The following is a 110,858-nucleotide window of genomic DNA, read 5'->3' as shown; positions in this document are numbered from 1 at the left end:
TGGCTGGCATGGTCGAAGCAGCGGTGATCAGCTTCGTCGTGATGTACGCATTCGCATGGCTGTACAACACCTTCGCACGCTGAATCGAGGTATCAAGCCATGTACGTCACCGACAAAGCCGAAATCGTCATCGACGCATCGCCCGAGGAAATCTGGGAGTACGTAACAGACCCCGTCCACTGGACGGCATCGAACCCCGAGGAACACTACGGACTCGAGTACGACACACCCGATAATCGCCCACAAGAAGGTGCGACGTTCCACCAGGCCGAAGAGGTCGCTGGGATGTACGCCGACTTGCACGGCCGATTTCAGTACATCGATCATCCACACGTGGCGGTCTGGACTGGGACAGCGTACTATCCGGTTCTTCGTGGACTTGTCACCGTTCGAATCCCCGAAGGTGGTACGATTCGGCTCGAAGAGACCGAGGATGGAACCCGGATGTCACACGCCGTCTGGATGGACTTCCCGAATAACCGCCGGGGCCGGTTGCTAAAGCGGCTCTTTACCACCGTTCTTGACGGGAAGGCCAAGCTCTACGACCACACCAACAAGGAGCTCGTCTTCTTCAAGGAACGCATCGAGTCGACAGCCCATAAGCCCCCAAAACCGACGGACGAGAGTCCGTAGCAACATCAACGCACTCATCCAACCATGTATACCGACATCCTCATCCCGACTGATGGCAGCGATAACGTCGAGCCCGCAATCCAATACGGACTTGAGCTCGCTCGCCGATACGACGCAACTGTCCACGCGCTCCACGTCGTCGACAGTTCGCCCATCGAGCGAAAGCTGGAACTGACTGCGCTGGAAACCGACCTGGAGACACTCCCAGACACGTGGTATGAGGCTGGCGATGCCGCCACCAAGCAGATCGAAACTCGAGCTGCAGAACATGGTCTCGACGCAGTAACTGAGGTTCGCCGTGGCATTCCAGCGCGTGAAATTCGTTCCTACATCACCGATACCGGGATCGACCTCGTCTGTATGGGAACCCGAGGACACACCGGTCTCGACCGAGTCCTGCTCGGCAGTGTAACGACCCGACTCGTCCGTACTGTCGATATCCCCGTGCTCAGTGTCAAAGCAAAACAGGCGCTATCAGAACCCGGAATGCGGGGAGGCTTTGAGACTATTCTCGTCCCGACTGACGGGAGTAAGCCCGCACGAGAGGCAGTCACGCACGCTCTTGATTTGGCTCGGACGTACGATGCGACACTTCATGCCCTCTACGTTGTGGATAGAGGTGCCTACGCGTCTCGTCCGGGATGGACGTGGGACGAACTGCAGCAAGTACTGGAGCAAAACGGAGAGACTGTCCTCGAAGATGTCCAGTCCCGGGCAACTGCCGACGGTGTTTCAGTCGCTGCTGAGATCACCCACGGTGTTCCTCATCAGGCAATCGGAGATTACTGCGATCAACACGGAATCGACCTCGTCGTGATGGGAACACACGGACGGTCCAGCCTTTCACGACGGATCATCGGAAGTGTGACCGAACGGGTTCTTCGGAACTCGGACGAGCCAGTATTGACCATTCGAGGAGTATAGCCGTGGCTCGAGCTACCGGCGAAGCGAGATGAGAAGAACCACGAATCCGAGACCGATGGCGACCGATTCGATGATGTGGACAAGGGCGAGATCAAGCCCCCCGAACTCGAACAGTACTCCTTCGATGAACACACCGAGGGTAATAATTCCAAAGCCAACTGCAGCGTTTCTCATATAGTACGTCCCTGTTCGTCGATACGCCTCGAAACTGTAGTATGTGATCAGAATACCGAGGGCAAGGACAGCCAGGCGGACGGCCACGAGAACGGCTGTTGTCGTATCCACCATTAGTCAGTCCTCCAGTTTCTGCGGGTCACGTCCGTATAGAGCGTAGAGGATCGTGAGCATACCAATCGCGACGATGGTTGTTGCCACCGTTCCCGCATTATGTAAGGTCAGGCCAACCACGTCGAACAAGATTCCTTCGACGATCGCGCCGAAGCTGATAATGGCGAACCCGACCGCGAGGTACAGCATCGATTGACTGTTGCTACGTCGGTACCCTCGATAGGCCTGATAGGCGATCACGAATCCCAGAACCATTGTGACGAGCTTTGCGACGATGAGTCCGGGGTGCATGGTTATTCGGTCCTCATTGTGTTCCACAACCGAGCAAATCTGTCGGGCGCGTCTTCTCGAAGTTCGATACGGACGTCGAATCCTGATTCGAGGAGCTGGACCTCGACGCGGTCGAGTTGGGCTTCGTATTCGCTGTAATGATGACCGTCGGGATCAACGTGCGTTCGCTCGATAAGCAGATCGTACTCCAGTAACGTGTTGACCCGTCTGGAAACTGTCGAGACTGACATGTCACACTCTTCGCTGAGTTCCTTGGCGGACAGCTGTTTTCGGCGAGTCGCCTCGAGGATCGCGCGTGCATAGTCGTCGTCAAGGATTTCGAGAATCCCCGAGATGTCTCGCTCCTCACTCACAGTCCGTGTTGTTGTGGGTGAGTATATAAAGGAACGCCGATTTGCTGACCCAGCAAATCTGCTTTCCGGACTATATGCCCAGACCGTGTAGGTTCACCTGTAAGGTGACCGATGCCATGACCGATTCACTCACGCGTCGACGGATGCTCCAGCTGACTGGCGGTGCGGCAGTCGTTGGGCTTGCCGGGTGCACTGGAACGCAGAACAACGACGGCGGAGCGACGAACGGAACGCCGACCGAGAGTGGCCACGACGACGGCGGCACGGAGTCCGGTCACAGCGACGACGAGGATGGCCACGACGAAGCAGTCGGGGCACCGTCCGATACGGCCGAGGTGCGGATGATCACCGAGGACGGGGGCTACCACTTCGAGCCCCACGTCGTGCGGGTGAACGTCGGGGGAACGGTCACCTGGAACAACGAGAGTGGGAGTCACTCGACGACCGCCTACCACCCCGACAACGACCAGCCCCAGCTCGTCCCCGACGGCGCAGCCACGTGGGACAGCGGCATCGTCTCCGAGCAGGGTGCGACGTTCGAACACACCTTCGAGACCGAGGGTGTCTACCACTACTACTGTACGCCCCACGAGAGCCTCGGGATGATCGGTAGCGTCATCGTCGGTGAGCCGGACCCCCACGAGCAGGTCGCACTCGAAGAGCCGCCGGCCGACAAGCCCGAGCGCGTCCGCGAGAAACTCGACGAGCTGAACGGGATGATTCGGACGGCACTCGGCGACGACCACGAAGAGGACAGCCAGTAGACCCACATAGCTTTCCCACCGTAGCAAGCACTTCTCATCAGGACGGAGGAGCGTCGACGGATGGGTATTTCAACACAGCACCAAGATCGACCACTCGCGCTCTGGGCACTCATCGCGACGATTGGTGTGCTCGGCGTGTCGGGACTCGCCGGCGGCGGCCAGTTCATCCTCGCTCCCTCGGGGCGGCTTATTGGAATCTCGCCGACGCTTCTGGCTGGCTCCCCGTTCGAGAGCTATCTGGTCCCCGGGGTTGTCCTCTTCAGTATCCTCGGTGTGTTCCCACTGGTCGTCGTGTACGGTCTCTACCGTCGAAAACGATGGGCGTGGCCGGCGGCCATCGCCGTCGGGGTCGCGCTCGTCGTCTGGGTTCTCGTCGAAGGGATCGTCATCGGATTCGGGAAACGGTTGCAGTATCCCCACCTCGTCCAGGGTGTGGTGATCGTCGGTCTTGCAGTACTCCCCTCTGTTCGAGCGGCTCTCAGATGAGCAGATTGTACCCGACGTGGGCGAACGCGAGGGCGAGATACCCGAGCACGAGTGCCGCCAGGGTTCGCCGAGAGAGTGATGGGAGCCCGATGTCGTCGGAGCCGTGAATCCGCTCGCCGAGCGCGTACGCGAACCGCCCGGCGAGTAACGCGAACGGCAGGTGAACGAACACCAGCGGGAGCACGAGCGAGTCGAACTGGACTGTCGCCTCCAGCCGCGACAGGTACTCGAGTTTGAGCACGAGTTCGAGGAGCGCAACGGTCAGCCCGGAAGCCACGGTCGCGAGCAACCCCTCGGTCTTCGAGAGGAGCTGGCCTCGCCAGTAACTCCAGCCGTAGAAGACAAGTATCAATGGGACGAACCGGACAAATGCCTCCTCGACGAGTCCGACCAGAAGTGTCCAGGTCGCGACGGTCGTCACTCCGAGCAAGAGAAGTTCGAACTGGTAGGCGATCCACACGCCAACCCCGGTCACGACGCTGCTCACGCCCACGAGCCCGACCAGTGACCGATACTGGAGCGTCATGAGTGGTGACGAGACAGTGTCTATACGTCAGCGTGCACCGAAATAGGCGTACCCGTTCGAAACGCGTACACGAAGAGCCTTTATTACTGCACCCCTGTTACATGGTACCACGGGAACCCAGCGTAGCCACGCACCATACTGCTATGCCCACCGATGACTCCGCGTCCGTCTCTCGCCCGTCCGATACGGAAAGAGACGTTGTAGGACGGGTGGAAGAGACAATTCTGTCACGGCGGGGGTTCCTCGCAGGACTCGGCCTGGGGAGCGTCGGCGGCGCTGGGGTGGTTCTCGGTCTAACGCGAGCGGGGGAGGGTTTTCAGTCGCTGGCGACGCTTGCGGGTGGGGCCACGCTTCCCGCGACAACACGCTACTATCTTCCAGCGGTCGACAGCTTCGGTGACGGTCTCATCGTCCCGTTCGAGGTGGAGTTCACCGACGGGGAGGGTGAGCTGTTCGTGAACCTGAACGGGATCGAAATCCGTCACGACCTCCAGCTCGCGCTCCGAGAGGCGAGGGAGACGGCCACACGTCTCACAGGGGGGTCGCTCACCAACACGGCGACGCACGTCACGTTCGAGCCCCCCGCCTCTGGTGTACTCGCACTCCGCGGGAAGAGCTGGGAGGCCGGTCTCACCGTCGCACTCGTCGCCAGCTTCCGTCAGGAGTCACTCTCACAGGAGACGCTCATCACGGGGATCGTCGACGACGAGGGCACGTTGCTCCCCGTCGGCGGGATCGAGACGAAAGCCCGCGCGGCGCGAGCAGTCGGCGCACGGGAGCTGATCGTCCCGGCGGGCGAACCGACGGACGTGGCTGTTCAAGGGTTCCGAATCGTCGAATCTCCCTCGATTACAGATGCACTCGACCGGATTCTGTGACCGGAGCGCCCCACGGCCGACGAAATCCATGGGAGCGATGATCCAGTCGTCAGATCGCCCACGGGAAACGATTCAAGAGCCGGGTCGCCGTAGCTCAGGGTATGGCCGAAACCGATCCTTTCGACGCGATACGCGAGTTCGAGTTCGACGGAGATGCCTATCGGATGGCGGACCTCACCGCCCTCGAAGAGGCGGGACTCTGTGAACTGGACCGTCTCCCGGTCAGCATCCGTGTCCTCCTCGAATCCGTCCTCCGGAACGTCGACGGCGACACGATCTCCGCCGAGGACGTTCGGAACGTCGCGTCGTGGCAACCTGACGTGCCGGACGTCGAACTCCCGTTCACTCCCTCACGAGTCGTTCTTCAGGATCTCACCGGTGTCCCTGCCGTCGTCGACCTCGCTGCGCTCCGATCAGCGGTTGACCGGAAAGGCAAGGATCCCGCGATCGTCGAGCCAGAGATTCCAATTGACCTCGTGATCGACCACAGCGTCCAGGTCGACTATTTCGGCTCCGAGGATGCCTACGAGAAGAACGTCGAGCTGGAGTACGAGCGCAACGGCGAACGCTATCGCGCCCTCAAGTGGGCACAGCAGGCCTTCGACGACTTCCGCGTCGTCCCACCGGGGACGGGCATCGTCCACCAGGTAAACCTCGAATATCTCGGCCAGGTAGTTCACGCTCGTGAGCGCGACGGCGAGAACTGGCTCCTCCCCGACACGCTCGTCGGGACTGACAGCCACACGCCGATGATCGGCGGCATCGGCGTCGTCGGCTGGGGCGTGGGCGGCATCGAGGCAGAGGCTGCGATGCTCGGCCAGCCCATCACGATGAAGCTTCCCGAAGTCGTCGGCGTTCGCCTCACCGGCGAACTCCCCGAGGGTGCAACTGCGACTGACCTCGTGCTTCACGTCACCGAACAGCTTCGCGAGGTTGGCGTCGTCGATCGCTTCGTCGAGTTCTTCGGTCCTGGCGTGGCGAATCTCACGGTCCCCGACCGGGCGACTATCGCGAACATGGCCCCCGAGCAGGGCTCGACCATCTCGATGTTCGGCGTCGACGAGGCGACGCTGGACTACCTCGAACTCACGGGTCGTGACGAGGAACACATCGAACTCGTTCGCGAATATCTCGACGCCCAGGGACTGTTCGGCGAACAGAATCCGGAGTACACGGAGACGGTCGAGCTCGATCTCTCGACGATCACGCCGAGTCTCGCGGGACCAAAGCGTCCCCAGGACCGTGTCCCGATGGACGATATGAAGACCCACTTCCGGGGGCTGGTCCACGGCGAGTTCGAAGACGAACTCGACGACATCGACGAGGACGCACTCACCCGCTGGCTGGGCGAGAGCAGCGTCGCCGCTGACCGCCCCGACGCCGACCTCCCGGAACCGGACGTGGGCGAACTAAACGACACGGTCGACGTCGACCTCGACGGCGAGACAACCGAAATCAGGCATGGGAGCGTCGTCGTCAGCGCCATCACCAGCTGTACGAACACGTCGAACCCCTCGGTAATGCTCGCCGCAGGCCTGCTCGCCCGCAACGCCGTCGAGTACGGCCTGGATGTCCCCGAGTACGTCAAGACTAGCCTCGCGCCCGGGAGCCGCGTCGTCACCGAATACCTCGAAGCCTCGGGATTACTGCCGTATCTCGAAGACCTCGGCTACAACGTCGTCGGCTACGGCTGTACGACCTGCATCGGAAACGCCGGGCCACTCCCCGAACCCATCGAGCGCGCCATCGACGCCGAGGACCTCTGGACGGCGAGCGTCCTCTCGGGCAATCGGAACTTCGAGGCGCGCATCCACCCGAAGGTCAGAGCGAACTACCTCGCCAGTCCGCCGCTCGTGGTCGCTTACGGGCTGGCCGGTCGGATGGACATCGACCTCGAAACGGACCCACTCGGGACGGACGATAACGGGGACCCGGTCTACCTCGCCGACATCTGGCCGGACGCCGACGAAATCCACACGGCGATCCATGAGAGCGTGGACGCTTCGATGTTCGAGGAGAAGTACGCCGAAGTGTTCGAGGGTGACGAACGGTGGGAGGCACTCGACGCGCCGACCGGTGACGTCTACGAGTGGGACGATTCTTCGACGTACATCCGCGAACCGCCATTCTTCAAGGACTTCCCGCTGGAGCAACCGGGCGTCGCGGATATCGAGGATGCTCGGACGCTCATGTTGCTTGGTGACACGGTCACGACCGACCACATCAGCCCAGCGGGACCGTTCTCTCGCGAGCTACCGGCCGGGGAGTGGCTCGTCGATCAGGGTGTCGAACCTCACGAGTTCAACACCTACGGTGCCCGCCGGGGCAACCACGAGGTGATGATGCGCGGCACCTTCGCCAACGTTCGCATCGAGAACGAGATGCTCGACGACGTCGAGGGCGGCTACACGATTCACCAGCCGACGGGCGAGCAGACGACCGTCTTCGAGGCGAGCCGCCGCTATCGGGAAGATACTACGCCGCTGGTGGTGTTCGCCGGCGAAGAACTCGGCACCGGGTCGAGCCGCGATTGGGCCGCAAAAGGGACTGACCTCTTGGGCGTTCGCGCAACCATCGCGGAGAGCTACGAGCGCATCTTCCGTGACAACCTCGTCGGCATGGGTGTCCTCCCGCTGCAGTTCGCTGACGATGACTCGTGGGAATCCCTCGGTCTCGACGGGTCGGAGCGGATTGAGATTCGTGGATTGGACGACGGCCTAGACGTGAACGACGAGTTGACCGTCGTCGCAGAGCGGGACGACGGCTCGAGAGTCGAGTTCCCGGTCACGGCACAAGTTGGGACGCCCGCAGCCGTTCGATACGTTGAGAACGGCGGAATCCTGCATCTAGTACTCCGCCGACTGCTCACCGAGGACGAATAAGGGGCAACTATCCTGAGTGACAAATGGTATTAGAGACAACCACTTCACGATCTGAAAGTTTCCACTCTCGCTCACAGCAGTCGTCTGAACCGTTACCGCGAATCCAACGCGTGGCAGTACTCGGTGGAGCAGTCGGCGGTCTCGCCGCTGCTGAAGGCTTTTCCAAGCGAGGTTTCGAAGTAGACCTTTTCGAACGTCAGTCGTACGACGACAAACGAGTCAACTGTGGGGAAGCGATGACGGCCGTCTCGAAGATTCCACTCCGTTCGATGTCGGCGAATGGGTTCGTCAATGCTCTTCCGGAGTTACGTGTGGATATCTACGACGGAACGACATCCAGCAGACAGCACACCGGGAGTGGGAGATTCCCGGCCTCCGATACGTACATCACCGACCGAAACATCGTTGAACGACGATGGTCCGAACGCCTCGCTGAAAAGGGCGTTTCGATTCACGAGAACCACCAGATCACGAAGGCGGAGTTCCGGACGTTGGCCGATAAATACGACCTCTTGGTCGACGCGACTGGCCAACCGTCGATTACCAGCAAAGTTCGAGGGAGAACGGACGAGTACGCGGGTCGGATGATCGCCCTCAATGCTGACGTGGAGGGCGACTTTTCAGATCTCTACCCGAATAGCCAGATCGTTCTTGAGGGCTATACCGGGTACGCGTGGGCGTTCTCGAAATCGCCCGAGCGGGCAAACATCGGCATCGGGTGGACTGAGAGCGAACGCCCAGCCGATTACATAGCCGAATTTGAGGCGGCGTGCGAACGAAACGGCTGGCCGATACCATCTCGGAGTCAGACGAATATCGCTATCATCCCCGAAGGACCGAATCTCGATCCTGCGCTGACCTATCTACCTGAGTGGCCCGTCGTTCGTGTCGGGGATGCGGCTGGACTCGCGAATCGGCTGACCGGGAAGGGGATCTCGCAAGCAATTCAGTCGTCGTATCTCGCAGCCAAGTTGACGGCGGAGGGAAGCCTTCAGGAGTATCCAGACCGACTCTATCGGACGATGAAAGGGGAGTACCTGCTCGCCCGGATTATGCGGCACCTCGTCGAGACGCGTCAGATGACCGTTCTCGGTGATGCCGTCCAAGTGGTGTCTGGAATCGACATCGAAGACATCGATCGATCCCCACGGGCGGTTCTTCGTCGCTTCTTGGGGCATCCACGGGTGGCTGCTCGGATCTTCTCCAACCCGGCTGTAATCAAGCAGACGTATGCCGCCGTCACAGACGCCTGGGAATACGATACTATTCAGCCAGTATGACGATATCGGAGAGATCACCCCGAAAAGGGCTCTCTATTCCGGTATGGCGAGATCCCACCGCGATTTTATAACACCTTCCCGGGAATTAGCACGATATGGCATCTCAAGAAGTCCAATTAGAAAGTACGATCGGGGGGTTCACCGCAAGCGGTCGACTACACACGTTGAGTGTCTGGTTTATCTTCGCGCTTCGGTTGATGATGGGACTGGCGTTCTTCCAGAGTGGTCTCGACAAGGTCCTCTCGGGGAGTTTTACTGCCGGTGGATATCTCACCGGGGCCGTTCCGAATAGCGGGAGTCCACTCGCTGATCTGTTCGTCGCGATGGGGAACACGCCGTGGTTTGTTGACTTCGTGAACGTTGCAGTACCGTGGGGAGAGCTGCTTATCGGCCTCGGGTTGTTGTTCGGTGCCCTCACTCGGCTCGCTGCGTTCTGGGGGGCATTTATGATGCTCATGTTCTATTTCGGCAACTGGGATGTCACACATGGCTACATCAACGGTGATTTCGCGTACATGCTCGTGTTCCTCTCAGTCGCCGCGTTCGGTGCGGGACGGATACTCGGCCTTGACGCGTACATTGAACAGTACGAGGTTGGTGGAGTGCCGCTTGTCGAACGGCATCCCTGGACTCAGTATCTACTCGGGTAAGTAAGCGTGTCATCAATAGATACCACTATTACGAATCCCGGTGCTTGGGGCCTCGCGATTATCTTCATTGTCGTCGTTTCTTGGTTCTTCTATCGGTACTTCGCTCCTGACAGCTGGCGGGAGTGGGTCGGCGCAGGAGTGGTACAGGCGTTCATCATCGCATTATATGCGGAGATGTACGGGTTTCCACTGACGATCTATCTGCTGGTCCGGTTTTTCGGTCTGGACCGCGAGTACGTCAGTACCAATCTCTGGTCTACACTGATCGGGTTTGGCGAAACGGGTATGTTCGTATCAATGCTCCTCGGCTACGCTGTGGCGTTTGTCGGCATCGGCCTGTTTGCTCAGGGATGGCGACAAGTCTATCGTGCCCGACAGGACGACCGACTGGTCACAGACGGGCTTTACAGGTACGTCCGCCATCCACAATACACCGGTCTGTTCATCGCTCTGTTTGGCGAGGGCATCATTCACTGGCCGACAATCTTCTCTGTCGCTCTATTTCCGCTCGTCGTTGTGATTTTTACGTGGCTTGCACGGAGAGAAGAGCGTGATATGATCGATACATTCGGTGAGGACTACCGCACTTATCAGCGCAAAGTGCCGATGTTTATCCCCCGCTGGGAGCAGTGGCGCGATCTCGTGGCTGAGTCTCGTAGCAGCAGTGACGATCTCAAAGACCCATGACTTCGACGAGACCGCTCTGGAATGAATGGTATTCGTATCGAAACTGTGGTTGGGCAGTGAAAGGGAGTCAGGGATTAATTGCCCGACACCGTAGATGTTCCTTGTCTGTGTCGTCGAATTATTGATAGACGAAATTCATATTGTGAACTACGTGAGAAGGTAGATACCCGTCAGTCCGTCATTGCCGCATGTCTCTCGTCACCGCGTTCCCCACCAGCCACCGAATCCTGGTTGTGGAGCCAGTAGAGGAACGCGAAGAACGCCGTCGCGAGGACGTTCAACACGAGCTTGTAGTTGAGCTCGATGGACACTTCGGCGATCTGCGCGGAGGCCCGCGACGGGATGAGGCCCAGGCCCAGGAACAGGAAGTGAACCACGAACCCGGCGATAACGGCGGTGACGAAGATCATCAGACTGAGTACCGCCGCGAAGGTCGTCCCGTAGTACTCGTCGTAGGCTTTCATGATCGGCGGAACGATGAGGTCCGCGAAGATGTACGAGAGCACCGAGCCGAAGGGGAGCCCGCGCGTCCAGAGGACGGTCCCGAACGGGACGTTCCCGACCGAGCAGACGAAGGTGACGACGCCGATGATCGCACCCAGCGCGGCCGTCCAGAGGACGTACACCGGCAAACCGAATACGGCTCCGGAGAAGACGCTCGTCCAGACCGACTCGGGGATGAACCCGGCGATGAGGCCGGCGAAGATGAACCCGATGGCGATCTCGTCCCACAGCATCGCCCACTCCTTCCACTGTTTGTCCGCGAGCGATTTCCACCCCGACCACGAGGTCGCCTTTTCCGGAATCGACGTGTTCGCTTCCTCCGGGTCGAAGGAGTCCTTGCAGGACTGCGAGCAGAAGTAATACGTCTGGCCCTCGTGCTCGATGGAGTAGTCGGTTTCCTCAGGGTCGACCTCCATTCCACAGACCGGGTCTTGGACAGTGATGCCCTCGTCGTCGGTGACGTTCTCGCGTGCTTCGTCGAGGATCTTGTCGGGGACGACGTAGACGAAGCCAACCGACATCAGGCCGATGAGGAGCAGGCCACCGACCACGTCGGCCAGCAGAAACTCCCAGCCCAGCAGCAGCCAGATGACGATGCCGATTTCGATGACGAGATTCGTCGAGGCGAACTGGAACGCCGCCAGCGCCGCCGCCGCGGACGCCCCCTTCTTGTAGAGGTTCTTCGCCGTGGCGATCGCCGAGTACGAACACGACGAGGAGACGAACCCGAAGAACGTCGCGAGGCCGATGGAGCGGGGTCCGTGGCCTTCGAGCAGCTCCGAGATTTGCTGGGTCGAGACCCATGCCTCGACGCCGCCGGCGATAGCGAACCCGATGACGAGCGCCCACCAGGTGATCCACGCCATCGCGGCGGTCGTCGTCGCGGCCTGCCTCGTGCTCTCCACGACGAACGTCCCGAGCGGTTTCGTCGTCGTGACGATGCCGATGGCGACGGTGATTACGGCGATGACCGAGAGGATCGCGTAATCTGATCTGTCCATTGTCTTGGTGGCCTACATCTAGGGGCTCCTCTCCTAATGCGGTTGTGGCTACATCTGTGGGATATTTCGTTTGTGATCCTTTGGATACCGGCGTCACAACCCTAGTGGAATTTGGAATCAAGGGATACGCCACTTCGGGTGCGGAGTAATTGACTTGTGGCTGGCGGGGGAGGATAGCCGTATGCACACGTCCTTCAGTGAACTTCTCGTGACGGGTATCGTTCTCGCGAGCACCGTGTACACAGTGAGCAAAACGCCCGCTATCTGGCACCAGTACGAGGGAATATATGGGCACCTACTCGTTGGCGTACCGCTCGTTGGGTTACTGTTCGGGATCGCCCATCTCGGGATGCTCACGCCGCTTCCGCATGGTCTGCTCGCTGCAGTGGAAACCGGTGCTCTCCTTAGTCTCGTGGCCGTACTCGGCGCACTCGGATACATTCACCCGCGCCTTAGATATTCCGAGGGAGACCCCCGATGACGGCACTCCTGTTCTCGTTACTCTCGGCAGTCGTCGCTAGTGGGCTTGCGTTCCTTTGTTACATCCTGCTCTACGGGGACACCGTGTTGGTGATTCAGCGCCCGTTCTTTTTCAGAATCGGCGTTGGAGCGCTCTGTGCTGCCGTCCTCGGGGCGAGTGCGGTAGTGGTCGGCTGGGTTCCGACACATCTTCTTCACGCTATCTTCGCAGTATCAATCGCTGCGGCGGTCCGGACAGTCCATAACGGTCTCCATCCGGACACTGAAGCGTGGTTCTACTCGCTCTTCCGAACCTGAGCATGGAAGCAGACGGTTTCTACTCCCCGGGCTGAGGTGGTTTGGATTCGTAACGACAAGACGTCTAAAGATGGCACCCCAACGGAGAGACGATGAGCGAGAAGCTGGGCCGTCTCGGTGCAGTCTCGATTGCGCTCGGGGGTATGATCGGAGGTGGGATCTTCGCCGTACTTGGCGTCGTTGCGGAAATGTCGGGGCCTGCGGCGTGGCTCGCCTTTACCGGCGGCGGTGTCGTCGCGTTCTGCGCTGGCTACTCGTACGTTCGTCTCCAGCGGCTTGGCGACGTGTCCGGCGGCTCGGTCAGTTTCTTACAGGAGTTCGGTGAGTCGACGACGGTCGCTGGGATGGTCGGCTGGACGCTTCTGTTCGGCTATATCGGGTCGATGGGAATGTACGCGTTCGCATTCGGTAGTTTCGCGACGAAACTTCTCGGCGTCGAAACAGCCCTCGGGGTTCCACTCCGCCCCGTCGTGTCGGTTCTCAGCGTCCTGGGGTTTGTACTGCTGAACGTCCTCGGCGCCCGGGCGAGTGGCGTGACCGAGGTGCTCCTCGTCGCGGCAAAGGTCGGGATTCTCCTCATTTTCGGTGTGTGGGGGTTCTATTTTGGAGCGCGGACAGGACAGTTGACGACCGGGTTCTCCTCCGTTGCGACGGGCGGGTTGCTCATGTCCGCCGCCCTCTCGTTCGTCGCCTTTCAGGGTTGGCAGCTACTCTTTTACGACGAGGGAAGTCTTCGGAACGCCCGGACGACCATCCCGCAGGCGATCTATTTCTCAATTCCCGCGTCTCTTGGGCTGTACGTCCTCGTGGCAGTCGTCACGACGAGTCTGCTTCGGCCCGAAACGATCGCCGCGAACCCCGAGGTGTCACTCGCCATCGCGGCCGAACCGTTCATGGGGCAGATGGGGTTCATCCTCATTTCCGTGGCGGCACTGTTCTCGACTGGGAGCGCGATCAACGCCACGCTGTTCTCGGCGGCCCACTTTGCGACGGGAATGCTTGAAGACGACCTACTTCCCGACCGGATCGGAGATGCCGATGCCGACGGTGCTCCTACGCGAACACTTCTCGTCTTGGGCCTGATAACGGCCGCGTTCACCGCCTACGGTAGTCTTCAGGGAATCACGTCGTTCGCGTCGCTTGCCTTCATCACCGTCTTTGGGTCGATGAGTTTCCTCGCGTTCAGGCATCGAGCGGGGCTTCGCACAGGGACCCTCCCCGCCGTCGGCGTGGTGGGTGCAGTACTGTTCTTCCCTTCGTTAGTGTACCACCTCGCCATGATGGAACCCGCCGTCTTCAGTGTGGTTCTCGTTGTGACGGTCGTCCTCCTGGGACTGGAAATCCTCTACTTCGAGCGTGAGACTATTCGCTCCGAAATCGATGGCGTGTGATGCTGACGGGGCAGCAGTGCGTGAACGGTTTACGTAACCTGGACAGTATTGTCGAGTGTGCTCTTTTGGGTCCACGCTGCAGTCGCGTATCTCGTTTACCGAGGCATTTCTGGTGGTTCTACTGACCGATGTGACGATGTCCCGATCATCGCCCTGTTCGGAGGTGCGTTGCTCCCGGATCTCGTCGACAAACCACTCGCGTTTGTCCTTCCATCGCTCCCGAGTCGGTCGGTCGCGCACTCGGTGTTCGCCGCGGCACTCGTCGTCCTGATTGTATTCTACGTCACGAAACACAGAGACCGGTGGGAGGTCGGCGCGGCGTACGCGCTCGGATATGGATCACACCTCGCTGCGGACCTCGTGGATTACCTGTTCGTCCCCGAGGAGACGCTACTGTTTCTGTTTTGGCCGGTCGTAACTGACTATCACCACGTCGAGACGATCGGAGATCTGCTCGCGCTGGTGTCTCCGACCCCGTATGTACTCGGGCAGACCGTCGTCACGGTACTGGGGCTCTGGCTATGGATAGCTGATGGAATGCCGGGATACCCATCGACCCACCGTCAGTGATCGAGTGAGGTCGACTCTCGTGGTCATTCGACGATGACACGTCCGACCATCCCGCTTTCCTCGTGTGGCAGGCAGAAATACTGGTACGTCCCCGTGACGTCGAACGTGTAACTGTAGGTTTCGCCTCGTTCGAGAAACCCTTTCGCTGACGTACTCTGCCGGACGGCCTGCTCGGACTCGTAGCCGCCGCTTGCGAAGTACGACGCCTCGTCGGGAATCCCTTCTCCGTATGCCGATGCGGTATGGGGGACTCCACTCTCGTTCACCCACGTAACCTGCTGACCGGGGTCGATTGCGACGTCAGCCGGATCGAATCGGAGGTCGCCCGTCATCGTGACCGTCGGACCCGACGGGCCGCTACCTCCGAGACAGCCAGCAATCGCGGTTGCCCCGACTGCTAGCATACTCCCGCTCCGGCGAAGTACCGACCGTCGTGAACAGCCGTTCATCGGCGCACCCCTCGTGCGGAGGACTCCTCAGTTGTTTCGAGCTTCTTCACCCGTGTCGCTAGTGCGAGAAACGTCGCGGCGAGCGTCAGCGTCACGGCCGCGGCCGCCGCGAGGTCGTGCGCTCGCATCGAGTGATCGAGTGCGCCGTTGACGAGTTCGGCCCGCAGGAACGTGTGGTGGAACTCCCCGACGAGCGGCGCGAAGTAGTCCACGATGTCGTTGAGGCCGTACCAGACGGTGGTGACGGCGACCGCACCGACCGAGAACTCGGCGTAGCGATAGATCAGGAACGACTGCAGACTCATCGCGAGATGGCTTACGATGAGGAACCAGTAGAGCCAGGGTTCGATACCGCCCGGTCCGTTGAGAACCAGCTGGACGAACGGCGTCCAGAGACCGAGTTTGATGTTGCCGTAGAACGCGAGCATATGGAGCCACTCGACGTCGTAGTCCAGTTTCCACGAGGTGAGACTAAGCGCGATGAACAGCGTCGCGGTGGGGCTGTCGGGGACGAACGGCCACATCACTATCGGGGTTTGGGCCAGCTGGAAGCGGTAGTACCAGAACCCGAACGCAGTCCCGGCCAGATTAATCGCGACGATGACCCACGCGTACCGAAGTGCGAGGTCCTCAACGCGCCGGGGGAGTGGGGCAAGGTAGCTGGGCAGCCGATTCGTGGTCGCTGTAGGTGCGGACGTCATTCGTCTCGCCAAATCACATCCCTGAGCTGTTGTTTCGCCGATTCGCCATAATCACGCCGCTGATCAACATCAGGACTGCGAGCGCGACCATTCCGAGGTCCCAGCCCATCCCGGCAGTCATCGACGAGCCCATGCCACCGCTCATCCCGCCGTTCATACCGGACCCCATCCCGCTACCCATTCCCCAGTTCACACTCCCGGTGACGCCGACCAGCGCCTGGTTGAGCAACATCACGAGCGAGTAGCCGATCATCAGGGGACCACTCGCGTTCCCGAGCCGATCCGCATAGGGCGTCAGCAGAACGACGCCGTGGACGACCACGACGACGCCGAGAAGCGCCATGAGGAGCCCGCTGTTCGAGCCCATCATCCCGGTGCCACCTGTCGCGGAGAGCAGCGAGTAGACTCCCGAGACGAGTGCGATTGCCGCGCCGTACTGTCGTGTCGTACCGTTTGTGTTCATCGTCTCCATTGTCAGACTCCGAGCATCATCCGAAGCGATCCACGGACGCCCATCGGGAGCCCAATCGCTCCGATGAAGAACGTCATGAGCCACCACCAGGTGTGGTTCATTTCGTCTTTCGCGTCCGCGAGGTACCACACGATACCGCCAGTCACGAGGAGTTTGAGGACGAACGTCGACCCCGAGAATCCGGTCGCCTGGTACACGAGATTCGTCACAACCAGCTTGGGTGAATAGCCGAGGAACGTGACGCCGATGAGATTCTGCGCCGCATCCCACATCTGGCCGAAGACGGCCAGCAGGAACAACGGGTGTCGAAGGTGTGCGACATCGACGACGCTCGCTCCCCAGTAGTAGAGCGCGGTCATACCGAGGGCGATCCCCGTCGTCGCGACCGGCACCCACACGCGGAGTGGAGCCGACGTCGAGAGCCCGTGCCAGAGCGCCCACCCGACGGCACCAATCGCCCAGACCGTTCCAACGAGACCGACTATCGACGGGATGGACCCGATATTCCGGTTACGCGCGAGTGCGCCGACGCCGAGTGAGAGGACGGTGACGGCGGTGACGACGAAGTAGATCGACGGCGTGATGAACAGCACGGCGTAGTCACCGAGCAGGCCGATATCCTCGAGGGCGCGCATCGCTCCGCCAGCAACGATGATTGGCGCGAACCCGTACGCGAGTCGAGCGTCGTACGTGACATCGAGGGAGTCGAGATACGCTCGGAGCCCGGGGAGACTGTACACGACGGCCGCGAGGTACGTCACCGTGTTCACGGCGTTGTATCCGCGGACGGCCCGTATTCCCTCGTGCGTGACTGGCTGGCCGGCAGCGTCGGCGACGACCGGACCCCAGAGGTACTGCCAAACGAATCGGTCGTAGACGAGCGTCGGGAATGCGAGGAGTGCTGCACCGACGAGAACGACCGGGGCGAGCAGATACAGGACCCACCACTCCCGAGTTCCAGTGGCGGGGAGGGCGGTTTCGACGCGGCGAGTGACGGTGCTCACGACTCGCTCACCTCCAGTCGCCACGTCGTGCTCTTCGAGCGTCCCCACTGTTCGAGCGACACGTCGGTGAGGTCGTCCTGGAGCTGGCTCAGATACTGTGCGACGGCTTTCGGCGATCCGTCGAGGTCGCTAGCGATATCCCGAGCCCGAAGGTACGTGGGCTCAGTATCGGCCGTCTCGACGAGGTACGCGTGCACCTTGCGGCGGGAAATAGAGGACATGGATCAAGTGGCTTTGGTATTCAGCGCAGTTTCCCGAGCAGTTTGTAGTCGTGATCGGGGGTGTACCGTCGGAACAGCAGGCTGTTCGACAGCACCGACACGCTGGAGAACGCCATCGCACCGGCAGCGAGCACCGGTTGGAGTAGGCCCAGCGACGCCAGCGGGATCATCGCGGTGTTGTACCCGAGCGCCCAGACGAGGTTCTGCTTGATCTTCGCGAGCGTCGCGTCCGAGATGCGGATGGCCTTCACGACGTCGAGGGGGTCGTCGCGCATCAGCGTCACGTCCGCCGCCTCAATGGCCACGTCCGTCCCCGAGCCGATGGCCGTCCCCACGTACGCGACGGCGAGGGCGGGCGCATCGTTGACGCCGTCGCCCACCATCATCGCCTTCCGGCCTTCGTCCTGAATGCTCTCGACGGCATCGGATTTGTCCTCGGGGAGAACCCCCGCGCGGACGTTCTCGGGAGCGATGCCGACCTGCTCGGCGACCGCGCGGGCGGTCCGCTCGTTGTCGCCGGTGATCATCATCACGTCGACACCACGTTCTTGGAGCTGACTTATAGCGTCCTTCGCGCTCTCTTTGATTGTGTCGGCATCGGCGACCACACCCACGAGTTCGCCCTCGTAGGCGACGAGCATTGCCGTCTTCCCCTCGTTCTCGAGGCGCTCCATCGTGTCCTGCGCGGGCGAGGGGTCGATATCGTTGTCACGGAGGAGCTTCCGATTCCCGACCAGGACCTCACTGTTGCCGACAGTCGCTCTGATGCCGTGGCCGGGGACGTTCTCGAAGTGGTCCGGGTCGCTCACGTCGATCCCCCGTTCTTCGGCGCCGTCGACAATGGCACGGGCGAGCGGGTGTTCGCTCGCATGTTCGGCCGTGGCCGCGAGCCGCAGGACATCCTCCTCACCGAGACGGTCACGAGCGGTCAGTTGGCCACCATCTGCAGCAGTATCGCCGCCATCCGTGAGAGGCTGTCCGTCACCGTCGAACACGACGATGTCGGTGAGCTCCATTTCGCCTTTCGTCAACGTCCCTGTCTTGTCGAAGACGACCGTGTCGACGTCCTTCGCTCGTTCGAGGATGTCACCGCCCTTGAACAGGACGCCGTTCTGTGCACCGATAGTCGTCCCGACCATCGTCGCGGCAGGCGTCGCAAGGCCCAGCGCACAGGGACAGGCGATCAGTACGGCCGACGCGAACACGATGATCGAGAACTCGAAGACGGTGACGGTCCCTCCAGCGATTGCAGGTCCACCTGCCACGGCACCCCACAGCGGGAGCCACTCGACGAAGCTCGCGAGCGCTCCGGGGAACAAGTACCAGACGACACCCCAGAGAACGGCGTTGGCGATGACTGCCGGCACGAAATACGCCGAGATGCGGTCGGCGAGGTTCTGGATGTCGGGCTGGCGCGACTGGGCGTCCTTGACCGTCTGAACGATCTGCTGAAGCGCCGTGTCCTTCCCGACCTTCGTCGCCTCCACGACGAGCACGCCGTTCTCGTTGATAGTCGAGCCGACGACCTCGTCACCCTCGCTCTTCTCGACGGGGACAGACTCGCCGGTGACCATCGACTCGTCGACCGCTGACTGGCCATCGACGACGACCCCGTCGGTCGGAATCTGCTCGCCAGGCCGAACCTTCATCCGATCGCCGACCTCGACGTCCTCAAGTGGGATCTCCTCCTCGTTGCCGGCCTCATCGACGACGGTGGCCGTCTCGGCCTCCATCTCCAGCAGCTTGCGGAGCGCCTCGCCGGCTTGGCCCTTCGAGCGGGCTTCAAGGTAGTTCCCGAGGGTGATGAACACGAGGATGAGCGCGGCGGTGTCGAAGTACAGGCCGCCCGCGATGAGCCCTGAGAGGACTGCGACAGAGTAGACGTACGCAGTGGTCGAGCCCAGCGCGATCAGGACGTCCATGTTGGCGCGCTTGTTGTTCACCAGCGCATTGTACGAGTTCTTGTAGAACGGCCAACCGAGCACCAGCTGGACGGGCGTCGCCAGCAGGAACTCTGCCCAGCCGAACTCGATTCCGAGAATGGTCTCCGGGAGGACGCCACCGCCGAGGAGGAACTTCTCGGCGAGGAAAAAGAGGAGAGGTGCCGACAGCACCGCACCAAACAGGGTCAGTCGAAGCTGCTTACGGATTTCAGCCTGTCGCGCGGCGTCGCGCGCGTCCTCGCCAGAGTCGCTGTCGTCGCCGTCCTCTCGGACGGGCGAGTAGCCCGCGCTCTCGATGGCATCGTAGAGTGCATCCAGCGACGTGTCCGCGGGGTTGTACCGGACCTGGGCTTCGTCGGTGGCGAAGTTCGCCTCGGCCGCGATGACACCGGGTGTGTTCTCTAGGGCAGTCTCATTGGTCTGTACACAGTTGGCACAGGTCATATCGGAGATGCCGATAGTCACCGTGTCAGACACCGCCCCGTACCCGGCATCTTCGATCGCCTTGTATATCTCTTCGAGCGTTACCTCGCCAGGATCGTACTCGACGGACCCCTCGTCGGTGGCGAAGTTCGCGTTCGCCTCGACGACGCCGTCGAGGGACTCTAGCGCGTCGCCAACTGTCGCCGAACAGTTGGCGCAGGTCATCCCTGTGATATCGAGATGGGTTGTTCGGCTTGTCATGCTGGTTTTACTATACGGGGTCCATGTTTAGACGATTTGTTGTTACGAGAGCCCGGGTATGAGCCCCAACAAAATTAGGATTCCAAAGGCCCGTTATGCGCCTTCTTCTAATCGCTGGTATCGGTCCTCGAACCGTGCAAGACAGGATGGACAGCAGAAATGGTAGATCTCGCCGTCGATTCGCGTCGTCTCCCCCTCATTATCGACGGTATTGTTACACTCAGCACACGTGAGCGCGAATTCGACGCCATCGACCGATGGCGTCCATTCGATGTCGTCGACGAGTGTGACTGTATACTCTGCTATCTCGATCTCGTCGAAGAGTCCATTCACCCACCGACGAATGTTCTGTGCTTCGACGCGGGCGTAGAACCAAAGATCCCCTTCAGATGTCGTAAAGACGTGTTCGACGCCGTCTGACTCGCGAACCTGGGTACGGGCTGCCTCCAGTACTCCCGGGCCGATCTCGGCTTGGATAAACACTGGAACACCGGCCCGGAGATGGGCTCGATTGACATCGATCGTGAAGTTGTTGATGACATCCGCCTCCTGTAATCGTTTGACTCGATCGGAAACGGCAGGCCCCGAAAGACCGACCTCCTCACCAATATCGCTGAATGGGCGGCGAGCATTGTCAGCTAGTAACGAGAGAATTTCTAGGTCGGTTTCATCTAAGTTGCGCATACCGATGTCTCGGCTCGCAGAATACATTATTGTTGCCCACGAAATGCCTTCGACACCACCGATCTATGGCCTATCAAACTTTGGATTCTAAGCAGAAAACCACATAGAACAACAGCCCCTATTCATTATTGGATATGAGTCAGACCATCACCGTCGAAGGGATGAGTTGTGGGCACTGTGAACAGACTGTCGAAGATGCGCTTCGAGAGGTTAGCGGCGTAACTGATGCGAGCGCCGATCACGAGTCCGGGCAGGCGGACGTTGACGGCGACGCTGACGTCACGGCACTCGTCCAGGCCATCGAAGACGCTGGATATACGGCACACGCCTGAGAACCACCGAACCGTCGTCACCGGAGGCCCAGCCGTTCCTTCGACTCCGGATCTTCTTGACCTCCTTCGCGATGTCGGGGGCAGGACTAAATCATGGGGGACGGCACCAATACACAATAAATGAGCAACAATCCAAATCACGAGAAATCCGATACATCCGCATCGGATTCTCAGACATCTCCCCAGACCGACGGCCCCGTCTACTGCTGCCGAGTCTGCCAGTTACACGCAGACGAAGAAGCGCGTCCAACGGCTCGTGCGACATCCGAGCAGCACTCACATTCCCCAGAACACGATGCTCACGCGACAGGGGACGAGGCTCGTACTGAATCCGACTCCACGGAGGAACACGCACAGCACGATCACGACGCCGAACACGGTCACCATCACGCCGACACTGAATCGCCACCTTCTGCAGAGACAGAGCCTATTCACGACGGGCACGATCACGGTGCAGACGTCGACGAGGACGGACACGACGATCATAGCGGACACACGGATCACACTGGTCACGAGCAGATGTTTCGGCGGCGGTTCTGGGTGTCGCTCGTACTCTCACTACCAGTCATCTTCTTCAGCGAGTTCATCCAGGATGTCTTCGGGTACACTGCGCCGTCGTTCCCCGGCAGCGTCTGGATCACGCCGGTTCTCGCGGTGATCGTCTTCGCGTACGGTGGCGTGCCGTTCCTCTCGATGGCACGTACCGAACTGAAGACTCGCGAGCCAGGGATGATGATGCTCATCTCGCTGGCGATTACCGTCGCGTTCGTCTATTCGGTTGCGAGTCTGTTCCTCGAGGGGACGACGCCGTTCTTCTGGGAACTCGTGACGCTGATTGACATCATGCTGTTGGGCCACTGGGTGGAGATGCGGTCGGTCCGGGCAGCCTCCGGCGCGCTCGACGAGCTCGCGAAGCTTATGCCCGATACTGCAGAACTCGTCACTGAAAGCGGGGATACGGAAGAGGTCCCCGTCTCCACACTTGGCGAAGGCGACGTTGTTCTCGTTCGGCCGGGCGCGTCAGTTCCTGCAGACGGTGAGGTCGTCGAGGGCGAGTCCTCGGTCGACGAGTCGATGATCACTGGCGAGTCCCGCCCTGTGGGCAAGGAACCCGAATCTGAAGTCGTCGCTGGCACGGTCAATCAGGACGGGAGCCTCCGGGTCCGCATCACGAAGACCGGCGACGAAACAGCGCTAGCGGGTATCATGCGGTTGGTCGAGGAAGCCCAACAGTCGAAATCACGGACGCAACTCTTGGCCGACCGGGCCGCAGGCTGGCTGTTCTACGTTGCACTCGCTGTCGCTGCTATCACGGCCGTCGCGTGGGTCGTCGCGGTCGGATTCAACATTGCAGTCCTCGAACGCGTCGTGACGGTCCTCGTCATCGCATGCCCCCATGCGCTCGGGCTCGCTGTTCCCCTCGTCGTCGCGATCAACACCTCCACAGCTGCGCAGAACGGGATGCTCATCCGCGACCGCATTGCCATGGAGGAATCCCGTAATCTGGACACGGTGATGTTCGACAAGACCGGGACACTCACGAAGGGCGAACAGGGCGTCGTCGGTGTCGAGACGGCAAGTGACTGGAGTGAAGAGAGAGCGTTCGAAGTCGCCGCTGGTGTCGAGAGTGACTCCGAGCACATGATCGCTCGCGCCATCCGGGACGCCGCCCAGGAACGGGACATCCAGCGAGCGAGCGTTTCGAACTTCGAGAATTTCCGCGGTCTCGGCGTCAGAGCCACCGTGGACGGCGAGACGGTTCATATCGGTGGACCGAACCTGATTGAGAAATTCGGTATCGAACGATCTGACGACATCGCTGCCTTCGCGGAGGAAGCTGGCTCGAACGCAGAGACGGTTATCTACCTGGTTCACGACGAATCCGAAGTTGTCGCAGCATTCGCCCTCGCGGACGTCATCCGCGAAGAGAGCCGGCAGGCTATCGAGGCGCTACACGGGATGGATATCGAGGTGGCGATGTTGACTGGTGACTCCGAGGACGTCGCGAAGGCTGTCTCCGAGGAACTCGGCATCGACCAGTACTTCGCGGAGGTCCTGCCTGAGGAGAAGGACACGAAAGTCGAACAGCTCCAGTCAGAGGGGAAGCTGGTCGCGATGGTCGGTGACGGCGTCAACGACGCCCCCGCGCTCACCCGCGCCGACGTGGGCATCGCCATCGGCTCGGGGACGGACGTGGCCATCGAGTCAGGCGACATCATTCTCGTCGACAACAACCCCCTGGATGTCGTCCGCCTCATCCGGCTGTCGAAGGCGAGCTACCGGAAGATGCAGGAGAACCTCGTCTGGGCGACCGGGTACAACGTATTCGCCCTCCCCCTGGCAGCGGGGATACTTGCGCCCATCGGTATCCTCCTCTCACCGGCGATCGGTGCCGTGTTCATGTCGCTATCGACGATCATCGTCGCGATTAATGCGCGCAGACTGCGGAACGTCGATCTCTCGGTGGCTGCGTAGCCTACTAGTACAACCATGCCCGCCATCATGACATCGCTATTCGGCCTGGGACTCCTATCTGGAGGGATACTTCTCGGTGGGCTCCTCGTGAGTATCCAGAGCCAGTCTCACCGGTTCTGGCCCCACGGCACCCGCAACTGGACGTTCTGGCTCAGCTGGACTGCCTGGGTCGTCTACGGCGGCAGTCTGTTCGGTGTTGCGTATCTCGACTTGTGGAGTTGGTACCGGCCATCAATACTGATTCAGATGACCAGTCTCCTGTTGCTCTTGGCCGGTGCCACCGTCTCACTCTGGGCTGTGTGGCGGCTCGGGTTCCACGAGAGTGCCGGTCTCGAAGGGCAGTTGAACACCGCTGGACCATATCAGTATTCTCGGAATCCACAGTACGTCAGCTACATCGCGATGCTCGTCGGCGGGGCGGTTCTCGCTGGGTCCTGGATGACGGCGGTACTCGCCCTGCCCGGTATCGCTTGGTTCCTGCTTGCACCGCTCGCAGAGGAACCGTGGCTCAGCGAACAGTACGGAGAAGCGTACGAAACGTACCGTGAGTCAGTTCCCAGATTCATCGGTCGTCCGAGCCAGCGACAAAAACCACAGGAACGCACCAACACCTCACGGAGAGATGATCCATGACTGTCGACAGCCACCAGTCGCTCGAAGTGGGGGGCCGCGCGGTCCCTTCAGGCAGGAAGGTTCAGTTCCGGTACGCCGTCGGAACGACATTTAACGACGATCCGATTGAGATTCCGGTCACGGTCATCAACGGCACACGATCTGGACCCACAGGCTTTCTGACTGCAGCAGTTCACGGCGACGAACTCAACGGCATCAAAATAATCCAGGAAGTCGCGGGCCACTACGCTCCCGAGGACATTCACGGAGCGCTCGTCTGCCTGCACGTGTTGAACGTACCAGGCTTTCTCGCCCAACAGCGCTATATCCCCATCTACGACGAAGATCTCAATCGCTCGTTCCCCGGCAACTCACGGAGTACGACCGCAAAACGACTCGCCAACGCCATCTACGAGGAATTCGTTTCGAAGTGTGACTTCGGTCTCGACTTCCACACGTCGACGCGCAACCGAACGACAATGTATCACGTCCGCGCCGACATGAACGACCCCGCTGTCGAACGACTCGCCCGCGCGTTCGGCACGAGCGTCATCCTCGACGGCGAGGGTTCAGGAGGGACACTCCGACGCGTGGCCTGTCAGGACGGTATCCCCACGGTCACGGTCGAGATGGGGCGCGCCCATCGATTCCAGACCGCGCACCTCGACCGAGCGCTCCACTGCGTCGCGAGCGTCCTCGCCGAACACGAGGTGCTTCCCAACCAACCGGTTTCCTGGCCCGGCTGGACACGCGTCATCGCCCGTGATGGTGAGAAGACGTGGCTCCGCGCCGACACTGGTGGGCTCGTCGAGATGAAGTGGGGCCCACACCCCCTCGTTGAAGATGGCGAACCGCTGTTCACGATTTCTGATCACTTCAAAGACGAAGTCGAAGTCGTTCGTGCGCCGTCGACTGGCCTCGTCGTGGGGGTCCTTGAAAATGCAGTCGCATATCCGGGCCACCCGCTGTGTCACTTCGTGAGCGTCGACGAGACGACCGCTGACATCATACGAGACGACATCGAGCGGGGCGTTTTCGATGTCTACCGTGAAGGCGGTTTCCAGTGGCCCGAGTCGCAGTGGTACGCAACACATGGACATGGAACTGAGTCAAAACATGCAAGAAATATATCAGAAAATGAACGGGAGGAAAACAGATGACTGACCCATCTCATCCGATATTCGCAAGACTGTACGATCCGGTGATGAAGCCGGCGGAGCTATCGGTACTTGCCGACCATCGACGCTACCTCGTGGACGAGCTCGCCGGAAGGGTTCTGGACCTCGGTACGGGGACGGGCGCGATGTTTCCGTACTTCGCAGAAGCCGCTACTGATGGTGACGATCTCACGCTGTTCGCGATTGAGCCAGACCCCCACATGCGCCGGCAAGCAGTCGAACGAGCACGCGAACTGGGACTCGATATCGAGATAGAGAGTGCCGGAGCGGAAACACTCCCGTTCGCGGACGACTCGTTCGATGTCGTCATCGCATCACTCGTGTTCTGCACCATCCCCGATTTCGATACTGCGCTCTCCGAGGTTGCACGGGTACTGAAGCCGGGCGGCGAGTTCCGGTTCCTCGAACACGTCCGCGGAGATGGTGCTATCGGTGTCGCACACGACGTACTCGCTCCAGCGTGGCATACCGTCGCTGGCGGTTGTCACCTGAATCGCAACACCCACGAGATATTCCGGGACGACGAGCGATTCGAACTCGTCGATTACACGCGACTGGAGAACATCCCACAGCTTGTTCCAATCGTCCGTGGAACGCTCAAACGCCGAGCGAGGCCTCGCAACTCTCTCAGCTTGTGTAAGTGGCGATGACGAGATCACGTCTTTGCAACGAGGATGCCGTGCTGGAGGAACGGCAGCGCGTGATGGGCAGCCCTTACCTGCTCGGTGATGGCCGATGGATCGAGGTCGTACGCTCGCAACAGTCGTTCGAGAAGCGAGCGAACCGGAGTCCTGAGGAGTTGGAGGTACAGCGTCGTCCACTTCCGGAACTGCCCGACACTGTGTCGCGTGATGTCTTCGACCGCTTCGAGTTCGAATCCCGCATCGTCGAGCGCGGCGTTGTATTGCTCGACAGTGCCGACTGACGGCATATCCCACGTCGCTGCAAACGAATCAACGAACGCTCGTTCCGTCTCGCTCACGTCGGACTGCACCATGAGGTCGGAGAGAACGAAAACCCCCGCTGATTCGATGATATCTGCAACCGCGGTAAAGACACTGTTCCGGTTGGGGAGATAAACGAGCGCGTCGATGGCTGTACACGCGGTGAACGAATCTGTCATGAACGGGAGCTGTGTTGCGTCACCGACGACGAACTCGGGCTTGACGTGCTTCCTGCGTGCGTTCTCGGTTGCTCGCTCGATGTTGTACGGAACGAGGTCCAGTCCGGTAACGCGGAAACCGAACTGATCGGCAAGATGGATCGCCGGACCGCCCCGGCCACAGCCAACATCGAGGAGGCGAACGCCATCCGTGGCGGGCAGGTGCGACGCGAGCCTCGCTCCGACTTCCGTGACGAGGCGGCGCTGACTCGATCCGACGACGTGTGGCTGGTACCACTCGGAGTAGCCGAGGTTGAGGAACGCGTCAGTGTCGAGCAGGAGGTCGAACGCCCGCCAGATGTCGGCTCGTTCGCCGCGGTAGGAGAACTGGTCGGTGATCCGCTCGCGGAGAGGGCTCTGATCCATCGGGCACCTACTCCAGCTCGGAAACCTCCGAGTAGCAGTATTCGGATTCGTCGCAGTATGCGAGGTCGGTACACCCGCGGGGGCGCTGGTAGTCGATTCCTTTGTGCCGTCGGAGGTACGTCACGTATCCGTCGTCGACGCGATCGAGGATGTCGTGACAGATCCACTTCTCCCCGAACCAGCTCGCACCCAGATTTCGGTATGGGCAGAGAAAGATCGTCCGCTCGACCGAATCAATCTCCGGTGTCTCGACGATTCGGACGCCGACCAGACGGTACGCAATGCGGAGTCGTTTGACGATCGATTCTGGCGTCTTCGCGCCGAGGAAGAGAACGTGTGCGACCACGTAGCCGAAGTCGTGGAGGAGTCGTCTAATCATCATTCAGGCTGTCGGCTGCGGTCACAAAGTATCTTGACCACATGGCTCAATCTGGACGCTAGATTTCAGCGTACACATTACCTGTCTTCCCGTCATCGAGAGCGTACACGGTGAACGACCCGGACTTCGTCCCGCCCATGCCCGGCGACCCGGCCGGCATCCCGGGCAGCGCGATGCCGTCGATGGCCGGCTCTTCATCGAGCAGCGTCGCGATTACCTCGGCAGGGACGTGTCCTTCGACGACGTACTCGTCGAGAACGAGTGTGTGACAACTTTGGAGGTCTGTGGGAACGTCGTGTCGGCGTTTGAGGGCCGCTACGTCTTCAGTTTCGGTTTCTCGGAGCGTCGTGTCGAGATACTCCCGCAGGTACGACGCGTACTGGCCGCAACAGCTACAGCCGGGAGAACTGAATTGCTGGGCGTTCGTCACAGACAGTGTCCCCTCGATCGCCCACTGGTCTTCGTCCGATGACCTCAGACAGCCGGCAATTCCGAGTGCAACTGCCGTCCCGCCGACCCGGAGTAATCCTCGTCGGGTCACGTTACGACTCATATATCCTTCACTTTGGCAGCAAGTATTTACTTCACATCGACTATTCCTGCGGATTGAGAACAGACTCGAGCAAAACGGGGAGTGCTGACTTTCAGTTTCAAAGAGGAAACCACAAAAGAGGCCGTCCCATAGGTTCTCCTATGAGGCGAGCCACACAGGTCGTGGGCGCTCCCGTGACTGTGCAGTCACGGCGTTTCCGCGACCACGGCTCGGCGTCCCGTCGGCAGCGGCGGGTGACACAGCGACCGCACTCACGTTCTGCTCTCGTCGCGGACTGTTTCTGCGCTGGGTCTTCGGGCTGTCGCTGTTGTTGACGGATTTCCGTCAGCGAGCGCACCGGCTACAGATTGCTCCCCACACGACCCAGAGACATGACTCGACACACCGACCCCGACGCATCGCTCCTCGAAACGATTGGCAACACCCCGCTCGTCGAACTCGATGCGACGCCCAACGACGTCTCCGTCTACGCCAAGCTGGAGACGTTCAACCCTGGCGGGAGCGTGAAAGACCGCATCGGTAAACACATCCTCGAACGCCTGCTTGAACGCGGCGACGTCCCGCCCGACGGCACTATCGTCGAACCGACCGCCGGGAATACCGGCATCGGGATGGCGATTGCCGCCACCCGACTTGGGCTGGAGACGGTGTTCGTCGTTCCGCGAGGATTCAGCGAAGAGAAAGAACGACTGATGACCGCGCTCGGTGCGGAGATCGTTCACGCCCCCGGAGACACAGGAATGGGCGAGGCCGCCGAAATGGCCCACGAGATCGCGGACAAGCGCGACGACGCTATCGTCCCCCAGCAGTTCGAGACACCGTTGAATGTCGAGGCACACTACGAGACGACCGGCCGGGAGATCCTCGACGTGCTCGGCGAAGACATCGGCGCGATAGTCGCCGGTATCGGCTCCGGCGGCACGCTGATGGGGATCGCCCAGGCTGTTCGCGAGCGCGTTCCTGACGTCCACGTCGTGGCCGTCGAACCCTCCGGTTCGACGTTCGGCGAACTCCTGAATCGAGAGCCTGAGGAGGCGCCATACAAGACCGAAGGAATCGGCACGCACGACCCGGACGTGACCCAACTGCTCGATCCCGACGCGCTGGACGACGTTCGGACGGTCAGCGACCGAGCGGCACACGCCGAAGTGCAGCGTCTCGCCGCCGAGGAGGGCCATCTCGTCGGCTCCAGTTCCGGTGCAGCGAGCGTCGCTGCACGCGAGGTCGCCGAAGAGATCGCGGCCGGTGAACTGGACGTTCCTGCCCGGACTGTCGTCACGGTGTTTCCCGACGGGAGCGACCGATACCTCTCGAAGAACATCTACGGGTCCTTCGACGCCTGGGAGGGGAAGGCATGAGCGACGACCACCGAGACGACGTGCTTGACACTGGCGCATTCGAGACGCGTGCGATCCACGCAGGGCAGCATCCGGATCCCGAGACTGGCGCAGTCATGACGCCCATCTACGCCTCGTCGACGTTCGCGCAGGACGCCCCCGGCGATCACCGTGGTTACGAGTACTCACGGACCGACAATCCGACGCGGGCGGCATTAGAAGCAAACCTCGCCAGCCTCGAAGGTGGAACGTACGGGCGGGCATTCGCCAGCGGGATGGCCGCGATCAACACGGTCCTGAACTTGCTAGAGGCGGGCGACCATGTGGTGGTCGGGGAGGATGTCTACGGCGGAACCCACCGGCTGTTCACGCAGGTGTACGAGGATTACGACCTCGCGTTCGACTTCGTGGACACGACCGACCGCGACGCAGTCGCGGACGCCGTCACTTCGGCGACAGAACTCGTGTGGCTCGAGACGCCCACGAATCCACTCCTGCAGGTCGTCGATATCGCAGAGATTGCGGAGATCGCCCACGAACATGGCGCACTCTGTGCGGTGGACAACACGTTCGCGTCGCCGTATCTCCAGCGCCCCCTGGAGCTGGGCGCGGATATCGTCGCCCACTCGCTGACGAAGTACCTCGGCGGTCACTCCGACGTCGTCGGCGGAGCCCTCGTTACCGACGACAAAGATCTGGACGAGCAGCTCGGGTTCTACCAGAATAGCGTGGGTGCGACGCCAGACCCGTTCGCGTGTTTTCTCGTCCTCAGGGGAACGAAGACCCTCCCCGTTCGGATGGAGCGCCACTGCGAAAACGCCCGCGAGCTGGCGGCGTGGCTCGATGATCAGCCAGCAGTCGACCACGTTCACTATCCGGGACTCGACTCCCATCCCCAACACGACCTAGCCACCACGCAGATGGCTGACTTCGGGGGGATGTTGAGCTTCGAACTCGACGGCACCCTGGAGATGGCGCGGTCACTCGTCTCGAATACAGAGGTGTTCACACTGGCCGAAAGTCTCGGTGGTGTCGAGAGCCTCATCGAACAACCCGCGACGATGACCCACGCGTCGGTACCACGCGAGGTACGACGGGAAACTGGCGTCACTGACGGCCTCGTCCGCGTGAGCGTCGGTCTGGAGGACGTTACCGACCTTCGGATGGACCTCGAACAAGCGCTCGCGGCTGCAGAACAGTCTTGACGCCTTAGCGGACGTCGGATACGTCTATCATACTTGTAAACCCGGCTACGATCGCCTATTTCACTGCGATTGTGGTTTCAATACTGGCCTGACAGAACACCTCTCGTTAGAATGTGAAACCGATCCGTAGCTGTAGTGACGATGATCCCAATCTGTCGAATCGAATTTCGGGGTTCTCTGGTAATCGAGCGTCCAGAGCGAACGCTCGGTCGTCCTTTAGAACTGTAAGCGTAATCGACTGAAACGAGGGGAACGACAACCAACATGAAAACGTAGGTGACCATATGAAACTGGCACTCTTCGGTGCGACAGGCGGGACCGGACGTGAACTGACGGCGCAAGCGACCGAAGTGAATCACTCGATTCGCGCGCTCACCCGAAGCCCTGCAAAACTCCCTCCGAACCAGGCAGTCACCGCCGTGGAGGGGGACGTACTCGATCTAGACGCGGTCGAAGCCACCGTAAACGGATCAGATGCGGTCATCTGTCTTCTCGGCCGAACGTCGAACAATCCCTCCGACGTGGTCTCTCGGGGGACTGCGAACATTATCGATGCAATGCAGGAACGGGGGATCGAACGCCTGGTCGTCCTGACATCAATGGGATTAGGATCGAGCGTCCAGCAGGTTCCGTGGTACGTCCGCCTTGCGAACGTGACGGTGCTCCATGACCTGATGGCCGATAAAGCCAGACAGGAGGAACTCGTCGCTGGAAGCGGTCTCGACTGGACGATCGTCCGCCCCGGCGGTCTTACAGATGGACCCCAAACCGGGGAGTACGAACACGGGGTCGACATCGACGCCACCGCTGGTCCGATCTCACGCGCTGACGTTGCAGACTTCCTCCTCGAGGTCGTTCAGACGGATGCCTATCTCCGTGACGTGCCAATTGTAACGACGAACCAGAGCGTTGACGCCGAATTCCTCTGGGAGCAGGCCACGACCGTCGCGCAACGTCTACGAGGATAAGTGAACGACCGTATCACTAATTCACGATACCAAGATACTTTGCTGAATCGGGAGTTCAGGGGTTCGGCGCATAGAGCGCGTACAGGATAGAAAGCATTCCCGCTGCCGCGACTAGTGCAGCCACGAGACCTGCCTGGAAGATTGATACCTGGAGCAGTTCGAATAGAACTCCTTCGAGGAGTCCACCGAGGCCAATTAGTGCGAATCCAAGGGCGACGTAGAGCATCAGCTGTGTTCCGTGGCGTTGGTAGCCGCGATAGGCTTGGTACGCGATAACCAGAGCCAACGCGGTCATGAACAACTTGGCGATGACGAATAATGTGTGTTCCATGAATCAGTCTCCTCGCATGTTTTCGAAGATGGATGTAATCCGGTCAGCGGGATCCGGCCGGACATCGATCTGGATGTCAAACCCCTCGTCTTGGAGGAGGACTTCGATACGTTCGAGACGTGCCTCATACTCCCGATAGTGCCGACCAGCGGGATCGACGTGCGTGTACTCTTCGAGAAGTCCTTGCTCGACGAGTGTGTTGACGCGACGAGAGACGGTTGGGCGTGACATATCGCATTCCTCGCTGAGTTCTTTTGCAGAGAGACGGTCCGTCTTCGTCGCCACGAGAATATCGCGAGCGTACTCGTCGTCGAGTGTGGCAAAGACGGCTGATGGGCTCAACTCCTCGGTCACACTCGCATACTCGTCCTAGTGGGGTAAAATAGCCGCCCGGTTTTCTGACTCAGAACACTGGCTCACCGGTATATCGTCTCTCCCTGCGTACTCTAACTCGGTGAAGTAACAATGTCTACGATTCCCTCTGGCGTTAACCAACTTGAGAGCAAGGTCGGTGGCCTGACCGTCGGTGGCCGCGTCCACAGCCTCAGCGCGTGGTTCGTGCTCGCACTCCGCCTCATGATGGGGTATGCGTTCGCGTACTCCGGGTTCACGAAGATCACGGGCGAATTCGCGGCGGGTGGCTACCTCTCGAACGTCGCGGCGACCAACGGCAACCCCCTCGCAGGACTGTTCGCGTGGATGGGTTCGACCCCGTGGTTCGTCGAGTTCGCGAACGTAGCTGTCCCGTGGGGCGAGCTGTTCATCGGTCTCGGACTGCTCGTCGGCGCTGTCGTCCGCCTCGCGGCGTTCTTCGGCGCGCTCATGATGGTCATGTTCTACTTCGGGAACTGGGACATCGCCCACGGCGTCATCAATGGCGACTTCGCGTACATGCTCGTGTTCCTCGCGGTTGCGGCGTTCGGTGCGGGCCGCATCCTCGGGCTCGACAAGTACATCGAACAGTACGAGGTCGGCGGCGAGGCGCTCGTCGAGCGCTACCCCGTCCTCGAGTACATCCTCGGCTAACCACGCCGAACCATTTCAGGAGAAATACACATGACAAACTCAATTCAACCACGCGGTACTCGTTCCCTCGGACTGATCGTCGTCGGTGCGCTGACGGTCGCGGTTATCGGGGGTATGGCCCTGACGCACGCAGCCGTCCCGGACGCGGTGATGTGGGACTGGCACTACGGAATGTGGGACGACGGCCACATGACCGGCTGGGGGCTATGGGGATGGGGGATGATGCTGTTCGGCATCCTCTGGATGGCCCTCATCATTGGTCTACCCATCTATCTCGTCTATTGGTTGGCTACCCGATCTCAGGCTGACGGACCCGACGAGGATAGAGCCCTCGTGACTCTCCGTGAGCAGTACGCTCGCGGTGAGATCGACGACGAAGAATTCGAACGCCGCCGTGGCCACCTCATGGAAAACCACTGACGTATGTCGCGTCGGACCTTCCAGCGAGCGTCCGAAAGTGTATAGAGCGTCCACCGCCGAAGAATTGGGCACACCGCAGCCTTTTGCACACACATACTGTACTCAAAGCAACGATGGTGGACTTCTCTCTGTTGCGCTGTCGTAGCCTTCTGCATTCGTGCGGAATCCCGGTCACGAACTCCCCCTCAAATCAGATGGAGGCTGGTTAAAAGCGATGTCGCCCGTAGAAATAGAGGCACTGTTCTTCGTGGGATTCGGGTTCCTAGTGGGGATTCTCTTCGGCTTCTTTGGACTGGGTGGGAGCTTCTTTGTCACCCCGGCGCTCCTCGTGCTCGGCCATCCCGCCGAAGCCGCTGTGGGCTCCGGTCTTGTGTTCGTCTTTGGGACGTCACTCGCTGCAGCCGTCACCCACCGGTCTGCTGGACACATCGATTACAAGCTCGGTGGCCTGCTTATCCTCGGGATGGCAGTTGGCATCGAGGCCGGCAGGCGGATACTCTTCTGGCTCGCCGGGAGAGGACTTGCAGATACCGTCATCAGCATCGCCTACGTCGTATTGCTGGCAGTGGTCGGTGTGATCATTCTCCGTCGAGTTCGCAATGAACGACTCGTCGGCTCCATCGAACAACGTACTCCCCCGGTGTTCGAGCAATATGCTTTCAGCCGATTTCCACCGCTAGTCGAACTCCGGTCTACCGTGCAGGTCTCCGTGTGGCTCGTCCTCGTCGTCGCCATCGCTATCGGAACGCTCTCCGGCTTTCTCGGAGTCGGCGGCGGATTTCTGATGGTTCCGAGTCTCGTCTATGGTATGGGTATCTCGAAATCGATAGCGGTTGGTACGGATATCTTTCAAATCGCGGGATCGAGTGCGTTCGGCTCTGTTCGCTACCTCCAGCAAGGAGCCGTCCATTTCTCAGTCGTACTCCCACTGCTCGGAGGGAGTGTCTTCGGGTCCTATGCCGGATCCCGGCTGACAGATGTCGTCGACGAGAGCGCACTGATGAGCTACTTTGCGGTGATGCTACTCCTCGATAGCGTCGCAGTAGCGAGCAAGACTATTAGTCAAACGTACGATATTCGAATCCTCCACGACCTCAGTCTCACGCTCCTCTTTGGGACCGCGCTCGGCGTTGCTACGCTCATCGTCTACCGAGGTGGACGAACTGCCTACCGCGACTCGGTCAGATGATTGTGGGTTCGAACGCCCTCGTATAAGTATAGAATCATCTGGGTCTACAGGCGTGAGGATAGCCGACTAATCATCGTCTGCCATCGTCTGGTGATCGGACGAACAAAAAGAGAAAGACGAGTACGACGATCATTCCCAGTAGCGAGTACGTTATGTCTACTGGGACAAGCAGGGCACTACCGATGAGCGACGCCGCTGCTAGAATCGCATACCCGAGTGAACGTGATCCCTGTTGCTGAGTCCTGGCAACAGCTTGCATTCGCTCTTCTTGACGGGCGTCAAGCTCTTGCTCGAATTTCGCTGGGAGTCGGAGGAGTGCCCAGAGTGAGGTTTCCAGTTCGCCTCGCATCTCCGCGAGTTTCATCCGAGCTGCCCGTTCCATGAACCCGTGCTCGCGGAGGAACGCCTGTGCGGCAGCGAGGAAGTCGAACTCCGGATCGAGCTGTCTGAGAACCCCCTCGCTGATCGAGCCCACCCGGAGGACGAGCATGATGTCAGGCGGGATGCGAAACGGGAACTCGTGGAGCATTCCGGTCACTTCGCTAATGATCTGCTGCCAGTTCACGGTCTCGCTCCCCTCCAGGTCGTCGATGACTAACTCAAGGACGTGCCCGACAGCTGCTCGATCAGCATCGGGGTCGAGGGCTCCGAGAGCGATGAGTTCGTCAATGATTCCATCGACGTTCCGATTGACAGCAGCGAGATAGAGGTTTACGACGCTGTTCTGCATGGTCGGCGTAAATCGGCCACTCATCCCGAAATCGTAGAAGACGATACGGCCTTCCTCGTCGACGGCGAGGTTGCCGGGATGGGGATCTCCGTGATACACCCCGTGTTCGAGCCCCATCGTGAAGTACGCGTTTGCGACATCTCTCGCAACCCGTTTCGGGTCGTGGCCCTTCGATTCGAGTTCGTCAACGTCGGTGATCTTCGTCCCCTCAGCGTAGGCCATAGTGAGGACACGCTCCGAGGACACGTCGGTATAGACGCGAGGGATAACGACCGACTCGTTTTCGTCACCCTCGAAGTTCGAGCGAATCTCCGCCATCATTCGGGCTTCCCGCTCGAAGTCGAGTTCCTCCAGAATGATGCGCTCGAAGTCGTCAGCCATGTTTCGGAGCGAAAACTGGAGGCGCTCCGGGGCAAGCAACATGACGAGCGGGATGAGTCGGCGGGTGATGCGAAGGTCGGTCTCGATGAGATCTTTGACGCCAGGTCGTCGAACCTTCACGACGACGTGATCGCCCTGATACGTCGCTCGGTAGACCTGCGCCAGTGACCCACCTGCAATCGGTTCCGGGTCGAAGTCATCGTAGGAGTGATAGCCGACATCGTCAGCGAGGGCGGGGATCATCTCGCGATATGGCCCCGTCGGGACTGCATCCTGCAGCGTGACGAACTCCTCGGCGTACACTGGTGGAACGACGTCGGGGCGAGTCGAGAGGACCTGCCCGATCTTCACGAACGTCGGCCCGAGATCGAGCATGGTGTCGCGAAGCCGGCGGGCGCGCTGGGCGTGCGTTTCGCGAGAGATCGGGCGGGAGCGTCCGAAGAGCAAAAACCGACGCCGGTCGCGAAGAAAGAGTATCACAAACGGGACGAGTTTGCCCAGAATCCGGAGGAGTCGAAGAGGAAATCGAATCATCAGAGTTACCGCCGAATTCGCCCGTCGTTCCCTAATAGATACGTGTTGGAGGCGTTCCGAAATCACCATTCGGGTGGGCACCGAAGCGTTCTGATGAATGACTACCGATCCGGTCTGTGGAATGGAACTCCTGTCTGGCGAAGCCGCCGCAACGGTTCAGTACGGCGGGAAGACGTACTATTTCTGTAGCGACGAATGTCGACAGCAATTTCAGGTCCAGCCGGCGGTATATACCGAGTGATCTTGGGGCTGCCCACCCTCGTGGTCGGGCAGAGCACACTCTCGTGCAGGCGTTCGGGGAGCCCGTTGCAGCCCGCTATCTCAACAACTCTGAGGAGATGGTCCATGACCGGTATTCACATATCGAGACTGGGGAGTTGGGAGACGTTGCTACAGAAGCTCTCGAAGAGGCCGACTCGTCCGACCGCTAACGATACTAATCACGTTTCGATGAGGTGTCTAAACGCAGAGAGTGTATTTTCCCCTTCCTCAGTAAGATCCACGTCCGTCCGTCGCCCAATCTTCTTTGTTTCGATGAAACCCTTCTCGTTTAGCGGTTCGAGTATATGCGTTTCGAGTAATCGGTAGCGGGCTCGGTCCGAATCAGCCTCATGGTCCGTAATGAAGGGCAATCCCTCCGGTGGTGTTCCTGCTTGAATTGGTTTACCGTTCCCTTGGCCGAATTCGATTAGCTCTTTCTTCGTGACCGGACCATTTCGGTAAATGTACTCCATCACGTAGATGAGCTGTGTCTCGGGGGCATCTATTGGGTACGCCGGCAGTTCCTTGATGTTCTTCACCCCGTGGGAAACCGGTTTGACCCGTTGAGCGTCTTTTTCACCATATCGTTCTGGCTCAACGTAATACGGCACAGCGTCGGTTACCATACACGCGATCATCCCGCCGATTGCGGATATTTTACTCCCGGTTGCAATGTTCACGAACACGTCATCGTCTGCGTGCTGTTGGATTTCTCGTGCCGTCACCCGGACAACCTCATACAGATCGAAAATGTTGCAGGATCGGATCTCTCGGTCAATCCCAGCTGCCTCGATATCCTCATACAGCTCCTCGACAAATGGCGGCCGTTCCCCCTCACCCCATTCAAGTAGGATTAATCGATCAGCTTTCAATTGCTTCGCGGCTTCGACGACACGATCGCGCTCGAACCCGAGCGGCGCGATATGAACTCGTTCACTGGGGCGCATGTATCGCTGTTGGTGATTCTGTGGTTTATGCGTTTGGTGCGGATTGTGTGCTTAATGCCGCTACTGATGTTAGAGACCGCGTGGTGCTTAAGGGGATGACGCTGTTAGGCGAATGTGCATGCAACCAACTGATCTCGAGGAAGCAACCCAGCATGCCCAAGACCGCTACCGAGGACTGAACGCTCAGCTCGAGTCTCTCGACGAAGAGACGGCCGACGACCTCCGTGCCGCACTCGAAGCCGCAGAGGACGCCATCGACGAGGGGCAAGACACCGACGAGGATCGATCCCGCTACGACGCGCTCAATCGGGCGGCCGACTACATTCAGTCAGCACAAGACGACATCGACACCCTCCAGGACGCGGCTGGGTTCGATGTTAGCTACGCTGAGGAACTCGAAGCACTCGAAGAGGCCATCGAAGAAGTCGAGGACGGCCTTGATGAGGCGCTCGAAGATGTTGATGAAGGTGATGATGATGAGGACGACGAGGAGATTGACGGCTACGAGGTGACCGTCAGTGGGGAAACGAAAGTACTCGACCAGCAGTACATCGAGCCGATCGAACTGCTGCGCACGTTCGAGTACGATCCCAACCAGTACGTCCTCTACCCTCCAGACGAGGACGATCGAGTCCCCAAAGACAGCGACATCAACCTCGCCGAAGAGAACGTCTTCGACGCAATCCCCGTTGACACTGCCTACGGGAGCACCCAGCTCGACGACGTGCTCGCAGCGGACATCGAAGCCCTTCGAGAAAACCACGAGGTCGATGTCGATACCGAGGCCGAGGCGCAGTTCGTCCACGTCACCGTTCGGGACTACCAGATCCCGTCGGATGCCTACAATGCGGACACGACAGACGTGATGATCCGCGTCCACGAGAACTACCCCCAGAAGGCTCCGGACTGGGTCTACGTCGACGAGGATCTCCGGCTTGAAGGAGGCGGCGAGCTTCGGAAATCTCGCGACGACCAAGTCCGGGGCTGGTTGGCTCTTTCCTGGCACATCAACAAACTGGACGGCATCGAGTGGGAACCCTACGAGACCGATCTCGAGTGGTATCTGGAGACCGTCGCGAACGGACGACTCCGACAGGGTGACTGACGCGACCCCTCCCGCTGGCGATTAATCCACCCACATTACATCTATGCAGGGACATGAGACTGACGGCAGCCGAGAGCGAGCGACGAGGAGCAAGTCGCGAGTATCTCACTGGCTTCGCTCCGTACTAGAAGACCCTGATCACGAGTGGCCGGTCGCTGACCGGATACGGGTTCGGATCCGAGGCGCCGACTACCAGCGGCTGCGCGAGCACCTCGTGCGTCCAGAGCAGAAGTGTCCGAAAGAACATGCCGCCTATCTCGTTGCCGGTACACAGGAGTACACTCATCGTGGGCAGCGGGTCTTCGAGTATCTCATTCGTGAGGTCCACCTGCTGGATCGGGACGAATATCTCGATCAGTCGACCGGAATCGTCCGATTCGATCACACGACGATTCGGTCGATGATGCGGGCGACCGAAACGGACCATCGGTATCTCGACGATATGGCCCTCCTGATGTGCCATAGCCATCCCCGTTCGAGCCAGCCGTGCTACTCGGGCACCGACGACGAGAACGAACCGGCCCATATGGCGTCGCTGACCGGTCGAACTGCTGGTCCGCATGGAAGTCTCATCTTTGGTCAAGGGGGTCTGACCGGCCGGGCGTGGCTCTCTGACGTTCCGACGATCAGGCATGAGCCGATCACGGCCGCCGCGTCGCCGATTGATGAACTCGTTGTCATTCACGACCGTGAACTAGAGCGGATTCGGACGACGGATTCACGACTCCCTCCGGCTTCAAACGGCGAGGACGAGATGCGCGACCGGCAGGCGTTGCTCCACGGAGCCGGCGGTAACACTCGGCTACGGGACGCTCACGTGGCCGTAGTCGGTGCTGGTGGACTCGGGGCACCGATCGTCCAGACGCTCGCTCACCTCGGCGTTGGCGAAATCACGGTCGTTGATCCCGACGTCGTGGAAGAATCCAACCGCTCGCGAATCGTCGGCGCACGCCCAGCCGATGCTGGTGATCCCGAGCGGACGCCCGACGAGGATGGTGTCGTCCCAGCTGCGTGGGCCGAGGCCATCGACGGATGTGGGACGCCCAAGGCGGAGGTCCTGGGACGCGTTGTCTCCGATATCGATCCGTCGATCTACTATCACGGCATCTACGAGGAAGTTCAGGCTCCGGGAGCGCTGGAGCAGGTCGTCGCTGCGGACGTGATTGTCACTGGCACCGATACCGCCACGTCACGTCGATTCGTGTCGGAGGCCGCCCAGCAGTACCTTCGGCCACTGTTCAACGCAGGCACGGATATCGACGTTGACGACGACGCTGGACTCCGAAGCATCGCGACCAGCTTCCAAGTGTCCGGCGCGAACCGGGCGTGTCTGGACTGCTTGGATGCGATTAACGAAGATCGGATCGATGCCGAAGGCGAAGACGAAGACAATCTCGAGTATGGACTTGACCTCGTTGCCGGAGAACAACCATCGGTGATCACGATCAATCAGGAACCGGTACAACGGTTGACGTTCGCGCTGCACCGGTTCCTCACGGGACTCCTCGCCGACCGGCACGGATTCCAAACCGGCACGTACAGCGCAACCTCAGACCGCCTTGTGAGCGACGCAGAGGCTGCTCCCGACTGCCAGTTCTGTAATGGGGCGTTCACAGCTACCGGCGATCGTGGCGTCCCAATAGCGAAGACTGGACTGTATCGGACAACGCCGTCGACTGTCGAGACAGGGAGTGTCGCAGAACTGGGTCTCGATGCTGCCGTCGAGAAAGAGCCAGCCAAGGACAAGGCTGAACCTGAAGGTGATGAACCGTCCAATGAGCATAGCCTACTCGCTCGTATCAAGAGTACGGTAGCCCGCTATATCCCACAGCTATGAACCGAAAACCCGTTTCGTCGAGTAACCTGAAAAGTGTCGGCTACGATCAGAGTTCGAACACTCTCGAGATAGAATTCCACGGTCGCCGAGTCTATCAGTACTACAACGTCCCGAAGAAGATCTATCAAGGACTGATGGCGGCATCCTCTCACGGAAAGTATCACCATCGCCGAATCAAAGACAGGTATCGATATTCTCGGATTCGGTAGATGAGAGATTGATCACAACCAGCCTGTGCTGAAGCGTTCAGCACTAGGTTTATACCGCTTCGCGGACTTTCTTCGCATATGAGCCTCGAAGAGACGGTTGACTACCTCGCCGAGGAACTCGACCTCGAGCGAAGTGAACACGTTCGCGAGGTCGGACAGTCGGTCGCCGAGCTTCGCGACTGATCAGAACATTTCTCTGAAGTCCCGTTCGACGAGTCCGCCCTCCAGATACGTGATGAACTCTTGTTTCGTTGGTCCTTGACGGTCGAGCAGATCGTCCCGTTCTGCTCGTTCGAGAACTGCCTGCGCAAAGTCCGTACAGTGGGATTCATGCTGCTCAGCGTACTGCGAAAGGGCTTCTCGCCAATGCATATCCAACTCGAACTCGGCTAATCGAATTTGGATCCCGTCTTTCCGTTCGACGAGGTCGACATCCAGGTCTTCGAGTTGCTTGAAACGGAGGTTGTTCCGGCGGACCGTGATGAGCCGCTTGGAATCAATGATGTAGGGGTCAACCCACTCTCGCCAGGTATCGTCGTCGACGTGTGTTCGTGGCATCGCAAAATCCGAGTCCACACTCTCAATACAGAACTGCAGCATAGCGATGCCAGTTCGATGATTCGCATTCGGGAGGGAATGTCGGAGAATCAAATTCGACATCACTTCTCCAGCGACGGTCGGAAGTGGGGCTCCCCAGGACACGTGATCGAGTGCCTGCTGGATTTTTTGCGGTTCGAACTCCTTGTAGAGCCGAAACTCATCCTCCTCTCGAACATCGACAGCTGCTTCGAGCAACTCCACTAATCGGAATGCGACAACTTGCCCAGCACGAGGAAGGTCACGAATACGGTCGCTCAGCCATTCCTGATCGAAGTCAATATCTTGGGCTGATTCGATCTCTGAATCGCCTTCATAGAGCACATAGACCGGAGATTCGAAGGGGTATCCGATGAGCTTTGTCAACTCGTCGGATTGCTCTCGCTGAGACCGGATCTCTGCTACCGATGCCGAGCTATATTTGAGTGAGAAATTCTCGGCCTGTGGGTGATGATAGAAGACGAGCCGAGCCATCTCAATGCGTATTCGTGAGAAGTGGGTAAAGCAGTCCCGCTTTTATATTGAGTTCTACTCGCCTGGTTCTACGACGTAGTGGGTGCGTTCACGTCCTCTAAATACTGGCTTTCCCACTCACGTCGCGCCTCGATCTCCCGCACTCCGCGTTGTGTGACCGTGTACACGTTCGTCCGTTTGTCGAGTTCACCTTTCTCCAGGAGGCCTTTGCCGACGAGGTCGTCGAGGTTTGGATAGAGCCGCCCATGATTGATCTCTTGTTCGTAGTAGTCGTCGAGTTCGGCCTTTACTGCGAGCCCGTGTGGTTCCTCGAGCCCGGCGATCACGTACAAGATATCTCGCTGGAACCCAGTTAGATCGTGCATCCGTGTGCTCCCTATTTTTGAGGGGTGGCATATGTTCTCTCTGGTGCTCAAAGGCGGAGATTCGGACCAAGGGTATCTACTCGTATACTCGTCACCGAACAGCGTTTAATATCGAGGCATCTGTATCACCGGTAATGACACTTCGGCCGAGGTCGCCCTTGCGGCTCCGTGGCTGTGCTCGGCTCGCTGTCAGCTGGTGGTAATCAATTGTGTCTTCGTCTCAATCACTATCTTCCACATGCGCGCTTTGTAGTAGGGCTGTCTCCGAGGATCGAGTCGTGGCTGAGGACGACATCGTCTTCTGCTGTGATGGATGTCGAAACGTCCATCGAGTGCTCGGTAGCGATGGAGATCACAGTCGGATGGCTCCGACGGACGATATCATGCGCAAGCCTGAGTCTGGAACGGACGAGCGCGAGGCAGCCATGCATCGATTAGGAGCTGAGGACCGTGTCTTCCTCCGAGTCGACGGGATGCACTGTGCGACGTGTGAGGGATTTCTCGAATCGGCCGCCAAGGATTGCAAAGGCGTCGTCGATGCGGCAGCAAGCTACGTTACCGAGACGGTCCGTATCACATACGACCCTGATCGTGCCTCAAAGGAGACTCTCTGTGATGCCCTGAGTACGCTCGGTTATTCGGCTACCCTTCGTGCTGGAGGGAATGATGGCTCACCGACTGTAATCGGACAGTCACGGCGATCTGACGAGCCGAATGAACGAGGGATTGACGAGGTGCTGGGATTCCGTTACGCTGTTGGCGTCATTTTTGGGACGTTCATGCTCCTCCCGTATGCGGTTCTCCTCTACCCGGCGCAGCTCTCGTCATTCTTTGGCGATGGGACGCTCGATATGTACGCGAGTGCGTCCGGACTCGGCGGTGGAGATGGCCTGTTGATCCTGCCACTCTTTCTCGTTTTGACAGGGGTGGTTCTGTTATTCACTGGCCTCCCACTGTTACAAGGTGCGTATGTTAGTCTGAAGATGCGACAGCCGAACACAGACCTGCTCGTCGCACTTACCATCGTGAGTGCCTACGTGTACAGTACGATTGCCTTTCTCCTCGGTCGGATCGATGTTTTCTACGACCTCACGATTCTGGTTGCCGCGAGTGTGGTGGCTGCTATCTTCTACGAATCCCTGAGCAAACAGCGAGCGATGGATCGCCTGACGAATCTCACTATCTCTCACGTCACCGAGGCCAGGCGGTATGGCGCCGATAGGATGACAACGATGGTCGACGTACACGATCTGGAACCCGGGGAGCGTGTCCTCGTCCGCGAGGGCGAACGAATCCCGGTCGATGGAGTTCTCGCTGAGGGTGAGTGCACGGTCGACGAAGCGATCGTGACGGGCGAGTCGCTCCCGGTATCGAAGCGAGCGGGCGACGACGTCGTCGGCGGGGCAGTCGTCACAAATGGTGCTGCTGTTCTCACAGTGAGCGATGGGACAACCAGTAGTATCGATCGCCTCATCACCTCGGTCTGGAATCTCCAGAGCGGGGAGCACGGCGTCCAGCGGCAGGCCGACCGGCTCGCGTCGGTTATCATCCCGGTCGTCGTCGGTGGGGCGGTACTCACTGGATTGGGGTCGCTTCTGGTGGGGACTGGCATTCCCGTCGCCGTCCTGACGGCGCTGGGAGTTCTCCTGGTTGGGTGTCCGTGGGCACTTGGCCTGGCAACCCCGCTCTCGGTGGCAACCAGTATCGAACAAGCGGTAGAGCGGGGCATCGTCATCTTCGACGAGACCGTCTTCGAGCGCCTTCGGAACGTCGATGTCGTCGTCTTCGACAAAACGGGGACTCTCACGACCGGCCAGATGGATGTCCTCGAGGCGGATGCACCGTCGGATCTCCTCGAAACCGTCGCGGCCCTCGAACAGCGAGCATCCCACCCGGCGGCCGCCGCGATCGTGAATACATTAGGAAAAGGGAGTCAGGACGGCGACCGATCGAGAGCCGATGGGGGTGTTACCGATGGAAGTGATCACGAGCACGCAGCGGACATCACTGAATTCACGAGCCACGCGACCGGCGTCGAAGGAGTCGTCGCGGACACGCGCGTTCTCGTCGGGAATCTCGATCTCTTCGCGGACCTGGGGTGGTCGGTGAGCGAGCAGATCGCGACGCGGGCCACAGGGGCACGAACGGCCGGTCAGCTACCGGTCGTCGTCGGCCGTGACGGTCATGCAGAGGGCGTCATCGTCGTGGGAGACGAACCACGCCCGAGTTGGGATGACACACTCACGCAACTGAGTGATCGTGATATCGAGATCGTCGTTCTGACCGGCGATGACGAGGCCGCCACTGACTTTCTCGACAGCCACCCTGCCGTCGATCACGTGTTCGCGGGGGTCCCACCCGCAGGCAAGACCGCGACGATTCGGCGGTTGCAGTCCCGGGGACAGGTTACGATGGTCGGTGATGGAACGAACGATGCGCCGGCCCTAGCGACCGCAGACCTGGGAATCTCGCTCGGTGGGGGGACGGCACTCGCATCCGATGCCGCGGATATTTCTATCGTCGATGACGACCTCGCGGCGGTGGAGACGACGTTCGATCTCGCAGATGCAGCTCGTCGGCGTGTCACACAGAACAACGGGCTAGCGCTGCTCTATAATCTGGTCACGATGCCCCTCGCAGCGACGGGGTTGCTGAATCCGGTGTTCGCGATGGGTGCGGTCGTGGCGACCGGCGGTCTCCTCGCGGCGAACTCGTTTCGAGACCTGCTTCACGAGTAGCGGATCAAATCCTACGAAGCGGCAGATACCTACTGTAACCGGATGAAGACGGCCCCTATTGCTTCATTCGAGGAACTCGAAGGCACCGAGGCCCGCGTACCCGACTACAAAGCCTGCTACGATGATGCCTCCAGAGAGAATCTGGTAGAACGGCGTCGACGGCAGGAAGCCGGTCGCAAGGGTACCGACAACGATCAGTACCGCTGCCAGTCCAAACAATCCGTAGCGTCGATGTTTGCTCTCCATATCTTGAGACATCCGTCAACCGTGTTCTCACGGTAGATCTCTCATTTCAGTCGGCTGGGATGATGGCGGCCGATTGATCGGGCTGTCGGGCTGCTTGGACCGAGTAGAGTAGACTCCCGGTGAAGAGGATGAAGCTCCCGACAATGAATACCGCACTGAGCGGCGAAGCGGAATCGACGAACACCCAGTAGAGAGGGGCGGCAATCGATGGCCCGGCAGCAAGCACCGCGATCTTCGCGACGAGTGGCCCACAGCACCCACAGGTACACGTCCCGACGATTGCAGCACTTCCCGCGGTTCCTTCGGTCATACCAGCCCGTTCCTCAACACGCCAGTGCCGGGCGATGAGAGCGGCGTTCAGCCCGATGAGTGCGCTCAGCAGCCCGACGATGATGACCTGGCCGGGGGACACGGCCAGGAAGAACGGGATATGTACGTACGGGAGGTGCGGAATCGCGATTTCGAGCGTGGGCCACGACACCAGCTGATAGATCGCGGGCAGCACGACGACCGTCACCTCCTCGGGGAAGCCCTCCTCGGGGAAAAACGAGAGGTAGCCCGTCACGGTAACGAAAAAGAGCGCTAACACGATGCCGACGCCGATGCCGAAGCGACGCGCAACCGGATCACGCATAACTGCGCGAATGACACTCCCTGCGTCCTTCCAGACGACATACCCGACCAGGAGTGGCGTGCCGAGGACGATGGCGTACCCGAGTGGATGGGTATCGCTTGCCAGTCCAGGAAGCAAGTAAGGGTACGAGATCCACAGTCCCATGAGGATACCAAGGAACGTGTACCGTGGCCGGGATGGCCAGCGGAGCCACCCAACGACGAAGCTCGCGACCATGATGCCCAAGCCACTCAGTAGGGCAAGTGGTTGATACCACGACCGGGGAAACGGCATTGAGTTCGCAGTGTACGTCGGATCGGGAGAGAGTCCTTCGAAGAGTACGGCTCCAAGCGCAGTGATAGCGATACCGGCGAACACGCCGTACAGAGCGGTTGTCGCCGTAATCCGATCTGTCCGCTTGAGAAGGATGAATCCACCGAGGATAACGGCACCAACGAGTGCAATAATTACACCGTGTCCTTGCGAGAGTCCACCACTTCCGGTTGTACCGTGGGCGGACGCGACTGGAACCTGAGTGAGCGTACCAATCGCGGCGAGAAGTACAGAGAGTGGCCGAACAGACCCAATTCGAGAGGCCTGTCCACGGGAGGATTCCCCCCGTTGTTGGCGCTCTTCCGGTGACATTATTCGACCTTGGATAGGGAGCCACTTCTACCTGACTGATTTATCTCTGATATCCCGGATTTGCCTGTCTTGTATCCTCAGGGTGTGGAAATACCCTCCTCCGAAAGTATGACCAACACGGTGAATTCACTCGCCGTCCAGAAACACGAGGAACTGTATGTGCTTGAGGAACCAGACCGGAAGAACGGCCCCAACCCCTGCAGCGAGTGGGAGACTATTCGATGCCGTCCACACAATCTGTCCAAGTACGGTTCCAATAATCAAAACGCCGTTGTATGCGATCGCATTCACCGCTAAATCGCCTTTCGACTCAGGTCGGGGCCACTTGATGAGACTGAGCTTGACCGCTGACGTCCGGCCGGAAGCTACTGCGACAAGAAGTCCGAGTAAGCCGGATACAAACCATCCGAGTACAGCTGGTGGCCAGCTATATACGACCGTGGCGGCGGCAAGAACAAACAGACACGGGCTAGTGAGTGTACCGATTTCTACAGAGAGATAGCGGGTCAAAATGTGTTCTTCGGTCTCTTGTTGTGCGGTGGCCATCTGTGATAGTTATGAGTAGAGCAGTGGAACGGATCAGGGATGCTCCGTCGAGGATTTGAACCCCGGTCCTCGACGAGAGATGCCGAGATGATTGGCCGAGCTACACCAACGGAGCATCTTGAACTCGCTGGTCACTCCTGTTAAGCCTGACCACTTCATCAAACGGTTCGATATACTCAGGCGCCTACGTGGAATCTGTAGTATCGATCACCCATTGTTTGATGAGCTCATTCACGTTGTAGAAGAGAATTCCAACCGAGACGAGTGTTGTGACAAAATAAATAATCAATCCTGGCGGGCCACCAATCGATGTGCCAATCGCACCTCCTCCGAACCCGACAACCGTAAGCTCAACCCACGTCACTACGATACGAGACAGCAATCGGGGTTCCGAACTGGATTGTATTGATACCATCGTCTCAGGTCACCATCTTCACGAACTGATGTTGATTTCTCATTGGATTCTATCCTCACAATTCAACGACACGCTGTTGCCTGATTATGCGTCTCATCCGTACGTTCCCTCAGTATCGACGGGACCACTGAACGCTGAATAGAGCACGATAAAGTATATGAGCACAATCGGCAGCAGCACGCTCGCCATGATCGACATGAGATTGAGCGGAAGCGTCGAGATGATCGCATCTCGGATGGTGAGTCCAGCCGTTCGATCGACGACGGGGAACAGTAGGGTCGCAACGAGCCCTACGAATCCGAAGACGAGCGCGACTGTCGCCGCGAACGCGGCGTAGTACCGACGTTTGCGGAGCGCGACGACGTAGATTCCCGTCAGAGTTGCAGTGAGAATTATAAGTGCAACGACGGTGGGGGATCGGAAAGAGGAGCGCAGCCCTGGTTCGGTCACGTATATCGCTCCGAGAGTGATGATTGCTCCACCAAGATAACCCACGGCGGCTCGAATACCGTAGGTCCGCATTTCGCCTCGCAGCGCGCCGCGGGTTTTCAGCCCGAGGAATGCCGCCCCGTCGACGATCGTGAGGGTGAGGACTGTGAGACCACCGAGGACCCCCACTGGGGTGATCAGGCTGGTCGCCCCGAGCAGCCAGTTCATCACGAACAGCCCTAGCAGAAACGGCGTCACGGTACTCCCGATGACGAACGAGTAGCCCCAGAGTGTCCGCCAACGGTCATTTTCGCGCTCCTCGTACATCTCGGGAGCGAGCCCTCGGAGCCCGAGTGCGGCGAGAATCGCGAACATCAACAGATAGTACCGGCTGAAGAGGTTCGCGTAGACGGACGGAAACGCCGCGAATAGTGCTCCACCAAAGACGACGAGCCAGACCTCGTTCCCGTCCCAGAACGGCCCAACAGCCGCCAACAGCTGTTCTTTCTCGTGGTCGTCACGGGTCGCAAACAGGACGCCCACGCCGAAGTCGAACCCGTCGAGAAAGAGAAACATCCCGAATATGAAGAACAGCAGCGCGAACCAGAGCTCGGCGAGTGGTAATCCGAATAGCGGCTTCGTGGCCAGCGATCCGACGCTAGTCACTAGATGTCACCTCCGTTTTCGATGGAGGGGCGCGGTCACTCAGTCTGAGTTCATTGTAGGATGGTGGCCCTTCTCTGATGATGCGACTGACGACGTACGTGTAGAGGCTCAACAACAGGGCGTACCCGGTGGCGAAGCCGATGAGCGTGAACGTTGCTTCTGCACCTGTTAAATCGGAGGAAACGCCAGCACTTGTTTTCATCACTCCTTGAATGACCCATGGTTGTCGCCCGACCTCGGTAACGATCCAGCCGACTTCCACGGCGAGGAACCCTAAGAGAGATGAGGCCATCAAAGCCTTGTGTAATAGGTCGTCCTCGAAGAGTTCCCCACGCCACCATCGATAGGCACCCCAGACGGCCAACAGGATGAACCAGAAGCCGAGCGCAACCATGATTCGGAACGCCCAGAAGACGATCGCCACTGGTGGGGCTTTCGTCGAGAAGGATTCGAGGCCACGTATTGTCGCCTGTGGGTTTCCGCCACTCGCGAGCCAGGATGCTCCCCCCGGGATGCCGATGCCAAATAGCTCTTTCGTGCGTGGGTTCAGCAGGTCGTTGACGTCCGTGGGGAACGCGACAATATACTCGGGGACGTAGGAGTCTGTTTCCCAGACGGCTTCCATCGCGGCGAATTTCTGGGGTTGGGTTTCAGAGACGTGGCGGGCATACTCATCGCCCTGAATTACCTGTAGTGGAGCCGTGATGAGGAGAACAACGAGCGCGATTTTGAGCGTCTTCTCCCAGACATTGATGTGTTCAATTGGGTAGCCCCAGACGTGGTGCCGGAACACGTAGTAGGCCGCGACGCCGGCCATGAAGAGCGCCACCGACTCGACTGCGGCGTTCTGCATGTGGACGAACATATAGGGGAATCTCGGGTTGAGGTAGGCCGCGAGCGGATCGGTGAGTTTTACGACTCGCTGGCCGTTCTCGACGACGATCTCGAAGCCCCGAGGCGTCTGCATCCAGGAGTTCGCGATAAGGATCCACACGGCCGAGAGCCACGTCCCGAGCCCGACCGCGATACTCGAGAGGAAGTAGAGGCGGTCCGAGACGCGGTCACGGCCGAAGACGAAGATGCCGAGGAACGTCGCCTCCAGCATGAACGCCATCATCCCTTCGAGCGCGAGCGGGCCGCCAAACAGCTCCCCGGCGGTAGTCGAGAACGCGGCGAAGTTCGTTCCGAATTCGAACTCGAGGACGAGTCCGGTCACTGTGCCAACGACGAAGCTGACCGCAAAGATGCGCGTCCAGAACCGACGTAACTGTTCGTACACTGGCTGTTCTGTACGAATCTCTTTCCATGTAAAATAGATGAGAAACGGTGCAAGTCCCATACTCATCACTGGGAAGATGATGTGAACGATCGTGGTGAGCGCAAACTGGAGTCGGCTCGCAAGAACGGGATCAACCATCGGGCTCACCTCGACAGAGGTAGCTATTGGTCTGAACGGTGGCCCAGAGATCGAATGAAGAATGGGGCCATGCCAAGCGGAATGCCATCACTCCGACTTTGCGACTTCGGTACGTCAAACGAAGGCGGTGTCCTATGTATTGGGAATCCGCCTTCGACCCTTATATTGGGGAGTTTGATAAGTGGGTATGGAGCGTCGACAGGTCCTCAAGACAGCCGGACTTCTCGCAACAGGTGGCGTAACTGGTCTCGCCGGATGCAGTAGTTCGGGGAACGGAGATAGTGGCGGTGAGCCAACCACGACTGAAACGCAGGAGACAACTGGTGGGTCAGGAGACTCGAATACCGTTATGATGGTTACCGAAGGGAGCGAGTATTATTTCGATCCCATCGGTCTGTTCATCGAATCCGGGGAGACAGTCACGTTCGAAATCCAGAGTGGGAGTCACTCGGCAACTGCCTACAAACAAGGAACGAGTTCAGCAGAGGTGACACGGATTCCCGAGGGAGCAGAAACGTTCAATAGCGAAATCCTGAGTGAACAGGGGGCAACGTTCGAGCATACGTTCGAGACCACGGGGACGTACGATTATTTCTGTATCCCGCACAAGTCCCTGGGGATGGTTGGTCGGATTGTCGTTGGCGAACCCGGCGGTCCCGCGGAGGGGAGTATGCCGCCGGACGGAGACGTTCCCGAAAGCCAGACCATCGTCGATCAGGGCAGCGTCTCATACAGCTCGTTCTCCGGGTAGGCGGCCGCGTATACTGCGAGCTGTGCGCTCTGGAATCGCTTGTACACCATATGGCCGACATTGACTCTGCTTCGGACTTCCAGTATGGAGACATACGCTGTCGATGACGCTCGCACAAGGCTCGTGGCCGACATACACGGATGCTGCCCTCGATAGTGTTCGGCGAGAACGACGTGAGGTCGAACGTGAATGTCGAGCCTTCCAACGGTTTCGCCAGCGTATTCAGACAGTCGACACACAGACTCCTCGGTTCGAACGGTCCGTTGTTGGAGTGAATCAGAACTTTATATCCGAAGAGAAGTCGATCCGTGATGCCATCGAGCCGTGGTATCATGATACTGTAATGGCAGTCGACCACTACGGCGACGTGTACGGTGATTCGTTCGAGGCGAGCCTCAGTGCCGAGTTCGGGGTCGATGTGTTGGTTCTAATCTCGGAAGCGACTACGTTCTCACCAGTCATCAAACAACGACTCCTCGAGGCCGCACAGCAGTGTATTGACAACCGCCAGGTCTTTCTGGAGAGCCTCCAGGATGAATTCACTACGCTCAAAGATGCGCAATCTACAGTTCAGGAGATTCGAGAGGCGATAGCAGAACTTGATTCTACGGAATTACAGAGGGGCTCAGATACTGAACTGACCGACCGATACGACACGCTTCACACGTTGAATAGTGAATGTAAGAGTTGGATCCAGCAACGGCAGGAGGAAATCCACACTCATCGAATCGATCGATCGGCAGACGTGGATACCCACACTGATCTCTGTTCGTATCTCTATGAGGGTCTGGAGGTTGATTATCCGGTATTGGCGACGTTTGTCGATATCTTGGAAATCATTTCCCAATATGAGTAGTTCCTTCTTTCACTTCCTACTCAGTCGTCAGTGTCGGTTTTCAGCAAATCTACAGAGAAAGCAAGGCGAGTGCCTCGGGGCTTGACCCCGAGGTGGTTCACTTTGTTAACGGTTTTGTCTATCCGGTCACAACAGTACATATGGAATTCGACTTTGTGCGCTCGGTGGCTCCCCTTGTCGTAATTGTCGCCGTCGCGGCGATCGCGCTCACGACCGTGATGACCTCCTCGACAGTCTTCATGATGGTTCTGCCCTCGATGATCGTCTTCTCAGTCATCGCGTTCTTCTTCGGGATGAAACACGGCGAGTTCCGCGCCAGTCCGTAACAGGCCGACCCAGTAGCCGAAATCCGCCAGATTGCGATCCATGCTAGCCTCCAGCTGTGTTGATTCCGATTCATTTCGATGACCGATTCGCAGTCCTGGCGACGGCTGTTTCAACGGGGCGGTGTCGAACCAACGGTAGTCCACCAGGGGCGGTTAACCACTATCGTTCAGTTAGATCCAGTCCGGGTCGTCGTATAGAGCGTCTCTACGTGGAGTAGCCGGCGTACTCCATAAGCTGGTTGAAGATGTCCGTATCCATGACGGACCGATAGACCACTCCAGTAAGCATCCCGCCGGGATAGAATGTGCCGTTCATCACGTGGTTGACTTTGTGACAGTGCATCAGGTAGATGCCGGGGTCTGCATCGGCAGTAAATTCGATCGTGTGTCGTTCAGCAGGGGCAACGTTCGTGACGTCCATGTCGTGTCGGGCAGCCTCCGGAATCGTCCCGCCGTCCTTTTCGACGCGCTGGAAGCGGTGGTTATGGATGTGCATCGGGTGCGACATGTACCCGCCGTTGACGAGGTGGATACGAACTGAATCGCCCTCGTCGACGATGATCGGGGACCCTTCTTCGGGGTGCAGCGTCCGGGGCGCGCTCTTCCCATTGACGGTAAACACGTCTGGATTTCGACTTGCCGAATTGTAGGTGAAGTCCGCCTCACCGGCCCACTTCCGTGGAACCCGCGAATCCCAGTCCTTGATCGTCATAAAGTACTCGCGGTCCGCCGGTTCGTAGCCTTCGGGATCGACTCGGTAGACCCCGTACATGCCCATGTCGATATGTCGGTGGGTCTGGAAGTGACAATGGTAGAAATGCGTCCCAGGGACGTTAGCGGGTATTTCGTAGGTGTGTGTCTCCCCTGGCGGGACCTGAATGCCGGTCGTCGTCGGAACACCGTCGTTCTTCCACGTCTTGCGAACCCCGTGGAAGTGAATCGTGTGGGGACGTCGGCCATCGGTATTGTCGAGTGTCACCTCCATCGCGTTACCCTCGGTCGTTCTAAGAATTGGGCCGGGGACGCTGGGGTCGTTGTCGTCGGCCTGGAACGCCCAGACGCGTGGGAATTCGACGGGCCCACCCATTGTATCGAGCGGGTGGACGGCGTGGCGGGCCTGCTGAGTCCGCACCGTCACTTCGCCGCCCTGCTCGTCGACGTTGACGACTGTTGGAGGGCTGGTGTATGGGAGATTAGGCGAGTCAGTTTGTGCCTGCGTGGGCTTGTCGCTCGTTGCTGCTGGCTCGTTGGTTCCGCCCGCAGAACAGCCTGATAACGAAGCGAGACCAGTCGCGCCAGTTGCCGCGAGAAACTCACGCCGGGACAGTCCGGTTCCGGGTGCGCCGAAACGTGTAGTCATGATACACTCGGTATTTTGGTTGGCCTAAACATAGGGCGACTGCGGCGTCCCAATTCACGGGACAGCGCGTGGATATGTTCGGCAAAAGGCGAATGAAGATCGCGGCCTTTCGCCTATACTTGTTCGCCGTTAGGAGTCCGAAACTGAGGTTGAAAGCGATCAGACTTTTAGAGTCCGCCTGTCGCCGTCAGATAGGCCCCTGCGAACTGCACCGCGTTATACGTCCCGTGAATCACAGCCGGAACTGTGAGGTTGTCCGTGTACTCGTACGCTGCTCCCAGTACCAAGGCCAGGACGAATGCGATACCGATGTACACCAGTTTGCCTTCCCCTGACAACGAGAAGAGATGGATCGATGCGAACAGAGCGCTTGCGAGGATGATTGCACGAGCCGGATGGAGACTTTCACGGAGGGTGCCCTGGACGAGGCCCCGGAACAACAGCTCTTCTCCCGGGCCGACCAACAGAAATTGGAGCGGGATCAGAAGAAGGAAGACACTCGGATTTTGTCGCCCGACCTTGACGATCTGATTCTGAGCCGAGTTCAGACCCAGGGCCGTGATTACTGAGGACGCCACAAAGAGCAACCCAAGGATCGCTATACTCCCTCCGATAATCACCGCTCCCTCACGCTTGTCAGGCAGACGAACTGGAACGAATCCAAATCCGAGATCACGGCCTTTGAGATAGAGGATGGCGATGCCCCCAAACGTCACTCCTTGGAGGAAGAACGTACTCAAGACCAACCTGAGGGCTGGACGTGACGCGAGGTCGACTCCGAACACTCCGACGACCGTCGCGACGGCAAGGATTACGATAGCCCCCGCGACGTATGATCCATACGTGAGACCAATCGCCGAGGCGACAGACCGGAAACGAGATATCGACGACATACTCAGATGTGTGCGTAGGGCTCCACCCTACAAGCTGGCTGTAATAGGTCGACTCCGGCACTATCCATTACAGGACTTCCCGCGGTAGTAATTTTATTCATGGCTGATGTTCAGGTTCGACGAGGTTCGATCCAGCGAGGACTGTAATGGTCACGAGTACGAACGCGATCAGTGAGAGATTCGGAATCGTGAGTCCGAGCACCGGAGCCTGCCATTGGACGACTGCACAGGGGCCAGCAAAGGTGCATGAGGCCGTCGTTGCTTGGAGCACGGAGTGATATCCCGCGATTAAAACACCCACCACGGACAGTGGCACAACTGTTCGCCAGACTGTGTTGTGACTCTCGAGGGCGGCAACGCCGAGAACGACGACAAGCGGATACATGAGGATACGTTGATACCAACAGAGGGTACACGGAACGAGACCGAGGCCGAGACTGAACCAGAGGCTTCCCAGGGTCGCAACCGCCGCGACGCATGCCCCGCCTGCAAGCCAGAATCGTCCTTCGGACATCCATGATTCAGTTTGATCCAGTTGCATCTTCGATCAACTGTCTTGTTCGCTCTTCGTTTCCGAGTGGATTGACCGTCGTGCCATTGATGAGGAGCGTGGGTGTGGCGTCAACACCGGCATCGCTCGCAGCCCTGTCAGTCGCCCGCAGCGCGTCGTCGTACTGCTTTTCTTGGATCGCCGTGCGGATCGACGCAGTTTCCGAGACGCCTGCCGACTGCGCAAACTCGACCAATCTCTCGGCGGTCGCCCACTGGTCGCTTTCGGGTGGCTGATTCCGGAACACGTATTCGTGAAACGACCAGTACGAGGCTGGGTCGGTGTTCCAGACGGCTAATCCGGCCTGTCCAGCTGCCGGGGCATCGGGGCCCAAAAACGGGTCGCCACCGATATATGCGAGATTGCGGAACTCGAGCGCGATCGTGCCTGGTTCCACGTAGTCCGTCACGAGCTGTGAGAGCATCCCCGTACTGAACTGGGCGCAGTACGGACACTTCCAGCTCCCGAAGTATGTTACCGTGATATCAGCATCAGCGGACCCCATCGTCGCATACCGGAAATCGCTCGACGATTCGGGAATCGGGGCAGTGGCGACGGCGCCCCCCTCACCTCCAGCATTCGCACCGCCATCCGGTTCAGTACCCGTATTGGTAGAGAGAGCGGTGGCGCCGATCACGAGACCGGCAGTGGCGGCACTACCACCGGCGAGGAGAAGTTGCCGGCGGGTCAGTCCTCCAACAGCAGCTCCGACACCTCCCTCGGAGAGCCGCTCTGAGAAGGTGATTGAATCAACGACTGTATCGGCCCGTTTGTAGTCCACACGTGAGAGGTCGTCGGGATGCGCGGCGAGCCAGTGTCTGTAGAGTTGCTCGTCGGTTTCGTCACCGAGTTGTTCACCACAATAGTGGCAGGCGCTGTGATCGTTCCATGTATGGTCACGCGCTGCTCCAGCTGTTTCGAACTGATCTGTACAGATCGGGCAGGTATGGGCAGTCATTCGTGATCACTACTCCAGGTGGCAGATTTCATAGGCTCCGTGTTGTGCTCTCGTAGTGAGCTGAATCGTCGGTGTCTGTGGCATTATTTTATACGGAAGGTGTCATCAGCGGCGGAGATATGTGACAAGGAAGGTCGTCAGGAGACAGAGGAGAATAAGAATTGCCACGCCGAGATGAGTCGTCACGATGATCGGTTGGAGATTTTCCGTGACGGTCAGTCCTCCGAGGATAACCTGTAACGGAAGCAGGACAAGAGCAGCCGTGGCCGACCATTTGACAATCGGGGTATTCCGGTGTGTCACCCACGCTCCCAAAGTCGTGGCGACGATCAGAACCCCGGCCGTCATCGCCAGTCCACGGTGAGCCCACTCTGCGAAGATTTGGAGTGCAGAGTATGGCGAGTTAGTAATGATATCGGGTTGGAGGAAGGGGACCCACGTCCCGTAGCAGGTCGGCCAATCAGGACAGGAAAGTCCAGCACCGATTGCACTAGTGTAAGCTCCGAGAAGCATCACGATATACGTCACTAGTAGCGTGAAGCCGGCGATATGTCTGTACCCGATCGGAATCCTTGAAATCGTAGCTCGCACGTCGTGCCAGCGGAGTCGGGCTTGAGACATAATATTGGGTAGGGACGCTGACTGGCGGTGTGACTAGTTGATGTCTTGGAGGCAAAGTGTTAGGCCGGATTCCCAGCGAGTGGGACACCGCCTGCTATTCATTGAGGAGCCGTCCCACGGCACTGTTAAGAAGACCCACGGTTTGTAGGGAAACCCCCTATACGCCGATAGTATGATGGCTCAAGAACATACCCAGGAACGATCAATAGATGAACGCGACCGTGAGGTGAAGTCTGCTAACGACAACACCTGTCCAGAGTGTCAGGGCCATATTACCCTGAATAGCGACAGCGGTGAGGCGACCTGCGAAAGCTGTGGGTTGGTTTTTGAAGATGATCCAATTGACCACGGCCCGGAGTGGCGTGCATTCACGTCGGACGAACGCGATGAAAAGAGTCGGGTCGGTGCTCCGACGACGCAGCTGATGCATGATAAGGGCCTGAGTACGACTATTGGTTGGCAGGACAAGGATGCCTACGGACAGGCTGTCTCCGGTCGCAAACGTGCTCAATTACAGCGCCTCCGGACGTGGGACGAGCGGTTCCGGACGAAGGATGCCCACGAGCGGAATCTCAAGCAAGCGCTCGGGGAGATAAGCCGCATGGCTTCCGCTCTGGGACTTCCGGAATCGGTTCGGGAAACTGCAGGCGTGCTGTACCGGCGTGCTGTAGAGCAGAACCTGCTCCCAGGTCGCTCGATCGAGGGCATGTCGACGGCGTCGTTGTACGCGGCTGCTCGACAGCATGGAATGCCACGGCCGCTTACGGAGTTCGCCGATGTCAGCCGTGTCGAGAAAATCCGGATCCAGCGAGCGTACCGATATCTGTCCCGAGAACTTGGGCTGGAGATCGAGCCAGAGGATCCCATGCAATACATTCCCCAATTCGCGTCCTCGCTTGACGTGAGCGACGAAGCAGAACGGCGCTCTCGAGAACTGCTTGAGGTAGCTACAGATAATGCCGTCCACAGTGGAAAGAGTCCAGCTGGATTGGCGGCTGCCGCTCTGTATGCTGCGACCCACCTCACGAACGAGCAGCTCACACAGGAGACGGTGAGTGAGGTCGCCCACGTCAGTCGAGTCACGATCCGAAACCGATACCAAGAGCTTCTCGAGGTGTATGCGCAGCATGACTGACCGGATAGCCCCTGCCGGGCGAAATTCGGCCACTGATTGGGTCGTGACACGATATTTACCATGAGCGAGTTCTCAATACAGACCGAGCTCGAAGTATTGGAGCTGCTCGTGGAAGAGTCACCGTGCCATGTGATGGAGATCACTAACGCCGTCGATGGACACCCGATCACCATTGACCAAACGTGTGCTCACCTCCATAGTGAGGGCTGTATTGTTCCACTGGGGAGGGGTCTCTACGAGATCACAGACGCAGGCGAACAACGACTCGAAATTCAGCACGATTCATAACCGCTTCACAACTGTGTCACCATGTCTCCCCTCTTTCGATGGATCGGCCGTCATGATTCTGGAACCACGATCCCGACTGAGTTCGTGGGACCAATGGGATGCCTCTCCAGCAATCGGACACCATATCCCGAGGACCACGTATTATCGAATAATGGGAGATGATTCAGTGTCGTCCGAGGACACTCCGGAGGTACAAGATGTCCTTGATGCGCTGGATGATCCCGCGTGTCGGGCTATTCTCCAGGAAACTATCGAACCAATGACTGCGAACGAACTCCTCGACGCATGTGACATCCCCAAGTCGACGCTGTATCGAAAATTAGAACTCCTCAGTTCCGCTTCCCTCGTTCGAGAACAGGAGACGATCAACCCCGGAGGTGGACGGGTCACCTACTACGAGCGGTCGTTCGAGGACGTCACAATCTCTATGGACGACACAGGGACGTTTTCGGTGAGTGTCGACCGACCGCCGCAATCTACCGACGAACGGCTTGCAGATATCTGGTCGATGATGGGGGACGAAGTATGAACGGCGTCATCACGGCGATTGCAGTCGTCAAATTTGTAATTCTGCTTCTCGGTGGCGGGATCACCTACATTGCATTTAAAGCCTATCGACGGACGGGTGAGGACTCGCTACGCGTCCTTGGTGTCGGGTTCGGTATCATCACACTCGGGGCAATCCTGACTGGCGTGGCCAATCAGTTCTTTTCTGTCGGATTGGCCCTCGGCGTTCTCATTAACAGCCTGTTCGTCGCCCTTGGCCTCGCGGTCATCATGTACTCTCTCCACATACAGCAATGATCGTGGCTCAATATCTAACTCTGGGGCTAATTCCAAGAACTAACCCCGAACGAGAATTCAGCTAATGCACCGCATCACGATTCCAGAAAAAACCGATATCTCGCATCGGCAGTGGCAACAGGCGTGGAACCCAATAGACATATTGATTCGATATTTTGTGGCCAGTTTTGTCCTGGCCAGCGTACTCTTAATCCCGCTTGCATGGGTGGTCGATTCGTATGCTCTTGTTGTTTTTATATTATTCCCGCTTATTGGAGTTTCACTCAGTATTATCATTTGGCGACGCTCCTGTTCAGCAGTTAATACTACCTATCAAGAAGTTCTCGATGACATGACCAACTGGCGTAACCTATCTGAAGACGAGATGCAGGTTTGGACCTCTGAACTGAATGGCTCAGGCGAACAGTATGGCGTCGATCCGGCTCAAAAATATACGCTAACCTACGTTGAGGCGGCTGACGAGTATACACTGATTAAGGAGATAACTATTGATTTTGCTAATTTGGAGCCTTCCACGAAATCTGAGAGGATTCCATCTCAACAGATTATATCACAGTCATTTGAGTCGGGAACATTTAGACTTCGTTCGTCGAAAGGGATTTGGAACATTGATGGTCTCAAGAGACAATGATTGATCGTTCTGGAGTTTCAAGAATTTGGAATCGGATCTCATCTATCTCCCTTGGCACCTTCTTGTTCGTCGGGGGAATCATTCTCCTAGTAGGTACCTTCACCGTGAGTGCAGCGCTTGCCCCATCAATAGACCGAACAACGAAACTCGATTACCAGCCACATACGTTAGTCGGGTCTCAGGGGGGTGGCCCGGGCTGGCACGAATACGGCAGCGTCTACCTTCTCAACGGTACGAACACTACCTGGCGTGAATCGAGTGCTGATAGCTATTTCGACGTCACACAATCGGAGAACGGAACAGTGTTAGCTGGGTTTATGGATAGCGGATATACTTCGTGCGGACCGTACGAATCTCCCTGTACCCGAACGGGATTCCGAGTCATTGACCCCGGACAAGACCCACAGGTGCTTTCGGAGTATAGCTTCCCGGTCCGAACGAACAAGAACAGCGAAGTCCACGATGTCGAACGACTTCAGACAGGAGAATACCTCGTGACGGATATGGAGTACGAGCGTATATTTACTGTCAAGAACGGCGAAGTCACGTGGCAGTGGAATGCGAGTTCGTTCTACGACGCCCCACAAGATCCGACGACGACCGACTGGCTGCACATCAACGACGTGGATGTCATCAGCACCGGGCGCTATCTCGTCTCAGTACGGAATGCCAACCAACTTCTCGTCATCGAACGCGGTGAGGGCGTCGTCGACGTCATCAACGAGGACACGACCGATTCAAACGATGCCAACTGTCGGAAGTCAGATCAGCTAGCCGACTATGACAGTGATGGCGATATTCGATGTGGTGACCCCGACGTGCTCAACCACCAGCACAACCCCCAGTGGCTCGGTGATGGTGCTGTCCTCGTCGCTGACAGCGAGAACGACCGTGTCGTCGAACTCCATCGAACGGAGACCGGTGAGTGGGAGCCAGCGTGGGCCGTAGATCAGGTAGAGGGGGTCGCATTAGATTGGCCTCGGGATGCAGATCGCCTCCCGAACGGAAACACGCTCATCACCGACACCCTCAATCGGCGACTCGTAGAGGTCGACGAATCCGGGACTGTCGTCTGGAGCGTTCGAACAGAGCGTATCCCATACGAAGCCGACCGGCTGCCATATGGCGAGCCTGTCGGAGCCCCGACCTACACGAATAACGGCAGCAGCGTCGACAGCCCTGACGCCGGCGTGCCGGGCCTCTCACTACTACTGGTCGGGCTTCGGGCAGTCGTTCCCTCAACGCCGTTCTGGTTCCGGGAACCACAACTCGGACTGACGCTTGTCTCCGCACTCCTCATCGCCGTCGGCGGAGGTAACCGAATTCGTAACTAAATTTCCTCTCGAAGCCAGTTGAGAGCTTGCTCGCGTTTCTTGACCTCAAAGTATCGCATTTCGTTGGGAGCAACTGGCCAGATCGGCCGGATTGCATACCACCAGTCGAACAAGAGTTTCGCCCATCGTGTATCGCCGACTGCGGCGTACCGGTCGATATCGAAGTCAGGGCCGTACCGGAGATCGGGAACCACTCCGTGGAGGTGTGTGAGAAACGTCCTGAACGTCCAGTTCGGAACTTCCTCGTACACGTGGATGTGCCCGTACTGGTCACTCTTTTCGACGAGCAGCGAGTACAGCTCTTGATAGCCTGTTCGCGTGCCCTGCCCGACGCGAATCGCAATGAGGTTCTCGTTCGTCTCGTCCAACACCTCGAACATTCGATTGGGTGCTGTGTGGGACATCGCTAGTGGGAGTGATTCGTAGTACCGACAGGGTCGGTATCTGGATCGGTATGCCCGACGAGCTCGACGGTTGCATGGTCGATTCCTCGATCCGTGAGATGGTTGTGGACCTGTGACTGAATTGTCCGTTGCTCCTCAAGTGTGGTCGACGTATCGGTGAGCCGGACGGTTGCGACGGTGAGTTGACTACAGACTTGCCAGACGTGGAGATCCTCAATCTGGTCGACGCCGTCGAGTGTCGTCAATTCATCCCGGAGTTCTTCAGACGACACCGGGCTCCGTTCCAGCAGGATCGAGGTGCTTTCCCGGAGGACGTTCCCAGCCGACGCGAGTACCAGCAGCCCAATGAGTACGGCCGCCACAGGGTCTGCGATAGGGAGGTCGAACACTGCGACGGCGGCGGTCGAGACGATTACCGCAACAGAGCCACCGGCGTCACCGAGCAGGTGGTAGAACGCCCCGCGCTCGTTGAGACTCATCTCACCACCCTGCAACACGTACACGGAGCCGATGTTCACCAGCAGTCCACCCGTCGCGATGATCAGCGTCAACTCTGGATTGATCGCCACTGGCTCAAGGAACCGCTGGTAGGACTCCCAGACGATGTATCCGACCATTGGAAGGAGCAAGACGCCGTTCAGGAAGGCCGCAACCGGCTCCAGTCGGTGGAGACCGTAGGACCACGCCTCGCCACCCTCGAACCGTTCGGCGGTGTAGCTCGCGCCAAACGCCATCGCGTACGCAAGCATATCGAACAGCATGTGGAGTGCGTCGCTGATGAGCGCGACCGACCCGAACAGGAGTCCACCAGCCAGTTCGATGACGAATCCGAGGAAATTCACGACCGCGACGAGCGCAAGCCGACGCGTACTACCACTTGTTTCAGACGGGTGTTCGTGTTCTGCCGTATCCTCTTGTGCGTGCTCGTGGAGCGTCATACATTCACGTTGGAGGGAGTGCTATTTCGATTCCGGGGAATCTGAGGATTCCTGAGTAGACTCCTCCGACCTATCTTCAGTCGCCAACGTCGAATCCTCCGTAGAGGATTCAGTACGATCCGAGGAGTCAGACTCGCTATCCCGTTCCTCAGCTGCTGTGTCGGAATCTTCCGATTCCTCGGTGAGCGATATATCCTGGGCGGAGGAGCCACTGAAGTCGAGCGGACGAAGCCAGATGTACCAAACGACAAATATGGTTGTACCATAGCCGACGATCCACACGAGATCAGCTACGGCAGAGAGATTCGCCTGTTCGAGGGTGTATACCAGCAAACCGGGACCGATGAGCCCAACGAGCACAACGAGGACAGCAAACTGCGGAGACGAGAGTCCGAACGGGTATTCCTGCTGATCTGACTCCGTATGGGATGTTGCATTTCCCTCGTTCTCAGCACCCATCTTACCCCTCCGAAGCGTTGGTTTCGGTGTCTGTGTCTGGCGTAATTCGAGAGAGTCGCATCGCATTCCCGGTAACGGCCGTCGTCATCCCGGCGTCGCCAGCGAGGACCGCCAGCCAGATTGGGACGTATCCGAACGGGACTGCGACGGCCAGCCCGGCTTTGACAGCGAGACTCGACCAGATGTTCTGCCGGATGACACCGTTCGCATCGTTTGCGAGTTCGTAGAGGTACGGGAGCTTTGCGAGGTCATCGCCCATCAAGGCGATGTCCGCGGTCTCCAGCGCCGTATCCGTCCCGGCAGCCCCCATCGCCACACCGACTGTGGCGGTGGCGAGCGCCGGTGCGTCGTTGATGCCGTCACCGACCATCGCAACCCCATCGAACTCATCGACGAGTTCCTCTATCGCGGCCACCTTCTCTTCGGGGAGTAGTTCGGCCTGATACTCGTCGACACCGACCTGGTCGGCGATCGCGCGGGCAGTCCGTTCGTTGTCCCCCGTCAGCATCACCGTTCGGGAGACACCGAGTTGCTTCAGTCGCGTCACCGTTCGCTTCGCTTCCGGCCGAATCTCGTCGGCGACCGCGATGACGCCCTCGAGTTCGTCTTCGGTCCCAACGAGGACGACGGTCTTGCCTTCAGCCTGGAGTTCGGGAACGGTCTCTTCGAGGAGATCGAGACAGTTGTTCCGGTCACACATCTGCCGGGCTGTCTGTGTCACGACGCCACCGTCGGTCGTCGCGTGAACGTGCGAAAGATCGAAATCTAACTCCTCAAACAGACCCGGTTTGCCTGCGAAGTGTGGAGTCCCGTCGAGGTCGGCACGAACACCCTTGCCGGTGATGCTCTCGAAGTCATCGATCTCGAGCTCGGCGACCCCTGCGCTGCCGGCTTCGGCGACGATCGCCTCGCCGATGGGGTGTTCACTCCGTTGTTCGAGTCCCCGTGCACACCGGAGCACGTCCTCCTCCGAATTCCCGTTCAGAGGAACGACGTCCGTGACGGTGAGCTCACCCTTCGTCAGGGTTCCCGTCTTATCGAACGCGACGACGTCGACCGCACCCATCGCTTCGAGGTGGTTACCGCCTTTGATCAGGACGCCGTTCTTCGCGGCACTCGTAATTCCCGACACCACCGAGACAGGCGTCGAGATGACGAACGCACAGGGACAGGCCAATACCAGCAGCGTCAGCCCGTAGACGACGGCCGTGGACCAGGTTGTGCCGAGGACATATGGGCTTCCCACCGTCGTCAGGATGGCGAAGGCGACGACGACTGGTGTGTAGTACGTCGAGAAGCGCTCGACGAACTGCTCGCGTTCGGTCTTGTTCGACTGTGCATCTTCGACCAGCTCCACGATGCGCGAAAGCGTATTATCACCGGCTTCAGAGGTGACCTCCACTTCGAGATAGCCCTCCTCGTTGATGGTGCCGGCGTACACCTCGTCGCCCGTCGTCTTGTCGACGGGGACGCTTTCACCCGTGATCGGTGCCTGATTGACTGCGCTTTCACCGTCGACGACGGCCCCGTCCATCGGGATTTTCTCCCCCGGCTTGACGACGACGATGTCTCCCACGGCGACCTCATCGACGGGAATCGTCTCCGTGCTTCCATCACGCTTGACCGTCGCTTCATCCGGAGAGAGGTCCATCAGCTCGCGGAGGGAGTTCCGGGCGCGATCCATCGAGTACCGCTCCAGCAGTTCCGCGACGCTGAACAGGAACGCGAGGGTGGCGGCCTCGAAGTAGAGTGCCTCACCGAAGACGAGACTCGCAACGAGTGCGCCGAGGATAGCCACCGACATCAGAAAGTCGATATCGAGGTTCAGATTCCGCGCCGAGTAGTAGCCGTTGCGAAGGATCTCCTGGCCGCCGGTGGCCACTGCAATCAGAAACAGTACGTCGGCGACCAGCAGATCAGTACCGAGAAGGCCTGCGATCTGTATATTCTGGCCGATCAGGAAGAATTCGAAGAGTAAGCCGAGGGCGACGAATCCACCACTCACCCACGTCTTGAGTGCGCGCGAACTGGTCCAGATACCCTCGCGCTCTCCGCCCGCTTCCTGCCGTCCTGATTCGTCACCTGTCGTGGCTGTGACCTCGTACCCAGCGCTTTCGATCGCGTTGATGACATCAGCTTGCCCAGCCCGCGACGAATCGTACGTGACGACGACGGTTCCGGTCGTCGGCTGCGTCTCGTATGTTGTGACTCCACCGACCCGGTTGAGGGCGTTTTCGATTTTACCCGCGCACGAAGCGCAATCCATCTCTGGGACGGTGAATTTCGAGGTCACTTCGCCAGTGTTCTCGACGGTGTATCCAGCTTTTTCAACACGTTCAGCTATTGCGGTGGCGCTCGTTTGCTCGCGGTCGTACGAAACCGTCAGTGTTCCCGTCGTCACCTGTGGATCGACGCTATTGATTCCGTCCAGCTTTCCGACGCTGTTTTCGACCTTTCCTGCACAGGATGGGCAGTCCATCTCCGGAACGGAGAACTGTGCAACATCCCCTTGATCTATCGATTGGGCAACGTCATCACCGTCTTGTCCTGTGTGCCGGATATGCTCGTGCTCCTCGTGCTCGTGGTCATGTGTATGAGCCTGCTCGTGAGAATCCTCTCCGTGGTCGTGGGTGTGATCCGGTGGTTCACCACTTCCATCGTGGGATTCCTCGTCAGGTGAGGTCATTACATACCGCTAGCTACTACAGACTTATTAAATCGACTGCTACTAAACGGCCTTATTATGGCAGTCTCTAATAAAATATTCGGGCCGAGTTATTAATTCGGCCGGTAATCCGTCCCATTCTCCGGACCTAAGTCCGAATTGCTCGATACTCGCCGTGTTTGATCCCGAGGAGAAGGTACGGACTTCACACACGGTGAGACCGACGCTGACCACATCACCACTGGTACTCATCGGATTCAGTATCGTCCCCTCCTGATTCTGATAGCAAGTAGAACCACGAACGTGATCTCTCTCTTGTGGTATCGAATATTATTGTAGTACGGTACTGTCGCTCAATCAGATGTTGTTTCCGGTGTCTCGGTCTTCGACATTTTGGCGCGGGTCTTCTTCCGAACGAAGCCGACCCAGAGAGCTGCGCCAACGAGACAGATGATGCCAGCGATAGCAATCGATTGACCACGGATTGTTGTCCCAATCTGATTTTCTGTGATCAACAGGATTCCGATGCCGATGAGGACGAATCCTTGAATACCTGCAGCTTTCGCTGGGCCAGAGATATACCCCGCCTCCGTAAGAATGCCAGCAACAGACCCTACGAACAACAAAAGTCCTGCAACGGATACAGGACGAAGGCCGAGAACAACACCGACCTCCGAGAGAGCAAATCCAATCGCGACGAAGAGTGGCCATGGACTCGACCCGGTGAAGGTTGCGTCCGAGTCAGATGGATCGCTCATTATCTCGAATTGAGTTTCACGATATAATAAATCGGCTGTTATTGATCCCTTCATCGTTAATAGAATATGGCTGTGATTCAGACGTTAGTTAATATTCGTGCGATATAACGTCTCACTCTTAAGCCGGTAATGCTTCTTCATCCTAATTCTCCGCGATATCCCATCTTACGGTCAAATGGTTTTATAGAGACGCTCTGCCTACTCTTTTTCATGTGCATCTACTGCGACGCCTACGAAGAAGAGCGAGAAGCGAAGAGTCAGTCCCCGGCCGAGGACAACCACTCTGAACAAAAGGCTACTTCAACGCCGTCAAAGGGAGTGTTTGTACAGCTTCGTTCTTCGCTAGTAGATCTGTTGTAGCCGACCATTCTGCCCGCTGATATCGCCACGTAAGTCGATATACGAGCGGAGAAGTTCGAACGTCGAACCAGAACGGTTTCAACGCTGACTGGCCTACGGCCGATTAACAGCTTTCGAGAGTATGTCATACGAAGGCACTACGGTTCCACAGCGTGACTCTCCTGCAGGGGAGTGTGATTACTGTGGGCATCCGTTCCCAACGACCGACCGCCTCGTCCTCCACAAAGGCTTAGAACATCCCCAAGAGTTGGATGCCGACGAGGAAGACGCGTTCCTCTCTGCCAGAGCGGACGAAGAAGACGAGTTACGCACGCTGCGTCTGAAAGCACTTGGAGCCCTTGTGCTCCTATACTTCGGTTTCTTAATGCTATATGCCATCGTCGCCTGACTCAGACACGAATTCTGGAGCACGCAGGGAGGGAGACACAGACTCAGGGCTAGAGTCGAGGCTTCATAATTGGGTCGTATCGAACACAAAGCTCAGACTCCTGATTCAGTTTGTAACCTGGGTCTCGGTATTGACGCTGTTTACCGAAACAGTCGCTGCCGGGAACGGAATGACGCTCTCGAAGCAGCCACGGGATACCCTCGCCGTTCCCCGATGGCTGTACCTTGCCACCGGTGGTGCCACAATCGGAGCCTCCGCTTTGCTGGCGAGTTTCGTCACTGATCGGGCGTTTATCCGTTATCTCCACAGCTGGTCGGTTCCTGGCCCAACGATTGATGACTGGCGAACACCTGTTGTGTGGACCGGACGTGGACTCGGGATCGTCGTCCTCGGACTGGCAGTGTACCTCGGAGTGACGGGCCCTCAACTCCCGACAGCGAGTTTCACCATCTTGGTCACGTTCGTCGTCGTTCGTGCAGGCTTGCCGATGCTCACGTATCTCGGAGGCAATCTCTGGCCAGTGCTGAACCCCTGGCGAGGAATCGTCTCGCTACTTCCAACTGGATTCCGGACGTATCCAGAAGGATTAGCCCGATGGCCAGCTGTTGGTGGCCTATTACTTCTCGTGTGGGTTGAGGTGATTTTTCCTGTCAGCACGATTCCGTCCGTTCTTTCGATTGCGATCCTCGGCTACAGTGTCGTCACAATCGCAGGCGCGGTACTCGTCGGTCCCAATGCATGGTTCGGGAACGCAGATCCGTTATCCGTCCTGTTCCGATTCTTCGGGGCTGTCGCCCCTGTAAAACGGCGGGATGGGAAGCTTACTGTAAAACTGCCCGGTAGTGACCTGACCAACGCAGACGTAATCACTGACACATCCGATGTTGCGTTCGTCATTGCGCTAATCTGGGAACTCACGTACAGTGGCTTCATCACGACGCAGACGGGCGCAGCAACTATCGAGACACTCGTCAGCCACTCCAATATCGGAGTGGGAGCTGTACAAATTCGTGCGATCCTCATCTACACGCTCCTTTTCGTCAGTGGCTACGTCGTTTTCTTCGGCGCGTATTGGTATGCTGGCGTACTCTCTCGGCGACGGACTGGGACATACATCTCAGCGAAACGCATCGCCTTTCGGTTTGCACCCTCGCTATTGGCTATCGCAGCGGGATATCACCTCGCTCACTACACTGGACTGGCCGTATCCCTCAGTCCGGCTCTAGGGATGGCGATTGTCTCCCCACTGTCGCCTCCAGCGAATCCCCTGACATTGTCTCCACCTGGATGGTTCGAGGGCTTGAGTATCGCCTACGTGCTCGTTGGGCATCTCCTCGCTATTTGGGCAGCGCACGCGACCGCCTACGAACTCTTCTCGAGTCGTCTCGTCGCGATCCGGAGCCAGTACCCATTCATTCTTGTGATGATCGGTTACACCGTCATTAGCCTCTGGATTCTCTCACTTCCAGGAGCGACGCCCCCTTATCTACCCTGATTCTGGTGGATTCGAGGGTACAGCTGGTCGCACACTGGCTGACAGAAGCCACCCTTCGGAACTTCACTCGACAGTGAACTCAACCGGATCCATATCGAGAAATGCGGTTTCGTAGCCATCGTGCCGCGCCAGTTGGGGTGGTGTCTCGACGGTGAGTCTGACCGTATCGCCCGTCTCGAGTTCATCGAGACCCATCCCATAGAAACTCCCGAGGTCGGGATCGAGGGACGCTTGGAGTGTCCCTTGTGTGATTGTGTCCCCTCCTCGGTCGAGTGTTGCTGAAAGAGCCATCCTCGGGAGCATCACGCGATTGTACGGTGTTCGAGGAGAGACGATCAGGAAGGGACCGTCACTATCACTAAACCGATGGTCACCGTCAACGAGAGCAACGAGTATCGTCGCATCACTGGATTGCCCTTCGTGGAGAAGTCGACCAGGAAGCTCGGATTTTGTCGGTACGACCGGTTCAGGGACCATTTCCATGTCCATTAGATCGACTGTCCCACGGGTACCGGCTTTGTCGCCTAACCGGCGAATCTCCAAATTGTACGTCTCATCCGTATCGAACGTGAACTGCATCGTGGCAGACTGTCCCTCTGTAAATCGCCCGTCGAATGGATTCGTACGAGCTGTCTGCAAGGGGCCGATCTGGAGCGTCACATCGTACTGTCCTTCCCCCGGAAGCGCGATATTGTCGCCGTAGTGGAACCCCATATTCGGCGAAATCATCGGCCAGAGGTTGGTCGAAGACACTCGACCGTCGCTGTTACTGATTTCGACAGAGACGTCGACCGGGAGGATCGTCTCCGTCTCGGTGTCCCAGACACTCGCCATCAGATGCACCGAATCATCCGACTGAACGACGACTTTCGTCTTTCGTGAGCCAGTGAGATTCCAGAAACGGTGCGGGAAGGAATGCATCAGTGCAAATCCGAGATCGCCGGCCGTCGTCGTTCCGTACATTCCCATCCCTTCGATGATTGCCGGATAGTAGACTGCGTCAGGTCGATCCTCCACCAGCGGTGGATCACGCCACGCGGACTGCGTCTCGAACCCGAGCTGACCCAAGCAACCAGACAGCAGCAGTCCTCCCGAGAGGGCGGCTCCCTGTCTGAGAAACGTTCGTCGATTCATCGTCCCATCTGCGATGGTATGTTTGGTTGGTTCATATTGAGTCGACCTCGCTGTCATCAACCGGAAGTATCTGAAACTGCCAGCCTCGGTCACTTTGTGACTGTCTACGCCAGGCGAACGACGAATCCGGTGAGTACCAGTAGTGAGACGACGCCGAGTAACGCCGCCAGTAAGAGGTGTTTCTCTTCCATGGGTTTGGCTTCGATTGGATTTCTAAAGACACCTTTGAAACTACAACGTCACCTGCACATCTGGCATATCAACGAAGGCTGTCTCGTATCCTTCATGGCGAGCCGTTTGTGGGGGCGAATCGACTGTGATCGTCAGTTCATCTCCCGTCAGTACGTCCGCAACCGTCGTCCCATAGTGATAGCGGAGATCTGAATCGATGGTTGCCTGCAGAATTCCGTCGAATACCGACGTACCGTCGCGTTGTAGTGTTGCCGATAGTGACATCATCGGCAGCATGGTCCGATTGTAAGGCGTGCGCGGAGACACAGCGAGGTACTTCTGCTCCTCGTCACCACCGAAACGCGACGCGTCTTCGACGACCGTAATCGCGAACTTCGCGTCTCCGCTCGTCTCCGAGCCACGCACGTCGCCGGGGAGTGCGTCTGGTGTCGGCACCTGCGAGTTCGGTAACATCTCCATGTCCATCAGGTCGACAGCACCCTTCGTGCCTTCCTTGTCGTCGGGGATATCCGTGTACGAGATCTCATTGAGCGTCGATTCGCTGAACTCGAACTCGAACGTGAACGATGTGTTTCCTTGGTTCTCGGCCAGCGAGCCGGTCCGTCGCGTCGACGGCCCGCCGATGCTGACCTCGACAGTGTATGTGCCGTCGCCCTGAAGTTGTGCGTTATCACCGAAGTGAAAACCCATCGGCTGGGAGAGCATCGGCCACGGCGCGAACTGATCAATCGACTCACCGTTCTGTGTAATCGTGAGCTGTGGATTGATATCGGGTGGGATAATCCCCGTCTGTGTCTCCCAAACGACCGGCATGAGATGAATCGAATCCTCGGGTTGAATCTCGACCTTCGTGATCCCATTCGGCTTCATCAGCCAGAACCGGTGCGCATACGAGTACGTGATCGCACACCTGTACCCGCCCTGTTCCTTCATCCCGGGCATTTTCATGCCCTCATAGTGGGTCGGATAGTATACTGCGTCCGGCCGGTTCTCGGGGAGCGGTGGTGCCCGCGCTGATCGCGTCTCGAACAGGCCGGCACACCCCGCGAGCCCTATGAGTGACGTGCCCCCGACCGCTCGAAGTACGTCACGACGATTCATGCGTCACCTCCTGTGCGTCCCCAGCCGGCTGTCCAGGCGGCAGCGCGCGCAACGATCGCGGGGGGACGAGGAAATTACCGCGACGCTCCGTACGGATGTACTGCAGGATGCCGTTGTTGTTTCGCTGACCGACGGCCGACTGCTCGGTAACATCAGTTCCGTTCATCGCTTCTCTCGTGTCGACGAAGTCGGTGATCCGTCGCTGGAGCGCTAAAAAGTGGAGACTAGCGGCTCCACCGTCGGTAGAATCGAAGTCACGCCGAAGGATGAGCGGTGAGTCATCGTCGTCGCGAGCGCGGGCGGATTTTTGAGAGTGGCCGACGACGCCCATCTCGCGGGCCGTTTCATCCGTCGGCTGACAGTCGTCGATTTTGCTGCTGGTCCCGAGATTGTCTCCAGCCCCCTCGATGACGTCGTTCTCGGCGTGGTACGGACAGAACATCTTCGCCTCACGCTGCCAACGATCGTCCTGATTGTACCACTGGTTGAGGTTGAGCTGGAGCTTGGAGATGTGCTGAGTCGTGCCACCGGCGAACGGCCCCGACTGGATCGTGACACGGTCTTCACTGGCCTGGTTCTTTTTGAATCCCGATTTGAATCCCATAAACAGGGGTGCGTCCTCCGGGACTTTGTCGGCCGGAACACCCTCCGCATCGTCTGCATTCTCCGCCGGGAGTCCATCCCCGATAAATCCAGTTCGCCGGTCGGCGAGTGAGAAGACATCGGTCAGTGCAGCGTCAGGCTGATCGACACCGTTGAGAGTCGATTTGTTCCCTTTGAGGGCTTCTTCGGCACCGAGCACCACCTGTGCCGTGTTACTTGCGAGATGGACGACCGCATCGGGCGTATCGAACTCGGGTTCCTCAAACGGAGCAAGTGCTTCCGGATCGGGGAGGTCAACGTCGTCGGGAAGCGAGTCGTCGAATCGGTAAAAGTATGCCGGAGAATAACTCACCGTGAGCAATAACCCGTCCCCGCTTCGCTCGTAGGCGTGTTCGATGCCACGGAGAGCTGTTTCAACTTGGTCGCGGTCGTCTTCGTTCGGTTGCCCGTCTCGTCGGTAATTCAAATAGAGAAGCACACGATGGCTCGGAGCGATGATGTTCCCATGGTCGTCCCGTGGGAGGACCTCATTCCAAGCGTGTTGACGTTGTGGATACGACGAGAGATCGTCCGGGCCCGTCGGGACATCGACCTCTTCACGGCCTAGACAGGCACTAAATGCCGCTGTTCCTCCGATAGCGATGGCCGACTTGAGGAATTCTCGGCGAGGGATACCTCTCTCATCACTCATTACCCGGCAATTAGGAAGTCAACGGAAAAGCGGTTCTGGTAGAGTTCTTGAATCCTCCCCTCAAGGCCGGTAGCGGACTATCTGGTGAAGAGCTTCTTCACCAAGTTCCACCCGATAAATCGGGGGGTCTGCTCGCGGTATTCATCGTATTCCTGGCCATACTGCTCTCGCAGCCACGGTTCTTCGGCAAACGGGAACAGTGCGTACACAAGGATGGTCAAGACGCCGTGTACAGCCAGTTTCCTGGAGTTCACTGCGATGATCGCGCCGACGATGAACGTAATGAATCCTACGCTCTGTGGGTTGCGCGTGTACTGGTAGATACCGTCCGTCCGAAGCTCCCCTTCTCTTCCACTGCTTTCCATCCACCCGAGTTCAAAGAGTGCTGAGAGGGCAAATCCCATACCGAGTGCGGCGATACCGCTACCTGCGAGTTTGCTCCAGCGTTCGGTGAAAATGAATGAATCCCGATCAAGCGCGGCCAGCACGGGAAACCCAGCGAACACGACGGAGAGCGCTGACCAATTGAACCACCACCGCCACGAGCTGTCGCCGATGGGCCACACTCGACGGTCAGGATGAACCGCACTGATGGCGTACCCGAAAATCAGCGTGACATCCGCGACGACTGCCGTCAGCAGCGCGCGATCTGAGAACGAGTACATATGTTTATGTGGTGATTGTGCAGGACAAAAAAGTGAGTCAATCGTGGTTCGTGCCCAGAGACTGCCCCCTCAGAAGAAGTTTGGAACCACCACCCACTCGCTATAATTCTAACATCCGGGGGTAATTCGAATCGACGTTCTCAGGTAACTGCGTTTCAAATTCAGCCCACATGGCGGGATTTATCCCACTTCATAGTGGGTTCATCGATCCGTGGTCCCTTCCGTTGCTCGCGGTGCTCACCATCGCGGCTGCCGGTACAGCGGTGCTTCTGGGACTAGCGATCGGCGCGTTCGTTCAGCGCCAATCTCGTCCATATCTGTTAGTTGTCGTTGCGCTAGCTGCCCTTTTTGGACGCTCTGCAGTTGCGGGGATCACCATCGTCGGCCTGTTTTCACACGCCGAACATCACCTACTCGAACACGGACTTGATGTTATTCTTGTTGCGCTCGTTATTGCTGCGGTCTATCACTCTCGAACCACTTCGAACGAGACCAATTTGGACACATGACACACCAACGTGACCGGATTCACGAGTATATTGCCATCCATCCTGGAGAACACTTCAACGCACTCACGCGGAGACTCGACCTTGCACCGGGACAGGTACAGTACCATCTCAGGGAACTCCAGAATCAAGGGAGAGTGGTGGAACTGCCTCTCTATGGCCGGATCCACTATTACACACCTGAATATGATGCGTGGGAGCGGGGAGCAATCGCTGTCATTCGCCGGGAAACAGCACGCGATATTTTATTCTGTGTTCTCGAACAGGGGCCATCCAGACCGAACGCTGTCACAGAGTCACTCGGGATTGCTCGGGGAACCCTCGAATGGCACTTGAATCATTTGACGGAGCAGAATCTCATCGAGAAACACCGAGATGCCAATAATCACGTGACGCTGGTCGCAGCCGAGCCGATTGAGACCGCTCGTCTCCTCGAAGAGATTACACCCTCGCTGTCCGATCGGATGATCGACCGATTCACCCGCCTCGTCGATAATCTACTAGCGGAGGGATCGTGACGAGTTTGCGGACGTGTTTCGTTGGAACGGGAACTTGATTGTTCGATTACTTTACCCGAACCGTCCCGACCATTCCGGACCCCTCGTGTGGGATACAAAAGTACCCGTACGTGCCTGGTTCCTCGAACGTGTGCTCGTAATTCTCACCCGGAGCGATGAGCCCCTCGGTGACCCGATTCCTCGCAGCCCGCTCTGATTCAAAGCCACCACTTGCGAAGTACGCGGCCTCGTCCGGAATCTCGTCTTCATATGCTGTGACTGTGTGCTTGATTTCGCTCTCGTTCGTCCACGTTACCGTCTCCCCCGTTTCTACCGTCGCAGTCTTCGGCTCGAACGTGAGGTTGTCGGGCATCGTGACGGTCTGGCCTGACGACGTCTGCCCACTCAAACACCCAGCCGTGCTGAGCGTCGCTAGGGTGGCAGTGCTGAGTCGCAATACCGTCCGCCGATCGTAGAATTCGGGTGTCATTGATACAGAGATGAGTAGTGCCGATTAGAGCGCCACGAAGAGGTCGGTCACGTACATTATGCCGAGACCGAGCAGAAATGCGAGTAGGTTCGTCGCACTCGCCACCCGACCGCCGGCGTCGCGAACCATTCGCGCGATCTCCCAGTCAACCTGTAGGATTGCACCAACCCCGATCGCGAGGAAGAAGGCACCGATCGTCGGCGAGTATGCGAGACTACCAATCCAGCCACCGAGGATGACTGGTGCGCCGGCGATTACGCCGAGCGCGGCGAAGTGCTTGAGAGCCGGACGTTCTCCTCGGGCGACTGGCGCGACGACAGCCGGACCCTCCGTCACGTTGTGGAGCATGAACCCGATTACGAGGAATGCGCCGAGCGACACACGCCCGAGTGCGAACGAACTCCCGATTGCCAACCCCTCCGCAAGGTTGTGTAGACCGATCCCGACAGCGACTAGATAGGCGATCCAGAGACCGCTACTCGCCTGTTTATCACCAGCGGCGACACGCCCCTCACGCCACGCACTGATCGCCTGTACCAAGAGGAGTGCGCCGAATATTCCGAAGACGATCAAGAGGTTGCCCTCATACGCACCCGGAACTCGTTCGGCGAGTTCGAACGCCTCGAACCCGGCGTCGAACGCCAAAAAGCCCAGTACGCCAGCCGCGAACAAGAGCACGGCGTGTAGCCACCGATCGCTCATCGTCTTGATGTAGGGGAACCAGAGCATCCCTAAGGCGACCGGGATCACGCCGACGAACAGTCCGATGACTGCGAGCGTCCCAAGCAGACTGAGGCTAAACCCGGGGGACTGGCTCGGCGCGACGATCGTGTTATCGAATGTCGCTCCGTCGGAGAGCACGAGAGTGACGTCGAGATCCCACCCTGGATTCCAGTGATACGGAATCACGATCTGTGCGCTTTCCATCGGGGCGAGTGTTTGGTCACCACCGGCTCCTTCGACTCGGAAATCCCAGTAGGCCTCATCGACGAGAACCTGTGATATCGTCACAGATTCGGGCCCGTTGTTCGTCACGTGCAGGACGACCGTTTCGTCGCTCGGAAGCGTCGTGTGCGTGATCGTCACGTCGGGAAGTGGTTCGCCGCTCTGTACTCCGGCGAGCGGGGACGTGAACGCGAACACGCCTAAGACGAGCACGAGCAACACGATTGGGAGTAACGCGCTGACCCATCTCGGAAGGCCAAGCGGTCGTGTAATTTCTTCCTCGGCTGGAACACCACCGTCCGTTGTCGAATTCCGTGTCTTGTCCGTCATGTTAGACCACCTCGAAGAAGCTCATCCAGCCGAGTTCGGCGAACTCAGACTGGTGGGCGTGGAACATGTACAGCCCGGGCTCGTGATCCGAGTAGTCGATCTCGAGAATACCGCGCTGGGCCTGACACTGCATAATCGTGTCCACAGTCTTGTTCGTCGGCGTCAGGGTCGTCCCATGGTCGTAGTAGTCGAAGAACTGCGAGTGTGTGTGGAACGAATTGATGAGATCGAACTCCGTCGCATTAGAGAGGTACACTCGCTGGCGTTCGTTCTTGTCGATCTGGATGGGGCGTTTGGTCTCGCCCGCCGTCCAGTTGCCGTTGCCATCGGTAGCACCGACGCCGTATCCGAACGCCCGCGTGTTCGCTGCGTAAACCTCGTTTCCGCCGTCGAAGTTGGTATCGAACGAGTTCATCACCATCACCATCTCGTTGACGGCGTCGTTTTCGGCGTACTCGTGGTTACGACTCTTCGCCTCAGCGACGAGTTGCTCTCGGAAATCATCAGTAATCGGGCCCGGGTAGTTGACGTACTCGCGTGGGCTCTCCCTAACGCGTTCAGGGTCCGGATCAACGATGATCGTGCCGTAGAGTCCGCGGTGGATGTGCTCTTTCAGGGGGAGCGAGTGGCAGTGATAGAAGTGCGTACCGGCGGGCTGTGCGATCCACTCGTACGTGAATGACTCACCCGTATCGAGAACGCCAGGCCCATTTTGTGGGATCCCATCCATTCGCGGGTTGAGGTTCTTCAGGTGTGGGTGAATCGTGTGCGCGTGTCGTCCCAAATTCGTGAACTTCACGCGGATCAGGTCGCCCTCGACGGCGCGAATCGTCGGCCCCGGCACCTGGCCGTTGTACGCCCATGCCGAGAACTCGACGCCCGGCGCGATTGCTATCGTCGTGTCGACGGCAGTGAATTCGAATTCCCGTACGGTTCGGCCGTCCTCTTCGTAGACCTGTTGGGGAACGTTATCCTGTCCGCTCTCTCCGGTATTGAACGCAGTGAGGAACTCGTGCGGGTCGAAGTTCAAATCACGATATTCGCCCACCGCTCCGAAGTTACCGTGTTCATCCCCATTGTCGTGATCGGGGGTGGCACTTGCCCGGGAGCTCCCGAGTCCGACAGCTGCACTCCCAGCGACACCGAGCCCGCCGAGGACCGTGCGGCGACTGACACTCGTTTCACCAGTGAGTGATTCGACCAATCGCTCCTCAAGCCGTTTTGTGATGTCTGCTGCGCTATTGTAATCTATCGATGGCATGATCTCCTCCGCTGGTCAAGCCTTCGCATACCCATACACGTCCATTGTCCCACCCAATACATAAATTAGACCCATCTAAACTTAGATTGAGTCTAAACTAATATCCTCGCTCATGGAGGCTCATCAGTTTAGTTTGAAGCTCCAGTGAGCGTTTGAGTGGTTATAATTCGGGCAACTTCCTCAGGAAGTGCAACTCGTTCGTCAGTGCCATCAGGATCAAGCGTCACCATCCCAAATGAGGTGGTCTCAACAATTTCGACTACCGTTGTTGGGGTAATCCCGTGTTCAGACAGGTACCGGAGTAGATCTGGGTCATGGTCTGGCACCCGTTCGATTCGAACCTTTTCGCCAACCTGCTGATCAGCGAGTGTTTCACCGGATTGTGGCGGTGAAACGTCCAGATCCGCTGTGGGAATCGGGTCGCCATGCGGGTCAACTGCCGGATTCCCTAACTGCTCTGCAATTCTGTCGGCAAATTGACTACTGATATGGTGTTCGAGGCGATCTGCTTCGTCGTGTACCTCAGCCCAATCGTACTCGAGGCGCTCCGTCAGGTATCGTTCTAAGAGCCGATGATGGCGAATGATTTCGAGAGCGATAGGAATTCCAGTGTCTGTGAGTACAACGCCCTTGTAAGGTTCGTAATGGACAAAATCGCGCTCGGCCAATTTTTTCACCATACTGGTGACTGAGGGTTGTTCTACGTCCATATGCTCAGCGAACGTCGAGGTCCGCACCCGTTCATCCGTTTCGTCTTGGAGGTAATAGATCGCTTTGAGATAGTCCTCCATGATGGCGCTCAGCATTAGAGCGAAATTAGATGGGGCTAAGTTTATAGTTTGCCACGGGGTGGTTTCTGATGTTGCCAGCTGTGGGCGTAATTCTGAGATGGGTCCGGTTATCGCCACGTTCAACACTGGCGCATTGATTTTCCGTATCTTCCTGTTGTGTTACTCACTGATGCTCAAAATGGCAAATCGAAAATTCGAACCTTTATAATATAGACGAGAGAAGTCCGCGATGGAATGTCTGACCTAATCGTCAAAGCAGCCGTGAAGGACACACTCTCGGACCACAACGTCTCGGCGGATTTCTACGATGCGCTCAACGAAGCGGCCGCCGAACTGCTCGACGACGCCGCAAAGCGTGCCGAGGCCAACGACCGAAAGACTGTCCAGCCCCGCGACCTGTAGGCCTGCGTAACACAGCCAACCCCATCACTCGAACGTAGCTTTTTGAGGTTCCTGTTCAGACGTTAGGAAACGAAGATGGCGGACGCACCGGATACCGAACGGCAGGCAACTGAACCCGATACAGGAGAGGTCCTCAGCGTTACAGAGCTGAACGACCGGATTGCGTCGGTCGTCCAAGACACGCCTGCCCTCAACGGCGTCCGCTGTATCGGGGAGGTCACTGACCTCCACAAGAACAGTACGGCGCTCTACTTCACGCTCACCGACGGCGAGGCCGAGCTTCCCTGTATGATCTGGGCGAACCGCTATCAGAAGATGGACGCTGACCTCGAGGACGGGACGGAGGTCATCCTCGAAGGCGATATCGACTACTGGACAGAGGGCGGGAAAATCGACCTCAAACCGTGGGAGGTGATCGTCGTCGGCGACGGCGACCAGGCAGCTGCCGTCGAGCGACTGCGAAGCGAACTCGAAGAGCGTGGGTGGTTTGACGACGAGCAGAAACAGCGCCCGCCGGCGTTCCCAGAGCGGGTTGGGGTCGTAACCTCCCTCCGTGGCGATGCCCGCTATGACATCCAGAACGCGATCCACGAACAGGACCCTACCGTCGACATCCTGGTGAAGGACGCCACCGTCCAAGGGTCTGAGGCGCCCACGTCCATCGCGAATGGCATCCACCATCTGGACCGCTCCGAGCAGGTCGACTCGATCATCGTCGGCCGTGGCGGCGGGAGTGATTCGAACCTCCAAGCGTTCAACACCGAGCGGGTCGCGGAGGCGATCTTCACAGCGAACACCCCGATCGTCACGGCGATCGGGCATACTGACGACCGGTTAATCGCCGATCAGGTCGCGGATGTAGCGACGATCACGCCGACGGCCGCTGGCGAGTATATCGTGAATTCCAGCGAGGAGTTCTTCGCGGGCGAGGTCAAGCCGCTGGCCCAGCAACTCGACGCCGCGTACGAAACCTTCCAGCAGGAGCACGAACACGAACAGGAACTCGCCGAAGCAGTCGACGAGGCGGCCGCATCCGAGGGGCTCCCGCCGGTCTACTACAAGGCCGCAATCGCTGTGTTGCTGTTGCTGTTGTTGGCCATCACTGGGCTTTGGTTGGGGGTGATCTAGGCGTGGCAAACGATCAAGAGATCCACGACCGGCTGGCCCGTGTCGAAGAAATCATTGAGCAGCTCGATGCGGACGAATGTGACCTCGATGAAGGGACAAGGCTCCACGAGGAAGGCCAGGAACTCTTGGCCGAGGTGCGAGAAATCCTCGACAACGGGCGTGGAGGGGTCGTGGAACTCGAGTAGAGCGCCATCCTAACCTTAACCAACAGTCAACGGAATCTAACCCCATTGTTGGTTAACGGTACCTTTGCGAGGTGAACGAACTCTCCGGTTATAATTTACTTTAGCTTTTTGCGCCGGTTGGTGGCCAGAAAGCATATACCGATCTTCTAGCTATCGCACCACCATGGACCGGGGCTCAACCGGTGCATACCCACCCCGAACATATGATCACACGGGCAGTCACCATCGAAGATATCGATGATCTGTACCTGACGTGGAACAGCCATATCAACGGGTCCGCCCTCTATCGCCGCGCCCTCCGAGATGAGATGGAGCTTCGCGACGTCGACCCCGACGAGCTTCGAGATCTCTTCGAACGGGCCCGCGAACAGGGCCATACGAAAGACGAGATCGTCGAGGAGACCAACCGCTACGCCGATCTCAAGGCACTCGTCGACGACGCAGAGGAGTAACCCGCTATGTCACAGGACAATACGCCCTCCGAGACGGCCCCGAATCGCGCCGACAGCCAGTCCACGGCGGCAAGTAGGCTTCCCAGGCAAGCTATGTTCATCGTCGTCGTCCTGAGCCTGTTCGCTGTGGAACCCGCCGCCGCACAGACGAATGCCGTCTGTAGTGCGGACAACCTTCCCAGCATGATCGAGGGCTTCTTCCAGCTTACCACGGCGCTGGGCATTGTCGGCCTCGCAGTCGTGTGGCAGGCCGACTCGCTTATCGAGATGTTCACGATCACGCCCGACCAGAAGAAGGGACTCAAGCGCCACAAACGGTCGGCGATGAAGTCCGCGGTCGTCCTCGTCGCCCTCGGGCCACTCTACACCGTCGCTGGGTCGATGATGAACCTCCCGTTGGCGCAGTGCGTCGACCTCGCCCCCTGGTAGGCGACTACCACCCCCGTCGCGAGCCCCCATGACACAACGAGAGCTCTCCGTGCTAATGGCCGCCCTGTTCGTGACGAGCTTAGTCACGGGTCTCGTCACTGCAAGCCCGCCACGGCCAGGCACGGAGGGAAATGGGCTCACAGAGAATGAATCAGCCACGCTGTGGTCTCGCGACGCGGACAGCTACATCAGCCAGGAGGAGTACCAGCAGCGATACGGCGAGAGCCGGACCGCGATGCACCAACTCGCAAACGGGACGGACATCACGTTCAAGCGCCCGCCGGCGACAGCTGCAACGTGGACGCGAAACGATTTCGCTGATCTCGAACCCGGTGGGTCGGATACGTCCGTGCATCCGCGCCACGCGTCGCTCGAAGACGGGGTGTTCATCGAGGACGCCCACGCCACGGTGTTCGCTGTGCAGCCGTCGACGCGAGGTCACTTGGAGTCGGGTGAAACACCGCTCTATATCGCACCGAACGGCACGATGCGGGGGTTCGTTGACTATCGTGTTCGCGTCCCGAACGGAAGCTCTTCAGGGAACACGACGATCGAGTGGTCGCTCGCGAGCAACGAGGTCGAGGAGGTTCGATTGAAGAAGGACGGTGAAACCATCGTCGAACGTGATGGCTCGCACACGCCGGCCCTCGACTACCAGATCGAGGATGACTGGAGTGCAAATCTCACGCTTGAAGCCGAGATCAGCGTCCGGTTGAAGAAGACCACGCGAATCGACCGAGGCGACGAGACCGATGTCGAGGTCACGTATCGTACCGAGTCGCTCAACGTCTCGGACTCGATTGCCGTCGAGATCTACGACCTCTCGGCGTACCCCTACTACGCCGAGTATCCCAATGGTGACGCTGGTGTGGCTATCTTCCAGTCCAGACCGTGGCAAGGGTACACGCTGACGGAGAATGGAAGCGCACGAGTGCGTGGCGTCTGGCGGTTCTACACCGCTCGGAACACCAACTGGGATACACTCGTCAGGTCGAACCGGACCGACAGCGCCACCGTCAAGTCTGACGCGATTCCGGTCTATGTTCACGCGTATCCGTCGCGAATCGGCCCGCGTGCTGAACCAGTTCGCGATGGCCCAGAGATCATCGATACATGGGGCACTAACCGACCGTCTCCGGACGGAACGCTCGGTGAGAACATCAACATCGACATCGTCAACCAGTCGTACACAACGACGTACGGTGTTGCGGTTCGCGCGGAGAACGTCGACCGCAACGCGCTCCAGGTAGCGGGGATCGTGCGGGGTGTGAACGCCTCGATTGTGGCACCTGACGCTGGCTCAGAGCGGCAGCTCCGGCGCAGTAATCTGACTGTTGAGGTGCTCCAGCAGAACGAAAGTCAGGCCACACTCCGCATCGAACTCCGAGACAACGAGACCGGCGCACCAATCGTGCTCAGCGATCCCGACCGACGATATCCAATCGGTGGGAACACTCGCAACGGGTACATCACCGTCGCAGAGCAACGCGTCGAGACCAACGCCTCCGGGGTGGCGGTTGTGACGATCGACGAACCGGGCATCTACACGGCTCGGTACCACCCAGGTTCGTGGCTCGGGCACGACCCCGCGTATGTGAGTGCGACGGCAACTGTTCGCTGGCACCCGCTCGGCACCATCGACGGTTGGTTCGCCTTCATTTTCGAGGTCGGCTGGCAGCTCATCCCGTTTATTGTGATGTTCTACGCAGGCAAGCGGCTCCTCCGAATGCTCGGTCCAGAAGACATCTTCCAACGGAACCCATAGTCCATGACTAGAAACCACCCACACATCAGTCGGCGAACCGCCCTCCGAACAGTCGCAGGTGCTGCCCTCGTGAGCGTCGCGGGCTGTCTGAACGACAATGGCGGTTCTGGGCCGCCTGGTGACGGAACGACCTCTCCAGATGGCAAAGGTCCACTCACGCGTATCGCTGTCGAGGGGACAACACTCGTCGTCGAACTCTCCGAAGAGGCCGACATTGACCAGGTCAACCTCATCCAACCGAACGGCGAGCTATTCGGGAAGCGTGACGTAGCCGCGGGTGCTCAACAGGTCTCGTTCGAGATCAGCACCGCGTATGCGCCCGGTGAGTACCGCGTACTCGCGTTGAAAGGCGAGGAGACAGTAGTTGAGACCACGACTGAACTCCGTCCAGAGATTCAGATACAGGATGTTGGACTCTATCGGAATAATCCAGATAAGCCGTGGGACGAAGTCTATGGTGAGAGCGAGACTGACCGGATCAAGAATGGCGAGGCATTCGTCACGGTAGAGAACACAGGAAGTGGTCCGGAAGCGATAACTGAACTAATCTTCTCCGGAGACGTTCCCAATCCAATTGAGAACCCCAGAGGCAGTGGAATGCACGAAACCGACCGGGTAGTAATCTCCCCTGGTGAGACGGCCGACCTGTTCAGTAATTCGTTCCCGTTCGGTTCAGAGAGTGAGGACGGAATGGGGTGTTCCCCAGATGGTAACAGCGGGCAGTTCACGGTTATCGTCGAGACCCAAGTCAGTGGCAATCGGGTCACGAGTACCTACAATGTCCAGTATTCCGGGTCTGACGAGATGACTGACTGTGAGGTCACGATCACGGAGGCCTGACGATGGTTGATCTCATTGACGTCGTTCTTGAGGGTATCAAAGGCGTCGTTGATTGGTTCATCGGGCTGTTCATGGACGGTCTCAGGTCGGGGTATGAGACTCTGACTGAGGGAATGTTCGGAACCCCGACCCCAGAGACGAACGGAGCATTTGTCTTCGGTGAACCAACCAATGCACCCTGGCCAGCGATTCACGATGCTCTCATCGGCGGCGAAATCATGCTGGTTGCCCTTTTGCTCCTCGTGATGAGCGTCCAAGGGCGTCACACAGTTCGAATCTTCAATATCGGAAGTACCTACGAAGCCCGAAAAACCAAGAAAACAGCCTGGGTCGGAGCTTTTCTAATCATTACGTGGTATTGGGTTGGAACTCTCGCGCTCTACCTCGTCGACGGGTTTACCATTGCACTGATGCCGGAGCTTTCCTCCGTAGCCTCAGCGATGCTTCAGTTCTTGGGAGCAGCCATCACAAACCCCGGACTGGGGCTATTGTTCGCCGTGATTGGTGGAATCTCGATGTGGGCTCTGGAGGCGCTGTTTTACATCCGGGTGATCCTGCTCTATGTCTACCTGTACGGAATGCCGATTGCTATTGCACTGGCCTACGGAAACATTCCGGTCGTATCCGATATCGCGATGGGGTTCTGCAAACGGTTTGTCCCGTTGGCTGTCCTCCCGCTGCCGGCAGCGATGGTCCTCAAGGGATACGACTTGATCTACTCTGGTGGGACGCTCACACCAGAATCAGCGTTCCTCAAATATCTCGTCGCTGCGTCCCTCCCACTGGTCGCACTCTTCATCACGTGGAAGACGTTCAAATACGCGACCCCGTTGACGGCCAAAGTCGTCGGCGGTGCGACGAAAGGCGCAGCCCTCGTTGGCGGTGTCGCCGCCGGGGCCTACGTCGGTGGCGCCGGCGTCGCGACGACCGCCGCCCGGTGGGGGCCGAAAGCCGCCGCTGGCCACGCCGTCGCGCAAAAAGCAGCTGCCCGCGGTGGGCACGGAGCGGACGATGGCGGCACGCCGTCGTACCGTCGAACGGAGAATGACCCAGGTGGAGCAACAGCGGAATCGGCGAGTGACGGACGCGGGATGGACTTTGATCGAGGAATCCACTAACAATGTCAACAGATCAAGACGCGGCCGCACGGCGCATCATGGATCAGTTCGGCGAGGAGAGTCGCATCCCGTATCTCAATATCGAGGAAGGGGACGTCGGCATGCTCATCGCCTTCCCCATTATTGGGCTGTTTATCGCTGGCCTCACCGGGATCGAGTCGCTTGCCCTCCCGTTCGTTGCTGGCGGGCTTGGCTTTGGCGTTGCCGTCATCTACGTCTCACCAACCCACCTGAACGCCTGGACGTGGACGAAAGACGTCTATCGGTACCTCAAACGCCCTCAGGTCACGTTCAGTGCGCCCGCCGACGCCGACACGAGTACCAACGAGTCAGAGCGGAACGAAGGCGGACTCGCGAACTACACGCCGTTCAAGCCGGACGAGCGAACGCAGGACCTCACAAACATCAAGCGGGCGTGGCCGGGCGCTGGCGCGATCCAGCGTGAAGACGGCGCGATGGAGGCGTTCATCGAGATCGATCCGGCCAACATGGATTTCGCGATGTCCGACGACTGGGCGCAGCTGCAGGACGCCGGCGAAGAGTTCGCTAACAAAGAGCTGGACTCGAAGCTCAAACTCCACGCCACAACCCGTTCCTTCCCGGTCGAGCAGATCACCGAGACCATCGAGGATCGACTCACTGACGAAGACGTCACGGAGAACCCGATTTTCCGGGAACTCCTCGAAGAGTACCGGGAGACACGGCCGAAGGAAATGCGTGACCGGGGTATTCAGCAGGTCCGGTACTACATCGGCGTTGAAGTCAGCCCGATAGAAGTGTACGACCGCTTCCGCGACGAGGGCACCCCCGCCGAGAAGCTGACCCAGTTCCCCGTCATCGGGTTCCTGTTCAACCCGTTCGTCACCCGCCGCGAGGACCTCACCGACGTCGAACGTCGTGCGCAGATGTTCGAGAAGCTCGACAGTCGCGTGAACGACGTTCGCTCCGAACTCATACAGCAGGCGTCGGGGTGGTCCGCACGCCGCCTCAGCACGGTCGAGCTGTTCGTCCTGAATATGGACTTCTGGAACGGTCGCGAACATGACTACGACGAGGCGGAGCGTGTGGTTCGCGACCAATCGATCATCGGCCACTCGCGCCGGGAGGACCCACACGATGCGTAACGTGATCCTCCAGACGGGTGGTGGCGCGCTTGGCTCCGTCGCCGGGTGGCTCCAGAATCTGACGCCAGCAGAGAGTGCAGTACTTGCCCTTGCAATGGGTCTCGGCCTTGGCGTCGGCAGTAAGTACCTCTGGGACCGCTTCACTGCGGATGATGAACCAGACGTGGACTTCACCGATGTCCTCGAGGAGGAGACACTCGAAGAAGGCGAGGCCGAACGCAAGCTCCTCGACGACATATCGGAGTCGCACAAGACCGTTACCGCGCCCGGAGCTGTCGAGTGGGAAACGCGCGCCGCACGGGTCGGCGAGCAGTGGACGACGACGCTGTACATCGCTAACTATGCCGACTATCCCAATGACGGATATCTGAGCGACCTCTTCGAGATGACCGACGTCCAGTTCGATCTGACGGCCCACATCACGCCGAAAAATCAGGAGCGGGCCCGGAACGAACTGCAGGACATCGCTGACGACCTTCAGGTGGACGCTGACCTCGAACAGAGTATCCGGAGCGCGTATCTCCAAGAGCGCGCGAACGAGGCCGCAGCGACGTACAAGGCCGTCGAGAACGGCGCGAACGTCTTCGACCAGGGGATGTTCATCACCGTGCGGGCCGACGAGAAAGACGAACTCAGAGATGCCGTCCAGACGGTCAAGAGCGCGCTCCGCGACGACCCAGCGAACCTCACGCCGAAGACGGCGATCTGTCGGCAGGATCTCGCTCTCCAGTCCGCCGCGCCCATCGGTGACAACGAGTTCGGCCGGACGTCGATCGCGCTCGGCGGCGCCGTCGGGGCGTTACTCTCCTCGCCGCACAACGCGACGATTCTCGAGGAGGGCGGCGTCGAGTTCGGGATTCACAAAGACAACCAGAGCCCGGTGGTCATCGATCCTTTTGCCCGAGATAACGGGTACGCGATGTTCACCGTCGGCGATACCGGCTCGGGGAAGTCGTTCAGTTCCAAGCAGAACTTCATCCGCTCCATCGAGCAGAGCAAGGACCGTATCGGCATCATCCTCGAACCCCTGAACAACTGGGCGGGCGTCTCAGAGGCGCTCGACGCCAAACGCATCACGGTCGGCGGGACGCTCGGCCTCAATCCCCTAGAGATTCGGGAGACGCCCGAGCACGTCCAGCGGGCGATGGGCGAGGACGCGAGCCCGTTCAACGAGAAACTCGACGACGCGATGAGCTTCCTCACCAACTTCTTCGCCCTCCGTGGTATCTCACTGGGAGACCGGCGAACCACGCTCGAACTCGCCCTCAAACGTGCCTACCAGCGCAACGGCATCACCGACGACATCTCGACGCACAGCAATCCGAGTCCGACCATCCGCGACATGATGGACGTGTTCGAGGATATGGTCGACGACCCCGAGGAGTTCGTCGTCCGGTCCGACGAAGAGGCAGGGAAGATCAAGGAGGATGCGACGTGGCTCCTCGACCAGCTCCGCCCCTTCGAGGACGACGGTCGCCACGCCAACCTCGGCCAGGAGTCCGACTTCGACATTCGGGACGAGAAGGTCATCTACCTCGACCTCGCTCAGCAGGAGGGCAGCGTCGACAGCAGCACGGCACTGACGATGCAGTTGCTGATCTCGCTGGTCTACGAGCGGGCGAAGGTCTCGGAGAAGGAGGTAGTGTTCTACATCGACGAGGCGCGCTACATCATGCAGGACGCCGCGAGTCTGGCGTTCCTCGAGACGGTGTTCCGGCACCACCGACACCACGACCTCTCGATTCGGCTGGTCACCCAGACCGTCGACGAGTTCTTCGAGCACGCCGAATCTGAGGCCATCCTGGACCAGTGTGCGGTCAAGCAGTTCCACCGCCTCGACGGGATGGATGATGAGTGGGCCGACGAGTTCGGGCTGAACTACGCACAGATGCGGTTCGTCCAAGACGCCGTCCCCGGCAACGAGGACGCCGGCTTCTCCGAGGCCCTGGTGGGCGTCGACGGCGAGTGGCGCGGCATCCAGGTCAAAGCGATGCCCAAGGAGAAGCAGGTCATCGACTTCGAGCCAACCGAGCAACGGCGAGACTCACTCCCGGGGACTGGTGAGAATGCTGTGGACGCGGAGGTGCAGGCGTTCCAAGACGATATTGAAAGCCGAGCGACCGACAACGGACAACGCCCACCTGAGCAGACGCCAGCAGAGACTGATGGTGGCGCAGCGGGAGGTGACGACGATGCGTGAGTACCTTCGCGTGACGCCGACATCCGAACAACTCACGCCGGAGCGTGTGCCCCAGGCACTGGAAAGCCTCCACAAACTGACCGCAACGGACTCGACAGGGCTGGTCGACAAACTGAATCCACTACATAGCGAGACACCGCCCCGGTTCGAATTCCTCGCGCTCAGCGAGGGGAAAGATGACCCCGTCGAATTCTACTACGGTGCCGACGACCATCTGGATACCCTTGAGAAACGGCTCCGGTCGGTCTATCCCGAGACGTTCGACATCGAGCGTACCGAGGTCGACATCGCATCCCGACTCGTACAGCCTGTCGAATTCGACCGCGAGACATTCGTCGAGCACTATGAGTCAGGCGAGCTCACGTACGAGTTCGGTCCTGACGAGCAATACGAGTGTGGCACTTACGACAACAGTCAAGCGGGGCCAGGGGACGCCGAATCAGTCGCGGATGGAGGAACGGTCGGCGACCAGTTCCCCGACCACTTCATCGAGATCGGCGATACTGCCTTCGAACTCGCCCCACCAGATACGATTCCCGATGATGAGCCACTCACCACGCTTGCCAAACCAACGGTAACATCAGAAGGGACGATACTCGCCCGGCCAGCGACCGAGACCGTCTCCCCACTCGGCGTGCGGTGGCAAGGGTCGGCGACTCGGAAGCAGGACTGGATGACCTCACTCTCACCATTCACTGCCGACGACGAAGCAGAACTCCCAGCCGTCGATCAGCCAGGAGGTGCGCTCGCGTCGCTCGTCGACCATCTGATGGAGGCGACAGCACCAGTAGCGTTCCAGGTGGTCTTTCAGCGACGCGAGAGCTGGCAGTCTGATGCCGACCTTCGCAAGGAGGACGTCATCGACGGACGGGACACACTCGCTCAGGAGATTATTGGCTCCCTCTTCGAACTCGACGATCAGCCGGAGAGCCGGGACAGAAACCAGCTGAGCGACGCGGTTGCAAATCGTGTCGCGGCAATCGAGGCGACAAATCCGAAGCGCTCGTTCACCGCGAACATCCGAGCGATCGGGATTCCGTCCGGGGACGACGGTCGCGATGATCTCGATGATCGGATGCAATCACTTGTCCCGGTATTCGACCCGCTTGACGGACCGTACTACCAGGTTGCGGCCGAACGAATACGTGACAGCGGCTTGCGGGCAGCCACAAAAGAACGGAACGCACGAGCGGCGCTGCAGCGGCTCTTGGATCGTGAGATCACGACCGGTCGTGGGACGACCCGACCGGAGTTCGTCCTGAGTGGTCGAGAACTCGCGCACTTCGTACTCGTCCCCTCCTCGGAGCAGCTTACTGTCGAGGGGGCACGTGGGACGCGTGCGGAACAGCAGAGTCGGAATCCGTTGCCCCGTCCGCACCAGGACCTTATGGGTGAGTTCCGAGACGGGATGGCAATCGGGTATGCCCTCGACGACACCGGCGAGGCCGAAGACGTGCCGACACACATTCCACCCGGACTGTTGCCCACACATTACGGCCGGTTCGGAACAACCGGCTCTGGGAAATCGAAAGCCCTCATCAACGATATGCTGTCGCTGTACGACAACACCGAGGGTCCGACGATCCTCATCATCCCGAAGAACGACGATATGGCCCAGAATTATATGCGGGCTCACGCGCGTCGGTTCGGAATGACCGACCTCGAAGAGAACGTCGTCCACTTCCCAATCCCGGACGTGCTCCCCGGGTTCTCGTTTTTCGATCTCGAACCGTCGATGGAGAGCGGACGGCGCCGCGAAGACGCCGTCCAACGGAAGGCCGACCACTACGAAGAGATTTTGAAGCTCGTGATGGGAACCGACCGCTACGAGCGGGCGACTGTGGCCCCGACTCTCATCAAGACGCTCATCAAGGCACTGTTCGACGAGGAATACGGGCGTGAAAACGGGCTGTACCGAGCGTCGACGGACTACTTCGCCCACCGACAGCTCGAACACGTCGTCGACCAGCTCTGGGAGGCCGGGCCACCGAACGAGAACATCGGCGACGCCCCACGGTCGAGCGACGAGGAAGTCACGCGGACGATTCGACGGCAGCTCCAGTTAGATCCAAACACCTTCGCGAACGTGATGGGTGGTGTCGGAAACCGCCTTGCGTACATTTCACAGGATACACACCTACGGCAGATCTTCAACAATACCGAGAACCAGTTCGACTTTCGGGATGTCCTCGACGAGGATACGGTCATCCTCTTCGACCTCGGAAACCTCCGCGACGACGCTGCCCGGATCATGACCGGTGTGATCCTGACCAATCTCGATGCAGCTCTCAAGGACCGCAAACAGGCCCTCTCCCAGCACTCGGACGACTACGTCGTGAACTTGCTCGTCGACGAGGCAGCGTCGGTCGTGGTCTCCGACATCATGAATGATCTCCTCGAGAAAGGCCGGGGATTCCGGCTCTCTGTTGGCCTGTCGATGCAGTTCCCCGAACAGATGGAGGCTGAAGGTGGGCGGAAGATCTACCTGAATGCTCTGAACAACATCGGCAGTTCACTCATCGGGAAAATCAACGTCGACCGGGAACTGGCGCGAGCGATGGCCCACGAAGAGATGGACCCCGTGGATTTCGCCAATCGGATTCGTTCGTTGCCACGAGGGGAGTGGATCGCCAGCCTGCCAAGCCCGACGTTCGGTGAAACGGGGCCGTATCCGTTCAGTCTCGAACCACTCCCGATTCCACCGGGCCACCCCGAGAGCGAATCCCCGCTCACTGAGCGTGAAGAGGGGCATTTCACTGAGACACTCTCCTCGATGCACGAGGACATCAATGACGAACACGGCGTGCCGGCCGCAACAGACGCCTCAACAACGAGAACACCGACCGACGGACACGGAGTGCTCGATATCGCGAGCGACGACCTGGACGTCGCGATTGCGACGGTGGTCCGGAGTCTCCAGCTTCGAGAGGAGTGCCGGGAGGAGAACGGCTGGGTGGCCGTTGAAGCGGTTGACGACGAACTCAGACGCCTCTTTGACGACGTCGACGCCGAGCCGCCATCGTATGATGCACTCGCGGACATTCGCGAACGATCACGATACCTCGATACGACCGTCGATATCGACGCCGACGAGCTCCGCATCCGGCTCACTGACGCCGGAGAGGATGTCTCGACACCCGATACTGGTAGCGTGCAGGCCGCTGGTGGGAGTGTCCACGACGCAGCACTCCTCCAGATCGAAGAAGAGCTCACCGCACTCGGCTTCACTGTCTCGATCCTCGCACAGGATGGCAGCGAGAAACCTGACGCGAGGGCGAGCCACCCCGACGTTGCCGACCGGTTCGCCATCGAAGTCGAAACGACGACACCCGAGAATCCCGCAAAGGTGCTCACGAATCTCCGGAAAGCCCAAGAAGCAGGGGATATCCCGCTGTTTGTCGTTCGCCCAGGAAACGACGAAACTGAGTGGGCCGAGCGTGTCGACGGCATTCTCACACCACCCGTCCGTACCCTCCAGAATGGTGAGACACGGTTCTACACGACTGACTCGAATCTCACGTTCAACGGTGGAGCGACCGAAGAAGGTGGAGTGACGGCCGTGCGACCGGCGACCGACGACGAGAACGGGACCCAGAATATCTGGCAGCGTGATGGCGACGAGATCGTCCTTCGTGATACCAGCGGGACGGAACACATCCGCCTCCCGTCGCTTGGAACACTCTCGAAAGATCGTGTTCCAGCCATCTACAGCTACGACCACGCTGCCGACGAGTACGTCGTATACGAGCACGGTGAGCAACACATCTACGAGACGAAATCGGCGTTCGAGGACGACTGGGTACGTGTCAAGAAGCCATTCGTCCCCGAAGCCGACCTCCCCGTACCAGACTACACACGTTCGACGTACGGCATCCTTATCCTTCACGATGAGGCGAAATCGGTCGTGTATGAAGACGGTGAGAAGCGGCCACTCTCGGCAATCACTGACGGGGCATTCCGTCCCGCATCGCCTGAATCAGCGGCCGCTGACGAACCACCCAGTCAGACCGACCAGGCCGATGAGAAAGTCGAGGAAGACCAATCGCCACCGTCGTTCGAAGCGTTTGTCGACGAATATCTCGTCGAAGACGCGGATGAAGCCGTGCCGAAAGACGATGTATTCGGTCTCTACAACGACTGGGCAGAGGCACACGGAATCGACGATCCGCTGAATAAGAGTTGGTTCACCCGGAAGCTCAACACCCACATCAAGGTGTACTCCACGAAGAAGCGAATCGACGGGGAACCCGTCCCGCATTACACTGGTGTCCGCATCCGGTCTGAAGAGGACTTTCAGCCATGAAATGGACGTACACGGTCCAATTCCCGATATCATCGGGACTTCTTGAGACCTGTTCCACCCAAGCTGAATCATGACCTCATCCAATCAAACTCGAAGGTCGGAAATCACCCGACTGCGGCATGTTCCACCCAAATCTTCAATGGGTGGAACAGCTACGAAACGGCCGAAATGGGTGGAACACGCTCACGTCCAGCGATTTTTAACCTGCTATAGCGGGTGTTCCACCCAACAACCAACTAGGATAGAACGGGGGGTCCCCGTTGGGACCAAGGGATTGGATCGCGACGTACAGCAGAGAGCGTTCTGTGCTGGCTCAGAGCCAGTGAGAGCCATGCGAGGTGCTACGTGAGGATGAGTGACCCTATCGTCAACGAGCCGGAGGCGATTCCGGAGACGTTACGCGAACGCGACCAGTGGGTGTGCTGGCGCGAGGAGGAGCGAGACGGCAAACCGACGAAGATTCCGGTGACGCCAGGGGCAGGGGGGTTCGCGTCAGCAACAGAGTCGGAGACCTGGGCGAGTTTCGAGGCAGCACTCGACTACACCGAGACGGAGCACGCCGATGGCGTTGGGTTCGTGTTTACTGACGACGATCCCATCGTCGGTGTCGATCTGGACGACTGCCGCGATCCCGAGACAGACGACGTCGACGACGCAGCGCTGGACATCATCGAACGACTCGACTCCTATACGGAGGTGTCACCGTCCGGTACCGGCTATCACGTCCTGATCACTGGCGCACTCCCCGAGGGACGGAACCGGCGCGGGAGCGTCGAACTGTACGACACGGCACGCTTTTTCACCGTTACTGGCGACCACGTTGAGCGGACACCGACGCGCGTTGCACGTCGACAGGACTCGCTCACAGCGATTCACCGCGAGTACGTCCAAGACACCGAGCGTGACACAGCACCCGAGTCCGAACAGCGTGGTGACGCTGACGACCGGTCACCGACGACCGATGCAGCTGACGTTGACGTCGACCTCGAAGACGAGGACCTCCTCGAGAAAGCGCGAAACGCATCCAACGGCGAGAAGTTCGAGCGGCTCTGGAACGGGAATACGGTCGGCTACGACAGTCAGTCCGAGGCCGACATGGCGCTGTGCTGTTTGCTGGCGTTCTGGACCGGTGGTGACCGGACCCAAATGGAGCAGCTGTTCCGCCAGTCGGGATTGATGCGGGAGAAGTGGGACGAGGTCCACTACGCTGACGGGTCGACGTACGGCGAGAAGACCATCGAGCGAGCGATTGCGACCACGTCGGAGTTCTACGACCCGGACGCCGGCGGCGATACCGAAGATCCCCACGGCACACCTGACAGGGTCGCAACTGGCGGGACGCCTGACGAGGCAGACCGGAGTCGTGCGTATCTGGTGGAGAAAAACCGCTTGTTGAGTAAGCGCGTCGACGAACTCGAGGCAACACTCGAACAGAAGACTGAGCGGATCGAAACCCTCGAAACAGAGATCGAGCGCCTCACCGACGAACTCGCAGCCCGTGACGGGGAAACTGAGCAGTCCCACGAGGAAGACTCCGGTACTGCGAGCGAGACCGGTGATGACTCAGAGCCATCCTCTCTGTTGAGTCGATTCTTCGGTGGCCAATCTTAGTAGCGGCGCCGCTTCACCGCCATCCGAAAACCTCTCTCGAGCGTTCTGATTCTGCGAGCCGAGAAGATTAACCAACAGACTCGGTGTTATACGCTGTTTGTTGGTTAACTACGCTCAATCTCGCCACAAAACGGGGCTACCGCAGGATCCGGCAGTTCAGGAAACTATTCCCCGAAGTAAGAACTATATCCTTCACGCTGCAATCCTGAATATGTTCGAGACAGACGCCCCCGATGGGCCGCCCCCCTTCGAGGAGCCGTTCAGCAGCGACGACGTCGAACAGCGCATCTACGGCACCATCCTGCAGACCCGCGAGCCGACGACGGCGAGCGCGATCGCCGACACCGCCGACTGTGACCCCAAGACCGCCCGGAAGTATCTGGGGTGGTTCGACGACCTCGGCATCGTCACCCGACACGATGGTCATCCAGCCACGTACGAACGCAATGACGCGTATTTCGAGTGGCGACGCATCAACCAGCTCGCAGTAGACCACTCCGTTGAGGAACTGCAGGAACGTGTTCGTGAGCTCACAACGCGCATCACCAAGTATGAGGAGGCGTACGACGCCGCGTCACCGGCCGTCGTTGATGCCGTCGCCGCCGCGGAGGGCAGCGACGAGCGGACTATCGACGACGTGTACAGCGACCTCGGCGACTGGGCGACCGCCCGCGAAGAGCGAGACTGCTACGAACGGGCGCGCCAGCAACGCACGGGTAGCGAACGCGAACAGGCATCCGGGTAGCCCGCTCGATGGTGCCACCGACAGGCGATGGTGGGAGCCCGGCCCCCATCGATCGTCCCATCCTCGAGTTCCTTCAGACACGGCTCCATGCGACGAGGCAGGTCTCCCACGCGGCCATCACGGATGCAAGCGGCCATTTCGAGCTTCAGGTCGTCTTTGCATCGTCATACTACCCAGCGCCCGTCGACGACGCAACCCTGACTGTCCGCTGGTACACGAACGACGACTTCACAATCCACTATCGTGAGTTACATTCGGGGCACACCTGGGAATGCCGATGGGATCGGCATCCGAACCCCCACAATACGCGCGACCACTTCCATCCCCCGCCCACCGCCCCGACGCCCGGTGACGATGATTCGTGGCCGACCGATCATCGTGATGTCCTGCAACTGGTCCTCGACGAGATCGAAGACCGGATTGCAGCACTGTGGGACGACTAGACGACTCCCTCGCAGTGGCGTTTATCGCGCCGACCAAGGGTGACGGCGCTCAGCCCGATGGGCACCACACGAGAGCCGCCGTGGTGTCCAGCCTGGTGTCAACTGAGCGCGGTCACAGGTGAATCCATGTCTACGTTTAGTAACTCCGAGACAGCGAGTGCATCGCCGTCAGAAAACCACACGAGCCCACCCCGAGAGACCGAGGACACAGAGCCACAGACATCCTGGCCAGACGATGCAAGCAGCGAGGATGGAACGCCAACGCTCAGAATGAACCACTGTCCGGAGTGTGGGAACCGTCGATTCGTCTCGAAACTCCTCGTGTACGAGGTCACAGGCTACGACGAGGGCGGCGAGCAAGAGTTCCGCCGCCAGCACGTCCGGGCAGAGTTCGAATACACCTGCAGCGAGTGCCAGACGACACTCCGGACGCTTCCCGCAGATCGCCGCGACTACTACGACGAAGTCGCAGTCCTGGAAACGGAACGACGGGCAGCCCTCCGTGATCAACTCCGCCAGCTGGGGAGGCGGGTTTGGCAGCGCCTTGCAGCGCGGACGACGTGGCTGGCACTCGGGCTCGTGACACTCGTGACCGGGCTCGTGATCGCACTCTAACAGACCGACAGGGACCGACAGCAAGGGGTGGCTCACAGTAGGTGTTGGAGTAGCGTCATGCTCCCTTCCAACCAGGAACGAGGCTAGCTGAAGGCAGATCGCTGACGTAGGACATCGTGCCCGCACCGCAGGTGTGTCTATCGGCGCCAGGAGGCGTGAGGCGCGCTCGAAGCGCGTGCAGAAGCGTGAGTTCCTATGCCTGGTCAAGATATCATCGACGACACGACAGACGACTACGAACGACTCGAAAACGAACTCGTTGCACAGGATCGGGATGCGTCCCGAGTCGCGACGGCGGACATCGATGAGGCGACTGCCCGCCGTCTCGTTGGCGACCTTGTCGAGGACGATGTGGTGACGCCGATCCCTGACCAACGCATTCTCGTCCACGAGCCCAGTAGCAAGCCCTTCGAGTCGATCACCCAGCTCGCTGTGTTCCATCGTGGCTGGCAGGCCGCCACCGACGCCGACCCGGAGGACAACTGATGCAACAGACGCTTTCTGGGTGTGCGTTCTGCGATTCACCGCCCGGTGCAGAGATGGGCGAGGCGCATACGTGGGGGAAAGACGAACGGGTGACGCACCCAATCTGTGTCGACTGCGCCACCCAGACGCGGTCGGATCCCGACGAGCGCGACCACCACGCCTGCGACGGGTGCGGACTGGTCGTCGACGCCCTCGCGGCACTTACCCGGTTCCGCGTCGAACTCGGCCATCTCGAGGGGCCGCTCCAACTGTGTGCTCGCTGTAGCCCTGGTGGGCTCGCGACGTACTGGACGCGTGACCTCGAGGAGCATCTCGTGGACGGGTGACGCTTGGCCGAGTGAGGCTCACATCGTACACACGAAAACGGCTAAGTGCGTTGGCTCACAATGTACACATCATGAGCACCGATAAGAAGCGCGTGCAGTTTCGGGCCCCCGATCGCCTCATCGACCGGGCCGACGCACTGGCCGCAGTCCTCGGGGAAGACCGAACAGACGTCCTCGTGACCGCGCTTCGGGAGTACCTCCAAGAAGCTACTCACGACGACGCACTCACCCAGGAGATCGCTGCCGCCTATTACGACGATGAGATCACCTTCGAGCAACTCAAAGCGCTCGTCGGCGCCGAGGAGGCGGCAAACCTCCGAGTGTTGAAACAGCAGTTGGACGAGGACTTCATCGACGAGGTCGCCGACGCGTAGATGTCGCGGCTTATCGCAGACGCCTCCGCCCTCGTGAGTCTCGGGATCGTTACTGACGACGACCCCGATCCACTCGCACTCTGTCTCTCCCGGTACGAGGTTGTCATCCCAACGGCGGTCATCGATGAACTCCAAGAGATCGCCTCCTACGATGACGTCCATGGACACGCCGCGTCCGCCGTCCTCGACCGGGTGGATGCATTCACGACACAGTCGGTCGAACTCGATGCCGAGTTTCCCCTCGATGACGGTGAAAACGCGGCGGTCACGCTCGCGAACGATCTCGATGCTGCGCTCTTCCTCTGTGACGAGTTCAACCAACTTGGCTTGATCCACGCCTCACTCGCTGATACCCGGCTCGTCACAACACCGACACTGCTCTCGGTTCTCGTTCGAACTGAACACCTATCAGCTGCTGATGCGCGGTTGCTCCTCGATGCGATCAGTGACGCCCGTAGCTGGGGCGCGAACAGTTACGTGCAGCGAGCTCGCTCATTGCTCGAGGAGACCTAACACCGTGGAGGATCCTTCGAAGTGATTTGGAATGTCCGATAACGACGCTCTCTACGACGTTTGTGAACGAACGAAGAATCCCGAGCACGCATCAGTTGATGACGTGGTCGAACTCGTACTCAAGCGCGCACAGCATCCCCGGACGGAGCACCGGGATGCACATCTCGACGAGATGATGGCTACTGTTGTCGATAGGTACGGGACCGGCCCCGTCCGAACTGTTATCCATCGCGTTCTCGTCGACCACCACCCCTTTCGGACTGCCACGCATGACCTCGAGATGCGTAACGTCGACGGTGTTCGTATCGGGACAGCAGCCAGCCAGTTCCTTACAGAATTGAACGCGCAGCACGACGATTGAAATACAGTTTCTGAAAGCCCTCGGCCGCTCGGCATCCCGCGACCACCGCTGCGCTCCTCGTGCCTGTGGTGCTTGCGGGGTCGGGGGACGACCGAGACGGCCTCGCCCTTTCTGAGTCCGCCAGGACGGTAGCTGGATCGCCGAGTGTCGCGGCCGGCTAGACAGGTGTGTCCGTTATGGCCCGCCCCGCTCGCCGCGTTCCGCCCTCCGCGTCGCTCGCGACCGACCATTCCGGGCGTGCGGGCGCTCTCCGCACCGCCCGCGCCCGTTCCGGGCTAAAATGGATGTGCCCTCGGCGCCAGCGGGTATCCCCGTCGGTTGCGCCCCTTGCGGGCTTTCGCGTTCCAGCGCTTTGTGCCGCCTGCGCTGTCGCGCGCCACACCGCGGCGCGCGTTCTCGGCGACAGTCGCCCTGGACACGGACCCGCACATCGGGCCGGACACGAGCGGGCATATCGATATCTGACCTGCCCTCTACTGACCACGCCGATAGGGTTTTTTAGCGCCTGCAATGGGTGCAGGCGCGACTTGAACACGCCTGCATAGGACTAGGTGATTTCTGATGGAACAACACCACCAGCGACAGGTGTATCGTCAATCAGTGGGGGATCGACAAGATGGCGGTTGACCTTGACGGGTTTGAGCAGGCCGAAGACGAACTGGAGCAGTGGTTGGTCGACCAAGCCGAAGCGGGTGTTCCCGAGATCGTTCTCGTCGGACTCCTTCGTGACTACGCCGACGACATCGAGCATCTCGGATACGTCCCGCGGATGTGGGGCCACAGCGACCGGTGATATGAACCCGATTCCGCTTCTGGTGTCGTTTTTTCGCGCCCGTGATGGGCGGAGGCGCGACGTGGTCGTGCCTTCACCAGAGAGGAATGAAAATGCAACGAACGAATACGTTCGATATCGTCCCCCAATCTGAACCGACAGAAGAGATTCTTGTTCGAGTGCTGGATGCGTCAGCAAGCCTCTGGAACAAACTCACCTACGACCGCCGACAGCAGTTCTTCGAAGGAGAAAGTGTCTGGAAGTGCGATGGCTACTACGACGAGTATGTCGATGTACTGAGCGGGGCGACAACCCAACAGATCGCCCGCGTGAACGATACTGCGTGGCGATCCTTCTTCGAACTTCTCGACAAGCCAGAATACGACCCGAGTCCACCGGGCTACTGGGGGAATCAAGACGATGGTCGAGAACTCCGAACCTACATTCGAAACGACTCGTACACCATTCAGTGGAATAGGCGGTCCCGACTGGAAATCCGCATCGGCATGGACCTCAAGGACGAGTACGGATTCGGAATGTACGAACGGCTTCGGCTACCGGTTCGAGGGGATCCAAAATGGAGTGGAGACGCTGGACGCCTTGAAATCTCGTACGACCCAGTCGAAGAAACGTACCGTGTGCATCAGTCCATAACCGTCGACGACGTCAGAAGAAGCGACTCAGATGGCTCTGAGGCCGCTGCACTCGATCTCGGCGCAAACGTGCTCGTTGCTTGTACGGCAACAACCGGTGGGCAGTATCTCTACAGTGGCCACCATCCGTTCGAGCAGTTCCGAGAGACGACTAACGCTATCGCCAACGCCCAAGCGAAACTCCCCGACGGACAACACACGAGTCAGCGAATCAAACGGCTCTATCGCAAACGCTCGCGGCGACGTGACCACGCAGTGAACGCACTCCTTCGGGACTTAGTCGAGCGCTTAGAGGCGGCTGGTGTCACGACGCTCTATCACGGCGATCTCACCGGCGTTCTCGGTGAGTACTGGTCGGTGGAGGCGAACCTCAAGGCACGGTCGTTCTGGGCTCACCGACAGTGCATTGATCGACTCTCATCCGTCTGCGAAGAGTACGGGATTGACGTAGAAACAATCTCCGAGGCGTGGACGTCCCAGACCTGTCCGAAGTGTGGCGAGCGGGACCGAACATTCCGGCATCAAGAGACACTCACCTGCCCGTGTGGCTTCGAGGGACACGCTGATCTCGTTGCGTCGAAAGCGTTGCTTGCGCAGGCGACGAGCCCGACAGTCAGGCCGACGGCACGGCCCGTGCGGTTCCAGTGGGACGATCATCAGTGGCATCCCGTCGAGGGTGCCGCAGTGTTGCCCAACGAATAGCGCATAAACCCGCCAAGGTGCCGCCGTAGCGTCATCGACGCTAGCGAGCGGACGCTCCTACGAATGGAGTGGATGTCGACCCGCTGGACGCTCGCATTACTCGGACGTACTCCAAGTACAGCTCTATCTCCAGAATAAGGCTACTGACTAGAGAACACCGAACTGCAAGCGCGTGATACTGGCCTCCTCGGAAACGACGCGCCGTCGTGTCCGATAGCGCTCCCCAACGGTCTATGTTTGGTTCTTTGACGGAAGGGTGGCACCGATATTTAGTGAATTGCTTAAACCCGCGGCCTTGAGGATTCAGCCTGGATGACCCGAAGGAATATAGTCATACGAGTGGAATCTTTGGTATATGAGCGCCCTGAAAAACCTCCACAAGCCAGGCAAACCCCTTCAAATTGGTTATCGTGGTCTCTCTGCAATCTTGGGAGTTGTAACGCTAGCAACATTCGGGATCGACCGATTTCTGTTTGAAACGGCAGGTCAATCACTTGGAGAACTACCGGCGTATGTGATGGGTGGTGTCCTCCTAGTCGTCGGGATGAGTGCCTTCTACGCGTCAGCAACCGGTCACGACATCAGAACGGCAATTCTCGTCTCGTTAGGGCCGGTTGCCGGGCTCTTCGTGTATTTAATCGGGTATCACCTCGTCTTGCCTCCGAGTACTGACTCTCCGACGTGGCTCATATTCCTCGCCTTTGCCGGAGTCCTTCTTGCGATTGGGACTGTCGCACACCTTTGTGGTCGTTTAGTCAAACGAGTATTCTAAACCTGTTTGGAGCGTCCTCCTTCCGTACGCCAGCAAGATCCATGGTCGTCAGCGACACAATATGGCCCCTCCGAAGTTGGTCTAAAGGGAGATCACGTATATCTGCCAATCAGCCAATCGTACTAGTCTGCGAGAATTTACGACCACGGAGCCAGTATTCTATCGCCGCCAGAATACCGTAGGCAGCGAGATAAAATGGTGCCCACACAAACACAAAGAGGAACCCGGGCGAATCCCCTTGTCCACTTCCAATTGGTGGGATATACACGAGTATATGCCAGAAAACGAGGATACCTATCAATAGCATCCCCGGGCTACGGATTTCATATCGAAGCCAGAGAAAAACGGGAATCCCTATTGTTACCAACCCAAACGCCATAGATAGCGCAAGTGCGTCCCAAAGCGTTCCTGAGATTGAAACATTCGAGGTTGGAAGGAGGCTATACGCGAACACACCGAGTGAATAGAGGACGGTGACTACGATACTGATAGCGAGAGGACGCTTCCATGTTTCCGACACCGAGAACCACCGATGGAGGGCCGACATACGGCACTATAGTGCTTGACCTAACATTACTCTTTACCAGTAGGCCAACGTTTGATTCTTTGACAGATAAGTCGGAGTGAGATTTAGAACCCTATTACAGTAGTTGGCAGTACGGATTCTTCATCCAGAACGCTGGCTGAAATGACCGTTACCACAGGTTCTTCTAGAGAGACAAACAGTTGCTAGCGTCTGGTGCGGGTACCTCGAAAGCCCCCGGACGCTCGCCGGCCGCGACTCGCTGTGCGCCTCGTTCCTGCGGTGCTTGCGTCGTCGAGGTACGTCAAGCGTCCGGCCCCTTTCAGTCCCGCCCGGGATCTATTGCTGGTCAGCAATCTCAATCGGCTGGCTGGTGTGGGACGAACGGCACGCCCCGCTCGCCGCTTCCGCCCTCCGCGTCGCTCGCGACCGACCATTCCGGGCGTGCGGGCGCTCTCCGCACCGCCCGCGCCCGTTCCGGGCTAAAGTGAATCTGGTCTCGACGCCAGCATTAAGCGCGTTTTCGGTTGCGCCCCTCGCGGGCTTTCGCGTTCCAGCGCTTTGGGCCGTTCCACGCGGCGAGTCACACCCCGACTCGCCGTGCTCACGACCGTCGCCCTGGACACGGACCCGCAGTCCGGGCCGGACGCGAGAAACGGCTTAAAGCTGGCCGCTCGCTCCGGGCGGGTCGGCGCGCGGTGCTGGATGATCGTCCGCCTCGGGCGCGCTCTCGCTCGCGCCCACAGGGCGCTCGCGAAGGCGCGAGCGAGAGCGCGCAGACGAGTCTGTCGGTCGTTGTCGTCGAGGAAATCCGCGATGTAGGAGCATCGCGGTGTCGGGCGCGTGAGCGCCTTCAGGAACCAGTGAGTTCCAATGTCAAGTAAGAACGTCTCCAGTGAAGTAGTTTCGGTCGATGAACAGGCTTTCGAGAAACACGATGAAGCTGAGGTCGACGAGGATGGGTTCGAGGTCGTCGACGAGACCCCGGAGTTCCGAGCGACGGTCGACATGGAAGTACAGGCGAAAGTCGATTCCAACCACCCAGATGCGCGGGTCGAGGAGGGCCCGGATCACATGTTCGGGAAGACTCTCGAACAGGAGGAGCGTATCGAGGCCCGGGAAGCCGAGCTGGAGCACATCAGTGCCCAGGCGGAACTCAGTCAGCAGGAGGGACGCGCGAAGCGGACGCGGGAGGTCGTCGTCGAGCAGTGTGGCCGGGACGAGCCCGAACCGGTGGAGTGCACGGATCCCCGAGAGAAGCTGACGCAGGAGGAACTCGCGGCGGTCAACAAGCAGGCGATGCGGATCAGCGACGAAGTGAAGGGCGGCTGGTCGAGAGCGGTCGTCGCGAAGCAACTGGCCGAGAAGGTGCAGCGCGGGCGGGACGTGACCAAGGCGGTGCTGGAGACGTTGGAGGAACTGAAGGCAGTTCCCGGTGCAATCGTGCCCGTCGCAGATGTGCCGGACGTGCCCGTCGGGGAAGTGACGGTCGAAGGAACAATCGAGACCCTCTGGGAGCCTTCCTCCTCAAGCATCCAGCAAGTCGGGCTGATAGCGGATGACAGTGGAAAAATCAAGTTCACCTGCTGGGAGAAATCGCAGCAGACAGTGGTGCAGGAAGGCGAAACGGTCCGGTTCCGGGCAGCAGCCAAGAACTGGTACGAAGGCCGGTGCTCAATCGCGCTGACCGGGTGGTCGCGTATCGAGTTCCCAGAACGCGGCCGTTGGTGGGAAGAATAGCGAGCGACGCAGTCTCTTTCTTTTTTGTGTGCCGGACCAGACCCAAGCCCCGCCGCCCCACCCTCCGCTCCGTGCTCGCTCCCAATGGTCGCTGCGCGCGCAGCCACGACCGTGAGGTAGGATGGGAAGGTGAGTTGACCTCTTCTGGGAGGTCAATGTGTAGCAGTGAGAGTTTGTCCGCGCCGCCGATGGGCGCAGCGCGATGTCCAACAGTTCATCCGAGACCCATGATTTCGATGCGTGGTTCACTGGCTTCTTCGACGGCGAGGGCTGTATCCGTATCTCAATTGCCGACCGAGAGCGGTACAGTACCGGCTTTGAACTTGCACCAATGCTCCGAATCACCCACGAACAGTTGACTGGAACTCTCGACGCAGAAGGCTGGATTGGCGTGAAAGTAGATCAGAATAGTGAGTATCGAGTCGACCATCGACTTCAGCCGCAGATCGAGGTCACCGAGACGTATCGTGACCACCTGATGGAGGCGCTTTGTGCGTACTGTGATGCTCGCGGCGTGAACTGTCATGTGTCCAGTCTCGAATCCAATGAGAACCGGAGCGATCAGTACATTTGGGGCGTGCAGGGTATCAGCAATACACGGACGCTCCTGACCCCGCTCCGCGATCAGTTCATCGTCAAGCGCGAACAGGTCGATCTCCTCCTCGACGAGATTCTGCCCCGGATGGACCAGGGCGTCCATCACGAGAAAGAAGGCTTTCTTGAGGTGATGTACTACGTCGACCGGTTCAACTCGTACAAAGGTGGCAGTCGAGGGAAATACACACTCGAGTATTTCGAGGAACTCTGGGGGATGGAGTACTCACCGAAGTAGTCAGATCGAGCTCGACTCAGTACTTGCTTCGGTGTACGCGCTCCCAAGACGAGGAAGGTGAGCGTGCAGCGTGAGGTTTGTCCTGCCCTCAAAAGGGTGGAGGGCGATACAATTCGTCCTCTCGGACCCAGTTATGAGTGATCAACAGACAACGACAAGCCGCGAACGGCTGCGAATGTATCTCGTGCAGGCACTGACTCGTACAGAATCAGACGATGTCCAGTGGCATCTCAAGGCTGCGTTGCGAGAATGGGAGAACTTGCCGCCGACACCGCTGCAAGAGTGTCCTATCTGTGGGAAAGTCGGACTACCGGAACGGATTCAGCAGCATAAATGCACTAATTGAGAGCAGATAATGAGATAGTTCGCACACCCTTCAGCGCAACCACCAAACGAAAGGTGAGTACAGATGAACGATAGAACAAACTAGGTCATAACATCCCTGATTCCCGTCAGAAGCGTCGTGACCGAGACAGAGGAAGGATATATCATATCAGCGGGAGACTAGAAAGGTATGTCCGGCTCAGAATTTCCGTCCTCGTGGAGCGACCCTCAATACGTCACAGCTATCGTCGGTGTGCTTGCTGTCGCCGCACTCTATGTCTATAGTGCCCTCACGCAGTCTGGCCCAACAACAGGTGAAATCACGTTCGTCTTACTGGTTGTCCTCCTCCCAACCACAGTAGCCTATGAAGTCGCTCGTCGCTGGTGAACCATCTCGTTCAGTTCGCACACCTACCTAACGGCTGGTTCAGAAGGAAGTGGGTGAAATAAAGGACTAGTCGTGCTGAATGTAGGCTCTACACTGAGCGATTCGGACAGCATGATTCTGACATCCCCTCCGTGCTGAATATGCGCTGTTTATACAGCACGGGCTTAGAAATACCCACCGGAACTGACAGCTTCTCCCACAATCCGTTCATAGATTTGTATAGTACCTGATCTACAGAATATCAAGGAAGAACATCCTTCGGAGCAGGCGGTGGTTCAAGAATTGAGGAAGCCCAATTCAAGTACGCTAAGAAATTGGTACCAAGGTCGGTGCAGTCTCGCGATCACGGGCTGGAGTCGGATCGAATTCCCAGAGCGCGGTCGGTGGTGGGAAGAATAGCCAGTCGAAGCAACCCTCTTTTTTGCTGTGTGCCAGACCGACCCAAGCCCCACCGCCCCACCCTCCGCTCCGTGCTCGCTTCGCTGCGCGCGCAGCCACGACCTTGTAGACGGACTAACAGAGGAGATCATAGACAGTCCCTCCAGAGGTCGAGATCAATCTATGCTTCCTGACGTGACTGGTACGTAGAGCGTGCTTATTTTTTCTTGTCCTCTTTTCGACGAGCGAAGTAGTCGTCCGCAATGCCGGGATAGAAGCCAAGATGATGTAATAGCAGGAAGAACCCGATTCCAACGACGAGAACTATCACGACTTGTAGAAGTACGTTAACAAGGAGTGAGATACCTCCCATCCCCGCCCGGGAATACGCGAAAATACCGGCAACGGCCGCCATTGCCAGAATCGAGGCGATCTCCCACTTCCCCAGTCCCATAAATCGCATATCTTAATACTTGTCTGTGAGAGGGAAATACTTTCCCTGTATGCAACATGGAGATTCTATCAAACGAATACTGTAGGCTGGTCTCAGCGATCAATTCCCCGACAATGCACAGGGTGTTTTATATCGTGGCCATCAAAATAATCACATGCCAACAACTGTGGACAACGAGGAAACCGACCGTTCACGCACAGAGTTGGCCGGGCTCGCAGCCTTGGGGCTTGCGTACGTGCTCGCCGGTCTGGGGTTGTTCTACGGACTTGCAATCGACTCAATGCAGGTGTTCACCGCTGCAGTAATCGCGATTTTAGTACTGCTGGCTGTTTCGATGGTCATCATTGTACGGAACGAACCACTTGTTTCCCGCGAGAACGTTGTGATTTCAGTCTGTGTATTCGTAGCGGTGGCCCTCTTCCTCGGATTGAGTACCTTCACTGCTCTTCCGTATACGGTGCTTGTCGGCGTCCTCATTCTCGTCGGCGTAATTATTCCTGGGCTGGTTCTTCAGTATGGGCCGTCAATTGTCAATTGAGATGGCTCACTCAATACCCTGTAACTACCAATTAGAGTGGTCGGTCGATGTTATGGGATGAAAACAGGCGATGGTGAGTTGAGGGAGGCTTATCGTACATAGCGCTCGTTTGATAGGGTCCAACTGTCCGCAGATGCTGCTGTTCGAACCGTTCTCTGTGGCTATACCTCGACGGCTACGCTGACTGCGTCTCTGCACGAGATTTCCGGTACAAATAGACGAGCAGCCCCGGTACTCCCAGGAACCCATACGTGACCCCGCGAAGTTGCGGCGAGGACAATCCTCGTTTCACCGAATCCCGGTACACATAGTACCCGACCGTCGGCCAGAAAATCAAAAGATACAGTCCCATACGAACGAGGAGGCCGTTGTATGCAGTGAGCCAATCCATTCTCACACTGTCGACTGTTGTCGCCGAGCAACACGCCAGATCAGGACCCCGAACCCGACAGCGACAGCGTAGCCGAGGATGATGAGTGGGCCACGTCCGTTCACGAGCACGTCGTAGAGCACGACGAATCCACCGAGCACACTCCCGACAATCAACCAGAGGAGCTGGCTGCCTTCGGTCTTCGCTTTTAACTCCAAGCCAGTCGCGAGACGGATCCCAACCATTAGGGCTGCCAGCACCGCAGCCGTGAGGAGAGGTAATCCCAGCGCGGTGAGTGCTGATGCCGCAAGCACATCCGTCGACGTGAGAATAAGCGACCAGCCAAACAGGCCGATGGCCAGCCAGACGACGCTCCGCCAGAGCTCCTCGTTGATGATTTCGCGCGTATCGGGTTTCATAACGGGAAAACTACGACTTGGGCACCAATAAATGTAGTCTGGTTGGGATTCAGACATCCCGGTCGAGGAGGAGCCAGGGCGACGCGCCCCTTTTTTGCTGGTGTGTAGCGGTCACCGCCACCTCCCACCACCTCCACGGTCCGGGCTGCTCACGGCGCTGCGCGCCGTTGCGCGGCCGGGCTTTCGCCACCGCAGTCCATCGGAGTCAGCGCCGTCCCGTGTGGTGTGTATTTGCCCCGTGATGGGTGAGGGGCATTCCGAGAGCGCGATTCGCGTGCGTCCCCTCGTGTGTATTCATGGCAACCAGAGACATCTACGAAACGGGCTTCGACGAAGACGTCCGAACGGAATCGAGTGCGAACCAGTGTCCCGAGTGCGACGGTCGAGTCACCACGAACGCGGTCGAAACGGTCTGCGAGGACTGTGGCCTGGTCATCGACGAACAGCGTATCGATCACGGGCCGGAGTGGCGGGCGTACGACGACGAGGAGCGCGAGCGAACGGGCGCTCCACTCACTGCGGCCCGCCACGATCGCGGCCTGTCGACGGAGATCGGTCGCGGTACCGACGCGAAGGGGAACGAGATCTCTGGGCAGAAGCGACGGCGACTCGCGCGGATGCGTCGTGAGCAGACCCGTGGGCGCTGGCGGTCGAAAGCGGAACGGAATCTCGCACACGGGTTGGGCGAGGTGCGCCGTCTGGCCAGCGCGCTCGACCTCTCCGATTCGGTCCGTGACCAGGCGTGTCAGCTCTTCCGGAGCGCCCAGAACGAGGATCTGCTTCGTGGCAGATCCATCGAGGCCATCGCCGCGGCCAGCGTCTACGGGGCCTGCCGGTGCAACGGCCGGTCGCAGCTCCTCGACGACATTGTGGCGGTGGCGACGGTCGGGGAATCGCGGGTCACGAACGCGTACAAGACACTCAACAAGGAGCTGGGACTCCCAGCCAAACCCGTGAGGCCGACGATGTACATTCCGCGGCTGGCATCCGACCTCGACTGCTCGGAGCGGATCCGACGCCGGGCGCGAGTACTTGCCGAAGCAGCCGAGGAGGCGGGGGTGACGACCGGCGTCCACCCGGCCGGCTTCGCCGCAGCCTGTCTCTACACGGCCGGCCAAGAACAGGGGCGGTGGGTGACGCAGTGTGCTGTCGCCGAGTCCGGGAACGTCACGCCGACGACTGTCCGGGCGCATTACGAGACACTAAAAGAGCAGGTAGCCTGAGAACGCTCCTGCACGAACACAGACAAAAAGAGATAGTTTTCTCAGAAAATTATTTGTTCCTAGCCCGCATAGCACCCAGTATGACCGAGACGTGGGACGACGTCAACGAGCAGGTCAAGGCGGACTGGAAAGACGACACCACGCCGTTCGAGCGAGTGTACGAAATCGTCGAACAGACCCACGACGGGCAGTCGGCGGTCGAGATCGCCGACCGTGCCCTCGTGAGCGAACCGACGGCGCGTCGCCACTGTAAGACCCTCGTGAACACCGGGTTCGCCGAGACGGAACCGGACGGCCAAACAACGCTGTACAAGCGCAACAGCGACCGAATATTGATGTCCCGGATCCGCGAGCTCCGAGAGGAAGTCGATCGGCCGGAGTTACTCGACAGCATCCAGGAGATGAAGACCGATATCCGGCGCTACGAGGACCGCTACGACGTGGTGTCACCGGAGGAACTCGCCCAGCAACTCGACGCCGACGAGACAGCGGGCTGGGACGATCTCACCGCGTGGCGAACGACGCGGCAGAATCTCGCCGTTGCCCAAGCAGCACTCGCCTACGACGAGGCCAGCCACCAGCTCGCTGTATGAGCGATGACGACCGCGCCGGCGAGTTCGGACCAATCTATCTTCCGGCACTCCAGCGGATTCGTGACCTCTGGCTCGAACTCGAACCGCTTGTAGACGAAACAGCGTACGACGACGTCGTCGCCCCCACGGAACTGCAGATCAGTCTCAGCGACGGGCTTGGCAACGCCGAGAGCGCTCGACTCGATATCCAATGGAGCGAATTGGGGATGTACTCGTTCCATTACGTCGATAGCGACGACGTCAATTGGCGCTTCGATCGCCACCCGAATACACACTCTCCCGAGACCCACTTTCATCCCTCGCCCGAGGCTGCCACGACGGCAGCTGAACCGTCCTGTATCGACGTGACCGAGGTCTCACTCGTGACTCGTGCAGTCCATACAATGTGGCGAGCAGCGTACGAGGACGACAACATGGACCAGCTGAATAGCGCATCAAACCCGCCGTGAGACGGCATTAGCGCATGGAGCGGTCAGCCACGTCCATCATCTGCTCACGAGCGGCTTCGACATCCGAGTAGAGCGTCAACGCGTGCTTGATGAGGCGACGGTCTTCCAGATTCTCCTCCCACCGCGTGATCACCTCACGGCGCTCGTGGAGCTCCGCACTTGCAAGGTCACCGTCGGCGAGCGACTGTTCGAGCTCCTCCCACGTCTCGACGTCGTAGGTCGCCTGCCACTCCTCGATCTCCTCGGTGATCGCGGCCAATTCGCTGCGCAGCTCTTCGCGCGTGTTCTCCTCGATGAGCGTCCGGATCTCCTCGAAGAGCAGACGCGTGTAGTCCGGCTGGTAGCGCGTCGTCTCACCGGCCTCGACGCGACGCAGCTGGCCCTGGTCGACGAGATCCTGAAGTTCGTCGTTGGTCGTACTCCAGGCGGCGTCGGCCTGCTCGCTGATCCAGTTGACCGACCGCGGTTCGCGAAGCGTCTCGGTGACCGCTCGAATGCGGTCGCGGGCGCTCATCGACTCAGTCCACGACTGGACCCCATCTCGCGAGGATTCGGACATGCTTGGCACCTCTTGCGACAGTGTTGGCGCTGAACTCCCATATATGATTGTACTATCTCGCATAATCAAGAGTTTGTTACGAGCGAAGGCGTCCGGACGTTGAAATACGAAACCGACTGAAACTATGAGCCAACCGATGCACAACCGATATACTGACTTTGCCGAACTGCGGCCGACCGGCGAGGCGTCCCACATTCCGGACACGAGGCTGGACGACGGCTGTGAGGGTGCCCCCCGGCGGCAACGCGTCGCAACAAGCGCTGGTGGCTACCCTGATGCGCCGACGGCCGCCGATGGCGAGTGCCGGTCCTGTGGGGCGTCAGTCCCAGACGGCCAGACGAAATGCCGGTTCTGTCTCACCAACCATCTCGAGAGTGACGCCACCAGCTCGGTTGAGTCAGCGTCGACGACGTATCTCGGTATCATCCACCTGGTCGTCGAGTCGACCACGTTCTACGGCGCCGTCGCGAAGGGCGGCGCCGCGGCGAACCTCCTCTCCGCCAACGAGGCGGAGCCGGCCGTCGACGACTACACGCTCATCTACGATCTCGACGAGGCGCCAGCGCGCCAGCTGGCCGAGCAATGGCCCTCACTTCCCGACGCGATTCAGGTATCGTCAGGAGAGGGAGAGCGGCTTCTCAGTGCCGCCCGTGACCGGACAGGGTGGCACAGGCAGGAAGCGTCGGAGCGTCAGGAGCAGGCCCCGACGCGGCTCTACGACCAGCGTGGGGACGGCATCCGCGACGCGTCGCGTCTCGACGCGGTCCTCGACGACGCCGTCGACGCGGTGTGGCTGGTTCCAGCGATGGCGCTGACCGAATCCGCCGGCGAAGCTGGGGCTGATCGGCAAGAGTCGTCGGTACCGACGACGCAGGAACTCGACTGTCAAACCTGTGGACGGGCGACCGACCATCGGTTCAAGACCCACGAGTCGGTCCCGGATGAGGCGTGGACGGGACAACCGATCTGGGAGTGTCGGGTGTGTGGCGCGGCTCGCTACGGACCCAGTCTCGAGTAGCGCCAGTGCTGGGCGTTGATTAACCAACACCCTGCGAGTAGCGTCGAGGGTCGTTGGTTAAGGCAGCGAGCTCCTGCAAGCCCGACGCCAGTCTCGATGGGGTGTCTTTCCGCGCCGGCGAGTGGTGAGGCGCTTCCGATGGAGCAAGAGTTCAAACAGGGCTACCGGATGCATCGTATACTCAGCAATCTCAACCGACTCGACGTCGACCGATTGGACGACGCGGATCGAGAGCGAGTCGAGACCGCGAGAGACCTCCTGGAAGAGGTGAGCCTTCTCACGCGGCCGAGCGACGGAGCCGGGGCGGACGCCCACGCAGATTCCTGACTGGAGTCCCCGGCCACGACCAGGGAGGCACCTCTCGCGTCGGTTTATCGCCCCCGACAGGGGTGCGGGGGCGACCCCGTGAACTCCAGACATGGCGACACTGCAAGCTGCGACGACGTCGACTGGCGCGATCGTATCGGATCCGCAGGCAGTCCGCGAGCTCTGTGAGAGCTACTGCTTCGGGACGCTCGACTGGGAGGTGACCGAAGACGGAGAGCTCACCATCTGGGGGTACGACGACTTTGAGGTGTACGAGGCGCGGGAGAACGGCCTCCCAGACTACGAGGGCGGCATCGTGACCCACGAATTCCTGCGAGAACTCGCCAACCACCTCGAAGCCGACGAAGAGTTCGATATCCAGACGGCGGGGTTCACCAAGTGCCGCTTCCCAGTCCTGGCCAAGCGGTACGTCGTTCGCGACGGCGAAGTCCTCCACGCGGACCTCAGTTCCCTCGACCCGATCGACGAGTAGAGTTGTTCGTCCCCCGGGAGGGGTGCGGGGCGATCCAGTCGCGGTCGCCCTGTGAGGTGATTGCTTGATGGGACATCGCGCACTCGTTGCGTACGAACGCACGGACGGACAGTATACACACCACTACAGCCATTGGGGTGCAGCGAACCTGAAGCTCAAGCACCGAATCTCGGCTGAGTCGCCGTTCGGTGGCGACGACACCGACTCCAAGTGGGCGAAACAGCTCCTCGCAGAGCTTGCCGATGGCCTCGAGGCAGATGCGGTCGACGGCTACCTCGTTGACGAGGACCGACAGTCGACGGTCGTCGAGCCGAAACCCCGCGCCACCGGGCTCACCCTCGACGAGATCGTCGCGGACCATCTCGACTACCTCCACCACGAGGGGTTCTTCGTGGTGTCGACGACGTTCGAGGTGACCGCCTATCGGACGCTGTGGTTCGGGCTCCAGTACGACTCGGAGACGGTCGAACAGGGAGAGACAGTCGGGAACGGCGCGCTCGCGACGGTGCGCTGGTACGACGGCGAGCCGGTCGGCGACGGCCACCTGCAGGGCCAGTTCGCGGCCCTCAAAGACGTCGTCGGCGATATGCTCGACAAGGGCGTCTTCACGCCGTCAACGGCGATACAGTATCTGAAACGGAAGCTCGCTGAGCGGGTCGGAGACCGACAGGAGCTGCTCATTCCGACCGGAGAATCACCCTTCGAGACAGCGAGTCTCGGCAAGCCGTAACACCAATCCCTTAGTGGATATCGGGGGACGTCTAAGTATGTCAAATCAGTCTGAAGATGACGTTCGTGTTTGGCTTGTCGAACGGACGTACTCCGATGACGAGCAGAACCTGATCATCCTCACCTACGCAACACCCGATGGAGAACAGTACTATCGGAAGGAACGCGCACTCACGTCCTTCACCGACGTCCGAGATACGACAGCAGCAGTCGATGCTGAACCCGGCAATCTTGGCATGGTCGATGACCCCGACCTCCAGGAGCAATACGCGGCCGAAGCACAGCGAATGCA

At 59.0% G+C, this 110,858-nt stretch carries 126 protein-coding genes, 1 tRNA gene and 2 pseudogenes (1 of these 129 running past the window's edge); 79 read left to right on the top strand and 50 right to left on the bottom strand.

What is annotated here, in order from left to right; translation table 11 throughout:
- The 3 genes in view from EGH21_RS24170 to EGH21_RS18285 are tightly spaced (at most 24 nt apart) and all read left to right on the top strand, a layout consistent with a single transcriptional unit that may run on beyond the window.
- Positions 1-83 carry the end of a hypothetical protein gene (locus EGH21_RS24170; protein WP_236035657.1) on the top strand. It extends 217 nt beyond the left edge of the window, so 83 of the gene's 300 nt are visible here — the last part of the coding sequence; its start codon lies beyond the left edge, outside the window; the stop codon is at positions 81-83.
- Positions 84-99: 16 nt separating this feature from the next.
- The gene (locus EGH21_RS18290; RefSeq protein ID WP_220619863.1) at positions 100-633 is read left to right on the top strand and encodes an SRPBCC family protein; all 534 of its coding nucleotides are present in this window, start codon (positions 100-102) and stop codon (positions 631-633) included.
- A 24-nt stretch (positions 634-657) separates the two neighbouring features.
- Positions 658-1,557 carry a universal stress protein gene (locus EGH21_RS18285; protein WP_115819529.1) on the top strand — a complete coding sequence of 300 codons (900 nt, stop codon included), beginning with the start codon at positions 658-660 and terminating at the stop codon, positions 1,555-1,557.
- 12 nt (positions 1,558-1,569) lie between these two features.
- Here EGH21_RS18285 and EGH21_RS18280 read toward each other — a convergent pair whose 3' ends face one another.
- The 3 genes from EGH21_RS18280 to EGH21_RS18270 are packed head-to-tail and all read right to left on the bottom strand — an operon-like array spanning position 1,570 to position 2,489.
- Entirely contained in the window at positions 1,570-1,845 is a 276-nt protein-coding gene (locus EGH21_RS18280) for a DUF7521 family protein (RefSeq protein ID WP_115819528.1), read from the bottom strand.
- A 3-nt stretch (positions 1,846-1,848) separates the two neighbouring features.
- Positions 1,849-2,136, bottom strand: a complete 288-nt coding sequence (locus tag EGH21_RS18275; protein ID WP_049983676.1) for a DUF7521 family protein — start codon at positions 2,134-2,136, stop codon at positions 1,849-1,851.
- 2 nt (positions 2,137-2,138) lie between these two features.
- Entirely contained in the window at positions 2,139-2,489 is a 351-nt protein-coding gene (locus EGH21_RS18270; RefSeq protein ID WP_220619862.1) for an ArsR/SmtB family transcription factor, read from the bottom strand.
- 116 nt (positions 2,490-2,605) lie between these two features.
- On the opposite strand from EGH21_RS18270, the gene EGH21_RS18265 reads away from it, so the two are divergent.
- Both EGH21_RS18265 and EGH21_RS18260 read left to right on the top strand, forming a co-directional pair.
- A complete protein-coding gene (locus EGH21_RS18265; RefSeq protein ID WP_220619861.1) occupies positions 2,606-3,253 on the top strand; it encodes a plastocyanin/azurin family copper-binding protein in 648 nt (215 codons plus the stop codon).
- Between the two features lie 60 nt (positions 3,254-3,313).
- Complete coding sequence (locus EGH21_RS18260) at positions 3,314-3,739, top strand: hypothetical protein (RefSeq protein WP_220619860.1); 426 nt, start codon at positions 3,314-3,316, stop codon at positions 3,737-3,739.
- Here the strand turns inward: EGH21_RS18260 and EGH21_RS18255 are convergent.
- Positions 3,732-4,265 carry a hypothetical protein gene (locus EGH21_RS18255; protein ID WP_220619859.1) on the bottom strand — a complete coding sequence of 178 codons (534 nt, stop codon included), beginning with the start codon at positions 4,263-4,265 and terminating at the stop codon, positions 3,732-3,734. The two genes, EGH21_RS18260 and EGH21_RS18255, sit on opposite strands and share 8 nt — an antisense overlap.
- Positions 4,266-4,474: 209 nt before the next feature.
- Here EGH21_RS18255 and EGH21_RS18250 point away from each other — a divergent pair, with 209 nt between their 5' ends.
- The 5 genes from EGH21_RS18250 to EGH21_RS24605 all read left to right on the top strand — a co-directional run bounded on the left by EGH21_RS18250 (position 4,475) and on the right by EGH21_RS24605 (position 10,642).
- Positions 4,475-5,143, top strand: coding sequence for a S16 family serine protease (locus EGH21_RS18250; protein WP_220619858.1), 669 nt, complete (start codon positions 4,475-4,477; stop codon positions 5,141-5,143).
- Positions 5,144-5,244: 101 nt separating this feature from the next.
- On the top strand, positions 5,245-8,025 hold the full coding sequence (acnA, locus tag EGH21_RS18245; RefSeq protein ID WP_220619857.1) for an aconitate hydratase AcnA: 2,781 nt from the start codon (positions 5,245-5,247) through the stop codon (positions 8,023-8,025).
- Between the two features lie 110 nt (positions 8,026-8,135).
- The gene (locus EGH21_RS18240) at positions 8,136-9,305 is read left to right on the top strand and encodes an NAD(P)/FAD-dependent oxidoreductase (protein WP_236035655.1); all 1,170 of its coding nucleotides are present in this window, start codon (positions 8,136-8,138) and stop codon (positions 9,303-9,305) included.
- A 95-nt stretch (positions 9,306-9,400) separates the two neighbouring features.
- Complete coding sequence (locus EGH21_RS18235) at positions 9,401-9,955, top strand: DoxX family membrane protein (protein WP_220619856.1); 555 nt, start codon at positions 9,401-9,403, stop codon at positions 9,953-9,955.
- 6 nt (positions 9,956-9,961) lie between these two features.
- The gene (locus tag EGH21_RS24605; RefSeq protein WP_220619855.1) at positions 9,962-10,642 is read left to right on the top strand and encodes a methyltransferase family protein; all 681 of its coding nucleotides are present in this window, start codon (positions 9,962-9,964) and stop codon (positions 10,640-10,642) included.
- Between the two features lie 170 nt (positions 10,643-10,812).
- On the opposite strand, the gene EGH21_RS18225 is transcribed toward EGH21_RS24605, so the two are convergent.
- A complete protein-coding gene (locus EGH21_RS18225; RefSeq protein WP_220619854.1) occupies positions 10,813-12,147 on the bottom strand; it encodes a permease in 1,335 nt (444 codons plus the stop codon).
- A gap of 181 nt (positions 12,148-12,328) precedes the next feature.
- Here EGH21_RS18225 and EGH21_RS18220 point away from each other — a divergent pair, with 181 nt between their 5' ends.
- The 4 genes from EGH21_RS18220 (at position 12,329) to EGH21_RS18205 (ending at position 14,885) form a co-directional block, all read left to right on the top strand.
- Entirely contained in the window at positions 12,329-12,628 is a 300-nt protein-coding gene (locus EGH21_RS18220) for a hypothetical protein (protein ID WP_220619853.1), read from the top strand.
- Positions 12,625-12,924, top strand: a complete 300-nt coding sequence (locus tag EGH21_RS18215) for a hypothetical protein (protein WP_220619852.1) — start codon at positions 12,625-12,627, stop codon at positions 12,922-12,924. The genes EGH21_RS18220 and EGH21_RS18215 overlap by 4 nt, the downstream gene beginning before the upstream one ends.
- A gap of 92 nt (positions 12,925-13,016) precedes the next feature.
- The gene (locus EGH21_RS18210) at positions 13,017-14,315 is read left to right on the top strand and encodes an APC family permease (RefSeq protein WP_220619851.1); all 1,299 of its coding nucleotides are present in this window, start codon (positions 13,017-13,019) and stop codon (positions 14,313-14,315) included.
- Positions 14,316-14,372: 57 nt separating this feature from the next.
- Complete coding sequence (locus tag EGH21_RS18205; RefSeq protein ID WP_220619850.1) at positions 14,373-14,885, top strand: metal-dependent hydrolase; 513 nt, start codon at positions 14,373-14,375, stop codon at positions 14,883-14,885.
- Positions 14,886-14,908: 23 nt separating this feature from the next.
- On the opposite strand, the gene EGH21_RS18200 is transcribed toward EGH21_RS18205, so the two are convergent.
- From EGH21_RS18200 to EGH21_RS18170, 7 genes are all read right to left on the bottom strand, one after another.
- On the bottom strand, positions 14,909-15,289 hold the full coding sequence (locus EGH21_RS18200) for a plastocyanin/azurin family copper-binding protein (protein WP_236035653.1): 381 nt from the start codon (positions 15,287-15,289) through the stop codon (positions 14,909-14,911).
- 41 nt (positions 15,290-15,330) lie between these two features.
- Positions 15,331-16,035 carry a DUF1405 domain-containing protein gene (locus EGH21_RS18195; RefSeq protein ID WP_220619848.1) on the bottom strand — a complete coding sequence of 235 codons (705 nt, stop codon included), beginning with the start codon at positions 16,033-16,035 and terminating at the stop codon, positions 15,331-15,333.
- Positions 16,036-16,048: 13 nt separating this feature from the next.
- Entirely contained in the window at positions 16,049-16,498 is a 450-nt protein-coding gene (locus EGH21_RS18190; protein WP_220619847.1) for a hypothetical protein, read from the bottom strand.
- Between the two features lie 11 nt (positions 16,499-16,509).
- Complete coding sequence (locus EGH21_RS18185; protein WP_220619846.1) at positions 16,510-17,511, bottom strand: DUF63 family protein; 1,002 nt, start codon at positions 17,509-17,511, stop codon at positions 16,510-16,512.
- Complete coding sequence (locus EGH21_RS18180) at positions 17,508-17,732, bottom strand: DUF7123 family protein (protein WP_220619845.1); 225 nt, start codon at positions 17,730-17,732, stop codon at positions 17,508-17,510. Before EGH21_RS18180 ends, EGH21_RS18185 begins: the two co-directional genes overlap by 4 nt.
- Positions 17,733-17,752: 20 nt before the next feature.
- A complete protein-coding gene (locus EGH21_RS18175; RefSeq protein ID WP_220619844.1) occupies positions 17,753-20,359 on the bottom strand; it encodes a heavy metal translocating P-type ATPase in 2,607 nt (868 codons plus the stop codon).
- A 93-nt stretch (positions 20,360-20,452) separates the two neighbouring features.
- The gene (locus EGH21_RS18170) at positions 20,453-21,043 is read right to left on the bottom strand and encodes an AsnC family transcriptional regulator (RefSeq protein WP_220619843.1); all 591 of its coding nucleotides are present in this window, start codon (positions 21,041-21,043) and stop codon (positions 20,453-20,455) included.
- A gap of 134 nt (positions 21,044-21,177) precedes the next feature.
- Between EGH21_RS18170 and EGH21_RS18165 the strand changes: the two genes are divergently transcribed.
- Complete coding sequence (locus EGH21_RS18165) at positions 21,178-21,375, top strand: heavy-metal-associated domain-containing protein (RefSeq protein WP_220619842.1); 198 nt, start codon at positions 21,178-21,180, stop codon at positions 21,373-21,375.
- A 276-nt stretch (positions 21,376-21,651) separates the two neighbouring features.
- Here EGH21_RS18165 and EGH21_RS24160 read toward each other — a convergent pair whose 3' ends face one another.
- Positions 21,652-21,861 carry a hypothetical protein gene (locus tag EGH21_RS24160; protein WP_176329441.1) on the bottom strand — a complete coding sequence of 70 codons (210 nt, stop codon included), beginning with the start codon at positions 21,859-21,861 and terminating at the stop codon, positions 21,652-21,654.
- A gap of 33 nt (positions 21,862-21,894) precedes the next feature.
- Here EGH21_RS24160 and EGH21_RS18160 point away from each other — a divergent pair, with 33 nt between their 5' ends.
- From EGH21_RS18160 to EGH21_RS18145, 4 genes are read left to right on the top strand one after another with little or no spacing between them, the layout of a single operon-like run.
- Entirely contained in the window at positions 21,895-23,850 is a 1,956-nt protein-coding gene (locus EGH21_RS18160; RefSeq protein WP_236035652.1) for a copper-translocating P-type ATPase, read from the top strand.
- A gap of 15 nt (positions 23,851-23,865) precedes the next feature.
- Positions 23,866-24,483 (top strand): methyltransferase family protein, encoded by a 618-nt coding sequence (locus EGH21_RS18155; protein WP_220619840.1) that lies wholly within the window; start codon positions 23,866-23,868, stop codon positions 24,481-24,483.
- Positions 24,480-25,622: a succinylglutamate desuccinylase/aspartoacylase family protein gene (locus EGH21_RS18150; protein WP_220619839.1), complete on the top strand. Its 1,143-nt coding sequence runs from the start codon at positions 24,480-24,482 to the stop codon at positions 25,620-25,622. The genes EGH21_RS18155 and EGH21_RS18150 overlap by 4 nt, the downstream gene beginning before the upstream one ends.
- Positions 25,619-26,290, top strand: a complete 672-nt coding sequence (locus EGH21_RS18145) for a class I SAM-dependent methyltransferase (RefSeq protein ID WP_220619838.1) — start codon at positions 25,619-25,621, stop codon at positions 26,288-26,290. Before EGH21_RS18150 ends, EGH21_RS18145 begins: the two co-directional genes overlap by 4 nt.
- 5 nt (positions 26,291-26,295) lie before the next feature.
- Here EGH21_RS18145 and EGH21_RS18140 read toward each other — a convergent pair whose 3' ends face one another.
- The 3 genes from EGH21_RS18140 to EGH21_RS18130 are packed head-to-tail and all read right to left on the bottom strand — an operon-like array spanning position 26,296 to position 27,977.
- A complete protein-coding gene (locus EGH21_RS18140; protein ID WP_220619837.1) occupies positions 26,296-27,168 on the bottom strand; it encodes a class I SAM-dependent methyltransferase in 873 nt (290 codons plus the stop codon).
- 7 nt (positions 27,169-27,175) lie between these two features.
- Positions 27,176-27,547 (bottom strand): hypothetical protein, encoded by a 372-nt coding sequence (locus EGH21_RS18135; RefSeq protein ID WP_220619836.1) that lies wholly within the window; start codon positions 27,545-27,547, stop codon positions 27,176-27,178.
- A gap of 58 nt (positions 27,548-27,605) precedes the next feature.
- On the bottom strand, positions 27,606-27,977 hold the full coding sequence (locus EGH21_RS18130; RefSeq protein WP_328765710.1) for a DUF411 domain-containing protein: 372 nt from the start codon (positions 27,975-27,977) through the stop codon (positions 27,606-27,608).
- A 494-nt stretch (positions 27,978-28,471) separates the two neighbouring features.
- Here EGH21_RS18130 and EGH21_RS18125 point away from each other — a divergent pair, with 494 nt between their 5' ends.
- The 3 genes from EGH21_RS18125 to EGH21_RS18115 all read left to right on the top strand — a co-directional run bounded on the left by EGH21_RS18125 (position 28,472) and on the right by EGH21_RS18115 (position 31,610).
- Entirely contained in the window at positions 28,472-29,458 is a 987-nt protein-coding gene (locus EGH21_RS18125; RefSeq protein WP_220619834.1) for a PLP-dependent cysteine synthase family protein, read from the top strand.
- On the top strand, positions 29,455-30,642 hold the full coding sequence (locus EGH21_RS18120) for a cystathionine gamma-synthase (RefSeq protein WP_220619833.1): 1,188 nt from the start codon (positions 29,455-29,457) through the stop codon (positions 30,640-30,642). The genes EGH21_RS18125 and EGH21_RS18120 overlap by 4 nt, the downstream gene beginning before the upstream one ends.
- A gap of 284 nt (positions 30,643-30,926) precedes the next feature.
- The gene (locus EGH21_RS18115; RefSeq protein WP_220619832.1) at positions 30,927-31,610 is read left to right on the top strand and encodes an NAD(P)-dependent oxidoreductase; all 684 of its coding nucleotides are present in this window, start codon (positions 30,927-30,929) and stop codon (positions 31,608-31,610) included.
- Between the two features lie 55 nt (positions 31,611-31,665).
- On the opposite strand, the gene EGH21_RS18110 is transcribed toward EGH21_RS18115, so the two are convergent.
- Entirely contained in the window at positions 31,666-31,941 is a 276-nt protein-coding gene (locus EGH21_RS18110; protein WP_211087819.1) for a DUF7521 family protein, read from the bottom strand.
- Positions 31,942-31,944: 3 nt separating this feature from the next.
- Positions 31,945-32,295: an ArsR/SmtB family transcription factor gene (locus EGH21_RS18105; protein ID WP_220619831.1), complete on the bottom strand. Its 351-nt coding sequence runs from the start codon at positions 32,293-32,295 to the stop codon at positions 31,945-31,947.
- A gap of 111 nt (positions 32,296-32,406) precedes the next feature.
- Here EGH21_RS18105 and EGH21_RS18100 point away from each other — a divergent pair, with 111 nt between their 5' ends.
- From EGH21_RS18100 to EGH21_RS18090, 3 genes are all read left to right on the top strand, one after another.
- The gene (locus tag EGH21_RS18100) at positions 32,407-32,967 is read left to right on the top strand and encodes a DoxX family protein (protein ID WP_220619830.1); all 561 of its coding nucleotides are present in this window, start codon (positions 32,407-32,409) and stop codon (positions 32,965-32,967) included.
- Positions 32,968-32,997: 30 nt separating this feature from the next.
- Complete coding sequence (locus EGH21_RS18095; RefSeq protein ID WP_220619829.1) at positions 32,998-33,387, top strand: SHOCT domain-containing protein; 390 nt, start codon at positions 32,998-33,000, stop codon at positions 33,385-33,387.
- Between the two features lie 214 nt (positions 33,388-33,601).
- On the top strand, positions 33,602-34,576 hold the full coding sequence (locus EGH21_RS18090) for a sulfite exporter TauE/SafE family protein (RefSeq protein WP_220619828.1): 975 nt from the start codon (positions 33,602-33,604) through the stop codon (positions 34,574-34,576).
- A gap of 70 nt (positions 34,577-34,646) precedes the next feature.
- On the opposite strand, the gene EGH21_RS18085 is transcribed toward EGH21_RS18090, so the two are convergent.
- The gene (locus tag EGH21_RS18085) at positions 34,647-36,290 is read right to left on the bottom strand and encodes an ABC1 kinase family protein (protein ID WP_220619827.1); all 1,644 of its coding nucleotides are present in this window, start codon (positions 36,288-36,290) and stop codon (positions 34,647-34,649) included.
- A 28-nt stretch (positions 36,291-36,318) separates the two neighbouring features.
- Between EGH21_RS18085 and EGH21_RS18080 the strand changes: the two genes are divergently transcribed.
- Both EGH21_RS18080 and EGH21_RS24155 read left to right on the top strand, forming a co-directional pair.
- Positions 36,319-36,462 (top strand): YHS domain-containing protein, encoded by a 144-nt coding sequence (locus tag EGH21_RS18080; RefSeq protein WP_220619826.1) that lies wholly within the window; start codon positions 36,319-36,321, stop codon positions 36,460-36,462.
- A gap of 19 nt (positions 36,463-36,481) precedes the next feature.
- Positions 36,482-36,652: pseudogene (locus tag EGH21_RS24155) on the top strand (site-specific integrase); the annotation flags it as partial.
- 9 nt (positions 36,653-36,661) lie between these two features.
- On the opposite strand, the gene EGH21_RS18075 reads toward EGH21_RS24155, so the two are convergent.
- Positions 36,662-37,429 (bottom strand): HFX_2341 family transcriptional regulator domain-containing protein, encoded by a 768-nt coding sequence (locus EGH21_RS18075; protein WP_220619825.1) that lies wholly within the window; start codon positions 37,427-37,429, stop codon positions 36,662-36,664.
- A gap of 118 nt (positions 37,430-37,547) precedes the next feature.
- Between EGH21_RS18075 and EGH21_RS18070 the strand changes: the two genes are divergently transcribed.
- Positions 37,548-38,534 (top strand): E2/UBC family protein, encoded by a 987-nt coding sequence (locus EGH21_RS18070; RefSeq protein WP_220619824.1) that lies wholly within the window; start codon positions 37,548-37,550, stop codon positions 38,532-38,534.
- Between the two features lie 124 nt (positions 38,535-38,658).
- Here the strand turns inward: EGH21_RS18070 and EGH21_RS18065 are convergent, their stop codons facing one another.
- The gene (locus EGH21_RS18065) at positions 38,659-38,919 is read right to left on the bottom strand and encodes a hypothetical protein (RefSeq protein ID WP_220619823.1); all 261 of its coding nucleotides are present in this window, start codon (positions 38,917-38,919) and stop codon (positions 38,659-38,661) included.
- 15 nt (positions 38,920-38,934) lie between these two features.
- On the opposite strand from EGH21_RS18065, the gene EGH21_RS18060 reads away from it, so the two are divergent.
- A complete protein-coding gene (locus EGH21_RS18060; RefSeq protein ID WP_236035651.1) occupies positions 38,935-40,371 on the top strand; it encodes a HesA/MoeB/ThiF family protein in 1,437 nt (478 codons plus the stop codon).
- Complete coding sequence (locus tag EGH21_RS24665) at positions 40,368-40,580, top strand: KTSC domain-containing protein (protein WP_220619822.1); 213 nt, start codon at positions 40,368-40,370, stop codon at positions 40,578-40,580. The genes EGH21_RS18060 and EGH21_RS24665 overlap by 4 nt, the downstream gene beginning before the upstream one ends.
- 183 nt (positions 40,581-40,763) lie before the next feature.
- Here the strand turns inward: EGH21_RS24665 and EGH21_RS18050 are convergent, their stop codons facing one another.
- Both EGH21_RS18050 and EGH21_RS18045 read right to left on the bottom strand, forming a co-directional pair.
- Positions 40,764-41,651, bottom strand: a complete 888-nt coding sequence (locus EGH21_RS18050) for a DUF8172 family protein (protein WP_220619821.1) — start codon at positions 41,649-41,651, stop codon at positions 40,764-40,766.
- 68 nt (positions 41,652-41,719) lie between these two features.
- Positions 41,720-42,016, bottom strand: a complete 297-nt coding sequence (locus tag EGH21_RS18045) for a PadR family transcriptional regulator (RefSeq protein ID WP_220619820.1) — start codon at positions 42,014-42,016, stop codon at positions 41,720-41,722.
- A 362-nt stretch (positions 42,017-42,378) separates the two neighbouring features.
- Here EGH21_RS18045 and EGH21_RS18040 point away from each other — a divergent pair, with 362 nt between their 5' ends.
- Complete coding sequence (locus tag EGH21_RS18040) at positions 42,379-44,754, top strand: heavy metal translocating P-type ATPase (protein WP_142980609.1); 2,376 nt, start codon at positions 42,379-42,381, stop codon at positions 44,752-44,754.
- 63 nt (positions 44,755-44,817) lie between these two features.
- On the opposite strand, the gene EGH21_RS18035 is transcribed toward EGH21_RS18040, so the two are convergent.
- From EGH21_RS18035 to EGH21_RS18010, 6 genes are all read right to left on the bottom strand, one after another.
- The gene (locus EGH21_RS18035; protein WP_185903333.1) at positions 44,818-45,000 is read right to left on the bottom strand and encodes a hypothetical protein; all 183 of its coding nucleotides are present in this window, start codon (positions 44,998-45,000) and stop codon (positions 44,818-44,820) included.
- Between the two features lie 46 nt (positions 45,001-45,046).
- The gene (locus EGH21_RS18030; protein WP_221886753.1) at positions 45,047-45,850 is read right to left on the bottom strand and encodes a hypothetical protein; all 804 of its coding nucleotides are present in this window, start codon (positions 45,848-45,850) and stop codon (positions 45,047-45,049) included.
- Positions 45,851-46,384: 534 nt separating this feature from the next.
- On the bottom strand, positions 46,385-46,804 hold the full coding sequence (locus EGH21_RS18025; protein ID WP_142980612.1) for a DUF8215 family protein: 420 nt from the start codon (positions 46,802-46,804) through the stop codon (positions 46,385-46,387).
- Positions 46,805-46,844: 40 nt separating this feature from the next.
- Positions 46,845-46,919 (bottom strand) — tRNA-Glu (locus EGH21_RS18020).
- Between the two features lie 393 nt (positions 46,920-47,312).
- On the bottom strand, positions 47,313-48,314 hold the full coding sequence (cydB, locus tag EGH21_RS18015; RefSeq protein ID WP_142980614.1) for a cytochrome d ubiquinol oxidase subunit II: 1,002 nt from the start codon (positions 48,312-48,314) through the stop codon (positions 47,313-47,315).
- Positions 48,307-49,731 carry a cytochrome ubiquinol oxidase subunit I gene (locus tag EGH21_RS18010; protein WP_142980615.1) on the bottom strand — a complete coding sequence of 475 codons (1,425 nt, stop codon included), beginning with the start codon at positions 49,729-49,731 and terminating at the stop codon, positions 48,307-48,309. Before EGH21_RS18010 ends, cydB begins: the two co-directional genes overlap by 8 nt.
- Positions 49,732-49,918: 187 nt before the next feature.
- Here EGH21_RS18010 and EGH21_RS18005 point away from each other — a divergent pair, with 187 nt between their 5' ends.
- From EGH21_RS18005 to EGH21_RS17995, 3 genes are all read left to right on the top strand, one after another.
- Positions 49,919-50,482 carry a plastocyanin/azurin family copper-binding protein gene (locus EGH21_RS18005; protein ID WP_142980616.1) on the top strand — a complete coding sequence of 188 codons (564 nt, stop codon included), beginning with the start codon at positions 49,919-49,921 and terminating at the stop codon, positions 50,480-50,482.
- Between the two features lie 103 nt (positions 50,483-50,585).
- Positions 50,586-51,338, top strand: coding sequence for a DUF7260 family protein (locus EGH21_RS18000; protein WP_142980617.1), 753 nt, complete (start codon positions 50,586-50,588; stop codon positions 51,336-51,338).
- A 140-nt stretch (positions 51,339-51,478) separates the two neighbouring features.
- Complete coding sequence (locus tag EGH21_RS17995; RefSeq protein ID WP_092635601.1) at positions 51,479-51,664, top strand: DUF7333 family protein; 186 nt, start codon at positions 51,479-51,481, stop codon at positions 51,662-51,664.
- Positions 51,665-51,869: 205 nt separating this feature from the next.
- On the opposite strand, the gene EGH21_RS17990 is transcribed toward EGH21_RS17995, so the two are convergent.
- From EGH21_RS17990 to EGH21_RS17970, 5 genes are all read right to left on the bottom strand, one after another.
- A complete protein-coding gene (locus tag EGH21_RS17990) occupies positions 51,870-53,024 on the bottom strand; it encodes a multicopper oxidase domain-containing protein (protein ID WP_142980618.1) in 1,155 nt (384 codons plus the stop codon).
- Positions 53,025-53,191: 167 nt separating this feature from the next.
- Positions 53,192-53,917, bottom strand: coding sequence for a CPBP family intramembrane glutamic endopeptidase (locus EGH21_RS17985; RefSeq protein WP_142980619.1), 726 nt, complete (start codon positions 53,915-53,917; stop codon positions 53,192-53,194).
- 97 nt (positions 53,918-54,014) lie between these two features.
- Positions 54,015-54,458 (bottom strand): disulfide bond formation protein B, encoded by a 444-nt coding sequence (locus EGH21_RS17980; RefSeq protein ID WP_220619819.1) that lies wholly within the window; start codon positions 54,456-54,458, stop codon positions 54,015-54,017.
- Positions 54,439-55,425: a thioredoxin domain-containing protein gene (locus EGH21_RS17975; protein WP_142980621.1), complete on the bottom strand. Its 987-nt coding sequence runs from the start codon at positions 55,423-55,425 to the stop codon at positions 54,439-54,441. The genes EGH21_RS17980 and EGH21_RS17975 overlap by 20 nt, the downstream gene beginning before the upstream one ends.
- 105 nt (positions 55,426-55,530) lie before the next feature.
- Complete coding sequence (locus tag EGH21_RS17970; protein WP_142980622.1) at positions 55,531-56,046, bottom strand: COX15/CtaA family protein; 516 nt, start codon at positions 56,044-56,046, stop codon at positions 55,531-55,533.
- Positions 56,047-56,218: 172 nt separating this feature from the next.
- On the opposite strand from EGH21_RS17970, the gene EGH21_RS17965 reads away from it, so the two are divergent.
- The 6 genes from EGH21_RS17965 to EGH21_RS17940 all read left to right on the top strand — a co-directional run bounded on the left by EGH21_RS17965 (position 56,219) and on the right by EGH21_RS17940 (position 60,238).
- Positions 56,219-57,181: a transcription initiation factor IIB gene (locus EGH21_RS17965; protein WP_142980623.1), complete on the top strand. Its 963-nt coding sequence runs from the start codon at positions 56,219-56,221 to the stop codon at positions 57,179-57,181.
- Positions 57,182-57,241: 60 nt separating this feature from the next.
- Positions 57,242-57,469 carry a transcriptional regulator gene (locus EGH21_RS17960; protein WP_142980624.1) on the top strand — a complete coding sequence of 76 codons (228 nt, stop codon included), beginning with the start codon at positions 57,242-57,244 and terminating at the stop codon, positions 57,467-57,469.
- Between the two features lie 151 nt (positions 57,470-57,620).
- Positions 57,621-57,998, top strand: coding sequence for a winged helix-turn-helix domain-containing protein (locus tag EGH21_RS17955; RefSeq protein WP_142980625.1), 378 nt, complete (start codon positions 57,621-57,623; stop codon positions 57,996-57,998).
- Entirely contained in the window at positions 57,995-58,273 is a 279-nt protein-coding gene (locus EGH21_RS17950; RefSeq protein ID WP_142980626.1) for a DUF7521 family protein, read from the top strand. The genes EGH21_RS17955 and EGH21_RS17950 overlap by 4 nt, the downstream gene beginning before the upstream one ends.
- Before the next feature lie 64 nt (positions 58,274-58,337).
- Complete coding sequence (locus EGH21_RS17945) at positions 58,338-58,904, top strand: hypothetical protein (RefSeq protein WP_142980627.1); 567 nt, start codon at positions 58,338-58,340, stop codon at positions 58,902-58,904.
- Positions 58,901-60,238, top strand: a complete 1,338-nt coding sequence (locus EGH21_RS17940) for an arylsulfotransferase family protein (protein ID WP_142980628.1) — start codon at positions 58,901-58,903, stop codon at positions 60,236-60,238. The genes EGH21_RS17945 and EGH21_RS17940 overlap by 4 nt, the downstream gene beginning before the upstream one ends.
- Here the strand turns inward: EGH21_RS17940 and EGH21_RS17935 are convergent.
- From EGH21_RS17935 to EGH21_RS17915, 5 genes are all read right to left on the bottom strand, one after another.
- The gene (locus EGH21_RS17935; protein ID WP_142980653.1) at positions 60,235-60,618 is read right to left on the bottom strand and encodes a SpoIIAA family protein; all 384 of its coding nucleotides are present in this window, start codon (positions 60,616-60,618) and stop codon (positions 60,235-60,237) included. The two genes, EGH21_RS17940 and EGH21_RS17935, sit on opposite strands and share 4 nt — an antisense overlap.
- A gap of 26 nt (positions 60,619-60,644) precedes the next feature.
- Positions 60,645-61,580: a cation diffusion facilitator family transporter gene (locus EGH21_RS17930; RefSeq protein ID WP_142980629.1), complete on the bottom strand. Its 936-nt coding sequence runs from the start codon at positions 61,578-61,580 to the stop codon at positions 60,645-60,647.
- Positions 61,581-61,601: 21 nt separating this feature from the next.
- Positions 61,602-62,039, bottom strand: coding sequence for a DUF7996 family protein (locus EGH21_RS17925; RefSeq protein WP_220619818.1), 438 nt, complete (start codon positions 62,037-62,039; stop codon positions 61,602-61,604).
- A 1-nt stretch (position 62,040) separates the two neighbouring features.
- Positions 62,041-64,599, bottom strand: coding sequence for a heavy metal translocating P-type ATPase (locus EGH21_RS17920; RefSeq protein ID WP_328765714.1), 2,559 nt, complete (start codon positions 64,597-64,599; stop codon positions 62,041-62,043).
- A 458-nt stretch (positions 64,600-65,057) separates the two neighbouring features.
- Positions 65,058-65,462, bottom strand: a complete 405-nt coding sequence (locus EGH21_RS17915; RefSeq protein WP_220619816.1) for a DUF7541 family protein — start codon at positions 65,460-65,462, stop codon at positions 65,058-65,060.
- A 481-nt stretch (positions 65,463-65,943) separates the two neighbouring features.
- Between EGH21_RS17915 and EGH21_RS17910 the strand changes: the two genes are divergently transcribed.
- Positions 65,944-66,210 carry a DNA-binding protein gene (locus tag EGH21_RS17910; protein WP_220619815.1) on the top strand — a complete coding sequence of 89 codons (267 nt, stop codon included), beginning with the start codon at positions 65,944-65,946 and terminating at the stop codon, positions 66,208-66,210.
- Positions 66,194-67,705, top strand: coding sequence for a hypothetical protein (locus EGH21_RS17905; protein WP_220619814.1), 1,512 nt, complete (start codon positions 66,194-66,196; stop codon positions 67,703-67,705). The genes EGH21_RS17910 and EGH21_RS17905 overlap by 17 nt, the downstream gene beginning before the upstream one ends.
- Positions 67,706-67,768: 63 nt before the next feature.
- Here the strand turns inward: EGH21_RS17905 and EGH21_RS17900 are convergent, their stop codons facing one another.
- The 4 genes from EGH21_RS17900 to EGH21_RS17885 all read right to left on the bottom strand — a co-directional run bounded on the left by EGH21_RS17900 (position 67,769) and on the right by EGH21_RS17885 (position 72,091).
- Positions 67,769-68,839: an iron transporter gene (locus tag EGH21_RS17900; protein WP_220619813.1), complete on the bottom strand. Its 1,071-nt coding sequence runs from the start codon at positions 68,837-68,839 to the stop codon at positions 67,769-67,771.
- Positions 68,840-69,070: 231 nt separating this feature from the next.
- On the bottom strand, positions 69,071-70,132 hold the full coding sequence (locus tag EGH21_RS17895; protein WP_220619812.1) for an iron transporter: 1,062 nt from the start codon (positions 70,130-70,132) through the stop codon (positions 69,071-69,073).
- Positions 70,119-71,426: a DUF7405 family protein gene (locus EGH21_RS17890; protein ID WP_220619811.1), complete on the bottom strand. Its 1,308-nt coding sequence runs from the start codon at positions 71,424-71,426 to the stop codon at positions 70,119-70,121. The genes EGH21_RS17895 and EGH21_RS17890 overlap by 14 nt, the downstream gene beginning before the upstream one ends.
- A 77-nt stretch (positions 71,427-71,503) precedes the next feature.
- Complete coding sequence (locus EGH21_RS17885) at positions 71,504-72,091, bottom strand: methyltransferase family protein (protein ID WP_220619810.1); 588 nt, start codon at positions 72,089-72,091, stop codon at positions 71,504-71,506.
- Positions 72,092-72,261: 170 nt separating this feature from the next.
- On the opposite strand from EGH21_RS17885, the gene EGH21_RS17880 reads away from it, so the two are divergent.
- Entirely contained in the window at positions 72,262-72,600 is a 339-nt protein-coding gene (locus tag EGH21_RS17880; RefSeq protein WP_220619809.1) for a DUF7471 family protein, read from the top strand.
- Positions 72,597-73,115 carry a winged helix-turn-helix transcriptional regulator gene (locus EGH21_RS17875; protein ID WP_220619808.1) on the top strand — a complete coding sequence of 173 codons (519 nt, stop codon included), beginning with the start codon at positions 72,597-72,599 and terminating at the stop codon, positions 73,113-73,115. Before EGH21_RS17880 ends, EGH21_RS17875 begins: the two co-directional genes overlap by 4 nt.
- A 46-nt stretch (positions 73,116-73,161) precedes the next feature.
- Here EGH21_RS17875 and EGH21_RS17870 read toward each other — a convergent pair whose 3' ends face one another.
- From EGH21_RS17870 to EGH21_RS17855, 4 genes are all read right to left on the bottom strand, one after another.
- Complete coding sequence (locus tag EGH21_RS17870; RefSeq protein WP_425433317.1) at positions 73,162-73,467, bottom strand: cupredoxin domain-containing protein; 306 nt, start codon at positions 73,465-73,467, stop codon at positions 73,162-73,164.
- A 141-nt stretch (positions 73,468-73,608) separates the two neighbouring features.
- Complete coding sequence (locus EGH21_RS17865; RefSeq protein ID WP_220619806.1) at positions 73,609-74,859, bottom strand: ZIP family metal transporter; 1,251 nt, start codon at positions 74,857-74,859, stop codon at positions 73,609-73,611.
- Between the two features lies 1 nt (position 74,860).
- The gene (locus EGH21_RS17860; protein ID WP_220619805.1) at positions 74,861-76,120 is read right to left on the bottom strand and encodes a multicopper oxidase domain-containing protein; all 1,260 of its coding nucleotides are present in this window, start codon (positions 76,118-76,120) and stop codon (positions 74,861-74,863) included.
- Between the two features lie 128 nt (positions 76,121-76,248).
- A complete protein-coding gene (locus tag EGH21_RS17855) occupies positions 76,249-76,926 on the bottom strand; it encodes a metal-dependent transcriptional regulator (protein ID WP_220619804.1) in 678 nt (225 codons plus the stop codon).
- A gap of 219 nt (positions 76,927-77,145) precedes the next feature.
- Between EGH21_RS17855 and EGH21_RS17850 the strand changes: the two genes are divergently transcribed.
- The 26 genes and pseudogenes from EGH21_RS17850 to EGH21_RS24760 all read left to right on the top strand — a co-directional run.
- The gene (locus tag EGH21_RS17850; RefSeq protein WP_220619803.1) at positions 77,146-77,313 is read left to right on the top strand and encodes a DUF1931 domain-containing protein; all 168 of its coding nucleotides are present in this window, start codon (positions 77,146-77,148) and stop codon (positions 77,311-77,313) included.
- Positions 77,314-77,388: 75 nt separating this feature from the next.
- Positions 77,389-78,441 (top strand): exodeoxyribonuclease VII large subunit, encoded by a 1,053-nt coding sequence (xseA, locus tag EGH21_RS17845; protein ID WP_220619802.1) that lies wholly within the window; start codon positions 77,389-77,391, stop codon positions 78,439-78,441.
- A gap of 2 nt (positions 78,442-78,443) precedes the next feature.
- Positions 78,444-78,626, top strand: coding sequence for an exodeoxyribonuclease VII small subunit (gene xseB, locus EGH21_RS17840; protein WP_220619801.1), 183 nt, complete (start codon positions 78,444-78,446; stop codon positions 78,624-78,626).
- Positions 78,627-78,829: 203 nt separating this feature from the next.
- Positions 78,830-79,078 carry a hypothetical protein gene (locus EGH21_RS17835; protein ID WP_220619800.1) on the top strand — a complete coding sequence of 83 codons (249 nt, stop codon included), beginning with the start codon at positions 78,830-78,832 and terminating at the stop codon, positions 79,076-79,078.
- 6 nt (positions 79,079-79,084) lie between these two features.
- A complete protein-coding gene (locus tag EGH21_RS17830; protein WP_220619799.1) occupies positions 79,085-79,507 on the top strand; it encodes a DUF7985 family protein in 423 nt (140 codons plus the stop codon).
- 28 nt (positions 79,508-79,535) lie between these two features.
- Entirely contained in the window at positions 79,536-81,272 is a 1,737-nt protein-coding gene (locus EGH21_RS17825; RefSeq protein ID WP_220619798.1) for a DUF8186 domain-containing protein, read from the top strand.
- A 3-nt stretch (positions 81,273-81,275) separates the two neighbouring features.
- The gene (locus EGH21_RS17820; RefSeq protein WP_220619797.1) at positions 81,276-82,112 is read left to right on the top strand and encodes a hypothetical protein; all 837 of its coding nucleotides are present in this window, start codon (positions 81,276-81,278) and stop codon (positions 82,110-82,112) included.
- Positions 82,113-82,114: 2 nt separating this feature from the next.
- A complete protein-coding gene (locus EGH21_RS17815) occupies positions 82,115-83,230 on the top strand; it encodes a TrbL/VirB6 family protein (protein ID WP_220619796.1) in 1,116 nt (371 codons plus the stop codon).
- A 2-nt stretch (positions 83,231-83,232) separates the two neighbouring features.
- The gene (locus EGH21_RS17810) at positions 83,233-84,354 is read left to right on the top strand and encodes a TraC-like domain-containing protein (protein WP_220619795.1); all 1,122 of its coding nucleotides are present in this window, start codon (positions 83,233-83,235) and stop codon (positions 84,352-84,354) included.
- The gene (locus EGH21_RS17805; RefSeq protein ID WP_220619794.1) at positions 84,347-86,554 is read left to right on the top strand and encodes a VirB4 family type IV secretion system protein; all 2,208 of its coding nucleotides are present in this window, start codon (positions 84,347-84,349) and stop codon (positions 86,552-86,554) included. The genes EGH21_RS17810 and EGH21_RS17805 overlap by 8 nt, the downstream gene beginning before the upstream one ends.
- A complete protein-coding gene (locus EGH21_RS17800) occupies positions 86,520-90,857 on the top strand; it encodes a primase-like DNA-binding domain-containing protein (protein ID WP_220619793.1) in 4,338 nt (1,445 codons plus the stop codon). Before EGH21_RS17805 ends, EGH21_RS17800 begins: the two co-directional genes overlap by 35 nt.
- 351 nt (positions 90,858-91,208) lie before the next feature.
- Complete coding sequence (locus tag EGH21_RS17795) at positions 91,209-92,468, top strand: phage NrS-1 polymerase family protein (RefSeq protein ID WP_220619792.1); 1,260 nt, start codon at positions 91,209-91,211, stop codon at positions 92,466-92,468.
- Positions 92,469-92,679: 211 nt separating this feature from the next.
- A complete protein-coding gene (locus EGH21_RS17790; protein ID WP_220619791.1) occupies positions 92,680-93,213 on the top strand; it encodes a DUF7342 family protein in 534 nt (177 codons plus the stop codon).
- An 8-nt stretch (positions 93,214-93,221) separates the two neighbouring features.
- On the top strand, positions 93,222-93,656 hold the full coding sequence (locus tag EGH21_RS24765; RefSeq protein ID WP_310898189.1) for a toxin-antitoxin system TumE family protein: 435 nt from the start codon (positions 93,222-93,224) through the stop codon (positions 93,654-93,656).
- A 270-nt stretch (positions 93,657-93,926) separates the two neighbouring features.
- The gene (locus EGH21_RS17785) at positions 93,927-94,271 is read left to right on the top strand and encodes a hypothetical protein (RefSeq protein ID WP_220619790.1); all 345 of its coding nucleotides are present in this window, start codon (positions 93,927-93,929) and stop codon (positions 94,269-94,271) included.
- A 195-nt stretch (positions 94,272-94,466) separates the two neighbouring features.
- Entirely contained in the window at positions 94,467-94,757 is a 291-nt protein-coding gene (locus EGH21_RS17780; protein WP_119712824.1) for a DUF8069 family protein, read from the top strand.
- Positions 94,757-95,083 (top strand): DUF7558 family protein, encoded by a 327-nt coding sequence (locus tag EGH21_RS17775; RefSeq protein ID WP_119712825.1) that lies wholly within the window; start codon positions 94,757-94,759, stop codon positions 95,081-95,083. The genes EGH21_RS17780 and EGH21_RS17775 overlap by 1 nt, the downstream gene beginning before the upstream one ends.
- Before the next feature lie 71 nt (positions 95,084-95,154).
- Positions 95,155-95,457, top strand: coding sequence for a hypothetical protein (locus tag EGH21_RS17770; RefSeq protein WP_119712826.1), 303 nt, complete (start codon positions 95,155-95,157; stop codon positions 95,455-95,457).
- On the top strand, positions 95,458-95,970 hold the full coding sequence (locus tag EGH21_RS17765; protein WP_220619789.1) for a PIN domain-containing protein: 513 nt from the start codon (positions 95,458-95,460) through the stop codon (positions 95,968-95,970).
- 31 nt (positions 95,971-96,001) lie between these two features.
- Positions 96,002-96,331, top strand: coding sequence for a DUF8158 family protein (locus EGH21_RS24150; protein WP_236035648.1), 330 nt, complete (start codon positions 96,002-96,004; stop codon positions 96,329-96,331).
- A 616-nt stretch (positions 96,332-96,947) separates the two neighbouring features.
- Complete coding sequence (locus EGH21_RS17755) at positions 96,948-97,124, top strand: hypothetical protein (RefSeq protein ID WP_220619787.1); 177 nt, start codon at positions 96,948-96,950, stop codon at positions 97,122-97,124.
- 92 nt (positions 97,125-97,216) lie between these two features.
- The gene (locus tag EGH21_RS17750) at positions 97,217-98,458 is read left to right on the top strand and encodes an RNA-guided endonuclease InsQ/TnpB family protein (protein ID WP_220619923.1); all 1,242 of its coding nucleotides are present in this window, start codon (positions 97,217-97,219) and stop codon (positions 98,456-98,458) included.
- 355 nt (positions 98,459-98,813) lie between these two features.
- The gene (locus EGH21_RS17745) at positions 98,814-99,230 is read left to right on the top strand and encodes a hypothetical protein (RefSeq protein WP_220619786.1); all 417 of its coding nucleotides are present in this window, start codon (positions 98,814-98,816) and stop codon (positions 99,228-99,230) included.
- A 1,396-nt stretch (positions 99,231-100,626) separates the two neighbouring features.
- On the top strand, positions 100,627-101,493 hold the full coding sequence (locus tag EGH21_RS17740) for a DNA-binding protein (protein WP_220619785.1): 867 nt from the start codon (positions 100,627-100,629) through the stop codon (positions 101,491-101,493).
- Positions 101,494-101,695: 202 nt separating this feature from the next.
- Positions 101,696-102,325, top strand: coding sequence for a hypothetical protein (locus EGH21_RS17735; protein ID WP_142980796.1), 630 nt, complete (start codon positions 101,696-101,698; stop codon positions 102,323-102,325).
- A gap of 1,021 nt (positions 102,326-103,346) precedes the next feature.
- A pseudogene (locus EGH21_RS24760) lies at positions 103,347-103,436 on the top strand (DNA-binding protein); the annotation flags it as partial.
- A 196-nt stretch (positions 103,437-103,632) separates the two neighbouring features.
- On the opposite strand, the gene EGH21_RS17730 reads toward EGH21_RS24760, so the two are convergent.
- Positions 103,633-103,878, bottom strand: a complete 246-nt coding sequence (locus tag EGH21_RS17730; protein WP_142980793.1) for a hypothetical protein — start codon at positions 103,876-103,878, stop codon at positions 103,633-103,635.
- Positions 103,879-104,023: 145 nt separating this feature from the next.
- Here EGH21_RS17730 and EGH21_RS17725 point away from each other — a divergent pair, with 145 nt between their 5' ends.
- A complete protein-coding gene (locus EGH21_RS17725) occupies positions 104,024-104,407 on the top strand; it encodes a DUF7987 family protein (RefSeq protein WP_142980792.1) in 384 nt (127 codons plus the stop codon).
- Positions 104,408-104,800: 393 nt separating this feature from the next.
- On the opposite strand, the gene EGH21_RS17720 is transcribed toward EGH21_RS17725, so the two are convergent.
- Positions 104,801-105,196 (bottom strand): hypothetical protein, encoded by a 396-nt coding sequence (locus EGH21_RS17720; protein ID WP_142980790.1) that lies wholly within the window; start codon positions 105,194-105,196, stop codon positions 104,801-104,803.
- Between the two features lie 296 nt (positions 105,197-105,492).
- On the opposite strand from EGH21_RS17720, the gene EGH21_RS17715 reads away from it, so the two are divergent.
- The 3 genes from EGH21_RS17715 to EGH21_RS17705 all read left to right on the top strand — a co-directional run bounded on the left by EGH21_RS17715 (position 105,493) and on the right by EGH21_RS17705 (position 107,461).
- A complete protein-coding gene (locus EGH21_RS17715; protein ID WP_220619784.1) occupies positions 105,493-106,419 on the top strand; it encodes a transcription initiation factor IIB in 927 nt (308 codons plus the stop codon).
- A gap of 80 nt (positions 106,420-106,499) precedes the next feature.
- Positions 106,500-107,012, top strand: coding sequence for a winged helix-turn-helix domain-containing protein (locus tag EGH21_RS17710; protein ID WP_142980788.1), 513 nt, complete (start codon positions 106,500-106,502; stop codon positions 107,010-107,012).
- A complete protein-coding gene (locus EGH21_RS17705; RefSeq protein WP_142980787.1) occupies positions 107,009-107,461 on the top strand; it encodes a toxin-antitoxin system TumE family protein in 453 nt (150 codons plus the stop codon). Before EGH21_RS17710 ends, EGH21_RS17705 begins: the two co-directional genes overlap by 4 nt.
- Before the next feature lie 7 nt (positions 107,462-107,468).
- Here the strand turns inward: EGH21_RS17705 and EGH21_RS17700 are convergent, their stop codons facing one another.
- The gene (locus EGH21_RS17700; RefSeq protein WP_142980786.1) at positions 107,469-108,020 is read right to left on the bottom strand and encodes a DUF7342 family protein; all 552 of its coding nucleotides are present in this window, start codon (positions 108,018-108,020) and stop codon (positions 107,469-107,471) included.
- Between the two features lie 136 nt (positions 108,021-108,156).
- On the opposite strand from EGH21_RS17700, the gene EGH21_RS17695 reads away from it, so the two are divergent.
- The 5 genes from EGH21_RS17695 to EGH21_RS17675 form a co-directional block, all read left to right on the top strand.
- Entirely contained in the window at positions 108,157-109,038 is an 882-nt protein-coding gene (locus EGH21_RS17695) for a biosurfactant protein 1 (protein ID WP_220619922.1), read from the top strand.
- A 138-nt stretch (positions 109,039-109,176) separates the two neighbouring features.
- Positions 109,177-109,365 carry a DUF8012 family protein gene (locus EGH21_RS17690; protein ID WP_006183366.1) on the top strand — a complete coding sequence of 63 codons (189 nt, stop codon included), beginning with the start codon at positions 109,177-109,179 and terminating at the stop codon, positions 109,363-109,365.
- Between the two features lie 91 nt (positions 109,366-109,456).
- Positions 109,457-109,837: a hypothetical protein gene (locus tag EGH21_RS17685; protein WP_220619783.1), complete on the top strand. Its 381-nt coding sequence runs from the start codon at positions 109,457-109,459 to the stop codon at positions 109,835-109,837.
- Positions 109,838-109,904: 67 nt separating this feature from the next.
- A complete protein-coding gene (locus EGH21_RS17680; RefSeq protein WP_220619782.1) occupies positions 109,905-110,567 on the top strand; it encodes a DUF6735 family protein in 663 nt (220 codons plus the stop codon).
- Between the two features lie 37 nt (positions 110,568-110,604).
- Positions 110,605-110,858, top strand: a 254-nt coding sequence (locus tag EGH21_RS17675; RefSeq protein ID WP_220619781.1) for a DUF7967 family protein, incomplete at its 3' end; no start/stop codon positions are given.

This window comes from Haloarcula rubra, from assembly GCF_019599465.1.
GTDB classification, from domain to species: Archaea; Halobacteriota; Halobacteria; order Halobacteriales; family Haloarculaceae; genus Haloarcula; species Haloarcula rubra.
The sequence above is the reverse complement of the archived record's forward strand: the minus strand, read 5'-3'. Positions and strand labels throughout refer to the sequence as shown.

Excerpts from the sequence above, each read along its gene's own strand:
- EGH21_RS18290 (WP_220619863.1), top strand. The coding sequence starts at position 100 with ATGTACGTCACCGACAAAGCCGAAATCGTCATCGACGCATCGCCCGAG.
- EGH21_RS18285 (WP_115819529.1), top strand. The coding sequence starts at position 658 with ATGTATACCGACATCCTCATCCCGACTGATGGCAGCGATAACGTCGAG.
- EGH21_RS18280 (WP_115819528.1), bottom strand. The coding sequence starts at position 1,845 with ATGGTGGATACGACAACAGCCGTTCTCGTGGCCGTCCGCCTGGCTGTC.
- EGH21_RS18275 (WP_049983676.1), bottom strand. The coding sequence starts at position 2,136 with ATGCACCCCGGACTCATCGTCGCAAAGCTCGTCACAATGGTTCTGGGA.
- EGH21_RS18265 (WP_220619861.1), top strand. The coding sequence starts at position 2,606 with ATGACCGATTCACTCACGCGTCGACGGATGCTCCAGCTGACTGGCGGT.
- EGH21_RS18260 (WP_220619860.1), top strand. The coding sequence starts at position 3,314 with ATGGGTATTTCAACACAGCACCAAGATCGACCACTCGCGCTCTGGGCA.
- EGH21_RS18255 (WP_220619859.1), bottom strand. The coding sequence starts at position 4,265 with ATGACGCTCCAGTATCGGTCACTGGTCGGGCTCGTGGGCGTGAGCAGC.
- acnA (WP_220619857.1), top strand. The coding sequence starts at position 5,245 with ATGGCCGAAACCGATCCTTTCGACGCGATACGCGAGTTCGAGTTCGAC.
- EGH21_RS18235 (WP_220619856.1), top strand. The coding sequence starts at position 9,401 with ATGGCATCTCAAGAAGTCCAATTAGAAAGTACGATCGGGGGGTTCACC.
- EGH21_RS18225 (WP_220619854.1), bottom strand. The coding sequence starts at position 12,147 with ATGGACAGATCAGATTACGCGATCCTCTCGGTCATCGCCGTAATCACC.
- EGH21_RS18220 (WP_220619853.1), top strand. The coding sequence starts at position 12,329 with ATGCACACGTCCTTCAGTGAACTTCTCGTGACGGGTATCGTTCTCGCG.
- EGH21_RS18215 (WP_220619852.1), top strand. The coding sequence starts at position 12,625 with ATGACGGCACTCCTGTTCTCGTTACTCTCGGCAGTCGTCGCTAGTGGG.
- EGH21_RS18210 (WP_220619851.1), top strand. The coding sequence starts at position 13,017 with ATGAGCGAGAAGCTGGGCCGTCTCGGTGCAGTCTCGATTGCGCTCGGG.
- EGH21_RS18200 (WP_236035653.1), bottom strand. The coding sequence starts at position 15,289 with ATGCTAGCAGTCGGGGCAACCGCGATTGCTGGCTGTCTCGGAGGTAGC.
- EGH21_RS18195 (WP_220619848.1), bottom strand. The coding sequence starts at position 16,035 with ATGACGTCCGCACCTACAGCGACCACGAATCGGCTGCCCAGCTACCTT.
- EGH21_RS18190 (WP_220619847.1), bottom strand. The coding sequence starts at position 16,498 with ATGAACACAAACGGTACGACACGACAGTACGGCGCGGCAATCGCACTC.
- EGH21_RS18180 (WP_220619845.1), bottom strand. The coding sequence starts at position 17,732 with ATGTCCTCTATTTCCCGCCGCAAGGTGCACGCGTACCTCGTCGAGACG.
- EGH21_RS18175 (WP_220619844.1), bottom strand. The coding sequence starts at position 20,359 with ATGACAAGCCGAACAACCCATCTCGATATCACAGGGATGACCTGCGCC.
- EGH21_RS18170 (WP_220619843.1), bottom strand. The coding sequence starts at position 21,043 with ATGCGCAACTTAGATGAAACCGACCTAGAAATTCTCTCGTTACTAGCT.
- EGH21_RS18165 (WP_220619842.1), top strand. The coding sequence starts at position 21,178 with ATGAGTCAGACCATCACCGTCGAAGGGATGAGTTGTGGGCACTGTGAA.
- EGH21_RS24160 (WP_176329441.1), bottom strand. The coding sequence starts at position 21,861 with ATGATCGTCGTGTCCGTCCTCGTCGACGTCTGCACCGTGATCGTGCCC.
- EGH21_RS18160 (WP_236035652.1), top strand. The coding sequence starts at position 21,895 with ATGTTTCGGCGGCGGTTCTGGGTGTCGCTCGTACTCTCACTACCAGTC.
- EGH21_RS18155 (WP_220619840.1), top strand. The coding sequence starts at position 23,866 with ATGCCCGCCATCATGACATCGCTATTCGGCCTGGGACTCCTATCTGGA.
- EGH21_RS18150 (WP_220619839.1), top strand. The coding sequence starts at position 24,480 with ATGACTGTCGACAGCCACCAGTCGCTCGAAGTGGGGGGCCGCGCGGTC.
- EGH21_RS18145 (WP_220619838.1), top strand. The coding sequence starts at position 25,619 with ATGACTGACCCATCTCATCCGATATTCGCAAGACTGTACGATCCGGTG.
- EGH21_RS18140 (WP_220619837.1), bottom strand. The coding sequence starts at position 27,168 with ATGGATCAGAGCCCTCTCCGCGAGCGGATCACCGACCAGTTCTCCTAC.
- EGH21_RS18135 (WP_220619836.1), bottom strand. The coding sequence starts at position 27,547 with ATGATTAGACGACTCCTCCACGACTTCGGCTACGTGGTCGCACACGTT.
- EGH21_RS18125 (WP_220619834.1), top strand. The coding sequence starts at position 28,472 with ATGACTCGACACACCGACCCCGACGCATCGCTCCTCGAAACGATTGGC.
- EGH21_RS18120 (WP_220619833.1), top strand. The coding sequence starts at position 29,455 with ATGAGCGACGACCACCGAGACGACGTGCTTGACACTGGCGCATTCGAG.
- EGH21_RS18115 (WP_220619832.1), top strand. The coding sequence starts at position 30,927 with ATGAAACTGGCACTCTTCGGTGCGACAGGCGGGACCGGACGTGAACTG.
- EGH21_RS18110 (WP_211087819.1), bottom strand. The coding sequence starts at position 31,941 with ATGGAACACACATTATTCGTCATCGCCAAGTTGTTCATGACCGCGTTG.
- EGH21_RS18100 (WP_220619830.1), top strand. The coding sequence starts at position 32,407 with ATGTCTACGATTCCCTCTGGCGTTAACCAACTTGAGAGCAAGGTCGGT.
- EGH21_RS18095 (WP_220619829.1), top strand. The coding sequence starts at position 32,998 with ATGACAAACTCAATTCAACCACGCGGTACTCGTTCCCTCGGACTGATC.
- EGH21_RS18090 (WP_220619828.1), top strand. The coding sequence starts at position 33,602 with ATGTCGCCCGTAGAAATAGAGGCACTGTTCTTCGTGGGATTCGGGTTC.
- EGH21_RS18085 (WP_220619827.1), bottom strand. The coding sequence starts at position 36,290 with ATGGTGATTTCGGAACGCCTCCAACACGTATCTATTAGGGAACGACGG.
- EGH21_RS18080 (WP_220619826.1), top strand. The coding sequence starts at position 36,319 with ATGACTACCGATCCGGTCTGTGGAATGGAACTCCTGTCTGGCGAAGCC.
- EGH21_RS18075 (WP_220619825.1), bottom strand. The coding sequence starts at position 37,429 with ATGCGCCCCAGTGAACGAGTTCATATCGCGCCGCTCGGGTTCGAGCGC.
- EGH21_RS18070 (WP_220619824.1), top strand. The coding sequence starts at position 37,548 with ATGCAACCAACTGATCTCGAGGAAGCAACCCAGCATGCCCAAGACCGC.
- EGH21_RS18060 (WP_236035651.1), top strand. The coding sequence starts at position 38,935 with ATGATGCGGGCGACCGAAACGGACCATCGGTATCTCGACGATATGGCC.
- EGH21_RS24665 (WP_220619822.1), top strand. The coding sequence starts at position 40,368 with ATGAACCGAAAACCCGTTTCGTCGAGTAACCTGAAAAGTGTCGGCTAC.
- EGH21_RS18050 (WP_220619821.1), bottom strand. The coding sequence starts at position 41,651 with ATGGCTCGGCTCGTCTTCTATCATCACCCACAGGCCGAGAATTTCTCA.
- EGH21_RS18045 (WP_220619820.1), bottom strand. The coding sequence starts at position 42,016 with ATGCACGATCTAACTGGGTTCCAGCGAGATATCTTGTACGTGATCGCC.
- EGH21_RS18040 (WP_142980609.1), top strand. The coding sequence starts at position 42,379 with ATGGCTCCGACGGACGATATCATGCGCAAGCCTGAGTCTGGAACGGAC.
- EGH21_RS18035 (WP_185903333.1), bottom strand. The coding sequence starts at position 45,000 with ATGGAGAGCAAACATCGACGCTACGGATTGTTTGGACTGGCAGCGGTA.
- EGH21_RS18030 (WP_221886753.1), bottom strand. The coding sequence starts at position 45,850 with ATGGTCGCGAGCTTCGTCGTTGGGTGGCTCCGCTGGCCATCCCGGCCA.
- EGH21_RS18025 (WP_142980612.1), bottom strand. The coding sequence starts at position 46,804 with ATGGCCACCGCACAACAAGAGACCGAAGAACACATTTTGACCCGCTAT.
- EGH21_RS18010 (WP_142980615.1), bottom strand. The coding sequence starts at position 49,731 with ATGGTTGATCCCGTTCTTGCGAGCCGACTCCAGTTTGCGCTCACCACG.
- EGH21_RS18005 (WP_142980616.1), top strand. The coding sequence starts at position 49,919 with ATGGAGCGTCGACAGGTCCTCAAGACAGCCGGACTTCTCGCAACAGGT.
- EGH21_RS18000 (WP_142980617.1), top strand. The coding sequence starts at position 50,586 with ATGACGCTCGCACAAGGCTCGTGGCCGACATACACGGATGCTGCCCTC.
- EGH21_RS17995 (WP_092635601.1), top strand. The coding sequence starts at position 51,479 with ATGGAATTCGACTTTGTGCGCTCGGTGGCTCCCCTTGTCGTAATTGTC.
- EGH21_RS17990 (WP_142980618.1), bottom strand. The coding sequence starts at position 53,024 with ATGACTACACGTTTCGGCGCACCCGGAACCGGACTGTCCCGGCGTGAG.
- EGH21_RS17985 (WP_142980619.1), bottom strand. The coding sequence starts at position 53,917 with ATGTCGTCGATATCTCGTTTCCGGTCTGTCGCCTCGGCGATTGGTCTC.
- EGH21_RS17980 (WP_220619819.1), bottom strand. The coding sequence starts at position 54,458 with ATGCAACTGGATCAAACTGAATCATGGATGTCCGAAGGACGATTCTGG.
- EGH21_RS17975 (WP_142980621.1), bottom strand. The coding sequence starts at position 55,425 with ATGACTGCCCATACCTGCCCGATCTGTACAGATCAGTTCGAAACAGCT.
- EGH21_RS17970 (WP_142980622.1), bottom strand. The coding sequence starts at position 56,046 with ATGTCTCAAGCCCGACTCCGCTGGCACGACGTGCGAGCTACGATTTCA.
- EGH21_RS17965 (WP_142980623.1), top strand. The coding sequence starts at position 56,219 with ATGATGGCTCAAGAACATACCCAGGAACGATCAATAGATGAACGCGAC.
- EGH21_RS17960 (WP_142980624.1), top strand. The coding sequence starts at position 57,242 with ATGAGCGAGTTCTCAATACAGACCGAGCTCGAAGTATTGGAGCTGCTC.
- EGH21_RS17955 (WP_142980625.1), top strand. The coding sequence starts at position 57,621 with ATGGGAGATGATTCAGTGTCGTCCGAGGACACTCCGGAGGTACAAGAT.
- EGH21_RS17950 (WP_142980626.1), top strand. The coding sequence starts at position 57,995 with ATGAACGGCGTCATCACGGCGATTGCAGTCGTCAAATTTGTAATTCTG.
- EGH21_RS17945 (WP_142980627.1), top strand. The coding sequence starts at position 58,338 with ATGCACCGCATCACGATTCCAGAAAAAACCGATATCTCGCATCGGCAG.
- EGH21_RS17940 (WP_142980628.1), top strand. The coding sequence starts at position 58,901 with ATGATTGATCGTTCTGGAGTTTCAAGAATTTGGAATCGGATCTCATCT.
- EGH21_RS17935 (WP_142980653.1), bottom strand. The coding sequence starts at position 60,618 with ATGTTCGAGGTGTTGGACGAGACGAACGAGAACCTCATTGCGATTCGC.
- EGH21_RS17930 (WP_142980629.1), bottom strand. The coding sequence starts at position 61,580 with ATGACGCTCCACGAGCACGCACAAGAGGATACGGCAGAACACGAACAC.
- EGH21_RS17925 (WP_220619818.1), bottom strand. The coding sequence starts at position 62,039 with ATGGGTGCTGAGAACGAGGGAAATGCAACATCCCATACGGAGTCAGAT.
- EGH21_RS17915 (WP_220619816.1), bottom strand. The coding sequence starts at position 65,462 with ATGAGCGATCCATCTGACTCGGACGCAACCTTCACCGGGTCGAGTCCA.
- EGH21_RS17910 (WP_220619815.1), top strand. The coding sequence starts at position 65,944 with ATGTCATACGAAGGCACTACGGTTCCACAGCGTGACTCTCCTGCAGGG.
- EGH21_RS17905 (WP_220619814.1), top strand. The coding sequence starts at position 66,194 with ATGCCATCGTCGCCTGACTCAGACACGAATTCTGGAGCACGCAGGGAG.
- EGH21_RS17900 (WP_220619813.1), bottom strand. The coding sequence starts at position 68,839 with ATGAATCGACGAACGTTTCTCAGACAGGGAGCCGCCCTCTCGGGAGGA.
- EGH21_RS17895 (WP_220619812.1), bottom strand. The coding sequence starts at position 70,132 with ATGAATCGTCGTGACGTACTTCGAGCGGTCGGGGGCACGTCACTCATA.
- EGH21_RS17890 (WP_220619811.1), bottom strand. The coding sequence starts at position 71,426 with ATGAGTGATGAGAGAGGTATCCCTCGCCGAGAATTCCTCAAGTCGGCC.
- EGH21_RS17885 (WP_220619810.1), bottom strand. The coding sequence starts at position 72,091 with ATGTACTCGTTCTCAGATCGCGCGCTGCTGACGGCAGTCGTCGCGGAT.
- EGH21_RS17880 (WP_220619809.1), top strand. The coding sequence starts at position 72,262 with ATGGCGGGATTTATCCCACTTCATAGTGGGTTCATCGATCCGTGGTCC.
- EGH21_RS17875 (WP_220619808.1), top strand. The coding sequence starts at position 72,597 with ATGACACACCAACGTGACCGGATTCACGAGTATATTGCCATCCATCCT.
- EGH21_RS17870 (WP_425433317.1), bottom strand. The coding sequence starts at position 73,467 with ATGCCCGACAACCTCACGTTCGAGCCGAAGACTGCGACGGTAGAAACG.
- EGH21_RS17865 (WP_220619806.1), bottom strand. The coding sequence starts at position 74,859 with ATGACGGACAAGACACGGAATTCGACAACGGACGGTGGTGTTCCAGCC.
- EGH21_RS17860 (WP_220619805.1), bottom strand. The coding sequence starts at position 76,120 with ATGCCATCGATAGATTACAATAGCGCAGCAGACATCACAAAACGGCTT.
- EGH21_RS17855 (WP_220619804.1), bottom strand. The coding sequence starts at position 76,926 with ATGCTGAGCGCCATCATGGAGGACTATCTCAAAGCGATCTATTACCTC.
- EGH21_RS17850 (WP_220619803.1), top strand. The coding sequence starts at position 77,146 with ATGTCTGACCTAATCGTCAAAGCAGCCGTGAAGGACACACTCTCGGAC.
- xseA (WP_220619802.1), top strand. The coding sequence starts at position 77,389 with ATGGCGGACGCACCGGATACCGAACGGCAGGCAACTGAACCCGATACA.
- EGH21_RS17835 (WP_220619800.1), top strand. The coding sequence starts at position 78,830 with ATGATCACACGGGCAGTCACCATCGAAGATATCGATGATCTGTACCTG.
- EGH21_RS17830 (WP_220619799.1), top strand. The coding sequence starts at position 79,085 with ATGTCACAGGACAATACGCCCTCCGAGACGGCCCCGAATCGCGCCGAC.
- EGH21_RS17825 (WP_220619798.1), top strand. The coding sequence starts at position 79,536 with ATGACACAACGAGAGCTCTCCGTGCTAATGGCCGCCCTGTTCGTGACG.
- EGH21_RS17820 (WP_220619797.1), top strand. The coding sequence starts at position 81,276 with ATGACTAGAAACCACCCACACATCAGTCGGCGAACCGCCCTCCGAACA.
- EGH21_RS17815 (WP_220619796.1), top strand. The coding sequence starts at position 82,115 with ATGGTTGATCTCATTGACGTCGTTCTTGAGGGTATCAAAGGCGTCGTT.
- EGH21_RS17810 (WP_220619795.1), top strand. The coding sequence starts at position 83,233 with ATGTCAACAGATCAAGACGCGGCCGCACGGCGCATCATGGATCAGTTC.
- EGH21_RS17805 (WP_220619794.1), top strand. The coding sequence starts at position 84,347 with ATGCGTAACGTGATCCTCCAGACGGGTGGTGGCGCGCTTGGCTCCGTC.
- EGH21_RS17800 (WP_220619793.1), top strand. The coding sequence starts at position 86,520 with ATGGTGGCGCAGCGGGAGGTGACGACGATGCGTGAGTACCTTCGCGTG.
- EGH21_RS17795 (WP_220619792.1), top strand. The coding sequence starts at position 91,209 with ATGAGTGACCCTATCGTCAACGAGCCGGAGGCGATTCCGGAGACGTTA.
- EGH21_RS17790 (WP_220619791.1), top strand. The coding sequence starts at position 92,680 with ATGTTCGAGACAGACGCCCCCGATGGGCCGCCCCCCTTCGAGGAGCCG.
- EGH21_RS24765 (WP_310898189.1), top strand. The coding sequence starts at position 93,222 with ATGGTGCCACCGACAGGCGATGGTGGGAGCCCGGCCCCCATCGATCGT.
- EGH21_RS17785 (WP_220619790.1), top strand. The coding sequence starts at position 93,927 with ATGAACCACTGTCCGGAGTGTGGGAACCGTCGATTCGTCTCGAAACTC.
- EGH21_RS17780 (WP_119712824.1), top strand. The coding sequence starts at position 94,467 with ATGCCTGGTCAAGATATCATCGACGACACGACAGACGACTACGAACGA.
- EGH21_RS17775 (WP_119712825.1), top strand. The coding sequence starts at position 94,757 with ATGCAACAGACGCTTTCTGGGTGTGCGTTCTGCGATTCACCGCCCGGT.
- EGH21_RS17770 (WP_119712826.1), top strand. The coding sequence starts at position 95,155 with ATGAGCACCGATAAGAAGCGCGTGCAGTTTCGGGCCCCCGATCGCCTC.
- EGH21_RS17765 (WP_220619789.1), top strand. The coding sequence starts at position 95,458 with ATGTCGCGGCTTATCGCAGACGCCTCCGCCCTCGTGAGTCTCGGGATC.
- EGH21_RS24150 (WP_236035648.1), top strand. The coding sequence starts at position 96,002 with ATGTCCGATAACGACGCTCTCTACGACGTTTGTGAACGAACGAAGAAT.
- EGH21_RS17755 (WP_220619787.1), top strand. The coding sequence starts at position 96,948 with ATGGCGGTTGACCTTGACGGGTTTGAGCAGGCCGAAGACGAACTGGAG.
- EGH21_RS17750 (WP_220619923.1), top strand. The coding sequence starts at position 97,217 with ATGCAACGAACGAATACGTTCGATATCGTCCCCCAATCTGAACCGACA.
- EGH21_RS17745 (WP_220619786.1), top strand. The coding sequence starts at position 98,814 with ATGAGCGCCCTGAAAAACCTCCACAAGCCAGGCAAACCCCTTCAAATT.
- EGH21_RS17740 (WP_220619785.1), top strand. The coding sequence starts at position 100,627 with ATGTCAAGTAAGAACGTCTCCAGTGAAGTAGTTTCGGTCGATGAACAG.
- EGH21_RS17735 (WP_142980796.1), top strand. The coding sequence starts at position 101,696 with ATGTCCAACAGTTCATCCGAGACCCATGATTTCGATGCGTGGTTCACT.
- EGH21_RS17730 (WP_142980793.1), bottom strand. The coding sequence starts at position 103,878 with ATGCGATTTATGGGACTGGGGAAGTGGGAGATCGCCTCGATTCTGGCA.
- EGH21_RS17725 (WP_142980792.1), top strand. The coding sequence starts at position 104,024 with ATGCCAACAACTGTGGACAACGAGGAAACCGACCGTTCACGCACAGAG.
- EGH21_RS17720 (WP_142980790.1), bottom strand. The coding sequence starts at position 105,196 with ATGAAACCCGATACGCGCGAAATCATCAACGAGGAGCTCTGGCGGAGC.
- EGH21_RS17715 (WP_220619784.1), top strand. The coding sequence starts at position 105,493 with ATGGCAACCAGAGACATCTACGAAACGGGCTTCGACGAAGACGTCCGA.
- EGH21_RS17710 (WP_142980788.1), top strand. The coding sequence starts at position 106,500 with ATGACCGAGACGTGGGACGACGTCAACGAGCAGGTCAAGGCGGACTGG.
- EGH21_RS17705 (WP_142980787.1), top strand. The coding sequence starts at position 107,009 with ATGAGCGATGACGACCGCGCCGGCGAGTTCGGACCAATCTATCTTCCG.
- EGH21_RS17700 (WP_142980786.1), bottom strand. The coding sequence starts at position 108,020 with ATGTCCGAATCCTCGCGAGATGGGGTCCAGTCGTGGACTGAGTCGATG.
- EGH21_RS17695 (WP_220619922.1), top strand. The coding sequence starts at position 108,157 with ATGCACAACCGATATACTGACTTTGCCGAACTGCGGCCGACCGGCGAG.
- EGH21_RS17690 (WP_006183366.1), top strand. The coding sequence starts at position 109,177 with ATGGAGCAAGAGTTCAAACAGGGCTACCGGATGCATCGTATACTCAGC.
- EGH21_RS17685 (WP_220619783.1), top strand. The coding sequence starts at position 109,457 with ATGGCGACACTGCAAGCTGCGACGACGTCGACTGGCGCGATCGTATCG.
- EGH21_RS17680 (WP_220619782.1), top strand. The coding sequence starts at position 109,905 with ATGGGACATCGCGCACTCGTTGCGTACGAACGCACGGACGGACAGTAT.